The sequence below is a fragment of the Streptomyces sp. NPDC050528 genome, assembly GCF_044457795.1.
Lineage (GTDB): Bacteria > Actinomycetota > Actinomycetes > Streptomycetales > Streptomycetaceae > Streptomyces.
Map to the genome: position 1 here is coordinate 54,594 of NZ_JBITHH010000002.1, position 113,628 is coordinate 168,221.

Sequence of the window (113,628 nt, forward strand, 5' to 3'; positions counted from 1 at the left end):
TGGACATGCGGCAGGCTGGAGGAATGACGGCGGACGCATGGACGCGAGCAGTACGGCATCAACTACGGCTCGGCAGGCTGCTGCCCCTGGGCGACCGGCGGGACGGCGCGTGGATCGCCGAGCGGGCCGCCGAGGCGGTGCTACGGGGCGCGGCGCATCACGTACGGGGCGTGCGGCTGGCCGCGCTGCGGATCGCCCTCGCCGATCCCGAGGGCGCGCACGAGCCTGCCGTACCGGCTCCGCCGGGTGCGCTGCCGCCCGGGCCGCTGCGGATCACGGCCGATTTCGCGGCCGTGGCGACCGAGCCCTTGCCGACCGCGGCATCCCGGCTGCGTACGGCGCTGGCGGCGGCCTCGGCGGAGCGGCTCGGGCTGGTGGTGGATGAGGTTGATCTACAGGTGACGGTCCTGCTGGACCATATGGACGACGTCGACAACGTTGATCACGTTGACGATGTCGTCCATGTGGACCATGCGAATCATGACCGCACCGCCGGCATTGACCATGTTGATGACATTGATCGTGTGGACGAGGTTGACCGTGTTGATGGAGACGTCGAGTCCCTGGTCGCCGCGGCCGCGCTCGCCGTCCCGGGTGTGGCCCGGCTGACCGGAGCGCTGGGCGGGCTCGGCCGGGCGGTGCACATCGAGGAGGTCGCGGGTGAGGGGGCGTTGCCGCGTCGCCACGCACGCGTGGAGCTCGCGGTGCGCGCGGACCGCCGGGCCCTGGATGTGGCCCGGGAGGTCCGCGCGGGGGTCGGCGAGGCGCTGCCGGATCACCCGACCGTGGCCGTACTGATCACCAAGGTGGACTGACCGCGAGGCAGGCTGACGGCAAGGCGGGCTGACGGTCCTATTCGCCTACGCCGGCCAGGTCCCGCAGGCGTCGCGCCTGGGCGGCTCGCTCGGCGGCGCGCTGGTCGTCGTAGGCACGGCCCTGGACGCCCTGGAGCAGCGCCTTGGTCTCGATGACGGCGTCGCGCGGGGCGGCCAGCAGTGCGCTCGCCAGGTCGCGTACGGCGTCCTCGACCTGGTCGGCGGGCACGGCGATGTTCGCGAGGCCGGTGCTGACGGCTTCCTCGGCCAGGACGGAACGCCCGGTCGCGCAGATCTCCAGCGCGCGGGCGTAGCCGACGAGGCCCACCAGGGGATGCGTGCCGGTCAGGTCGGGCACCAGTCCGAGGCTGGTCTCGCGCATGGCGAACTGCACATCGTCGGCGACGACGCGCAGGTCACAGGCGAGGGCGAGCTGGAATCCGGCCCCGATGGCGTGCCCCTGGACGGCGGCGATGGACACGATGTCACTGCGTCGCCACCAGGTGAAGCCCTCCTGGTACTCGGCGATGGTCCCGTCCAGCACGGCGTCACCGCTGTGCGCGAGGTCGATGAACGACGGTTCGCCGTCGAAGCCCTCGGGCGTGAACGCCTGTCGGTCGAGTCCGGCCGAGAAGGACTTGCCCTCGGCACGCAGCACCACGACACGGACGGAGCCCGGCAGCAACCGCCCGGCCTCCGCCAACGCCCGCCAGAGAGCAGGACTTTGAGCGTTGCGTTTGGCCGGGTTGGTCAGCGTCACCGTGGCGATCGCGTCGTCGACGGTGAGCCGTACGCCGTCCTTGTCGAGTACGGGACCGAGGTCCTTGTCGTCCTGTTCGGGCGAAGCCATGGGGCGCCTCCGATGTGTGCGGTCAGCAGAGCAGAACAGAGCTAAGTGACTGCACAGTAACCACCCGGTCGGTCAGTCGTCCGACCGGGTGGCCACCATCGAAGCCGATGAGCCACCCGGGGTCAGGCCGAAGCCTTCTTGCCCCGTGTCGCCCCGCCACGCCCACGAAGCGTGACGCCCGACTCACTGAGCATCCGGTGGACGAAGCCATACGAGCGGCCGGTCTCCTCGGCCAGCGCTCGGATGCTCGCACCGGAGTCGTACTTCTTCTTCAGGTCTGCCGCGAGCTTGTCGCGCGCGGCGCCGGTTACCCGGCTGCCCTTCTTCAGAGTCTCGGCCACCCGTGCCTCCTCATGGGAAGTGCGCTCTTGGTCTCCTCATGATCACCCCTCCAAGCGTTCATGGCCACCCATTCGGCAAGGTCCGTAAGACAAGGTTTTGACGACAGGAGCGCGTCCCCACAAGCGGAATGTGGAATTCCTGAGGGTCGCGTCCGTACGGCCGAACGAGTTGTTCCGTGAAGTACCTGGTCAGAGACGCAGAACGGCCGAGCCCTTGTCGATAAAGGGCTCGGCCGGAAATTCGGTGTACGACACACCTCGGTACGAGGAGATCTCACACAGATGGTGGATCACCGGTAGGCCGAATGATCCATACGCCGTGGATCAAGCATTCGGTCACGCGGCGCTGACCGTCATGGGACTGACTGTCAGGCGAGCGCGACGAGATCCGCGTAGTCCGCGCCCCACAGGTCCTCGACGCCGTCCGGCAGCAGGATGATGCGCTCCGGCTGGAGCGCTTCTACGGCGCCCTCGTCGTGGGTGACGAGAACGACGGCGCCTTTGTAGGTGCGCAGTGCGCCGAGGATCTCCTCGCGGCTGGCGGGGTCCAGGTTGTTCGTCGGCTCATCCAGGAGGAGGACGTTCGCGGACGAGACGACGAGGGTGGCGAGCGCGAGCCGGGTCTTCTCGCCGCCGGAGAGAACCCCGGCCGGCTTGTCGACGTCGTCCCCGGAGAACAGGAACGAGCCCAGCGTCTTGCGGACCTCGACCAGGTCCAGGTCGGGGGCGGCGGAGCGCATGTTCTCCAGGACCGTGCGCTCCGGGTCGAGGGTCTCGTGCTCCTGCGCGTAGTAGCCGAGCTTGAGGCCGTGGCCCTCGATGACCTCGCCGGTGTCGGGCTTCTCGGCGCCGCCGAGGAGCTTCAGGAGGGTCGTCTTGCCGGCGCCGTTCAGGCCGAGGATGACGACGCGCGAACCCTTGTCGATGGCCAGGTCGACGTCGGTGAAGATCTCCAGGGAGCCGTACGACTTCGACAGGCCCTCCGCCATGAGCGGGGTCTTGCCGCAGGGCGAGGGCTCCGGGAAGCGCAGCTTGGCGACCTTGTCGGAGACGCGGACGGCGTCGAGCCCGGCGAGCAGCCGGTCGGCACGCTTGGCCATGTTCTGCGCGGCAACCGTCTTGGTGGCCTTGGCGCGCATCTTGTCGGCCTGCGAGTGCAGGGCGGCGGCCTTCTTCTCGGCGTTCTGCCGCTCGCGCTTGCGGCGCTTCTCGTCGGCCTCGCGCTGCTGCTGGTAGAGCTTCCAGCCCATGTTGTAGTAGTCGATCTGGGAGCGGTTGGCGTCCAGATAGAACACCTTGTTGACGACGGTCTCGACGAGGTCGGTGTCGTGGGAGATCACGATGAAGCCGCCGCGGTACGTCTTCAGGTAGTCGCGCAGCCAGACGATCGAGTCGGCGTCCAGGTGGTTCGTGGGCTCGTCGAGGAGCAGCGTGTCCGCGTCCGAGAACAGGATCCGGGCCAGCTCGATACGGCGGCGCTGACCGCCGGAGAGCGTATGGAGCGGCTGGCCGAGCACGCGGTCCGGGAGGTTCAGCGCGGCGGCGATGGTGGCGGCCTCGGCCTCGGCGGAGTAGCCGCCCTTGGTGAGGAACTCCGTCTCCTGGCGCTCGTACTGCCGCATGGCCTTGTCGCGGGTGGCGCCGCTGCCGTTGGCGATGCGCTGTTCGTTCTCGCGCATCTTGCGGATCAGGGTGTCCAGGCCGCGCGCGGAGAGGATGCGGTCGCTGGCGAGCACGTCCAGGTCGCCGGTGCGGGGGTCCTGCGGGAGGTAGCCGACCTCGCCGGAGCGGGTGACGGTGCCGCCGGCGGGCTGGCCCTCGCCGGCCAGGACCTTGGTCAGGGTGGTCTTGCCGGCGCCGTTGCGCCCGACCAGACCGATGCGGTCGCCCTTGGCGACACGGAAGGTGGCGGACTCGATGAGGACGCGGGCACCGGCGCGCAGCTCGATACCGGAGGCGGAGATCACGGTCAGACTCCAGAGCGGGGTCGTAGGCGGAAGGGGCGGCTGAGGACGTTCCCGCCGTCTAATGCGCGAGGAGAATGGCCATGGGCCAAGTCTAACGGGGCCGTGCAAGCGCTTTTCCTGTGTACGGCGGGTCATTGCCCTGGGGCGGGCAGCCAGGGGTGATCGGGTAGAGGTCGTCCATGGCGATGAGCTGCGCGGTCCGGGCCGTCGGCGGGAGATGAGCGGCCGCCGCACCGTGACGTAAGGCACGCGTGCGTGCAGGCTCGGCGGGCAGGGTCGGGGGGGGTGTCCCTCGTTCGGACGCTCCCCGGCGCTTTCGTGGGGGCGGCGGGCGAGGATGACGCCATGCAGTTCGACGACGACGCGAATCTGGACACCTCCGAGGTACAGGACGTGCGCGGCAGCCGGATTCCCGGTGGCCGGGCGACCGTGGGCGGTGGCCTCGCGGGGCTGATCGCGCTGCTGCTGGGGCTCTTCTTCGGTGTCGGTCCGGACAACCTGGGGTTGTCGTCGGGCAGTGACTCCCCGGCTGCGACCGCGTCCTCGCTCGCCCAGGTGCAGTCGACCTGCCGTACCGGGCAGGACGCGAACACCAAGGAGGACTGCCGCATCGTGGCGGTGGTCAACAGCGTGCAGGACTTCTGGACGCAGGAGTTCCGGCGGCGCAGCGGCACGTACACGCGGTCGCCGACGGTCTTCTTCAGCGGGCAGGTCGCCACCGCGTGCGGGACGGCGACCTCGGCGGTGGGGCCGTTCTACTGCCCCGGCGACCGGAAGGTCTATCTGGACCTGGGGTTCTTCGACGAGCTGCGGACGAAGTTCGGCTCCAGCGGCGGGCCGTTCGCGCAGGCGTACGTCGTGGCCCACGAGTACGGGCACCACGTCCAGGACCTGATGGGCACGCTCGGCAGGTCGCAGGACGGGCGGACCGGTGCGAACAGCAACGCGGTGAAGGTGGAACTGCAGGCCGACTGCTACGCCGGGGTCTGGGCGCACCACGCGACCACCACGAAGGACGAATCGACCGGGCGGCCGTTGATCACCAGCCTCACGGACGCCGACATCCGGGACGGCCTGGACGCGGCGGCGGCCGTGGGCGACGACCGGATCCAGGAGCGGTTCCAGGGCCGGGTGACGCCGGAGAGCTGGACGCACGGGTCGGCGGCGCAGCGGCAGCAGTGGTTCTACACGGGCTACAAGACCGGGGACATGGCGCAGTGCAACACCTTTCGCTGAGGGTGGTCGGCGGCCGCTGTGCCCGGTTCGGGGGGCGTTGTCAGTGGCGGGTGCAAGACTCGTCGAAAGCACTCAGACCATCGAAAAACACCCGATGGACGACCACCCGATGCACAAGGAAGTGATCGGCATGGCAGGCGAGAACAGCGGGCGTCCGAGCATCTACCCGTCCCTGCTGTACACGGACGCGAAGGCGGCGATCCGGCAGCTCACGGAGGCCTTCGGCTTCACCGAACTCGCGGTGTACGAGGGCGAGGACGGCTCGGTGATGCACGCCGAGCTGGTGCAGGGCAACGGCGCGGTGATGCTCGGCTCCAAGGGCCGCGGCGGCCGTTTCGACGAGGCGATGAAGAGCGCGGGTCCCACCGGTGTGTACATCGTCGTGGACGACGTCGACGCCCATCACCGGCGGGCCGTGGAGCACGGCGCGGAGATCCTGATGCCCCCGACGGACCAGGAGTACGGATCGCGGGACTACATGGCCCGGGACGCCGAGGGCAACATCTGGAGCTTCGGTACGTACGCTCCGGAGCTGCCGGAGATACCGAAGACAGGGACCTGACCCCGCCTGGCTTCGCGTCTAGCTTCCTCCCGTGTGCACCTGGAAGGCCGCCCGGCGTACGGCCTTGGCGAGGGCCGGGTCGGGGTGGGCGGCGGCGAGCGCGACGAGGACCTGCACGGTGCGGGGATGTCCTACGGCGCGCACCTCGTCGAGGAGCATCGGGACGGTCGGCTGGATGGCGGACTCCAGGTGCCGCACCAGCAGCGGAGCCTCCCCGTGGTCGGCGACGGCGGCGGCGCTGTCGACCCACAGCCAGGTGGCCTCTTCGCGGGTGAGGACCTCGTGGGCGTCCTCCGGGTCGATCCCGTCGTGCTCCGCGAGCCACAGCAGGGCGTACGGCCGCAGGGTCGCCTCGTCGGCTACGGCACGGACGTCGGGCTCCGCGGGGGCTCCTACGACGCGCAGCGCCTCGAAGGCGAGGCCGCGCAGCAGGGCGTCCTCGCCGCGGGCGGCGTCGATCAGCTGGCCGACGGCGGTGCCCACGGTGCGGGCGGCGAGCCAGGCGCGGTATTCGGCGCGGGCGGCGTTCGGGCGGAGCTGGGAGCAGCCGCGGAGCATGTCCTCGGCGGACTGCTCGATGTTCCCGGCGGGGCTCTGCGCGGCGACGCAGATCTGCTCCAGCTTGACCCAGACCGCCCAGCTGCCGAGCGGGGTGAGGGTGGCCTGGGCGTCGCCGTAGGTGAGGGCGCCGACGGACGCGAGGGCGTGCAGGGCCCAGTCGAGGAGGGGGTCGAGAGGGGTGTCGGGGGTGTCGGCGGCCGGGGGCTGCTGGACGGGTTCGGGCTGGGGGCCGTAGGGGATCTCGCAGCGCTCGGTGCGCAGTTCGGTGACCCGTTGGCCGAGGAGGTCGAGGAGCTGTTCGACGGGGACGGGGCCGGCGGACAGCTGGAGGAAGGAGAGCACCTGGGGCATGGCCGAGACGACCTCGGCGACGGCTGAGGGCTCGTGCTCCCGGGGTTCGGGGTGGGCGAGCGACCAGGCGTCGAAGAGGGCGACCCAGCCGCGCAGGACGGCGCTGTCGTCGCGGTCCCAGGCACGCAGTCGCCAGCCGGGGCGGGCTTCGTCGCCGTGCACCTCGACGAGGCCGGCGAGGCGGGCGGTGTCCCAGTCGGCGCGGACCTGAGCCGGGGTCAGGCCCAGCTCCGCGGCCGCGAGTTCGGCGGTCGCGTCGGAGAGGGTGCCCTTGCCGTCGGGGCTCGCGCTGTCACGGCCGGGGCGTAGTGCGGCGTCGGCCCAGTGGGCGACGCGGGCGGCTCCGGCCAGGCCGGAGCGTGCCATTCTGGCCAGTTCCGCGGGGGCCGGTGTGCCCTCCGGAGGGCGGGGCGCGGGGCGGCGCGAGCGCCGCTGGTTCATCGCTCGGGGGGCGGCGGCCAGGGGTCGCGGGCGGACGAGTCGAAGCCTGGAGTCGCGCGGGATACGGGACGTCACGGGTGCAGTCTTCCGGTTGACGGTCCGAAAACCCAAACGGAATGTCACGGCGGGCGACGGGGAGGGCCAAGGCACGGGGTCTCGCGGGCAGCTGGGGACCGGGATCAGGCCAGTGGTACAGGGCTAAACGGAAGGTCGGCGCGGTGTGGAGGGGGTGGGAGCCCGGGAGGGGAGTCGGGATGGTGAAAGAGGGCGTCCGGTACGGGCCGGTGGATCACGTCGGCGGTGCGCGGATGACACCGCCGGGGCGCGGATCACATCAGCGGGGTCAGGAAGCGGCGCAGGATCTCCTCGTAGCCGGCCGGGTCGGCGTTCCACATCGCGCTGTGCGGGGCGTGGGCGACCGGCTGGAGGGTGATCAGGTCGGGGCGGTGCGCGGCGAAGCGGCGGGAGAGGGTCCAGGGGGCCACGGTGTCGTCCGGGCCGTGGAAGATCAGGGTCGGGACCTTGAGCCGGGTCGGGTCGGCGGCCTCGGCGATGCGGTCGCCGTGCAGCCCGGTGCGGCCCTGGGCGGCGCGGACCGCGAGCGGCAGCAGCGCGCCCGGGGTGTGCCGGGCGGTGGCGAGGGCGCGCAGCGTCGTCTCCCAGTCCAGCACCGGGGAGTCCAGCACCAGGCCGGAGACGTGGTCGCGCAGCGCGGAGTGGGCGGCGGCGCGCAGGGCCATGGTGGCGCCGGTGGACCAGCCGTAGAGGACGACGTGCTCGGCGCCGTACCGCACGGCGTAGCGGATCGCCGCGTCCAGGTCGCGCCACTCGGTCTCGCCGAGGTGGTTCAGGCCGTCGGGGTTGCGGGGTGCGCCCAGGTCGCCGCGGTAGGCGAGGGCGAGCACCGGGAAGCTGTTGCGGTGCAGGAACTCCATGACGTTCAGGGAGAGTTCGCGCGTGGCGGCCAGTCCGTGCACCGCGATCACCCAGGTGCTGCGCGCCCCGGGTACGAACCACGCGGGCAGGGAGCCGAGTTCGCCGGGGATGTCGATGTCGGCGTGGTCCAGGCCGAGGGCGGCGCTCGGATTGCCGATGTGGACGTTCGGGGTGAGCCACACCTTGTCGCCAGGGCGGAGGGTGCCGTGGGTGACGCGTTCCAGGCGGCGTACGACGGCGTCTGCGGAGGGCGACGCGGTCTCGACGACGGAACCGACGACGGCGTGGGTACCGTCACCGGCGAGCCCGTACGTGCCCGGGCGCAGCGAGGCGAGGTCCCGGGTGAGGGCGATCTGGCCGGCGGCGGTGGAGTGCACCGTGAGCCGGGGTTCGGTCGGCAGCGGGCGTCCGGGCGGCGCCTTCAGCGCGGCGTCACTGGCATACCGCCCGGCGGCAACACCGGCGACACCGGCCGCGAGGGCCACGGAGACGGCCGCGGCCGTCGCTTTGACTGTGCGCACGGGTCCAGTGTCCCGGGGGACCCGGCTACCGGCCAGCCGGAGGGGGGTGGGGTTTCGGGCGGGGGGTATCGAGGGCGGGGTGTTTCGGTGGGGGGTGGGGCGGTGCCGGTGAGGCCGTGCCGGTGGGGCGGGCGCTGCATGGAGTGGGCGAAGGTGCCCCGGGAGGGGGTGTTCCGGAGGCCCGGGAGGGTGCCCCGGGGGTGGCAGCAGCGACGGAGCCAATGGTGGCTGGCGCCCGCTTGGAAGTGCCGGGCGGAGGTGTGCGGGGGGGCTGGGTGTCCTGGTGATGGCGGCAGGGGCGGAGCGGTGGCGGGTCCTGCTTGGGGTGTCGGGCGCGGGTATGCGGGAGGGGCTGAGTGTCCTGGTGATGACGGCGCGGACGGAGCGGTGGCGGGTCCTGCTTGGGGTACCGGACGGAGGTGTGCGGGAGAGGCTGGGTGTCCTGGTGATGGCGGCAGGAGCGGAGCAATGGCGGGTCCTGCTTGGGGTGCCGGGCGCGGGTGCCCGGAGGCCGGGACGTCTCGGTGACGGCGCGAGACACCATGCCGGTGGTCACGGGCACTGTTTGAGTGGTGATGAGGGTGGTGGTGAGGGGACGGTGCCGGTTGCGCGGGACCTCAAGGGTGACTCAAGGGTGATACGCGACGGGTTGGTGGCACGACGCGACGCCGAGGCCGCCGGTCGCACGGGACGCGGGGATTGTTCGAGGCGGGCCGGTACCGCAGAGCCACGGGGACGAGCACGAGACGAGGCTGTGTGGGTGACGCGGGGCAGCTCGGCTCCGTCGGAGGGTCCTCTCCGGCAGCCGCCGGAAGCGCACCGCGGAAGAACCGGCCGTCGACAGTGCCCCTAGCCCTCGCCGCGCCCACCCTCGCTCTCCCGTCCACTCGTTCCCTCACCCCAGCCACCCTCGCCGCCTCGCCCGCACCCGCACCCCCGCTTCGCCACGCTCTCCCCCTCGCCCCTCGCCCCTCGCCCGAGCCAGCCCCGCCCTCCCACTACCGCCGCCCCTTCCCCCACACCTCAGCGCGCTTCCCCTCACCACGCCGCGCTCTCGCCCTCCACCCCGCCCTCACTCCTCACGCCTCACCGCACCCTCACGCCTCACCTCGCCGCACCCTCACCCCTCCGCACCCTCACGCCTCACCTCACCGCACCCTCACCCCTCCGCACCCTCACGCCTCACCTCACCGCACCCTCACCCCTCCCCCCGCCGCGCGCCCCCTTGCCCATAGGCCGCGCGCCCCCTTGCCCATACCCCCGCAACCGCTCCCCCGCCTCAGCCACCTGCTCCCCCGTCAGCAACGTCGGCGACAACCCCGGCACCGACGAAGCCGTCAGCCACAACCGGCACATCCACTCCAGCTGGGCCGTGCGGTCGAACGCCTGGTCCAGGGACGTGCCGTAGGCGATCGTGCCGTGATTCTGGAGGAGGCAGGCGGAGCGGTCCGTCAGGGCCCGGAGCATGTTCTCGGCCAACTCCTCCGTGCCGTAGGTCGCATACGGGGCAACTCGGACCGGGCCGCCGAGGGCGCCGGACATGTAGTGGACGGAGGGGAGTTCGGGGACGAGGGTCGAGACGGCCGTCGCGTGGACGGCGTGGGTGTGGACGACGGCGTGGGCGTCGGTGGTGCGGTAGACGGCGAGATGCATGGGGAGTTCGCTCGTCGGGAGCAGGGTGCCGAGAACTTGTCGGCCGTCCAGGTCGACGCCGACCGTATCCGCGGGGGCGAGGCGGTCGTAGGGAACGCCCGACGGTGTGACCAGGACGGTGTCGCCGACGCGCACCGAGACGTTTCCGGAGGTGCCGACGACCAGGCCGTCGGAGACCGTCCGGCGCGCTGTCGCGACGAGTGCGCCCCAGGCGTGCGCCTCCTCGGCGCGCACACTCCTCCTCCGCGCGTCCCCCATAGCCCCCGCACTCTCCCGGGCGCCCCGCCCGTCCCGCTGGTCCCGCCGTTGCTCAGCCATGCCGCGATCCTGCCAGCCGGTGCTCCAACGCACGTTCGGGCGAAGGCACTTTAGGCCGGAAGCCGCACATCCGAAAGATGACATATGGGTGCCAACCACCCACTCCGGCCGCTTGGCCGGAGACCGACCGGCGTCGACAGATCTTCCAATAACCTCTGGAGGATTTGTCGTGCACGCCGCCATTCCCGGGGGAAACATGGCCCGTGATCGCAAACCGTCCCTGACCCGCGCCAGCACCAACGCCGGCACCGACGCCAGCACCGACACCCGCACCGGCACCCGCCTTCGCACCCGTCCCCACATCCACCCCCACCCCCGCGCCCGCCTCGCCGCAGCCGCCCTCGCCGCACTCACCGTCGGCGCCACCACCCTCGCGCTCGCCGAGACCCCGGCCACCGCCGCCGGCGCCGTCGCCGCGAGCCCGGTGAAAGGCCACGACGTCTCCTCGCACCAGAAGAACGTCAACTGGCCGAGTGCGAAGGCGAAGGGCGCCACGTTCGTCTACGTCAAGGCGACCGAGTCGACCACCTACCGCAACCCGTACTTCGGTCAGCAGTACGACGGCGCCCGCAAGGCCGGCATCATCCGCGGCGCGTACCACTTCGCCCTGCCGGACAGGTCGTCGGGCGGGAGCCAGGCCGCGTACTTCGTGGCGCACGGCGGCGACTGGAAGGCGGACGGCTGGACGCTGCCGCCGGCGCTGGACATCGAGAACAACCCGTACGACAAGAAACACCCCTGCTACGGCCTGAGCAAGACCGGAATGGTCAACTGGATCAAGGCCTTCAGCGCCGAGGTGAAGCAGGAGACCGGCCGCCGCCCGGTGATCTACACGACCGCCCTGTGGTGGAAGACCTGCACGGGCAACAGCGCGGCCCTCGCCTCGACACACGCCCTCTGGATCGCCCGCCACGAGTCGGCGGACGCGGGCTCACTGCCCGCCGGATGGTCGTACTGGACCTTCTGGCAGTACGACAACAGCGGGAGCCTGCCGGGTGACCAGAATCTCTTCAACGGGACGGTGAGCCAACTGCGGAAGTTCGCCCGGGGCTACTAGACGACCCGCGCGACGACCCACGACACATCCCCCAGGCGCCCCCGGGCGCTCACCAGACACCCACCGGGCGTCCGCCAGACACCCACCAGGCACTCACCAGGCAATTCGGCCACCACGGATACCCCCCTAGTTCATCTTCCGTTCATTCAGATTGCCTACGGTCAACGCGCCGATGACCTCGAACGATTGCCTGGGTAAATGGAAAACTTCTCGCTGATCCTCGCGATTGTGGTCGTTACCGCACTCGCGTTCGATTTTACGAACGGTTTCCACGACACCGCCAACGCGATGGCCACCACCATCTCGACCGGTGCGCTCAAGCCCAAGGTCGCGGTGGCCATGTCGGCCACCCTCAACCTGGTGGGCGCTTTTCTCTCCGTGGAGGTCGCCAACACGATCTCCAAGGGGCTCGTCGACGAGAGCGGCATCCGGCCCGAGGTCATCTTCGCCGCCCTGGTCGGCGCGATCCTCTGGAACCTGGTGACCTGGCTCGTCGGCCTGCCGTCCAGTTCCTCGCACGCCCTGATGGGCGGCCTGATCGGCGCGACCATCGCCTCGGCCGGCACCGGCGCGGTCCACGGTGACGTCCTGGTCACCAAGGTGCTGCTGCCGGCGCTCGCCGCCCCGGTCGTCGCGGGCGTCGCGGCGATGCTCGCCACCCGCTTCTCCTACGCCCTGAGCCGCAACGCGGGCGGCAAGGCCGCCGACAAGGGCTTCCGCGTCGGCCAGATCGCCTCCGCCGGCCTGGTCTCGCTGGCCCACGGCACGAACGACGCGCAGAAGACGATGGGCATCATCACCCTGGCCCTGGTCGCCGGCGGCTCCATCGCCCCCGACTCGGACCCGCCCACCTGGGTCATCCTCTCCGCCGGTCTGGCGATCGCGATGGGCACGTACATCGGCGGCTGGCGCATCATCCGCACGATGGGCAAGGGCCTGACCGACCTCCAGCCGCAGCAGGGCTTCGCCGCCCAGACCAGCGCCGCCGCGGTCATCCTGGCCTCCTCGCACATCGGCTTCTCCCTCTCCACCACGCACGCCGTCTCCGGTTCGGTGATGGGTGCGGGCCTCGGCCGCAAGGGCGGGGTCGTCCGCTGGTCGACCGCGACCCGGATGTTCGTCGCCTGGGGGCTCACGCTGCCGGCCGCCGCACTGGTCGGCGCGCTCGCCGAGTCCGTGACCGACCTCGGCGACTGGGGCACCGCCCTGGTGGCCGTCTTCCTGGTCGCCTCCAGCACCGGCATCTGGCTGCTCTCCCGCCGCCAGGTCGTCGACGCCTCGAACGTCAACGAGATCGACGAACCGGCCGGCGTGGTCACCACCGCGATCGCCGCCGTCACCCCGCCGCCCCCGTCGGTCGCCCTCTCCGAGGGCCTGTCGGCGACGATCCCCTCCCCGCCCACCCTCGCGAAGTCCGACCCGGCGACACCGCCGGCCGCCGCCGTCTGAGCCCGCGCCCCGGACACGAAGGAACGAATCAGCATGCACATCGACTGGGCAGCCCTCGGCTCCGTCTTCGGCGTCAGCCTCGTGGCCACCGTCTCCCTCGTGGCGGTCTTCACCCTCGGCATCGTCGGCCTCTCCCGCCGCGAACGCGCCACCGCCCAGGGCGACTCCGCGCCTCTCGCCCTGACCGGCGCGTACGCCTGCTTCGCGGCCTGCGCGGCGGCGGTGGCGTACGGGATCTATCTGATCGTGGCCTGACCGGCCGCCAGGTGAACTCGACGTGGGGGGGGGGGGGGGGGGGGGGGCCCCCCCCCCCCCCCCCCCCCCCCCCCACGTCCGCGTGCCCCCTCCGGCCCCTCGCGTGTGGGCATCAGCACACTCCGTCCCCGCAGGTCAACAGCAAGTTGACGGCCCTTCCAACAGCATGGTGGACTGCCGGAGCCATATACGGCGGCAGGAGAGGAAGCCGGTGCGAATCCGGCGCGGTCCCGCCACTGTCACCGGGGTAGACACCCCCGGGAGCCAGGAACTCTCACCGCCGGTCTCGTCGAACCAGGGCGTGGACACCCTGAGTGAGGACAAATCGCCATGCTCGGCTGCCGTTCGAGGTCCCGCACCATCCCCGTGTCCGACTCAGTGATCGGCTGACCCGATGCGTGCCGATCGCGTCTTCGCGTACGGCGCCGCCGCCGGCCTCCTCGGCGACCACCTCCTCGGCGATCCCCGCCGCGGGCACCCGGTCGCCGCGTTCGGCCGTGCCGCCGGTGCCGTGGAACAGGTGCTGTGGCGCGACCACCGGGGCTGGGGCGCCCTGCACACCGCCGTGTGCGTCGGTGGCACCATCGCCCTCGCCACCGCGGCCACTTCGGCCCTACGACCGTCTCGTACGGCCTCTGCCGCCCTCACCGCCGCAGCCACCTGGGCCGTCGTCGGCGGGACCTCGCTCGCACGCGAGGCCGGGGTCATCGGGCGCGCGCTGGAGGCCGGGGACATCGACGGTGCGCGGGCACGGCTCCCCCACCTCTGCGGACGGGACCCGCAGTCCCTCGACGCCGACGGGATCGCCCGGGCCGTGGTCGAGTCCGTCGCCGAGAACACCTCCGACGCGGTCGTCGGCGCCCTGGTCTGGGGCGGCATCGCGGGCGTCCCGGGCCTGCTCGGCTTCCGCGCCGTGAACACCCTCGACGCCATGGTCGGCCACAAGTCGCCCAAGTACCGCCGCTACGGCTGGGCTTCGGCCCGCCTCGACGACGTCGCCGGCTGGCCGGGCGCCCGCCTCACCGCCGCCCTTGCGACCGTGGCGGGCGGCGACCCGCGCGGCGCCGCCCGCGCCTGGCGCACCGACGCCCGCAAACACCCGAGCCCCAACGCGGGCCCCGTGGAGGCCTCCTTCGCGGGCGCCCTCGGCGTACGCCTCGGCGGCACGCTCTCCTACGGCGGCCGGGTCGAGCACCGGCCCGTGCTCAACGGCGACGGACGCCCCGTCGCCGTACCGGACATCGCGCGTGCCGTACGGCTGTCCCGGCGCGTCGGTCTGCTCGCGCTCGGGGTCAGTGTCGCCGGGCGGCTCCTCGTGAAGGGACGCACGTCATGAGCGGCGGTGGGTTGTTGGTGGCCGGGACCACCTCGGACGCCGGCAAGAGTGTCGTGACCGCCGGGATCTGCCGGTGGCTGGTGCGGCAGGGGGTGAAGGTCGCGCCGTTCAAGGCGCAGAACATGTCCCTGAACTCGTTCGTGACGCGCGAAGGTGCCGAGATCGGTCGGGCCCAGGCCATGCAGGCGCAGGCGTGCCGCATCGAGCCGACCGCGCTGATGAACCCCGTCCTCCTCAAGCCGGGCAGCGACCGCACCAGCCAAGTGGTCCTCATGGGCAAGCCAGTTGGCGAGATGAGTGCGCGCGGCTATCACGGCGGGCGCCAAGAGGCGCTGCTCGGCACGGTGTTGGACTGTCTCGCCGAGTTGCGGGGCACGTATGACGCGGTGATCTGTGAGGGGGCCGGCAGTCCCGCCGAGATCAATCTTCGGCGGACGGACATCGTGAACATGGGCATCGCGCGCAACGCCCAACTGCCCGTTCTCGTCGTCGGCGACATCGATCGCGGGGGCGTCTTCGCCTCCTTCTTCGGCACCGTCGCGCTGCTCAGCCCCGAGGACCAGGCGTTCGTCGCCGGGTTCCTCGTCAACAAGTTCCGCGGCGATGTGTCGCTGCTGGAACCGGGGTTGGAGATGCTGCTCGGCCTCACCGGGCGGCGGACGTACGGCGTGCTGCCGTTCCGGCACGGCCTCGGGATCGACGAGGAGGACGGGCTGCGGATCTCGCTGCGCGGGACGGTGCGCGAGTCGAACACCGCGCCTCCGGTCGGCGAGGACGTGCTGCGGGTCGCCGTCTGCGCGATCCCCCTCATGTCGAACTTCACGGACGTGGACGCGCTGGCCGCCGAACCGGGCGTCGTGGTGCGGTTCGTGGACCGGCCGGAGGAGTTGGCCGACGCCGATCTCGTCGTGATCCCCGGGACTCGGGGGACGGTGAAGGCGCTGGAGTGGCTGCGGGAGCGGGGACTTGGGGACGCCCTCGTCCGCCGGGCCGCCGAGCAACGCCCGATCCTCGGGATCTGCGGCGGCTTCCAGATCCTCGGCGAGCACATCGACGACGAGATCGAGAGCCGGCAGGGGTCGGTCGACGGGCTCGGCGTCCTGCCGCTGCGCGTGCGGTTCGCGCGCGAGAAGACCCTCACCCGGCCGGTGGGCGAAGCCCTCGGCGAGCCGGTCGAGGGGTACGAGATCCATCACGGGGTCGCCCAACTGACCGGCGGCGAAGCCTTCTTGGACGGGTGCCGGGTCGGTCAGACCTGGGGCACCCACTGGCACGGCTCGCTGGAGTCGGACGGGTTCCGGCGGGCGTTCCTGCGCGAGGTGGCGGCCGCCGCGGGCCGCCGGTTCGAACCGGCGCCCGACACCTCGTTCGCCGCGCTGCGCGAGGAGCAGCTCGACCGGCTCGGCGACCTCATCGAACAGCACGCGGACACGGACGCGCTCTGGCGACTCATCGAGTCCGGCGCGCCACAAGGACTGCCTTTCATTCCACCGGGAGCGCCCGCATGAGCACAGTGTTGTTGTTGTCGACCGCCGACACGGATCTGCTGGCGGCCCGGGCCTCCGGCGCCGGGTACCGGATCGGCAACCCGTCCCGGGTGGACGCGGCGGAGGAACTCCCCGCCCTGATCGCCGGTTCGGACATCGCCGTCGTACGACTGCTCGGCGGCAAGCGCGCCTGGGAGGACGGGCTCGCCGCGCTCAAGGCCTCCGGCATCCCGACCGTGCTGCTGGGCGGAGAGACCGTCCCCGACGCGGAGTTGATGGCCGAGTCGTCGGTACCGGCCGGTGTCGTCGCCGAGGCACTGCGCTATCTCGTCGAGGGCGGCCCGGACAACCTCACCGAACTCGCCCGCTTCCTCTCGGACACCGTGCTGCTCACCGGCGAGGGTTTCGAAGAGCCGCAGAAGATGGCCGAGTTCGGCGTCCACGGCGAGCGCGCCTTCGTCGAGGGCCGCCCGACGGTCGGCGTGCTCTTCTACCGGGCGCACCACCTCTCCGGCAACACCGCCTTCGTGGACACCCTCTGCGAGCAGATCGAGGCGAAGGGCGCCAACGCCCTTGCCGTGTACTGCGGTTCACTGCGCGGCGCCGACTCCGGGCTGTACGAGATCCTCGGCAAGGCCGACGCGCTCATCGCCACCGTCCTCGCCTCCGGCGGCACCCACGCCTCCCAGGCCTCGGCCGGCGGCGACGAGGAGGCCTGGGACATCGGCGCCCTCGCCGACCTCAACGTCCCTGTGCTGCAAGGACTTTGCCTTACGACGTCCAGGGCGGCCTGGGACGAGTCGGATGCCGCCCTCTCCCCCATGGACGCGGCGATGCAGGTCGCGATCCCGGAGTTCGACGGCCGCCTCATCACGGTCCCGTTCTCCTTCAAGGAGCAGGGCCCGGACGATGTCCCGGTCTACGTCGCCGACCCCGAGCGGGCCGCGCGGGTCGCCGGAATCGCCGTACGGCACGCGCAGTTGAAGCACAAGCCGAACGCCGAGAAGAAGCTCGCGGTCGTGTTCACCGCCTATCCGACCAAGCACTCGCGTGTCGGCAACGCGGTGGGCCTGGACACGCCCGCCTCGGCGATTCGGGTGCTGGACGCGTTGCGGGACGCCGGGTACGGGGTCGACGAACACCCGAACAACGGAGACGAGTTGATCCATCGGCTGATCAACGCCGGTGGCCACGACGTCGAATGGCTCACCGAGGAGCAACTGGCCGCCGCGCCCGCGCGCGTGCCGCTCGCCGACTACCAGGCGTGGTTCGACAAGCTCGAACCGGAGCTCAGGCAGGGCATGTTGGACGCGTGGGGTGAGCCGCCCGGCAACCTTTACGTCGACGGCGACGACATCGTGCTGGCATCCCTCCAGTTCGGAAACGTCGTGGTCATGATCCAACCCCCGCGCGGCTTCGGTGAGAACCCGATCGCGATCTACCACGACCCCGACATGCCGCCGTCGCACCACTACATGGCCGCGTACCGCTGGCTGGACAACAGCTTCGGCGCCGACGCGATCATCCACATGGGCAAGCACGGCACCATGGAATGGCTGCCCGGCAAGGGACTTGGGCTCAGCAGCGGCTGCGCGCCCGACGCCGTGCTGGGTGAACTCCCCCTGATCTACCCGTTCATCGTCAACGACCCCGGAGAGGGGACGCAGGCCAAGCGGCGCGGTCACGCCACGGTCGTCGACCACCTGGTGCCGCCGATGGCGCGTGCCGACACGTACGGCGACCTGGCCAAGCTGGAGCAACTCCTCGACGAGTACGCCCTCGTGTCCGATCTGGACCCGACGAAGGCACCGGCCGTGCGCGCGCAGATCTGGACGCTGGTGAAGGCGGCCGAGCTGCACCACGACCTGCATGTCGACGACCAGCCGGACGACGCGGCGTTCGACGAGTTCGTGATGCACATCGACGGCTATCTGTGCGAGATCAAGGACGTGCAGATCCGCGACGGGCTGCACATCCTCGGCGGCGGCCCGGTCGGTGAGGCGCGGGTGAACCTCGTGCTCGCCGTGCTGCGCGCCTCGCAGGTGTGGGGCGGGCAGGCGAACGCGCTGCCGGGTCTGCGGGCCGCGCTGGCGGAGCACTTCGGGCTGGTCGAGAAGGAGTTGCTGGCTGAGCCGGGCGCTCCCGTGAAGGTGCCGGTGGAGCTGACCGAGCTGGTCGACGGCCCCGCCCGTTCCGCCGCTGACGCGATCGATCTGCTGGAGCAGCTGTGCCGCCGGTTCGCGGAGGGCATGGAGTCCCAGGAGTGGGAGGTCACGGCGGTCCCGGCGCTCGTCCGTGCCGTCATCGGCACCGAACTCCCGGACGCCGTAGCGGTGTTGGAGTTCGCCTGCGCCGAGGTCGTACCCCGGCTCGCCCGCACGACCGATGAGATCGACCACATCCTCCTTGCCCTGAACGGCGGTTACGTCCCGGCGGGTCCGTCGGGTTCCCCGACCCGCGGTCTGGTCAACGTCCTGCCGACCGGCCGAAACTTCTACTCGGTCGACCCCAAGGCCATCCCGTCCAGGCTGAGTTGGGAGGTCGGGCAGGCACTCGCCGACTCCCTGGTGCAGCGGTACCTCCAGGACAACGGCGAGTTCCCCCAGTCCGTCGGCCTCACGGTGTGGGGCACGTCGGCGATGCGCACCCAGGGCGACGACATCGCCGAGATCCTCGCGCTGCTGGGCTGCCGTCCCGTCTGGGACGACGCCTCGCGCCGGGTGACCGGCTTCGAGATCGTGCCCGTCACGGAGTTGGGCCGGCCGCGCATCGACGTCACGGTGCGGATCTCCGGGTTCTTCCGGGACGCGTTCCCGCACGTCGTCGGGCTGATCGACGACGCGGTGCGGGCGGTGGCCGAGCTGGAGGAGCCGCCGGAGTCCAACTACGTCCGCAAGCACGCCGACGAGGACACCGCCGAACACGGCGACCGGCGCAGGGCCACGGCCCGCATCTTCGGCTCCAAGCCGGGCGCGTACGGCGCCGGTCTGCTGCCGCTGATCGACGCGCGGAACTGGCGCAGCGACGCGGACCTCGCCGAGGTGTACGCCGTGTGGGGCGGTTACGCGTACGGGCGCGGACTCGACGGTCGGGCGGCGCGCGGGGACATGGAGACGGCGTTCAAGCGAATTGCCGTAGCGGCCAAGAACGTTGACACCCGCGAGCACGATCTCGTCGACGCGGACGACTACTTCCAGTACCACGGCGGCATGGTCGCCATGGTCCGCCACCTGACCGGCACCTCCCCCGAGGCGTACGTCGGCGACTCCGCCACCCCGGACCAGGTGAAGACCCGCACGCTGGGCGAGGAGACCCACCGCGTCTTCCGCGCCCGCGTGGTCAACCCCCGCTGGATGGCGGCGATGCGGCGCCACGGCTACAAGGGCGCCTTCGAGATGGCGGCGACCGTCGACTACCTCTTCGGGTACGACGCGACGGCCGGGGTCGTGGACGACTGGATGTACGAGAAGCTCAGCGCGGAGTACGTCTTCGACCCGGAGAACCGGGACTTCATGAAGAAGTCCAACCCGTGGGCGCTGCGCGGCATCACCGAGCGGCTGCTCGAAGCGGCCGAGCGCGGGCTGTGGGCCGAGCCGGACGCGGACACGCTGGAACGACTGCGGGCCACCTATCTGGAGCTCGAAGGCGACCTGGAGGGCGACGACCAGTGACAACTCCCTTTCCGTTCACGGCCGTTGTCGGCCAGGACGATCTGCGGCTCGCGCTGCTGCTGAACGCCGTGTCGCCGGCGGTCGGCGGTGTGCTGGTGCGCGGCGAGAAGGGCACCGCCAAGTCGACGGCGGTACGCGCCCTTTCGGCGCTGCTGCCGGAGGTCGCCGTCGTCCCCGGCTGCCGTTTCTCCTGCGACCCCGCCGCGCCCGACCCGGCCTGCCCGGACGGCCCGCACGAGACCGGGCCCGGGGCCCAACGCCCCGCTCGCATGGTCGAGTTGCCGGTCGGAGCCTCCGAGGACCGGCTCGTCGGCGCGCTCGACATCGAGCGGGCACTCGCCGAGGGCGTCAAGGCCTTCGAACCCGGCCTGCTCGCCGACGCACACCGGGGCATCCTCTACGTCGACGAGGTCAACCTCCTCCACGACCACCTGGTCGACCTGCTGCTGGACGCGGCGGCGATGGGCGCGTCGTACGTCGAACGCGAAGGCGTCTCCGTCCGGCACGCCGCCCGCTTCCTGCTCGTCGGCACGATGAACCCCGAAGAGGGCGAACTGCGCCCGCAGTTGCTCGACCGCTTCGGCCTGACCGTCGAGGTCGCCGCCTCCCGGGAGCCCGACCAGCGGGTCGAGGTCGTCCGGCGTAGGCTCGCCTACGACGACGATCCGGCCGGGTTCACCGCGCGCTGGGCGGACGAGGAGTCCGCCGTACGAGCCCAAATCATCGCCGCGCGTGCGCTGTTGCCGTCCGTACGGCTGGGCGACGGGGCGTTGCGGCAGATCGCGGCGACCTGTGCGGCCTTCGAGGTGGACGGGATGCGGGCCGACATCGTGATGGCCCGTACGGCGACCGCGCTGGCCGCGTGGGCCGGGCGGACGGACGTGCTCGCCGAGGACGTACGGCAGGCCGCGTTGCTCGCGCTGCCGCACCGGCGGCGGCGAAATCCCTTCGACGCGCCGGGACTTGACGAGAACAAGCTCGACGAGACGTTGGAGGAGTTCGCGGAGCAGGAGCCGGAGCAGGGGCCCGAGGACGATCCCGATCCGGACGGCGGTCCTGACGGTCCCGGTGGGGGTGGCGGGCAGCAGCCGGACTCCGATGGGCCCCAGGGTGATGACACGGGCGCGCAGCCCGAGGCCGGCGAGGGCGGGGAGCCGCAGCCTTCCGGCGCGGGCTCGGGTGAGCAGCAGCCCGTGCGGGCCTCCGAGCCCTTCCGTACCAAGGTGTTGAGTGTGCCGGGGATCGGCGAGGGTGCCGCCGGGCGGCGTTCGCGGGCGCGGACCGAGCACGGGCGGACCACCGGGGCCAAGCGGCCCCAAGGGGCGCTCACCAAGCTGCACTTGGCGGCCACCATCCAGGCGGCCGCTCCGCATCAACTGGCCCGGGGACGGTCCGGGCGTGGGCTGGTCGTGCGCCGGGACGATCTGCGGCAGGCGACGCGCGAGGGGCGTGAGGGCAACCTCGTGCTGTTCGTCGTGGACGCGTCCGGGTCGATGGCGGCGCGGCAGCGGATGAGTGCGGTGAAGGGGGCTGTGCTGTCGTTGCTGTTGGACGCGTATCAACGGCGGGACAAGGTGGGGCTGGTGACCTTCCGGGGGGCGAGCGCTGATGTTGCGTTGCCGCCGACCTCGTCCGTGGACGCCGCCGCCGTAGGGCTGGAGTCGTTGCCGACGGGTGGGCGGACGCCGCTTGCCGCCGGGCTGCTCAAGGCGCATGACGTGTTGCGGGTGGAGCGGTTGCGGGATCCGGCCCGTCGGGCGTTGGTTGTTCTCGTGACCGACGGGCGGGCCACCGGTGGGCCCGAGCCGGTCGCGCTTGCCGGGCGGGCGGCGCGGTTGTTCGCCGCCGACGGGGTCGCCTCCGTGGTCGTGGACTGCGAGACGGGGCCCGTACGGCTGGGGCTGGCCGGGCAGTTGGCCGGTGAACTGGACGGTACGGCGGTGACGCTCGACGAGTTGCGGGCCGATTCGATCGCCGGGCTCGTGAAGGACGTACAGAGGAGGGCCGCGTAATGCCGCAGGGGCAGCCAAGTGTCGTACCGGATGACGGGTTGACGACCCGTCAGCGGCGGAATCGGCCACTTGTCGTTGTGCACACGGGAGTTGGGAAGGGCAAGTCCACTGCTGCTTTCGGGCTCGCGTTGCGGGCCTGGAATCAGGGGTGGCCGATCGGGGTGTTCCAGTTCGTCAAGTCCGCGAAGTGGAAGGTCGGGGAGGAGAACGCGCTTCGGGTGCTCGGAGCCTCCGGTGAGGGTGGGTCCGTCGACTGGCACAAGATGGGCGAGGGGTGGTCGTGGGTTCAGCGCGACTCCCAGATGGACAACGAGGAGAAGGCGCGCGAGGGGTGGGAGCAGGTCAAGCGGGATCTCGCCGCCGAGACCTACAAGCTGTACGTGCTGGACGAGTTCGCCTATCCGATGCACTGGGGGTGGGTCGATGTCGATGAGGTCGTCTCCGTGCTGCGGGATCGGCCTGGCACGCAGCATGTCGTGATCACCGGGCGGAACGCGCCCGAGAAGCTCGTCGAGTACGCCGACCTCGTCACCGACATGTCCAAGGTCAAGCACCCCATGGACGCCGGGCAGAAGGGTCAGCGGGGTATCGAGTGGTGAAGCCGTGACCACTTCCCCGTCCTCCGTCCCCCGGCTGGTCGTCGCCGCGCCGTCCTCCGGCAGCGGCAAGACCACCGTCGCCACGGGGTTGATGGCCGCGTTCGCCGCGCGGGGGCTTGCCGTGTCTCCGCACAAGGTCGGGCCCGACTACATCGATCCCGGGTATCACTCGCTCGCCACCGGGCGGGTGGGGCGGAACCTCGACGCGTATCTGTGCGGGCCGGAGTTGGTCGGTCCGCTGTTCGCGCACGGCGCGCGCGGGTGTGATCTCGCGGTCGTCGAGGGTGTGATGGGGATGTTCGACGGGGCTGCGGGCGAAGGGGAGTTGGCGTCCACGGCGCATGTCGCGAAGTTGCTGCGGGCGCCGGTGGTTCTTGTCGTTGACGCGTCTTCGCAGTCTCGGTCTGTTGCGGCGTTGGTGCATGGGTTTGCTTCTTGGGATCCGGAAGTGCGGGTCGGGGGCGTGATCCTCAACAAGGTTGCGTCCGATCGGCATGAGGCGTTGTTGCGGGAGGCATTGGACTCGGCCGGGGTGCCTGTGCTGGGTGTGTTGCGGCGGGCTCCTCAGGTGGATACGCCTTCTCGGCATTTGGGGTTGGTGCCGGTTGCCGAGCGGCAGGCTGCTGCGGTGGAGGCTGTTGCGGCCATGGGGGCGCAGGTCGACGCCGGTTGTGATCTGGAGGCGTTGCTTGCGCTGGCGCGTAGTGCCGGTGCGTTGTCTTGTGCGGGATGGGATGCGGCTGAGGCTTTGGTTTCTTCGCCCCCGCCGCCCCTACCCGTCCCATCACTGGGGGCTGCGCCCCCAGACCCCCGCTTCGGCCCTGAAGGGGCCTCGTCCTCAAACGCCGGACGGGCTGAGGGTGCCGGCCTGCGCCCAGAAGTGACCGGACGGGCTGATGGCGCCCAACCTCGTTCAGTAGTTGCCGTCGCCGGTGGGGCCGCCTTCACCTTCTCCTACGCCGAGCACGCCGAGCTTCTCACCGCCGCCGGTGCCGAAGTTGTCGTATTCGATCCCCTCCATGACGAACAACTCCCGGACGGGACACGCGGGTTGGTCATCGGGGGCGGGTTCCCTGAGGTGTACGCCGCTGAGTTGTCCGGCAATGAGCCGTTGCGCAAAGCCGTTGCCGCCCTCGCGGAGAGCGGCGCTCCCGTCGCCGCCGAATGTGCCGGACTGCTGTATCTGTGCCGGGAGTTGGACGGGATGCCCATGTGCGGGGTGCTCGATGCCGGGGCGCGGATGAGCGAACGGCTGACCCTGGGGTATCGGGACGCCGTCGCGTTGAGCGACAGTGTGCTGGCCGTGGCGGGGACGCGGATGCGGGGGCACGAGTTTCATCGGACCGTCGTCGAGCCCGGCTCGGGGGCGGCTCCCGCCTGGGGGGTTCGTGCTCCTGAGCGGCGGGTCGAAGGTTTTGTACAACAGGGTGTGCACGCGAGTTATCTGCACACGCACTGGGCGGCCGAGCCCGGTGTGGCCCGTCGGTTCGTGGAGAGGTGCCGGACGTCATGAGCAGCAGCAGGTTGATCGGAGTCGGGGTGGGTCCCGGCGATCCGGAGCTGGTGACCGTCAAGGGCGTCAATGCTCTGCGCGAAGCCGACGTGGTCGTCGTGCCCGTGATGGACAGTGGTGAGCGGGGGCGCGCCGAGGCCACCGTTCTGCATTACGTGCCCGCGGAAAAGGTTCTGCGGGTGGTGTTCGCCCTCAACGAGCGGACCGACCGTGCTCGGCGTGAGGCCGCCTGGGATGCCGCGGGGGCCAAGGTCGCCGAGTTGCTCGGGACGAACGGCGTCGTCGCGTTCGCCACCATCGGGGACCCGAACGTCTACTCCACCTTCACCTATCTCGCCCTGACCATCGGGGAGTTGGTGCCGGGGGTCGTTGTGGAGACCGTGCCCGGGATCACCGCCATGCAGGATCTCGCCGCGCGCTCCGGGGCCGTACTCACCGAAGGGACCGAGCCGCTCACCCTCGTGCCGGTGACCGCCGGGTCCGGTGTGCTGAAGGACGCGCTGGCCGGGCCGGGGACGGTCGTGGCGTACAAGTTCGGGCGGCAGGCGGCGGAGGTCGCCGAGGCGCTGCGGGAGACCGGGCGGATCGAGGACGCGGTGTGGGGGTCGGCGCTCGGGCTGCCCGAGGAGTCGATCCGGCCCGCCGCCGAGCTGGACGGGGAGCCGTTGCCCTACCTCTCCACGCTCATCGCGCCCGCGCGGCGTGAGGGCGGGCGGGGCGGGAAACTGTGAGACCCCTCCCCTCGGGCTCAGCCGGCCAGGCCCACCACCAGCCAGATGAACCCCGCTCCCGCGACCGTGCACAGCAGGGTCGCCGGTGCGGGGTGTTCGTGGTGGGCCTCGGGGAGGATCTCGGCGGCGGCGAGGTAGAGGAGCACGCCGCCGAAGAAGCCGAGATAGCCGCCGAGCAGGCCCTCGGGGATCGTGAGGAAGGCCGTCGAGGCGGCGCCCACCACCGGGGCCGCCGCGTCCGCGACCAGCATCGCGATCGCCTTGCGGCGGGCGTTGCCGTACAGACTCGTGATCGTGTACGTGTTGAAGCCGTCCGCGAAGTCGTGGGCGATGACCGCGAGCGCGACCGCCGTGCCCATGCCACCGCCGACCTGGAAGGCGGCGCCGATCGCGACGCCGTCCATGAAGCTGTGGCCGACCATCGCGGCGGCCGCCGTGAGGCCCACCTCGGGCGCCCTGCCGTTGTGTTCCTCGGCTCCGTGCGAGGCCTGGCGGGCGGCGAGCAGGCGTTCGACCAGATGGGCCACGAGGAAGCCGGCCACGAAGAGCAGCAGGGCGGCCGGTACGCCGAAGACCTCGCGGCCCGCGGCGCGCAGCGCCTCCGGCAGCAGGTCGAGGCCGACCACGCCCAGCATCAGGCCGCCGGCCAGGCCCAGGACGAGATGGCGGCGGTCGGTCACCCGCTGTGCCGTCCAGCCGCCGGCCAGCGTCATCAGGAACGCGCCGAGCGCGACGAAGACCGCCATAGTCCCCTTGCTATCCGATCAACCCCTGTTCGCGCACATCCTGGACCACTCCACCCCCACGTGCACTGACGTTCCCGTTCTGTTTGTCCCGCTTGAGAGGATCCGACCCCATGGCCGCTGCCGATACCGATACCGCTGCCGCCCCCACCGGCAAGGTGACCTTCGTCGGTGCCGGCCCCGGCGCCGCCGACCTGCTGACGTTCCGTGCCGCGCGCGCCATCGCCGAGGCCGACGTCGTGATCTGGGCGGCCAGCCTGGTGCAGGCCGAGGTCCTCGACCACGCGCGCGAGGGCGCCGAGATCCTGGACTCCGCGACGATGTCCCTGGAGGACGTCGTCGCCGTCTACGAGCGGGCGCGGAGCGAGGGGCTGCGGGTCGCCCGCATCCACTCCGGTGATCCTGCCCTCTGGGGCGGTACTCAGGAGCAGCTCGACCGGTGTGCCGAGATCGGCATCGCGACCGAGATCATCCCCGGGGTCTCGGCCTTCTCCGCCGTCGCCGCCCTCGCGCAGCGCGAGCTGACGATCCCCGAGGTCGCGCAGTCCGTCGTCCTCACCCGGCTCGGCGGGGGCAAGACGCCGATGCCGCCCGGCGAGGAGGTACGGGAGTTCGCGCGCCACGGCACGACCATGGCGATCTTCCTGTCGGCCGCCCGCAGTGGGCAGTTGGTACGGGAGCTGCTGGAGGGCGGCTATCCGACGGACACCCCGGTCGTCGTCGCGTACCAGGCCACCTGGCCCGAGGAACTGATCGTGAAGTGCACGATCGCCACGCTGGAGGAGACGGTCAAGGAGCACAAGCTCTGGAAGCACACCCTCTTCCTGGTCGGCCCGGCCCTCGACGCCCACGGCACCCGCTCGCACCTCTACCACCCCGGCCATTTCCACGGCTACCGCAAGGCCGACCCGGAGGCCCGCCGGGCGCTGCGTTCCCGGGGTGCGAGCACGTGATCACGGTCGTGGGGATGGGGACGGGGGCGGTAGTCGCGGACGACGTGCTCCACGGCGCCCGGCTCGTCGTCGGCGGTCGGCGGCACCTCGCCGCCGTCGCGGTCCCGGAGGACGCCGAGCAGGTCGTCCTCGGCCCGCTCGCGCCCGCGCTCGACACCATCGAGGCCTACGTCGGGAAGGACGAGCCCGTCGTCGTGCTGGCCTCGGGGGACCCCGGGTTCTTCGGGATCGTCCGGGCGCTGGCGGAACGGTTCTCCAGCGACGCCCTCGACGTACGCCCCGGCGTCTCCTCCGTCGCCACCGCCTTCGCCCGCGCCGGGCTGACCTGGGACGACGCGGTCGTCGTCAGCGCGCACGGCCGTGACCTCCGTACGGCGGTCAACGCGTGCCGCGCGCATCCCAAGGTCGCCGTGCTGACCGGGCCGGGGGCCGGACCCGCCGAACTGGGCGCCGCGCTCACCCACCGGGCCACCGGGCGCGTCCTCGTCGTCGCGTCCGCGCTGGGCTCCGGGGAGGAGCAGGTCGAACGGGTCACGCCCGCCGAAGCCGCCACCCGGGACTGGGGTACGGCGGTGAGTGTCGTCCTGTGTCTGGACGAGACCCGGGCCCTCGGCGCCGTGCGGACGGTCGCCGGGGCTGCCGTCGGACCGGCCCAATGGGCGCTGGACGAGCGGGAGTTCGAGCACCGGGACTCGATGATCACCAAGTTCGAGGTACGGGCGCTGGCGCTGGCCCGGCTCGGGCCGCGGCTCGGCGATCTGGTCTGGGACGTGGGCTCGGGCTCCGGGTCGGTGGCCGTCGAGTGCGCGCGGCTCGGCGCCGCCGTCACCGCGGTCGAGAAGACCCGGGACGGTGTCGAGCGGATCCGCGCCAACGCCGAGGCGCACGGCGTAGACGTCCACACCGTGCACGGGGCGGCGCCCACCGTGCTGTCCGACCTCGACGATCCCGACGCCGTGTTCGTCGGCGGGGGCGGGCGCGAACTGCCCGCCATCGTCACCGCGTGCGCGCGGCGGGCCCGGCGGACCGTGGTCGTCGCGATGGCCGCGCTCGACCGGGTACCGGCCGTGCGGGAGGCTCTCTCGGCGGCCGGACTCACGGTCGACGGGGTGCTGTTGCAGTCGTCCCGGCTCGCTCCGCTGCCGGGTGACGTGACCCGGCTCGCGGCCACCAATCCCGTTTTTCTGCTGTGGGGCGTCCGTCCCCCGGCATCTGCTGAAGGAGTTGCACAGTGATCGGCCTCATTTCCGCCACCTCGGCGGGGGCGACGGCACGCGACCGGCTGGCCGCCGCGTGGCCGGACCGTACGCGCGTGTACGAGGGTCCCGTCGGGGACGCCGTCCGGGCCGCGTTCGCGGAGTGCGAGCAGCTCGTGTGTTTCCTCGCCACGGGCGCCGTCGTACGGCTGATCGCCCCGCTGTTGGGCGACAAGCGGACCGACCCCGGGGTCGTGTGCGTAGACGAGGGCGGGCGGTACGCCGTGTCGCTCGTCGGCGGGCATGGCGGCGGGGCCAATGAACTCGCCGTGGAGGTGGGCGAGTTGCTCGCCGCACAGCCGGTGGTGACCACGGCCACGGACGCGGTGGGTGTGCCCGGTCTCGACACGCTCGGGTTCCCCGTGGAGGGCGATGTCGCCAGGGTCTCGCGGGCTCTGCTCGACGGCGAACCGGTCGCGCTGGACGCCGAGTTGGCATGGCCGTTGCCGCCGTTGAACGTGTCGGACCAGGGCTCCTACGTCATCCGCGTCACCGATCGCGCCGTCGAACCCGGCGAGCGGGAGGTCGTGCTGCGGCCGCCGTCCCTCGTCGTCGGGGTCGGCGCGTCCAAGGGTGCGCCGGTGGACGAGGTGCTCGGGCTCGTCGAGAGCGCGGTGCGTGACGCGGGGCTGTCCCTCGCGTCCCTCGCCCGACTCGCCACCGTGGACGCCAAGTCGGACGAGCCCGGCATCGTCGAGGCGGCTCGGCGGCTCGGTGTGCCGCTGGTGACGTACTCCGCCGAGAAGTTGGCCGCAGTGGAGGTGCCCAACCCTTCCGACGCACCTCTCGCCGCCGTGGGCACGCCGTCCGTGGCGGAGGCCGCCGCGCTCGTCGGCGGGGGCGAACTCCTCGTCCCCAAGCGGAAGTCGGAGCGTTCCGACGGGCAACCGGCCATGGCCACCTGTGCTGTTGTACGGCGGGTCGCGCGCGGGCGGCTCGCGGTGGTCGGGCTCGGGCCGGGCGCCCGGGATCTGCTCACCCCGCGCGCCAAGGCCGAACTGCGGCGCGCCGCCGTGCTGGTGGGGCTCGACCAGTACGTCGACCAGATCCGGGATCTGCTGCGGCCCGGGACCGTGGTCCTGGAGTCGGGGCTCGGTGCCGAGGAGGAGCGGGCCGGTACCGCCGTCGCCGAGGCGCGCAAGGGGCAGGCGGTCGCGCTGATCGGCAGCGGGGACGCCGGGGTGTACGCGATGGCGTCGCCAGCGCTCGCGGAGGCGTCCGACGACATCGACGTGGTCGGAGTCCCGGGCGTGACCGCCGCGTTGGCCGCCTCGGCGATCCTCGGGGCGCCGCTCGGCCACGACCACGTGTCCATCAGCCTCTCCGATCTGCACACGCCGTGGGAGATCATCGAACGGCGGGTGCGGGCGGCGGCCGAGGCGGACATCGTGGTGACGTTCTACAACCCCCGTAGCCGGGGCCGGGATTGGCAGCTCCCGAAGGCCCTCGCGATCCTCGCGGAGCACCGGGAGCCGACGACGCCGGTGGGTGTCGTACGGAACGCGTCGCGGCCCGACGAGTCCAGTCGGCTGACGACGCTGGCCGCGCTGGATCCGGCGTGGGTCGACATGATGACGGTGGTGACCGTGGGCAACACGGCCACCCGGGACATCGCGGGGCGCATGGTGACGCCGCGCGGGTACCGCTGGCAGGCGGCGCAGACCTCGCAGGCCTCTCAGGAGGGCGCCCGGTGAACGGCGTGGACCGTGTGATCCATCCGATCGAGGTGGAGTCCTACCGGCGGATGCGGGCCCGCCTCGACACCTCGCACCTCCCGCCGCTGACCCGTGCGGTCGTGGAGCGGGTCGTCCACTCCGCCGCCGATCTGGAGTACGCGGCCGATCTCGTCCTGGACGAGGGCGAGTTGGCGAAGGCGCACAGCGCGCTGCACGCCGGGGCGCCGGTCGTCGTGGACGTGGAGATGGTCGCGGCCGGCATCACCCGGCGCGAGACCGTGTGCCGGCTCCGGGACGCCAAGTCCGGGCCGGGGCTGACCCGTTCGGCCCATGCGATCCGGCTCGCGTACGAGGAGGTCGGGCCCGGTGCCCTCTGGGTGATCGGCAACGCGCCGACCGCGCTGGAGGAGTTGCTGAAGCTGGACGCCTCCCCCGTGCTCGTCATCGGGCTGCCCGTCGGCTTCGTCGGCGCGGTCGAGTCCAAGGCCGCGCTGCGCGAGAGCAGGCTGCCCGCCGTGAGCAACGTGTCCGAGAAGGGCGGTTCGGCGGTCGCCTCGGCCGCCCTCAACGCCCTGCTGTATCACCCGACTTCATCGTCCGAACCAGTTCCGTCTTCCGAACCTGTTCCGTCTTCCGATCCCGTCTCACCTTCCGACGCGTACCACCAGGAGAAATCGTGACCACCCCGCCGCCCGCCCTGCTCATCGCCGGACACGGCACCCGGGACGAGGCCGGAGCCGAGGCGTTCCGGTCCTTCGTACGGGAGTTGGGCCGCCGTCACCCCGAACTGCCCGTCGCGGGCGGGTTCATCGAGCTGTCGCCGCCGCCGTTGGGCGACGCGGTGACCGAGCTGGTGGAGCGGGGGGTGCGCCGGTTCGCCGCCGTACCGCTGATGCTGGTGTCCGCCGGGCATGCCAAGGGGGACATCCCGGCGGCGCTGGCCCGGGAGAAGGAGCGGCACGAGGGGATCTCGTACACGTACGGGCGCCCGCTGGGCCCGCACCCGGCGCTGCTGAACGTGCTGGAGCGGCGGCTCGACGAGGCGCTCGGCGAGTCGGCGCGGACGCCCGCCGACCGGGCCGACGTGACGGTGCTGCTCGTGGGGCGCGGGTCGACGGACCCGGACGCCAACGCCGAGGTGCACAAGGCGGCGCGGCTGCTGTGGGAAGGGCGCGGATACGCGGGTGTGGAACCGGCGTTCGTGTCGCTCGCGGCACCCGACGTGCCGAGCGGTCTGGACCGGTGTGTGAAGCTGGGCGCGCGGCGGATCGTCGTTCTGCCGTACTTCCTGTTCACCGGCATCCTGCCGGAACGGGTACGGCAGCAGACGGAGGGCTGGGCGGCGGCGCACCCGGACATCGAGGTGCGGTCGGCCGAAGTCATCGGCCCCGAGCCGGAGTTGCTGGACCTGGTGATGGAGCGGTACCGGGAGGCGGTCAAGGGTGATCTGCGGATGAACTGCGACTCGTGCGTGTACCGGATCGCGCTGCCTGGCTTCGAGGACAAGGTGGGGCAGCCTCAGCAGCCGCACTTCCATCCCGACGACGACGGCCACGACCACGACGGTCACCACCACGGGCATCACCATCACGGTGGGCACGCCCATGCACACTGACAGAGCCCACGGCCACGATCCGACGGACAGAGCGCACGATCTCCGTCATCACGGTGACGTCGAAGTCCGGGACGACGGCGCCCAGTTGATCGATCTCGCCGTGAACGTCCGCTCGGACACGCCCCCGGCCTGGCTGCGCGAGCGAATAGCCGGCTCGCTGACCGGGCTCGCCGCCTACCCGGACGGGCGGGCGGCCCGGGCTGCGGTCGCGGCGCGGCACGGGGTGCCGGTGGAGCGCGTCCTGCTGACGGCCGGTGCCGCCGAGGCCTTCGTGCTGCTCGCCCGTGCGCTGAAGGTGCGTCAACCGGTCGTCGTGCACCCGCAGTTCACGGAGCCGGAGGCGGCGCTGCGGGACGCGGGGCATGCGGTGGGGCGGGTGCTGTTGCGGGAGGCGGCCGGGTTCCGGCTGGATGCGGGGGCGGTACGGGCGGTCCCCGAGGACGCGGATCTGGTGCTGATCGGCAACCCGACGAACCCGACGTCCGTCCTGCACCCCGCCGCCGTGATCGCCCAACTCGCCCGTCCCGGGCGGACGTTGGTGGTCGACGAGGCGTTCATGGACGCGGTGCCGGGGGAACGGGAGTCGCTGGCGGGCCGGACCGACATCCCCGGCCTCGTGGTCCTGCGCAGTCTCACCAAGACGTGGGGGCTGGCGGGACTGCGGATCGGCTACGTTCTTGCCGCCCCCGAGACGATCGCGGAACTGGAGCGGGCGCAACCGTTGTGGCCGGTGTCCACGCCGGCGCTCGCCGCGGCGGAGGCCTGCATGGAGTCCCCGGCCCTTGCCGAGGCCGCCCACGCCGCGCACCGGATCACCGCCGACCGGGCCCATCTCGTCGCCGGGCTGGCCGAGTTCGCCCCCGACGGACTCCGCGTCATGGAACCCGCCGAGGGGCCGTTCGTCCTCGTCCGCGTCCCCCATGCGATTGCCGTACGGCGACACCTGCGCGACCTGGGTTTCGCCGTTCGCCGCGGGGATACGTTTCCGGGGTTGGACGAGGCGTGGCTACGGGTCGCTGTGCGGGACCGGGCGACAGTGAACCGGTTCTTGCAGGCACTGGATCAGGCGGTGACGTTGGCTGGGCGGTGAGGGGGGTTGACCTCGGCCGTTTGCCCACCCACCCACCCGACTCGGTGGGCCAAGAGGTGACCGTCAAAGCCTTGCCCGCCCACCCGCCCGACTCGGTGGGCTGGAAGGCCGCCCTCAAAACCTTTCCCGCCCACCCGCCCGTCTCGGTGGGCTGGGAGGTCACCGTATAAACCCTGCCCAGCCGCCGCCCGGCTCGCCCGACTCCCGGCTCGGCCGGCTGCCGACTCGGTCGGCTGCAAGGTCGCCATCCAAGTCCCGCCCCCACCGACCACCCGCCCCCCACTCGGCCGGCCAAGAGGTTGCCGTGCCCCTCCCGCGCCTTCCCGCCCACCCGCACGTTTGCCGTCTTTAAAGGTGAACCTCTAAAACGCCCGAGACGGGTGGGTGGGTGGGTGGGAAAGCAGTTGGGTCAGCTTCGGCGCCGGCGCGTCATCAGCACCGCTCCTCCGCCCGTCGCCAGCAACAACACCGCCCCACCCGCGATATACGGCGTCACAGAGCTACCCCCCGTCTCGGCCAACCCCGCCTCCGCAGGCGCCCCCTGAGGTTCAACATCCGGCGCCGGTTTCGAGGGAGAGGGAGGAGTCACCGCGGCAACCTTCGGCGCCTCACAAGTCGCCTGTGCCAACGTCAACGTGCCCTCGACATCGGCAACGTTCAGTTTCAACGGGTTGACGGAGACCTTGAGTTCGAGCGCGGTCGCGGCGGCCGTACGGGACGTGGTCGACGTCTTGGACAAGTCGAGCCGCACCGAACCGACCCCCGGCACCTGAACTTCCGTAGGCCCACCGGCAGTTACCGTGACCCGCTTCCCCAGCACCGTCACCGACCCGAGCAGATTCGACGTGGCGACCGGCGTCTTCCCCGCCTCACACGTCGCCTTGGACGTGACGGCCCCGACCTCGATGAGCGAGAGCAGTGGCATCCCGGGAACGTGAAGCCGCGCATGGGCGAGGTTCGTGTACCCCTCGGCCTTCGTCGCGGACACCGTCGCGCGCGCCGTGGCGACCTCCGCACCGAGCACACTGAAGGGCTGCCCCCCGTTCACCCCGTCCAACTGGGCGGTGAGCGCGGTCTTTTCGGCACTCTGCGGCGCCTGAACCTCATTGAGGGAGACCGCGAGAGGGACGTCCACGGTCTTGTTGAGCAGGGACACGTCGAGCCCGGTACGGAGTACGACGGCGCTCGCGCGACCCTGGTCGGTGGTCGCGTGGGCGGACCCCGCGCCGGCCAGCGCCACGGGACCGGCGACGAGGGCGGTGGCCGTGGCCACGCTGGCCCAACGGCGTGCGGGCATGCGGAAGTTGGTGCCGTTCAAGGTGTGGGACCCCCAGAAGAGACATGCTTGGGACCCGGTAAGAATTACCCACGACGAGTGAACCGTCAGCGATCCCGCGTCACTTCACCCCATCGTGGGTTTTCCGTGAACGTATTCGAATCGCCTGGCGACTATTCGACCACCAGCCCGTTCAGCACCACCCGTCGCGGCGACGCCAGCACGCGCACATCGGCGCGCGGGTCCGCCTCGTAGATGACGAAGTCCGCCGGCGCACCCTCCTCCAACCCGGGCCGCCCGAGCCACTCCCGCGCCCCCCACGCGGTCGCCGACAGCGCCTCTACGGCGGGGATGCCGGCGGTGACGAGTTCGGCGACCTCGGCCGCGACCAGGCCGTGGGCGAGGGAACCGCCGGCGTCGGTGCCGACGTAGACCGGGACGCCCGCGTCGTAGGCGGCACGGACGGTGTCGTAGCGCCGCTCGTAGAGCCGGAGCATGTGGGAGGACCAGCTCGGGTACCTCTCCTCGCCGCCCTTGGCGAGCTGCGGGAAGGTCGCGATGTTCACGAGGGTCGGCACGATCGCGACGCCGCGCGAGGCGAACAGCGGGATGAGGTCCTCGGTGAGGCCGGTCGCGTGCTCGATGCAGTCGATGCCGGCCTCGACCAGGTCGCGCAACGCGTCCTCCGCGAAACAGTGCGCGGTGACGCGCGCGCCGAGCCGGTGGGCCTCGGCGATGGCCGCCTCCACCGCGTCGCGCGGCCAGCAGGCCGACAGGTCGCCGAGGTCACGGTCGATCCAGTCGCCGACCAACTTGACCCAGCCGTCGCCGCGTTGGGCCTCCTGGGCGACGTAGGCGACGAGTTCGTCGGGTTCGATCTCGTGGGCGAAGTTGCGGATGTAGCGGCGGGTGCGGGCGATGTGCCGGCCCGCGCGGATGATCTTCGGGAGGTCTTCGCGGTCGTCGATCCAGCGGGTGTCCGAGGGCGAGCCGGCGTCGCGGAGCAGGAGGGTGCCGGCGTCTCGGTCGGTGAGGGCCTGTTGCTCCGCGGTTTCGGCGTCTACGGGGCCGTGGGTTCCCAGGCCTACGTGGCAGTGGGCGTCGACGAGGCCGGGGAGGGCCCAGCCGTTTACCGTCCGGATGTCGTCGGCGGCGACGGGGCGGTCGTAGGAGATGCGGCCGTCGATGACCCAGAGTTCGTCGCGGATGTCCTCGGGGCCAGCCAGGACTCGGCCCTTCATGTGCAGCACCGGTAGATCGCTCATGGGACGCACGATAGTTCGTCGGGTGCGGGTGCGTGGGGGCTGGTCGCGCCGTTCCCAGCGCCGCTTAAGGGGCGCTCTCGTCGTCCTGTACTTCAGCCATCGCCGGATCCAAGAGCCTCGACAAAAAGTGGCGGGTGCGGTCGTGCCGTGGGGTGGTGATGACCTGGGTCGGGGTGCCTTCCTCGACGATCAACCCCGCGTCCATGAAGACCACCCGGTCTGCCACCTCGCGCGCGAACGTCATCTCATGCGTCACCACCATCATCGTCATGCCCTCGTTCGCGAGCATCCGCATCACCGCCAGCACGTCCCCCACCAGCTCCGGGTCGAGTGCCGACGTCGGTTCGTCGAACAGCATCACCTCGGGGTCCATCGCCAACGCCCGGGCGATGGCGACGCGTTGCTGCTGGCCGCCGGAGAGGGACGCGGGGTAGGCGTCGGCCTTCTCCGAGAGGCCTACGCGGCGGAGGTTGTCGGCAGCGATCTTCGCGGCCCGGGTCTTGTCGCGGCGGAGGACCCGGCGTTGCGGGAGGGTGAGGTTCTCGGTGACGGTCAGGTGCGGGAAGAGGTTGAACTGCTGGAAGACCATGCCGATACGGCGGCGTACGGCGTCGATGTCCACATCGGGGTCGGTGATCTCCGTGCCGCCGACGAACACCCGTCCCCGGGTGGGTTCTTCGAGCAGGTTCACGCAGCGCAGGAGGGTCGACTTGCCGGAGCCGGAAGGGCCGATGACGCACACCACCTCCCCCTGTCCGATCTCCAGGTCGATGCCGCGCAGCACCTCGTTGGTGCCGAACGACTTGTGCAGGCCCCGGACTTGGATCTCGGGCCGCTCCAGCGCGGTGCTCGTCACCGGACCGCCTCCCCCGTCTTCGTCTCCATCCGGCGGACCACGAAGCTCAGCGGGATCGTCACCAGGAGGTAGCACAGGCCCGCCACCAGGATCGGCGTGGAGTTGGCCGTCGTACTCGCCAAGTCCCTTCCGTATTTGGACAGTTCGCGTTCCTCCAGCGTGACGCCGAGGAACAGGACCAGGGAGGAGTCCTTGAAGAGGAGGACGAGTTCGTTGGTCAGCGGCGGGAGGATGATCCGGAACGCCTGCGGGACGACGATCGACACCATGGCCCGCGCCTGCGAGAAACCGAGCGAACGGGCCGCCTCCAACTGCCCTTTGGGCACCGCCTGGATGCCCGCGCGGATCGTCTCCGCCATGTACGCGGCCGACACCAGGCCGAGCGCGAGGGCGACCTTGCCGTAGGTACCGCCGACGATCTCCGTACCGGGGAAGGCGAGCGGTACGGCGACGCCGACGAAGATGAAGATCAGCAGGGCGGGCAGGCCGCGGAAGATCTCGATGTAGATCCCGGCGAGCCAGCGGTAGGGGCCTACCGACGACAGCCGCATCAGCGCGACGACCATGCCCAGGACCAGGCCGAAGACGAAGCCCGACAGGGTGTAGAGCACCGTGTTCTTCAACGCCAACGTGATGACGTCCGGGAACATCTGCTTCGCGATGCTCCACTGCGCGAACTGGTTCTTCAGGCGGCCCCAGTCGGCGGTGACCGCGAAGACGATCACGGCGGCGGCGAAGACGGCGTACTGCACGCCCTGGGACAGCCTGCGTCGCTGCCGTCTGCTCAACCCCTGTCTCCTGGGCTGGAGTTGGGGGTCCGCGGTGTCGCCGGTCATGACGCCGACGGAGAGGCGGCCGCCGAGGCGTCGTAGGGGCCGATCCACTTCTCGTACAGCTTCTTGTACGTGCCGTCGGCCTTCGCGTCCTTGATGGCCTTGTTGATGGCGGCGAGGAGTTTGGTGTTGCCCTTCTTGACCGTGAAGCCGTACTGCTCACCGGTGTTGAGGTTGTCGACGACCTTGAACGCGTCGGCGTTGGCCTTCGTCTTCAACCAGCCCTGGACGACCGGGTAGTCGATGAGGACGGCCTGGACCTGGCCGGTGCGCAGGCCGTTGAGGACGGCGTCGGAGGACTCGAAGGAGACGGGGTCGAAGCCCTTGCTCTTCGCGTAGTCCTCGCCGGTGGTCTGCGCCTGGGCGCCGAGCTTCTTGCCCTTGGTCTTCACGTCGGCGAGGGAGGTGATCCCGCTCTTCTTGTCGACGAGGACGGCCTGGGTCGCGTCGAAGTACGGGTCGGAGAAGTCGACGTTCTTCTTGCGCTCGGCGGTGATGGTCATGCCGGCGGCGGCCAGGTCGCACTCGCCGGCGTTGAGGAAGGCGCCGGTCTTGAAGTTCTCGAAGGGGGTGTCGAGGATCGTCTGTTTCACGCCGAGGTCCTTGGCGACCAGGTCGATGAGGGAGACGTCGAAGCCCTGCACCTTGCCGTCGATCTCGGACTGGAAGGGCGGGTACGGGAGGTGCGTGCAGGTGGTGAGATGACCGGCCTTGACGAGTTCGACGCCACCGGCGGCGGTCTTCGTACCGCTGCCGCCGCTGTCGCTCGACGTGCAGCCGGTCACGAGGACGAGTGCGGTCGTCGCGGCCGTCGCGGTGGTGGCGGCCAGGGTGCGGGCCCGGCGGCCGAGGAGCGTGTTCACGGAGGCCTCCTGTGACGGAACTATGGGTTCCGATTATTCGGAGGGGTGCGGCGGGCCGCTCACCGGACCGGTGGCCAGGGGGCCGTCCGGGCTAAGAAGTCGCCGGTCGGAGGGGCGAGAAGGGCATCGGAGGGGTGCGGAGGGCGGTCAGGAGGGCCGGTTACCCTCGTTCCCATCGACTCCCGCGAGTGAAAGAGCACCCCGCCGTGACGCACCCCTTCCTCGACCTGGCCCCGCTGAGCGCCGCGCACTTCGCCTCGATCGAGGACCGGGTGGCCCGGCTGCTCGGTACCGAGCAGGATGTCGTGATCATGCAGGGCGAGGCGTTGCTGCCGCTGGAAGGCGCGATCCGTTCCACGGCGGGGCCGGGCACGCTCGCGCTGAACGTCATCACCGGCCCCTACGGGCAGACCTTCGGGAACTGGCTGCGCGACTGCGGCGCCGAGGTGATCGACCTCGCCGTCCCGTTCCACACGGCGGTGACCGCCGACCAGATCCGGGAGGCCTTCGCCGAGCACCCCGGGATCGACTTCGTGTCCCTCGTCCACGCGGAGGCGGCGACCGGCAACACCAACCCGGTCGCGGAGATCGGCGAGATCGTGCGGGCGCACGGCGCGATCTTCTACCTCGACGCGGTGGCGTCCATCGGCGCGGAGCCGGTGCTGCCTGACGCGTGGGGTGTCGACCTGTGCGTGATCGGCGCGCAGAAGGCGATGGGTGGGCCGGCGGGTGTGTCGGCGGTGTCGGTGAGCGCACGGGCATGGGCCCGTATGACGGCCAGCCCTTCGGCTCCGCGCCGCTCGTACCTCTCCCTCCTCGACTGGAAGGACCGCTGGACCGACGCGGGCCGCACGGCGCTGCCGCACGCACCGGCCCAGTTGGAGATGCTGGCGCTGGAGGCGTGCGTGGAGCGGATCGAGGCGGAGGGCTTGGCCACGGTGATGCAGCGCCACGCGACCGCTGCGGCGGCTGCGCGGGCGGGGGCGATCGCCCTGGGCGGCGGCCTCGAACCGTACGTCCACGATGCGGCTGAGGCAGCGCCGGTCGCTACGACGCTCAGGACTCCGTCGGGCGTGGTGGCCTCGGAGCTGGTGGCGAGGGCCCTGGCCTCGGACCCGACGTTGCCGCTTGCCGCGGGTGGGGGTGCCTTGGCGAAGGAGATGATCCGGGTCAACCACTACGGGGTGGATGCGACGGTGGGGGCGGTACAGAGCTCCTTGGCAGCGCTGGGCGCGGCGCTGGCCGAGCAGGGGGTGTCGGTAGACCTGGAGGGCGCCCGGTCCGCCGTAGAGAACGCGTGGCGGTAGTCGTGCGCTGAGGTGGATGCTGGGGGCTCCGCCCCCAGACCCCCGATCGGCCCTGAAGGGGCCTCGTCCTCAAACGCCGGACGGGCTGAGTTGTGCCGGCCTGCATTGGAAGGCGCCGGACGGGCTGAGTTGTGCCGGCCTGCGCTGGAAGGCACCGGAGCGGCTGCACAATGCGGGCCCGCGCCGGAAAGGCGCCCGGCCTGATTCAACGGGCCCCGCCGCGCGCCCTCCGTGCCATGCTCCCCCGCATGACTACCGACAACACCGCCCAGACCCTCCCCGACGGCCGCCCCATCCCCGTCATGACCGGCGCCGAACGCCCCATGCTCGAAAGCTGGCTCGGCTTTCATCGCGCCACACTGGAGTTGAAGTGCGCCGGGCTCGACGACGCACAGGTGCGACTCGCCGCGGCCGCGCCCTCCTCGTTGACGTTACTCGGACTGGTCCAGCACCTCGCCGAGGTCGAACGGAACTGGTTCCAGCGGGTGTTCGGGCTCGACGTGCCGACGGTGTACGGCACGGAGGACGGGTATGTCCTCGATCCCGGGCGGGGGATGGAGGACGCGCTCGGCGTGTGGCGGCGGGAGATCGCGCGCGGGCAGGAGCACTGTGCGGGGCTGGCGCTCGACGATCACGGGTGGATCCCGGACGGGCCGATGGCCGGGGTCGAGGTCAGTCTGCGGTGGGTGTTGATTCATCTGGTCGAGGAGTACGCGCGGCACAACGGGCACGCCGACATCCTTCGGGAAAGCATCGACGGCGTCACCGGAGCCTAATTCCGATGTAATTCCCGGGAATTTTATCGCCGTCTTTACGGGCAGCTTCCCATATTCTTCTGCCCGATTTCCGGGCACCCAAACGCAAATAATTCGCGTAGATCTCGTGAGGGTTACACCCTTGTGACCCGTTACACAGGGCGCCCGATTCACCCCTTATTCTACGGTCAAAACGGTACATAAACTGCGCCTTCGCACGCGTGATAACACAGGACCGCCTCAGACGTAACCCCATCCCTCCATGCAATTTCGAATTTCCCTCGGTAAATTCAATTCGCATGACTGCCACCCAAGCAGACCTGCACATCGACCGCCCCACGGTGGCCGACGGCGCCGCGTTGTGGCGTATTGCCAAGGACTCGAACGCCCTCGATCTGAACTCGTCGTACAGCTATCTCCTGTGGTGCCGGGACTTCTCCGCCACCTCGGCCGTCGTGCGCGACGAACGCGGGGAGCCGGTCGGCTTCGTCACCGGGTATGTGCGGCCGGAGCGGCCGGGCACCCTGCTCGTGTGGCAGGTGGCCGTCGACGCCGCGCAGCGCGGTCGCGGGCTGGCCGCACGGCTGCTCGACGGGCTCACCGAACGGGTCGCCGCCGAGTACGGGATCACCGAGGTCGAGACCACGATCACGCCCGGCAACACCGCCTCCGAGCGCCTGTTCACGTCGTACGGCGAACGCCACGGCGCCCCCGTCGAGCGCACGGTCCTGTTCGAGGCCGGTGACTTCCCGGACGGACCGCACGACCCCGAAGTGCTGTACCGCATCGGCCCGTTGAGCCTCTGAACTCCCCGTTGCCCTCCCCCCTCACCCCCCACCCCGAGGAGCGATTCGCGTGACCATCACCCAGCCCGATCTCAGCGTCTTCGAGACCCTGGAGTCCGAGGTCCGCAGCTACTGCCGCGCCTGGCCCACCGTCTTCGACCGGGCCCGGGGCAGCCGTATGTACGACGAGGACGGCCACGCCTACCTCGACTTCTTCGCGGGCGCCGGCTCGCTCAACTACGGACACAACAACCCTGTTCTGAAACGGGCGTTGATCGACTATCTGGAGCGGGACAGCGTCGCCCACGGCCTCGACATGTCGACCAGTGCCAAGCGCGCCTTCCTCCAGACCTTCCAGGACCTGGTGCTGCGGCCCCGCGACCTGCCGTACAAGGTGATGTTCCCGGGCCCGACCGGCACCAACGCCGTTGAGTCCGCACTGAAGTTGGCGCGGAAGGTGAAGGGGCGGGAGGCCATCGTCTCCTTCACCAACGCCTTTCACGGGATGTCCCTCGGTTCGCTCGCCGTGACCGGCAACGCCTTCAAGCGGGCCGGTGCCGGTATCCCGCTGGTGCACGGGACGCCGATGCCGTTCGACAACTACTTCGACGGCAAGGTCCCCGACTTCCTGTGGTTCGAGCGGCTGTTGGAGGACCAGGGCTCCGGTCTCAACAAGCCCGCCGCCGTGATCGTCGAGTCCGTGCAGGGCGAGGGCGGCATCAACGTCGCCCGCCCCGAATGGCTGCGCGCGCTGGCCGAGTTGTGCGAGCGCCAGGACATGCTCCTCATCGTCGACGACATCCAGATGGGCTGCGGCCGCACCGGCGCGTTCTTCTCCTTCGAGGAGTCCGGCATCGTCCCGGACATCGTCACCGTGTCCAAGTCCATCAGCGGCTACGGCCTTCCGATGTCCCTGTGCCTGTTCAAGCCGGAGCTGGACATCTGGGAGCCGGGCGAGCACAACGGCACGTTCCGCGGCAACAACCCCGCGTTCGTCACCGCCACCGCCGCCCTGGAGACGTACTGGGCGGACGGTTCCGCGATGGAGAAGCAGACCCGCGCCCGCGGTGAGCAGGTCGAACAGGGCCTGATCTCCATCACCGAGGAGAACCTCGCCGACATCAAGGAGTACCGGGGCCGCGGACTGGTCTGGGGCATCGAGTTCAAGGACCCCGAGCGCGCCGGCCGGATCTGCGCCCGCGCCTTCGAACTCGGCCTGCTCGTCGAGACATCCGGCCCGCAGAGCGAGGTCGTGAAACTCCTCCCCGCCCTCACCATCACCCCCGAGGAACTGGACGAGGGACTGAGCATCCTCGCCCGCGCCGTACGCGAAACCGTTTGAACAACCTGACCATCTGACACCACGTCAAGGAGGCGTCACCGAACCGTGATTGTTCGTTCGTTCAAGGAACTCGAAGGCACCGACCGGCATGTGAAGGCCGCGTCCGGCACCTGGGAGAGCAAGCGCATCGTCCTCGCCAAGGAGCGGGTCGGCTTCTCGGTCCACGAGACCGTCCTCTACGCGGGCACCGAGACGTCGATGTGGTACGCGAACCACATCGAGGCCGTCGTCTGTGTCGAGGGCCACGCCGAACTCACCGACGACGAGACCGGGCAGACGTACACGATCACGCCCGGGACCATGTACCTCCTCGACGGGCACGAGCGGCACACGATGCGGATCAAGGAGGACTTCCGCTGCATCTGTGTCTTCAACCCGCCCGTCACCGGACGGGAGGACCACGACGAGAACGGCGTCTACCCGCTGCTGACCGAGCCCGAGGAGGTGTGACGAGCATGACCACCGTCACCAGCGTCACCGACCTGTACCCCAGCCGCGGCACCACCGAGGTGTCCGTCCCGCGCAAGGACCCCGTCGTCTGGGGCTCCCCCGACACCCCGGGCCCGATCCCGACGGCCGACCTCCAGGCCTTCGAGCGCGACGGCTTCCTCTCCATGCAGGAACTCCTGCGGGACGACGAAGTCGACGTCTACCGGCGGGAGTTGGAGCGGCTCGTCGCCGATCCCGCGATCCGGGCCGACGAGCGGTCGATCGTCGAGTCGAAGTCCAAGGAGATCCGGTCCGTCTTCGAAGTGCACCGGATCAGCGAGGTGTTCGCGCGGCTCGTGCGGGACGAGCGGGTCGTCGGGCGGGCCCGGCAGATCCTCGGCTCGGACGTCTACGTCCACCAGTCCCGGATCAACGTGAAGCCCGGGTTCGGCGCGAGCGGCTTCTACTGGCACTCGGACTTCGAGACCTGGCACGCCGAGGACGGCCTGCCGAACATGCGCACCGTGTCCGTGTCGATCGCGCTCACCGAGAACCACGACACCAACGGCGGCCTCATGATCATGCCGGGCTCGCACCGGACGTTCCTCGGCTGCGCGGGCGCGACCCCCGAGGACAACTACCGCCAGTCGCTCCAGATGCAGGACGCGGGCACCCCGTCCGACGAGGCGCTGACCGGCATGGCCTCCGAGTACGGCATCAAGCTGTTCACCGGCAGGGCCGGTTCGGCGACCTGGTTCGACTGCAACTGCATGCACGGCTCCGGCGACAACATCACGCCGTTCCCGCGCAGCAACGTCTTCATCGTGTTCAACAGCGTGGAGAACAAGGCGGTTGAGCCGTTCGCGGCTCCGGTACGACGGCCCGAGTTCATCGGGGCGCGGGACTTCACCCCGGTGAGGTGACGCCGAGGCGGTTCACCGCAAGGGCACCAGGGCACCTCGGTCACGGCGACCGGGGTGCCCTTCCGCGCTTCAACTCCCTTGCGCCATCAGCCTCTTGCTCGCGTCAACCGGCCAGAACCTCCAGCAACCGGTCCACGTCCTCCGGGGTGTTGTAGAGGTGGAAGGCCGCCCGCAAGTTCCCCGCCCGGTCGGACACTTCGACCCCCGCCGCGCTCAACTCTCCCTGCCGACGGCCCAGTCCGGGCACGGAGACGATCGGTGATCCGGGAGACGCCACCGGTTCGTGCCCGAGGGCGTCGAGCCCCGCGCGGAAGCGGTCGGCGAGGGCCAGGTCATGCGCACGTACGGCGTCGACCCCCAACTCCTCCAGCAGCGCGAGGGAGTGGCGGGCACCGGCGTAGGAGAAGAGGGCCGGGCTCTCGTCGAACCGGCGGGCGGAGTGGGCGAGTTCCTCGACCGGGCCGTAGCAACTGTCCCAGGGTGCCTCGCCCGCGACCCAGCCGGCGAAGATCGGGTTGAGGCCGCCGAGGTCCTCCGGGGTGACCAGGAAGGCGACCCCGCGCGGGCAGAACAGCCACTTGAAGCCGACGGCGGCGACATAGTCGTAGGCGCCCGCGTCGAGGTCGAACCAGCCGGCGGCCTGCGACGCGTCGACGTACGTACGCGCCCCGTGTTCGTGTGCCGCCGCCCTGATCGCGGGCAGGTCGGCGATGCGGCCGTCGGCGGACTGGGCGGCGCTGACCGCCACGAGTGCGGTGCCGGGGCGTACGGACTCGGCGACGCGCTCCAGCGGGACGGCCCGCACCTTGAGGTCGGCGCGCATGTGGAAGGGGTTCACCACGGAGCTGAAGTCGGCCTCGGCGGTGAGGACTTCGGCGCCTGCGGGCAGCGCGGAGGCGATCAGGCCGCTGTAGACCGCGACCGAGGCACCGGCCGCCACCCGGCCGACCGGTACGCGGGTCAGCCGGGCGAAGGCGGCGCGGGACGCCTCGACGTCGTCGAACATGTCGGTCGGCGTGCCGACGGCGGCGGCCTCGATGGCGGTGCGCATCGCGGTGACCGTGCGGGCCGGGAGGAGGCCGGTGCTCGCGGTGTTGAGGTAGGTGTTCTTCGGGGCGAACTCGGCGCGGACGAGGCTCTCGAAGGTCTCCATCCCACCACTCTGCGGTGCCGAGAAGCCCTCGTCCATTGCGAGTTTTTACGTGGATCCGCTAAGGAACGCTTATAGGTCGCGGCATGATCGTCGGGCGGCCTCCCCTGACCAGCACCTTTCCAGCGCGAGTCCGCGGCTGTCAGGCCTGCGGCACCGCACACCCGTCGGGCCCGCACGCCTCCGCGTCGCCGCCGGCACCGCTGTCGATCAGCTTCAGCGGGGAGTGCTCGCCCCACGCCTGGGTCAGCGCCTGGGCGAAGACCTCGGCGGGCTGGGCGCCGGAGACGCCGTACTTGCGGTCGAGGACGAAGAAGGGGACGCCGTTCGCGCCCAGCTCGGCGGCCTCGCGCTCGTCGGCGCGGACGTCGTCGGCGTACGCGGTCGGGTCGGCGAGCACCTTGCGGATGGCGTCCGCGTCCAGGCCGACACCGGCGGCGAGCTCGACAAGGCGCTCGTCGTCGCCGAACACGGACCGCTCCTCGGCGAAGTTCGCCTTGTACAGCGCCTGGATCAGCTCGTCCTGGCGGCCGTGCTCCTTGGCGAAGTGGAGGAGGCGGTGCATGTCGAAGGTGTTGCCGTGGTCGCGGTCCCGGGTGCGGTAGTCGAGCCCCTCTGCGGCGGCCTGCGCGCCCAGGTTGTCCTCGCCGGCCTGCGCCTGCGCCTCGCTCATCCCGTACTTCTTGGTGAGCATCTTGAGCACGGGCTGGATGTCGTCCTTGGCGCGGCCGGGGTCCAGTTCGAAGGACCGGTGCACGACCTCGACGCCGTCACGGTGCGGGAAGGCGTCGAGGGCCTTCTCGAAGCGGGCCTTGCCCACGTAGCACCAGGGGCAGGCGATGTCGGACCAGATCTCGACGCGCATTCTTCGGCTCTTTCCAGGACGTACGGACTGAACGGAGACTCCCTCCGTCTCCCCCGTGAACGTTCAAGTGGTCCGCTTCATTCCTCGGGCGACCGACGACGTGACCTCGGCCGCACCGGTTCCCAGGCGGCTGAACTGGGCCCGGTAGGCGCTCGGGGTCAGTCCGGTGCGGCGGACCAGGTGGCCGCGCAGGGAGTCCGCCGTGCCCAGGCCGCAGGCGCGGGCGATCCGGTCCATGGGGAGGGTGGTGGTCTCCAGGAGTTCCTTGGCCCGTTCGATGCGCTGGTGGAGCAGCCACTGCAGGGGGCTCACCCCGCTCTCCGCGTGGAAGCGGCGGGTGAGGGTGCGCACGCTGACGCCCGCGTGCCGGGCCAGGTCGGTGAGGGTGAGCGGCTTGTCGAGGTTGCGCATGGCCCAGCCGCGCGTGTCGGCGCAGGCGGTGCCGCGCTCGGGCGGCAGCGGGGTCTGCGTGAACTGGGTCTGCCCGCCCGGCCGTACGGGGGCGACGAGGGCGAGGCGGGCGACCTCGTTGGCGACGGCGGCGCCGTAGTCGGTGCGGATGATGTGCAGGCAGAGGTCGATGCCGGCGGCGTACCCGGAGGCGGTGAGGATCTGGCCGTCCTGGACGTAGAGGACGTCACCCTTGAAGTCGAGGGCCGGGTAGCGGTCCCGCAGTTCGTCCGCCATCCCCCAGTACGTCGTAGCGCTACGGCCGTCCAGCAGCCCCGCCTCGGCGAGCACGAAGGCGCCGCTGCAGATGGAGGCGATGCGCTTGCCCGCGGCGGCGGCCTCGCGGACGGCGGTGACGGCGGCCGGGTCGGGCTCGTACCGCTCGCCGGTGCCCGCGACCACCACGGTGTCGGCGCTGCTCAGGACGTCCAGGCCGCGGCCCACCTGGAGGTCCAGCCCACCGGTCGTGACGACCGGCCCGGCGTCGGAGCTGCAGATGGTCACCTCGTAGCCCGGGGCACCGTCGATCTCGACCTTCGCGAAGAGCATCTCCGGGATGGCGAGGTTGAACATGGAGACGGGATTCGGCGCGACGATCGCGACGCGGTGCGGGGACCGTTTCCTCGGCATGGCCAGAACCTCCGGATGTATGGCGTTCCGGCCACTACTCTACGGCGCCGCACCTCCGCAGCATGGACACATGACAACGCCCACCCCCGCCCCCACACCCACGTCCGCCACCCAACCAACGCCCCGTACCGGCGACTTGAAGACCCCCTCCCCCACCCTCACCCTCACCGCCGCCCTCCTCGGTTTCGCGCTCATCAGCCTCGACGCGTCCGTGGTGAACGTGGCACTGCCGTCCATCGAGGACGCGTTCGGCGGCGGGATGTCGGGGCTGCAGTGGGTGGTCGACGCGTACACGTTGTCCTTCGCCGCGCTGATGCTGTCCACCGGCGCCTTCGCGGACCGGGCCGGGGCGAGCCGCGCGTACGCGATCGGCATCGCGCTCTTCACCCTCGCCTCGGCGGCCTGCGGCCTCGCCCCGAACCTCCCCACGCTGATCGGCGCGCGCGTGCTCCAGGGCATGGCGGCGGCCGTCGTCCTCCCGGCGTCGCTGTCCCTGGTACGACAGGCCTACCCCGAACCGGCCAAGAGGGCGCGGGCGGTGGCGACTTGGGGGGCCGGGGGCGCGGCGGCGGTGGCCCTGGGCCCGGTGGCCGGAGGCACACTCACGACACTCTGGGAATGGCGGGGCATCTTCTTCATCAACCTGCCGCTGGGCGCGGTGGCCCTGTTGCTGCTGCTCCGGGCACCGCGCTCGGAGCGCCGGCCCGCGCCGCTGGACCTGCCGGGCCAGTTGACGGCGGTGGTCGCGCTCACGGCGGTGACGTTCGCGGTGATCGAGGGCGGGGCGACGGCAGTCGGGGCCCTGCTCGTCGCGCTCCTGGCCGGCGCGGCCTTCATCCGCGTCGAACGGCGCCAGTCGCACCCGGTGGTGCCGTTCGGCCTGTTCCGCAGTCGGACGGTGTCCGTGGCGGTCGCGGCGGGCGCCGCGTGCAGTGTCGCCTTCTTCGGCCTGGTCTTCCTCTTCTCGCTCTTCTTCCAGCAGGTGCAGGGCCGTTCGGCGCTGTACGCCGGGCTGATGTTCCTGCCGATGACCAGTCTGATCGGAGTGACGAACATCGTGTCGGGCAAACTGGCGGCCCGCTACGGCCCCCAACTCCCCATGCGGATGGGCCAGTCGCTGGCCGCGCTGGGCTCACTCGTCCTGCTCTGCGTCGACGAGAGCACGCCCCCGCTCCTGGTGGCCTGGCTCCTCGTACCGATGGCCCTCGGCTGCGCCCTGACGGTCCCGCCGCTGACCATCGCGATGATGGACGCGGTACCGGCCGAACGCGCGGGACTGGCGGCCGGCGTCCTCAACTCCGCGCGCCAAGTGGCGGGCGGCCTGGGCATCGCCGTCTTCGGAGCGCTGGTTGCCGACGACTTCACGACAGGCCTGCGGGAGAGCCTCGCGATCAGCGCGGCCCTCTTCGCCGTGACAGCCTTCCTCAGCTTCCGTCTCTCAGATCGTTCGGCCAACTAGGCCTGAACTCAAGGTGGTCGTACGTCACGACACACCCTTCCCCCATCGGCGACTGCGCCATGAACCCGACGAGCGCGGCGTCCGTCTCCTTCTCGTCACCGAGCGTGAAGAGCCGGATGAATATCCACTTCTTCCCGTCACGGGAGGCGTGGAAAGCAAAGGCACGGCCCGTACGGCTCACTCGCAGCCATACCGAACTACCGTCCACGGTAAAGGAGTTGGCGTCATCCGAGTGCCCCCGCGTCACCACCGTACAAACGGTGGGCACATCCGGCGAGTACTCCAGGCAGAGCTTGGCCCAGGCCCGCTCACCGACGTGGACGTAGAGCACCCCGGCATCGAAGGACCCCGCGAACCCGACGGTGACGCGGGCGATGAGCTGAAAGTCCCCGTGCGGCGCTCCGAGAAGACGGGGTGCATCGGAGGCGGGGTCCAACCCTTCCCCAGTGGGCGGTACGAAGCGGTCCTGCCGGGGCCCGGCCCACCCGCTCAGCACACCATCGTCGTACGACCAATGCCCGTCGGGCCCGTAAGTACGGAGGGGGAAAGGCAGTTGGGAAAGTTCCAAGTCCATCAACGAATCATCTCAGGCCAGGGGAATGTTTTTTAGGGGCGCGGGGCTGTATCGATTTGCGGCTCCGCCGCGTGGGCGCGACAAGCCACAACGGACCGTCAGACCGACAATCCACCGCACCCCCAACGGCGCTACCGCTCCAGGTGCCCGTCATAACGTCGGGGCAGCCGCAGCGGATTGTCATCCCGCAACTCCAACGGCAGCAACGCTTCAGGCGTGTTCTGGTAGGCAACCGGCCGCAGCCACCGCTCAATAGCCGTACCACCAACGGAGGTTGAGGTAGACGTCGTAGCCGGGTAAGGCCCCCCGTGATGCTGCGCGGGCGCCACCGCCACCCCCGTAGGCCACGCATTGACCAACACCCGCCCAGCCAACGGCGTCAGCTCCGCCAGGATCTCCGCCCCACGCCCCTCCCCGGCAGCCTCCCCCGCCGACAGATGAACCGTCGCCGTAAGATTCCCCGGCAGTCGCGACAACACGGCATGAGCCTGCGCGTCATCGTCGTAGCGCGCCACCACCGTGACCGGCCCGAAGCACTCTTCGAGAAGCAGGTCGTACGAACCCTCCGACACCAGCTTCTCCGCCGGCACCGTAAGGAACCCGGGACTCACCGTGTGCTCGCTCCCCGCCCCCGGCGTCACCGGCGACTCCACATCGGCAAGTTGAGCCCGCTCGGAAACACCCGCAAGGAAGTTGTCCCGCATCCGGTGATCCAGCAGTACCCCGGAGTCGGTGTCGCTGACCGCATCGGTGAGGGACTTGACCAGCCCGTCTCCCGCGGAGCCGGCCGGCACCAGCACAAGCCCCGGCTTCACACAGAACTGCCCGACACCCAGGGTCATCGAACCGGCAAGCCCCGTACCGATCGCCTCGGCCCGCTCGGCAGCGGCAGCCTCGGTCACAACTACCGGGTTCAGAGAGCCCAGTTCGCCGTGGAAGGGGATCGGGACCGGCCGCGCGGCCGCCGCGTCGAACAACGCACGACCGCCCCGCACGGACCCGGTGAACCCGGCCGCCGAGACCAGCGGGTGCTTCACGAGCTCGACGCCCGCCTCGAAGCCGTGGACCAGGCCGAGAACACCGGCCGGGATGCCCTGCTCGGCGGCGGCCCGCCGCAGCACGCTCGCGACCAGCTCGGACAGTCCGGGGTGGTCGGGGTGCGCCTTGACGACGACCGGGCAGCCCGCGGCCAGCGCGCTCGCGGTGTCACCGCCGGGGACCGAGAAGGCGAACGGGAAGTTGGAGGCCGAGTAGACGGCGACGACACCCAGCGGCACCTTGTAGCGGCGCAGGTCCGGGATCGGCGGGGTCGCGGTGTCGTCGGGGTGGTTGATGACCACGTCGAGGAAGGCGCCCTCGTCGACGATGTCCGCGAAGGCCCTCAACTGGTAGCAGGTGCGGGCCAGTTCGCCGTTCAGCCGGACCGGGCCGAGCGCGGTCTCCGCGTCGGCGACCTCCACCAACTGGTTCTTGGCCGCTTCGAGCTGGTCGGCCGCCCCGCGCAGGAAGGCCGCACGGACCGTACGGTCGGCGAGCGAACCCCGTGCCGCGTGCGCGGCGCGGACGGCGGTGTCCACCTCCTGGGCTGTGGCCTCCACCGCAACCTGTTCCCGCTGCTTCCCGGTTCGGGGGTCGACACTCCAGACTGGTGCTGCTGCCACCGCGGGTCCCTCCACATGTAATGCCGCAGTTCTGGGTCATTCACCAGGGTCGTTCGATATGCTGAACGCTGTCTCTGATGATGAATATGCTCTCGGAGACTATTTCCCGTCGAACGAAGGGGTCAAGGGCGATGTCGGCAGGCGAGACAGGCGGCGGGGCACAGGTCAAGTCCGCGGTGCGGACGGTGGAGCTGCTCGAATACTTCGCGGGCCGGCCCGGAATGCACTCCCTCGCGGCGGTCCAGGAGGCCGTCGGATATCCCAAGTCCAGCCTCTACATGCTGCTGCGCACGCTGGTCGAACTCGGCTGGGTGGAGACGGACGCGACGGGCACGCGCTACGGCATCGGCGTACGGGCACTCCTGGTGGGCACCTCCTACATCGACGGCGACGAGGTCGTGGCGGCGGCCCGCCCCACGCTGGACCGACTCTCCGACGACACCACGGAGACCATCCACCTCGCCCGCCTCGACGGCACGAACGTGGTCTACCTGGCCACCCGCCAGTCCCAGCACTATCTACGGCCCTTCACCCGCGTCGGCCGCCGCCTCCCCGCGCACTCGACCTCGCTGGGCAAGGCGCTGCTGAGCACCTACTCCGACGAGCAGGTCCGCAAGATGCTCCCGGAGACCCTGCCCGCGCTCACCGAGCACACGATCACCGACCGCGAGAAGCTCATCGAGGAGCTCCACCAGGTGCGGGAACAGGGCTTCGCCGTGGACCGCGAGGAGAACACGCTGGGCCTGCGCTGCTTCGGGGTCGCGATCCCGTACCGCACCCCCGCGCGGGACGCGATCAGCTGCTCCGTGCCGGTGGCGCGGCTCACCCCCGCCCACGAGCAGATGGTGAAGGACGCCCTGTTCGACGCCCGTGACCGGCTGACCCTCGCCACCCGGAGGCTCTGACCCATGGACGTCGCGCTCCGCCCGGTCCACGACAGTGATCTGCCGGTCTTCTTCCGGCTGACGAACGACCCCGAGTCCGTCCGGATGGCCGCCTTCACCGCGAAGGACCCGACCGACAGGGACGCCTTCGACGCCCACTGGAAGCGCATCCGCGCCCTGCCCGGCGTGCTGAACCGCACGGTCCTGGCCGACGGCGACGTCGTGGGCAGCGCCGCGGTCTACGGCGACCCGGGCGAGCGCGAGGTGACGTACTGGATCGACCGCGCCTACTGGGGCAAGGGCATCGCGACGGCCGCGCTGCGCGACCTGCTCGCCGAGGAGCCCGAACGCCCGCTGCACGCGCGCGTGGCGGCCGACAACGCGGGCTCGCGGCGCGTGCTGGAGAAGTGCGGGTTCCGCGTCACCGGGCACGACCGGGGGTTCGCGAACGCGCGGGGCGAGGAGATCGACGAGCTGGTGCTGACGCTGGATGCGTGAACGCTCGTCGAGTCGGCGTCATGAGCATGAGGAACGGCGCCCTGAGCACGAGAACGGCTTCATGAGCACTCGATGAGAAAGAGGGACGGCAGGGAACGATTCGGTCCCGGCCGCTCGTCTTCAGAGCGGGATGAACAAGACGATCAGGCGCGCCTCCGTCTTCGCGCTGCTCCTGGTGCTCGCCCTCCTGGTGAGGGCGACCTGGGTGCAGTTCTACGACGGCCAGGCCCTCGCGGACGACAAGGACAACCGGCGGAACGCGATCGCGACGTACGCGGCCCCGCTCGGGAACATCATCGTGGCCGGGAACGCGATCACCGGCTCGGCGCGGACGGGGAGCAGCAGCGACCTCGCGTACAAACGCACGTACACGGACGGCAAGTTGTACGCGGCGGTGACGGGCTATGCCTCGCAGAGCTATGCGCCGACCCAGTTGGAGGGGATCTACGCGGATCTCCTCGACGGCACGGACAGCGGCCTGAAGACCGCCATGGACACGGTCACCGGCGAGCGGGCCGCCCCGGGCAACGTGGTCACGACGATCGACCCGGATGTGCAGAAGGCGGCGTACGACGCGCTGGGCGACAAGAAGGGCGCGGCCGTCGCGATGGATCCGACGACCGGCAAGATCCTCGCCGTCGTCTCGACCCCGTCCTACGACCCCTCGACGCTGACCGACGCCGACACCGCCGGGTCGGCGTGGAAGAAGCTCAACGCGGACTCCGACAAGCCGCTGACGAACCGCGCGCTGCGCCAGCCGCTGCCGCCGGGGTCGACGTTCAAACTGGTCGTGGCGGCGGCCGCGCTGGAGGACGGCCTCTACTCCTCGGTGGACGAGAAGACGACGAGCCCCTCGCCGTACACCCTGCCGGGCACGGTCACCCCGCTGAGGAACGAGAGTTCGTCCGCGCCCTGCACGAACGCGTCGATCCGGGTCGCGCTCCAGTACTCCTGCAACACCGTGTTCGCGAAGATGGCCGTCGACCTGGGCCAGGACAAGGTCAGGGCGATGGCCGAGAAGTTCGGCTTCAACGACGACAAGTTGGACATCCCGGTGCGGGCGTACCCGAGCGTCTACCCGTCCAACATGAACAAGTCCTCCACGGCCCTGACCGGCATCGGCCAGTACGACGTGACCGCCACTCCGCTCCAGATGGCCATGGTCTCGGCGGCCATAGCCAACGACGGCAAGCTGGTCTCCCCGCACATGGTCTCCGAGACCACCGACAGCGGCGGCGACGTGGTCCACAACTACGACGACGCCACGACGACCAAGCAGATCGTCAGCTCCCGGACCGCCCAGCAACTCCAGTCGGCGATGCAGACGGTCATCACGGACGGCACCGGCACGAACGCCCAGATCGCGGGCGTGACGGTGGGCGGCAAGACCGGCACGGCCCAACACGGCGAGAACAACGACCAGTCGCCGTACGCCTGGTTCACGTCCTACGGCAAGTCCGACGACACCGAGAAAGAGGTCGCCGTGGCTGTCGTGGTCGAGCAGTCGGACGCGGCAAGGTCAGAGATCAGCGGCAACGGCTTGGCGGCCCCCGTGGCCAAGGCAATGATGAAAGCAGCCTTGCAGTGACGCGGCTAAGGGGCGCGGGGAACTGCGCGACCAGCCACGACGAACCGCAAGCCGACCGCGCAGCGCCCCTTACTCCTACTTCACACCGAGAACCTGCTCAACGGGATCAATGGCGAAGTACACCAGGAACAGCGCGGACACCCCCCACAACAACCAGTTGACCTCCTTCGCCTTACCCAGCACCGCCTTGATCACGACGTAAGAGATGAACCCCGCACCGATCCCGTCAGTGATCGAGTACGTGAACGGCATCGCGGCGATGGTGAGGAACGCCGGTATCGCGATCTCGTACTTGTCCCAGTCGATGTGCTTGACGTGGGTCATCATCAGGAACCCAACGGCGATCAGCGCGGGCGCGGCCGCCTGCAACGGCACGATCGTGAGCAACGGCGTAAGGAACAACGCCAGCCCGAACAACCCACCGGTGATGAGGTTCGAGAACCCGGTACGCGACCCTTCACCCACACCGGACGCCGACTCGATGTACGCGGTGTTGGAGGAAGCGGACCCGATCCCGCCGGCAACAGCGGCAGCCCCGTCAATGAACAGGACGCGACCAATGTTCGGCACCTGACCGTCGTCGTCCAGGAGACCGGCCTCCGCGCTGATGCCGACGATCGTGCCCATGGCGTCGAAGAAGTCGGACAGGATCAACGTGAAGATCAGCAGGACGACAGTGATCGCGCTGGTCTCGCCGAACGCGCCGAACAGACTGAAGTGACCGATGAGTCCGAAGTCGGGCGCGGCCACGATCTTGTCCGGCACCTTGGGGGTCATGAGACCCCAACTCTTGATGTCGGCAGCGGAGTTGATGATGATCGCGAGGACGGTCATCGTGACGATGCTGATCAGGATCGCGCCCTTCACCTTGCGGGCGACGAGCGCGATGGTCAGCAGGACGCCGAGGCAGAAGACGAGGACGGGCCAGCCGGTGAGATGACCGACGGCACCGAGCTGCACGGGGACCGTGGTCTCGGCGGCGTCCGGTATACGACTGACGAAGCCGGCGTCGACGAAGCCGATGAACGCGATGAACAGCCCGATGCCGACGCCGATCGCCTGCTTGAGCTGTTGCGGGATCGCGTTCATGATCGCCTCGCGCAGCCCGGTGAGGACCAGCACGCAGATCAGGACGCCCTCGATGACGACGAGGCCCATCGCGTCGAGCCAGCTCATCAGCGGCGCCAGCTGGAAGGCGACGACGGCGTTGAGGCCGAGGCCCGCGGCGATGGCGAGCGGCAGGTTGCCGCCGACGCCCATGATGACCGTCATCACACAGGCCACCAGGGCGGTGGCGGTGACCAGTTGGCCAGTGTCGAGCGTGTGCCCGAACTTGTCCTTGGCGCTGCCGAGGATGATCGGGTTCAGGACGAGGATGTAGGCCATCGTGAAGAACGTGGCGAAGCCGCCGCGGATCTCACGGCCGAAGGTGGATCCCCGTTCGGAGATCTTGAAGAACCGGTCGACACCGTTCGTCGCCGGTGGTTCGGCACTTGGCCGGTCGGTCACCTTCTGTGACTCGGACATGCGGGTACTCCTCGTGGCTTCAATGATCTTCGGTGCGCGGATGCTGGCTGGATTGTTCCCGCGTTGAACCTGTTTCAGGTTTTCCCCGTGTTACGGAATCGAGGTCGGCCCGCCAGGTTGTGGTCGGCTTGTCAGACGCTGTTCGAAGGTCCGTACCAGAGTGGCCAGTTGATCACTGCTACGCTTCCGGATCTCGCGGGGGTCACCCCGGAACAAACACGTGTCATCTACATGACACACACAAAACCGCAGCGAGGAGAGGTCCGCCGTGGGCACAGTCGTCGACGACGCCGCCTCCGAGGAGTTCCACGCCTTCTTCGAGCGTCACTACGCCGAACTGTCGCGCCTGGCCCACCTGTTGACGGGTGAGGCGGACGCCGCCGACGATCTCGCGGCGGACGCGCTGCTCGCGCTCTGGCACCGCTGGGACCGGGTGCGCGCCGCCGACCATCCCGCGGCCTACGCCCGTGGGGTCGTCGCCAACCTGGCCCGCACCCGGATCCGCAGCGCGGTGCGTGAGCGGCGGCGGGTCGCCCTGTTCTGGTCGCAGCGCGAAGAGAAGACCGAGAACCCGGACGTGGCCGGCGTGGTCGACGTCCAAGAGGCCCTGCGCAGGCTGCCGTTCCGCAAGCGGGCCTGTGTGGTGCTGCGGCACGCGTTCGACCTGTCGGAGAAGGACACCGCGCTCGCCCTCGGTGTTTCCGTCGGTACGGTTAAGAGCCAGACGTCGAAGGGCATGGCCGAGCTGCAGCGGCTGCTCGGCCCGCAGAGCCCTCCGCTGCGGATGCACGCGGCGCTGGCACGCGGCGGCGAGAGTGGAGGGAGGACCCGATGAGGCACCAGGACGTGCACGACGACGAGTTGATCGCCCGGCTGCACGAGGCGGCCGAGGGACACGAACCCGACCGCTCCCGCATCCTCGCCCGGCTCGAACGCGGGATGGCCGCGCAGTCCCGCCCCGACCACCGGGCCACCCGACCGCCCGTCTTCGGCTGGGTGCGGGTGGTCAGCGCGACGGCCGCGGTGGCGAGCGTCCTCGCGATCGGCGGCTACGCGGTGGCGTCCGCGGTGAAGAGCAACTCCCCCGCCGAGCAGACGGTGTCCGTCTCACCGACGCCGACGCCCACGCCGTCGCCGGACGCGACGAGCCGTAACCCGGTCAAGCCGGTTGCCCCGAGCCCGAGTTCGGGTTCCGGCGACACCTCGCACAACACCCCCAAGGCGAGCACCTCTCCGACCGTCCCCACGACCGCGTCGTCCTCCGCACCCCCCGTACTGCCGGCCGCCTCCGGCACCCAGGACGGCCCGCTCTGGTCGGACGGTTCGATCGACCCGGGCAGCAACGACTTCTGGGCGCAGAGCGACGTCACCCTGAAGACGACCAAGCAACTCACCGCGCTCACCGTCCAGTTGAAGGTCAAGGAGACCGGCGGGGTCACCTCTGCGGGCGCCTGGCGCTCGCTGCCCGAGCAGGACTTCACGCAGACGGTGACGGAGCAGGACGGCTTCCTGGTCTACACGTGGGTGCTCAAGAAGGGCCGTACGGTCGCGGTCGGGGACTGGGTCTTCGCCGGGCAGTACAACCATGCGCGCGGCGGCCGGGACGCCAAGGACGACAGCTACTCGGCGGCGGGCACGGCGGCGGGCCAACAGCTCGCGGTGAAGGGCGACTTCGCGGCGCAGAAGTCGTAGGAAGAGATCTCAGGCAGACGGCAACCCTTTCTCCGCCGGTGGCGACAAGGAAGCGCAAGGTTCCTCTCGCACGGAGTCACACGGAGCAAGTCGCTTGAGCACGCACAAGAAACACCTCACCCGCAGGCGGGTGCTCGGGGCCTCCGCGATCGGTGTCGCCGCCACCGGCGCGGCCGTCGCGGGCGGTACCGGTCTCCTCTCGTCCGCCAGTGCCGCCGCCTTCGGCTACACCGACGACGGTTCCAACTATGTGATCACCACGGGCGGTTCACTCGTCTTCAAGGTCTCCAAGTCGACGGGTGACATCACGTCCCTCGCCTACAAGGGCAAGGAGTACGAGGGCTACGGCGGCATGCACTCGCATGTCGAATCCGGGCTGGGCGCCTCAACGGTCACGATCAAACAGTCGGGCTCGACGATCCTGGTGAAGGTCGCGCACGGCGCGATCACCCAGTGGTACGCGGCCCGCAGCGGCGAGAACAACGTCTACCTGTGGACGAACAAGGCGGACGCGTCCTTCACCGCGACGCGGTACATCGTCCGCGTGAAGCCCGGGATGTTCCCCAACTCCGGTTCGGACGCGTGGGATTCGACCACCGACACGATCATTGAGGCCGGCGACGTCTGGAAGCACCCCGACGGCACGACCCGCTCCAAGCACTACTCGGGCAAGCGGACCATCGACTACGACCACGTCGGCTTCACGACGGGCGCGGTAGGCCTGTACCTGGTCCGCTCCAACCACGAGAAGGCGTCCGGCGGCCCCTTCTACCGCTCCCTGCTGCGCCACTCGAACGAGGGCGGGGCCGGGCTGTACGAGATCCTGCACTACAACGAGGCCCAGACCGAGCCCGAACGCTTCGGCCTCCAGGGCCCGTTCGTGATCGCCTTCACGGACGGCGGCACCCCGCCCTCGTCCCTCTTCGCGGCGAACCTCGACACGTCCTGGGCAGACTCGCTCGGCATCACGGGCTGGGTGGGCAAGGCGGGCCGGGGAAAGGTGGCGGGCGTCGGTCTGAAGGGCATGGACGCCAACTACCCCTACACGGTGGGCTTTTCCAACGCCGACGCGCAGTACTGGGCGAAGGCGGCGTCCGGCACCGGCGCATTCTCCTGCAAGGGGATGCTCCCGGGGACGTACACGCTGACGGTCTTCAAGGGCGAACTGGCCGTGCACACCGGTTCGGTGACGGTGACGGCAGGCAGTACGACATCACTCCACACCCTGACCATCACGGGTGACCCGTCCACGGCTACGACCGTCTGGCGACTCGGCAACTGGGACGGCACACCGGGCGAGTTCAAGAATGCCGAGCTGATGACGTACGCCCACCCTTCCGACACGCGCGCGTCCAAGTGGACCGGCAACGTCACGATCGGCAGCGGAAACGAGGCCGCGTCCTTCCCGGCATACATCTGGAAGGACGTCAACAACGGCATCCTGGTCTACTTCAAGCTGACCACGGCACAGGCTGCCGCAGCACACACGCTACGGATCGGCGTCACAACGGCGTACATCAACGCCCGCCCCCAAGTGACCGTGAACGACTGGGTTTCGACGATCCCCACCCCTCCCACCCAACCCTCGACGCGCGATCTCACCACGGGTTCCTACCGCGGAAACAACCACACGTTCGTTTTCAACGTCCCTTCCAGTGCGTGGAGTTCGGACGCGACGCAGTACAACGTCCTGAAGATCAACGTCGTCAGTGGTTCGACGGGGTCGGGCTTCCTCAGCCCGGGCACGTCGTTCGACTGCATAGACCTGCTGACCTGAGCCCCCCTCGGTCAGCAGAGCGACGCCCCTGCCGGTGACGACTGGCGGGGGCGTCGCGTTGTGCCGTGGATCTCAGGGACCCGTACGCCCCGATGTCCGAACACGCAGGGCCTGGACGGACCAGTCGAAGACGGCGGCAAGACTCTCCGGAGCGGTCCACCCGTTGACCACCGCGAGCAGCTGGAGATATCGCTCCCTGCGGGGGTCGTTGACGCGCTCCAGCCGGGTCGCCAGCCGGTGACGAAGTTCGATGTCGTCGGGACGGCCCAGGAGGTGCGCATAGTGCGCGGTGAACGCCACGACGAACGGATCGGCCTCGGGTGAGGTCGGGTCGATGCCGGCGGTGAGGGCCGGCCCGGCCTGGTCACGAACGACTGCGAAGATGTCGCGACGCGGGACCGCCGTGCCGCTCCGGGCCTGCTCGGCCGCCTGCTCCTCGACCAACCGCCGTACGGAGGCGCGGAAGTCCGGGTCCTGGGACAGTTCGGCCAACTCCACCCACGCCTGGACCTGTTCCGCATCCGGGTTGTCGGGCAGTTCGGGGGTCATCGAGCGCATGACCCCGGCGAACGCGGGGGCCACGTCAGGTCCTCCGAAGACGGCATCGAGGAACTCGCCGATCAGACAACGGCGTTCGTCCTCGGAGAGCTGGGCCAACCGGTGCATGAGTTCCGTCTCCTCAGGTGTGGACCCGCGCTCGGCCACCGCCGTCAGCACCGCATGCCGCAGTCGCAGGACACGTATCTGCACCGCCAGCGCCTCGGCGTGCGCCGCGGCGACCTCCGGCAGCGAGAGCTCACGGTCCACGACCTTGCGGATCGTGGAGAGGTCAAGTCCCAGCTCGCGCAGGGTCCTTACGAGGTCCAGGCGTGCGACGGCATCGACGCCGTACAGGCGGTAGCCGGCCGGGCTGCGGTCCGTCGGCGCCACGATCCCGCGATCGGAGTAGAACCGAACGGTCTTGACCGTGAGCCCGGTCCGCCGAGCCAGTTCACCGATCGAGTAGAGCGTGTCGCCGTCCATGCCCTCACCTTTGCGTCTCCCCCTACTGGAGACTCAAGTCCGTCCCGCTCAGATACCCGCGCCGTTCGTGGCCGGCAGCAGTGCGGCCAGTTCGGCGTCGTCCGGGCGGTGAGCCGCCTCGGCCGCCTTGCGCAGAGTGGCGCGGTTGACCTTGTCCATGTCGGCGCTCAGCCGAATCACCACGCCGTCCACGGGCACCGCGTATTCGTGATGGTCACCTGTCTTGCGGTACCAGGCGTCGCCATCGTGCTCGCAGGTGACCCGCTCGTGCGATCCCTCGACCATCGGCTGCTTGGCGCAGTTCTCCGCCGTCAGCGTGTTGCGATCCACGAAGAGGCCGAACTTGGCGGCACTCTTGTCGGACCGGTACGCGGCGACGAACTCGTCATCGCCATACACCCCGACCGACTCCGGAAACACGGTGAAGCCGGAGACCTTGGTGACATAGACGAGTTCCGGCGCGACTCCCCAGCCCCGCGCGGCGGCGTCGAGGTCGGCGCTGTCGGCGGCCGCCCCGTCCTCCTTGTCCGCGTCGCATCCTGTGAGGAGCACTGGCAGCACAAGGAGGGGGAGCAGCGCACGCGCGGTTCGCATCATGGGCACATCCTGTCGCACAGACATGCCACAGGCGTAACGGTTTCCGGATTCGTCGTGGCAGCGATGTCACCCTCGACGTTCCCGCTCGATCGGGCACGCAAGGGGGCATTGCGCCCAGGGGCAAGGTTATTCGTAGACCCTGGCGACGGTCAGGGCACGGGCGAAGAACGTCCAGTCACCTTCGAACGGCAGATCCTGCCCGACACTTCGGTACCACCCCGGAGAATCGGCGACCCAGGCTTCCAGGGCTTCCAGGAAGTCGTCCAGTGTCGCGTTCTCCCACTGCTGACCACTGGCCGCATGGTCTGCGCGAAGACGTGCCAGGAAGCCGCTGAAGGCCTCGCGGTCGCCTATGTGATCGTCGGGTGCCAGGGGGCTCGTCATGGCTGTGATCTTAAGAGGGCTCCTTGGAGTTCACGGCAAGCCAGTCAGTTCATCGTGGCGCCGATGGTCGTCGAGCCCGTCGTCAGGAATGTCGTCACCGGCAACGTCCCACTCGCCGACCGCACCCCATACGCCGTAGTCGCGTCCGTCGACTTGAACGAGGGCGTCGCAACCCCGCCGTCCCAGCTGTTCGCCGCCGAGACCGCGCCCGAACCCAGCGTGTCCGCACCGCCCTTGTTGCCGACGGAGAGGTTGCGGGCCAGGCGGGACTTGCTCGTGGCGAAGAAGAAGCCGGACTCCGTGTTGGCGTAGGCGGTGTTGCGGTTGAGGATGATCGCGCCGGTGTTGGAGTTCTCGGTGAAGCCGTTGAGGGTGTTGTCCCAGGCCGCGTTGTCGTTGACGACGTGCGCGACCGCGACGCCTCCGCCGCCCAGCTTGAAGCCGTTGCCGTTGCCCTCGAAGGCGGAGTCGTTCCAGCGGTTCTTGCCGTTGCCGAAGGCCCAGGAGTGGTCGATGGTGACCGGCGAGGAGAACTGCCACAGGTCGAGGCCGTCGTCGGAGTTGTTGTAGAGGCGCGCGCCGGTGACCTTGTTGCCGGTGCCGGAGCCGAACTTGATGGCGATGCCGTCGGCGTTCTGGCCATGCCCGGCGGCGTCGTAGTTGCCGTAACTGTCCAGGTTCTGAACGAGGTTGTTCGTCGTGCCGTCGCCGCGCAACGTGAAGCCGGAGTCGCCGTTGTTCGCCGTCACCAGGTTCTTGAAGATGCCGCCGACCGAGGACGTGGCTACGAAGCCCTGCGCCGGGGAGTTCTGGAAGGTGAGGTTCTGGACCGTCCAGTAGTCGCCGTAGATGCCCGCCAGCCACTGGCCCGCCGGCAGCTTGGAGCCGTCTATCTTCACCTTCTCCGTGCCGTACGCCTCCAGCGTGATGCGGGCCGAACTGGTGCCGTCCGCCGTGGACTTGAGGGTCGCGGCCGGGGTGTAGGTGCCCGCCCTGACCTGGATGACCGTCCCCGCCGTGGCGTTGGCGACCGCCGACTCCAGCTGGGCGGTGGTGGACACGGCGACCGTCGACGAAGCGGCTTGCGCGCCGCCGCTGTTGAGGCCGAGGTAGACGCCGCCCGCCCCCGCGGCGACGGCCACCGCGGCGGCGATCGAGAGGGTGCGGGTCCTGCGGTGGCGTCCGGTGCTCGTACGCACGGCGTTGGTTCCTTTCCTGGATGACGAGGACGAAACGGGCCGGAGGGGCCGCCCCGGCCCGTTTCTGATCACTGGTCGCCGCCACGGACGGAAAGGGTTGCCGCGGGCACGGGAAATGACCCGCGAAAAAGAGCGAAACTTTCGCTCCGGCCCGTCCCACCCTCACCAATTGACGCACCGCACCCCACTGATGACACTCCGAAGGCACAGCTATTCAACAGAATCCCCCACACCCCCACAGGATGTGCCATGCGACCCCGCACCGCCCGCACCCTCCTGCTCCCCTTCGTGACCCTGGCCGCCCTCCTCCTCGCCTTCCTCGCCGCCCCGCCCAGTACCGCGCACTCAGGAGCACCGCCCGTGAACCACCCCAAGTACGCCGGTTATCTCTTCGCCTACTTCACCGGCGAGGGCACCGCCGACGGCGAGCAGATCCGCTACGCCCTCAGCCGGGGCAACGACCCCCTGCACTGGCGGGAGTTGAACCAGGGCAAGCCGGTCCTCACGTCGACGATCGGCGAGAAGGGGCTGCGCGATCCGTTCGTGATCCGCTCCCCGAAGGGCGACAAGTTCTACCTCATCGCCACCGACCTGCGCATGTACCAGAACAGCAGCGGTAGTTGGGACGACGTCCAGCGGCACGGCAGCAAGTCGGTGATGATCTGGGAGTCGACCGACCTGGTCCACTGGACCGACCAGCGGCTGGTGAAGGTGGCCCCGGACAACGCGGGCAACACCTGGGCGCCGGAGGCCTATTGGGACGACTCGCTCGGTGAGTACGTCGTCTTCTGGGCGTCGAAGCTGTACGCCGACGACGACCCCGACCACACCGGCTCGACGTACAACCGCATGATGTACGCGACGACGAAGGACTTCCGCACCTTCAGCGCGCCGAAGGTCTGGGACGACCCCGGTTACTCCGTCATCGACTCAACTGTCGTGAAGTACAAGGACACTTACTACCGCTACACCAAGGACGAACGCGACCCGTCCTCCAGCTCCCCCTGCTCGAAGTTCATCACCGGCGAGAAGTCGACCTCGCTGACGTCCACGTCGTACGACTTCGTCTCGGAGTGCATCGGCAGCGGTGCGATCGAGCGCGGCGAAGGACCGACGGTGTTCAAGTCCAACACCGAGAAGAAGTGGTACCTGTTCGTCGACGAGTACGGGTTGCGCGGCTACGTCCCCTTCGAGACCACCGACCTCGACTCCGGCCGGTGGACCCCGTCCACGGACTACCAGCTCCCGGCAAGTCCCCGCCACGGCACGGTACTTCCGGTGACGCAGGCGGAGTACGACCGGCTGCTGGCCGCGTACCCGGCGACTCCGACGTCGGTCGTGGACGCGACGGCGCATGGACAGAAGGGGTACGCGGTCGTCACGGAGGCCTCGTCGAAGGTCGTGCTGCCGATGCAACCCGGCGCGGATCTGCGGCACTTGGCGCCGACCCTCGACATCGGCACGGGCGCGACGGTCAGCCCGGCGTCCGGGACGCGACGGGACTTCCGCACGCCGCAGTCGTACACGGTCACGGCGACGGACGGGACGAGCCGCACCTGGACGGTGGAAGCGGTGCCGACCCGAAGTCCCGTGCTGCCAGGGCTGACCGCCGACCCCGACGTGCACTATCTCGACGGCCAGTACTGGATCTACCCGACGAGCGACGGCTACGCGAACTGGGGCGGGACGAGCTTCAAGGCGTACTCCTCAAGGGACTTGGTCCACTGGCGGGACCACGGAGTCATCCTCGATCTGGGGCCCGACGTGTCCTGGGCCGACAAGAACGCGTGGGCGCCGGCGATCGCCGAGCGCGACGGGAAGTACTACTTCTACTTCTGCGCCGAGCAGCAGATCGGGGTCGCGGTGGCGGACTCGCCCGCGGGCCCGTTCAAGGACGCGCTCGGCAAACCCCTTGTGGCGAAGGGGGGTTCACTCAGCGGCCAGATGATCGACCCGGCCGTCTTCACGGACGACGACGGGCAGTCGTATCTCTACTGGGGCAACGGGCACGCGTACGTCGTGCCGTTGAACGACGACATGACGTCGTACGACGCGACGAAGGTGAAGGACATCACGACGGGCGACTTCCGTGAGGGGTCCTTCGTCGTGAAGCGCAAGGGAACGTACTACTTCATGTGGTCCGAGGACGACACCCGCAGCGAGAACTACCACGTGGCCTACGCGACGGGACCGTCCCCGCTCGGTCCGTGGACCAAGCGGGGCACGATCCTGTCCAAGAACCCCGAGTACGGCATCCTCGGCACCGGCCACCACTCCGTGGTGAACGTCCCGGGGACCGACGACTGGTACGTCGTCTATCACCGGTTCGCCCTGAACGGGCCGGGAAAGCCGGGTGGGGACGGCACGCACCGGGAGACCACGATCGACCGCCTGCGGTTCGCGGCGGACGGAACGATTCAGCCGGTGGTGCCCACCCTCGGGTCGGTCAGCCCCGTACGGACGACCCGTACGGACTAGCTGACGAAGTAGGTCGGGTTCGGGATCTTGTACGTCTTGTCGGCGTAGCCCCCGTCGAGGTCCGAGTACTGGTCGCCGAAGTTGGCGATGATGTTGTACCCGAGGTCCTCGATGTGCTTCCGGGTACCGGACTTGTACTGCACGGTGGTGCAGGTCCAGGTGCCCGGGGTCGCGCAAGCGCTCAGGTAGGCCGGCGGGTTGTCCGCGTCCTTCAGGAACATGTGGTCGGCGTCGAGGTTGACGTCGGCGCCGACCTTCTTCAGGTTGTCGACCGCGTAGGTGCGCTGCGACTCCTTCAGACCCGAGTTGTAGAAGACCGTGACGCCCTTGGACGCGGCGTACTTGACCAGCTCGGGGGTGCCGAAGACCTCCGGGCGGTTGGCCTGGGCGACGTACGCGGCCCAAGTGGCCGAGCTGTAGCCGTAGTTGTTCTTCTTCTCGTAGTCGAGGCTGAGCAGCAGCGTGTCGTCGATGTCGAAGACGACGGCCGGCTTGGCGCCCTTGTGGTGCTTGTGGACGGCCTCGTCGATGTACTTCTTGGCGGACGCGTCGATGCGCGCCAGGTCCTTGGCGTACGGGCTGGTCGCCGAGGCCTGGTACACGCCGTTGCTGTCGAGCGTGGTGCCGTAGTAGGTGTCGATGTCCTTCGTCAACAGGCCGATGTTGTACGGCTCGTGCGTCGAGTTGGCCGTCGACTGGCCGGCGCTGGCGACGCCCGTGCCGTACAGGGCGGCACCGGCGACGACACAGGCGGCGCCGAGGGCGGCCGCTCTAAGGGACTTCCGCATGGAATCTCCGGATCTGGTTCCGATGGGTGATGCACCAGGTCAGGGACTGTCTACGCGCATCACACGTCAGGCGCGAGGACCTTTATCCGATCGATACACAATCCACAGGGCGGGGAATTGCCCGCCCATGGGGTCCACTTGACCTTCTCTTGGCCGGCTTCTCCTAGGGTCGTGGACGCGACTGCGAACGGGGGAACGCGCGATGGGTGACGGCAAGGATCCGGCCAAGGTCCTCGACATCAAGGTCGCCGGGCACGCTGGTGCTGGGTCTGACGAGTATTCACGAGGCGATGGCCGATCTGGCGGACGGTCATGTCGACAACGACGAGTTGATCGCGGGGATGTTCACCGAAGTGAAGGTCCCGAAGTCGGACGGTGCCGGTGAGCGTTGAGGACGAGGCCCGGAAGATCCTGCTGCATCTGGGCCTGTGGTGGCCGGAGGCCGACTCGGGGAAGCTGCAAGGGCCCGTCCCGGACGGCCGGGCAGCCCTTCGAGTGGGATGTGCAGCTGAGCAAGCTGGGCCGGGCCAAACTCGGCTGGCTCAGCAGAGACGGCAGCCATCTGAACGTGTCCCTCGACGGGGAGATCACGCACAAGTGAGAAAGGACCCACAGCGGCATGGAAGACACCCTGGAGTTCTACGCGGAGGTACGCGTGGTGGACTCGCCCGACAGGCCCGAGGCACTGGGCAAGGTGGGCGCGATCCTGGGGATCACGGAGCCGACGGACGACAGGACCGCACCCGCCTACGCGGTGCTGCTCGACAGTGACGACAGCCTGATCCAGTTCCGCCGGGAGCAGATCGAGCCGACGGGACAGATGCGCACGCGCGAGGACTACTACTGAGAGCACGCGGAGCTGCCGCGCCTGCGTGCCGCGTGTGAGCCTCGTGACCGTCCGGCAAGGACGTGGGCCCAGCCCCGAGACACCGAACTGGGCCCACGCAACGGTCAGTTCATCGTCGCGCCGATCGTGGTGCTCCCTGTCGTGAGGAACGTCGTCGCCGGCAAGGTGCCGCTCGATGAACGGGCGTTGTACGTCGTCGACGCGTCCGTGGAGATGAAGGACGGGGTGGAGATGCCGGAGTCCCAGTTGTTGCCGGCCGAGGTGACCGCGGAACCCTTGCTGACCGAGCCACCGCCGTTGCTCACCGCGAGGTTCTTGCCGAGTTTGGCGGAGCTGGTGGCGAAGTAGTAGCCCGAGCCGCTGTTGGCGTAGGCCGTGGTGCGGTTGATGACGATCGAGCCGGTGTTGGAGTTCTCGGTGAAGCCGTTGCCCGCATTGCCCCAGGCGGCCGAGTTGTTGACGACGTGGGCGACCGTGACGCCGTTGCCGCCCAGTTTGTAGCCGTTGCCGTTGCCCTCGAACGCGGAATCGCCCCAGCGGTTGATCCCGTTGCCGAAGGACCAGGAGTGCTCGATGGTGACCGGCGAGGAGAAGGACCACAGGTCGATGCCGTCGTCCGAGTTGTTGTACAGCCGGGCGCCGGTGACGAGGTTGCCGGTGCCGGAGCCGAACTTGATGGCGACCCCGTCGGCGTTCTGGCCGTGCGTGGCGGCGTCGTAATTGCCGTACGAGTCAAGGTTCTTGACCGTGTTGTTGACGGTGCCGTCGCCGGTGAGCGTGAAGCCGGAGTCGCCGCCGTTGATGGTCTTGACGTTGCTCCAGTTGGTGCCGGTGCAGGACTGGCAGACGACCGCGCTGTCCGGGGAGTTCTGGAAGGTCAGGTTGGAGACGTTCCAGTAGTCGGCGGTCAGCTTGAAGATCCAGGAGCCGGACGGCAGTGACGAACCGTCGATCTTGACCGTCTCCGAGCCGTACGCGGTGAGTGTGATCGGCGCGGAGGAGGTCCCGTTGGCCGTCGACTGGAGGGTGGCCGTCGGGTAGTAGGTGCCGGCCCGGACCTGGATGACCGTACCGGCGGTGGCGTTCTTGATGGCGTTGGTCAGGTCGGTGGAGTTGCTGACCACAACGGTCGCCGCGTGTGCCGGGGAGGCGATCACGGCGAGTCCGAGCGAGGCCGTGGTCACGGCGAGCGCGGTGAAGGTGCTGATACGACGCATGACGTGCGGGTCCTTTCGTCGATCAGAGTGAGCGGACGGGTTCCCAGCCGCCGAGGTAGGTCGCAGGGGTGTGCAACTCGGCCTCGGCGGCGGTGAGTTGGGGCCGGTTCTCCGGGACGGTGATCACGGAGCCCGGTCCCGTGTTGCGGTACTCGTGAAAACGCATCGACTGCCAGGGATAGGCGTCGCGCATGTTGATGTAAGGCGCGACCGGGTCGATGCCGGGCCCGATCCGCGTGTCCCGCACGACGAGGGACGGCCAGGCCGTCGTCTCGTACGATGGGACCCACGGCCGGGCCAGCTTGTACGCGGCGTCCTCGGCCGCCGAGGTGACACGGGAGCGGACGGCGAGGAATCCGTGCGGATTGGCGCGGGCGGTGGAGGGCGCGAAGACCATGCCCTTGGGGGTGAACTCCACATCCCGCTCAAGGGTGTTGAAGTGACAGTCCACGAAGACAGCGGTGGCCCGCCCGAAGACGAAGTCGACGTCTCCCTCGATGTAGCAGCGGGAGTAGCAGTGCCGGTCGAAGGCCTCCAGCGCACTCGTGTCCGCGAACAGGGTGTCCTGGTGGGCCAGCAGCCGCACGTTCGTGAAATACGAGCGGTCCCCCGTCACATACGCGGCCACCGCCTGCGTCCCCGTGATCTCCGGATGGTCCGCGCGCAGCCAGTCGTTGGCCAGGGTCAGGTCCCGTACGGTCAGCCCGGGCGCCGCCGACGTGAAGGTCGCGGAGCCGGCCGTACCGTACGTCCCCGAACCGTCCGGCCTCTGCGTCCCGTTGGCGTTGTCGTAGACGATGACGACGTCACGCGGATCGCGCGTGGCCCCGCGCAACGTCAACTCGCCCGCCGCCACAGGCACGTTGACGACTTCGCGGTACGTCCCCGGGTGCACGACGATCGTCCAGCCGCTGCCGTCCACCGCGTCCACGGCCGCCTGCACCGAGTCCCCGGGCCGGACGTGCAGGACACGACGACGGCCGAGCGCTACGGCGGGCCCGGCACCGGCGGCCACCAGACCACCGGCGATCCCGGCCAGAAGGGTGCGTCTGCGCAGGGTCATCTCAGCGCCTCCGCCCCGGTGTCCAGTCACCCAGATACGCTTCGCGGGTCGCCGACTCGGCCTGTTCCGGGGTGAGTTGGGGCCGGTTCTCCGGAACGCTGATCACCGCACCCGCGCCCGAATTCCGGTACTCCGCGAACCGCTGCCCCTGCCAGGGATAGGCGTCCGACATGTTGGTGTACGGCGCCACCGCGTCGATCCCGGCGCCCAGCACCGTGTCCCGCACGGTGAGCATCGGGCGGGCGGTGGTGTCCGAGCCGGGCACCCAGGGACGGGCCAACTTGTAGTAGGCGTCCGGGGCTTGGCTGCTCACGCGGCTGTGCGTCACCAGGTAGCCGCGCGGGTTCGCGACCGCCGTGGAGGGCGCGAAGACGAAGCCGTACGGTGCCGTCGCCAGGTCGGTGCGGTTGAGGGTGCGGAAGTGGCAGCGGTCGTAGACGGCGGTCGCGCGCCCGAAGACGAAGTCGACATCTCCCTCGACGTAGCAGCGCGCGTAGTACTGGCGGGCGAAGACACCGAGGGCGAACGAGTCGGCGTACAGGGTGTCTTGGTGCCCGAGGAAGTGGCAGTCGAAGAACGCCGAACGGTCGCCCTGCACCTTGATCGCGACCGCCTGGGTGCCGGTGATCTCGGGGTGGTCGGCGCGCAGCCAGTCGTTGGCGAAGGTGATCCGGCGAGCGGTGAAACCGTCGGTGCGGACGGTCGTGGTGGCCGAGCCGGTGGTGCCGTAGGTACCCGAACCATCCGGCTTCTGGGTCCCGTTGGCGTTGTCGTAGACGATGACGACGTCACGCGGGTCCTCGCTCGCGCCGATCCAGGTCATCTCGGAGGCGGCGTCGGTGAGTTGGCCGGTGGCCGGGTCGGTGACTCCGGCGGTGACCGTCTCGCGGTAGACGCCGGGGGCGATGACCAGGGTGTACCCGGCGCCGGTCGCGGCGGTGACGGCGGCCTGGACGGTGGTGAAGTCGCCCCGGCCGCGCGGGTCGACGTACCGGGTGAGCGGGGTGAGGCGCGCGGCGGGTGAGCCGTAGCGGCCGAACGGGTGCGGTCTGCCGACGGCGAGGGCGGGGACGGCGGTGAGGCCGAGGGTGGCGCCCGCGCCGACGCTCGCGCTCGCCGCGAGGAATCCCCGTCTGGACAGGGGCAGTTGGAGGGAGTGGTGGTGCGAGGGCATGCGGGTGCTCCTTCGCGGTGCGGCTCGTGAGGTGGGCCCCGGCACCGGGCCGGTCGGACACAACCGGCCCGGCATGTAAGGGAGTTGGTCAGCGCAGGCGGCCCGCCCCCGCGCCCCGGTCGACGATGAACGGCACGGCCTTCGCGGGGTCGATCTTTGTGCGCAAGGTCGGGGTCCAACCCGCGCCGGACTGGAGGATCTCGGTCGGAACTCCCGCGTTGTGGACGGCGATCAGGTCGGTGAGCTCGCCGTTGACGTAGTTGTCGTCGGCGGTGAGCGGCGCCTCGGACCACTTCTTGAGGATGGTGGCCTCGTCGATGCCGGCCGGGACCGTGAACGCGTTGTGTTCCGCGACGAGTTGGGACTCCAGGCCGATGCCGTAGCTGTAGCCGTATCCGGGCTCGGCGACGAAGTGGTTGTTGTACGAGTCGACTTGGCCGAAGCGGACGCGGGGCGCGCGCTCGACGAGGTTGGAGAAGAGATTGTGATGGAGCGTCACCTTCAAGTGGCCTCGGTCGATGGCGGCGGTGGAGGCGCTGTCGCTGTTGCCGATGAGGATCGTCTTGTCGTGATCGGTGAAGACGTTCCAGGAGGCGGTGACGTAGTCGGCGGCCTTGACGATGTCGAGTTCGCCGTCGTGCTGCTCGAAGATCCGCCCGAAGTAGGTGGGCAGCGAACTGTCCGGGTGGGCGCCGTCGGTGAACGTGTTGTGGTCCAGCCACACATGCGTGGAGCCGTAGATGACGGCGCTGTCGTACTCGGAGTTCCAGTTGCCGGTGTCGCCGTCGGTCGGGTCCCACTGCGGGAAGCAGTCGAGCGGGCTCTCGAAGGCGAGGTTGCGGACGATGACGTTGTCGACGGCCGTGATCTGCAGGCTGGCACCCTTGAAGCCGGCGTTCTTGCCGACGCCGATGATGGTGGTGTTGGCGGGGACGAACGCCTTGATGGCGGTGTTCTGGTTGGCGGCGGAGACGCGGCGCAGGCCCTCGGGGCTGTCGGCGGGCTCGTTGTCCAGGTTCTGGTCGTAGCCCCAGACGGCGGGGTCGTAGGTGGCGAGGTACTGGGCGAAGTCGTAGCCGGGCGCGGCGAAGGAGTCGCAGCCCTCGGCGTTGGCGTCGATCACACCCTTCACTCTGATGATCTTCGGCGCGGTGCCACCGGCGGCCAACGCGGCCTTGAAATCAGCCCAGTTGGAGACGGTGTAGACGTGATCGGGGGTGGCCGCCGCGCCACCGCTGGTACCGGTGCCGTAGGAGGCCCAGCCGTCCCCGGCACCGAGCGCCTGACGGTCGAGGGAGCGCGGATGGGCCTGGGCGGTGGTGCTGGTGAGGGCGAGAGCCAGTGCCGTGCAGCCTACGAGCGACGCAATGACGCGTCCATGACACATAGATATACGCACTGTGCGGGTCTCCTTGTTCAGAGGACCGGGGCGTCCGTCGCCTCGGGCCAGGTGATCCAGGACGTCGGAATGTCCTCGTGCAGCCGGACGACATCCCGCGACGCGAGCACCCGCGCGCGCAGCAACTCCCGCGCCACGAGCCGCGCCACGGCGATCGCACCGGGCGGATTGAAGTGCGTGTTGTCCTGCTCGGTGCCGGTCCAGTTGAAGTAGACCTTCGTCTCCTCCACCCCGAGCCGCTGCCACAACGCGAGCGACAACGCCTCGATGTCCAGCAACGCGACCCGCTCCTGCTGCGCGAGCGCCCGCATCGCCGCCGGGTAATCCCCGTGCGTCGGCAGCGCGTTGCCGTCCACGTCGAACCTGCGCCGCTCGACGGGGGTGGCGAGCACGGGCCGGGCGCCACGGCCTCGGGCCCCGTCGATGTAGAGCCGCAGATAGTCCTGGTAGGTCGTCCAGGGCTCGGTGTAACGAGTGGGATCGGCGGTCTTCTCATCGTTGTGCGCGAACTGCACGAGAAGAAAATCACCGGGCCGGATGGCGGCAAGGATCACATCCAGCCGCCCTTCATCGACGAAGCTTTTCGAACTCCGCCCGTTCACGGCCTGATTGGAGACCTTCACCTCCTTGCGCAGGAAGAAGGGGAGCGCCATTCCCCACCCGGTTTCCGGAGCTTCGGGGACGTACTTCTGGGCGGCGGTGGAGTCGCCGGCGATGTAGAGAGTGCGCTCCCGACGAACACCGCCACCGCGTAAAGGAACGGCGGCAAGAGCACCTAACGCGACTTGCCTACGGGTAAGAGACACGACTGGTCCACCTCTCGGCCTTCGTCTTTTGTCTTTAGGGGCGCGGGGAACTGCGCGACCAGCCCCCACCGGCCCGCAGTCCCCCCACAACCGCAACCACCCAATTCAGTGGTTCTTCTTCCAGTCAGCCTGCGCCTTGTTCAACTGATCAGCCAACGTGTCCAGGAACTCCTTCGCCGTCACCTTCCCCAACAACAACTTCTGGAAGTTCGGCTCATTGTCCGCCTTGGAGATCGTGTTCCAGTCCGGCAGGTAATACGGCAACTGCACAATCTTCGTGGACGCCCCGTTCAACGCCGCCGCAGCCAACTGCGTAGGCTCGGACTTCTGAATCCACGCCGCGTCAGCCGCATCCGTGTTGGCCGGCACCTGACCGGCAGACTCGTTGTACTTGGAGTTCTCCGCCGCGGACACCGCGAACTCGATGAACTTCCAGGCCGCTTCCTTGTTCTTGCTGGACTTGAACAGACTCAGCCCGTCAACGGGGTTGGAGATCTGCACCCGCGTACCGTCGTCCAGCGTCGGATTGGGAATCCCCTTGAACTTGTCCGCGCCCAGCGCCTTCAGATGGTCCTGGTACGACCCGAGGTTATGGCTCAGCATCCCGATCGTGCCGCTGTCCCACTGCGCGACCATCTTCGTGAAGTCGTTGTTGAGGTCGGCGGACGGAGTGTCCTTCTTGAACAGCCCGACATACTTCGCCAACGCGGCAACATTCTTCGGGTCGTTGACGGTCGTCTTGTCCCCGTTCCAGAAGGACGTGATCCCGGTCTGCCCGTACACCGCGTCCAACGCCGGCGCGATGGACCCCTCGCCACCCCGAATGGTGAACCCGAACTTGTTCTTCGCCTTGTCGGTGAGTTTGTCGGCGGCGGCATAGAACTTCGCCCAGGTGGTCGGCGCGTCCAACCCCGCCGCCTTGAACAGATCCGTGCGATACCACAGCGTCCCATTGTTGGCGGAGGTGGGAATCTGGTACAGCGTGTCCCCACCCCCCGCGCTCTTGCTGACATCGAGCAGGTTCTGGCTCAACTTCCCGTTCAGGGAACTCGACTTGAGCCGGGCATCCAACGGCTCCAACGCCCCCTGCACCGCGACCTCCGCCAGCACCGCCGTCCCCACCCCACCGACGTCGGGCAGCCCCCCGCCCTGGATCGCGGTGTCGTACTTGGACTGGGCGCTCGCGGCCGGTATCCCGACGTACTTGACCTTGATGTCGGGGTTCTTCTTCTCGAAGTCCGCGATGATCTGCTTCCAGATGTCGGTGCGGACACCGCCGTTGTTGTCCCAGAAGGTGATCGTGCCCTTGCCGGACCCCTCGTCGCCCTTGTCCCCCGCGCCGCCGCTGCCGTCGTCGCCGCAGGCGGTGGCGGTCAGCGCGAGCACGGAGCCCAGGGCGACGGCCACGGCGGCACGCCTGCTTCTGCGGATGCTGGTCTTCATAGAGCGGCTCTCTTCTTGTGGATGCGACGGTGTGATGGCCTCACGGGCGGTGGGCAAGCGCTTGCCACGGAGGTGCGTCATTGCGACTCCCAACAGGCGTACGGGCAGGGCAAGTTGGCTGGGCGAGCTACTGGAGTGGACTGATCCGGAACCGCGTGAAACTGGCCGCGCCGGCATGTCCCGCACCGGCGGGCGCGAGCGCGAAGAGCCCGAGCAGGGCACCGACCCAGCGCCAGGGGGTGGCGGCGAAGACCTGACCGCTCGACCGCGGCCCGCCCCCGACGTCGTAGAAGAAACGGCAGCGGGCCCCCGCGCCGATCTCGATCCGGAGCCGGACCCGTTCCTCGGGGGCGAGGCACGACTCCCCCGCGTCCCGTTCGCGCTCGGCGACGGGCTCGGCGAAGCGGTGGACGAACATCACCGTGCCGTCCGCGCCCCGCTGCAACCCGATCCAGCTGTACGCGTCACCGAGCACGGCGAGCCCGGCCCGCGCCCCCAACTCCTCGCTGTGCAGCCGTAGTTCGACCTCTACGGCGACCGGTGTGGCGGGGAGTCGCTGGGTGAGGAGGTTCGGGAGGCGGCGCAGGTCGTGGGTGTCGGTGGAGCGGACGCAGGTCAGGCGTAAGCCGTCGCCGGAGTGGTGGGTGGCCCAGCCGTCCTGCGGGTTCGCCGTCCACTGCCACTGACGGCCGTACCGTCCGCCGGGGAAGTCGTCGTCGGTGGCGGGCGCGGCGGGCGGCTGCGACGGGAGGTCCGGTTTCCGGTGTACGGCTACGGGGGCGCCCGCGTCGCCGATGACCGGCCAGCCGTCGTCGTCCCAGCGCATCGGCTGGAGGTGGACCAACCGGCCGTAGGCGCCCCGCTGTTGGAAGTGCAGGAACCAGTCCTCGCCGGACGGAGTGCTCACCCACGCGCCCTGGTGGGGGCCGTTGATGTCGGTGTCCCCCTGTTCCAGGACGACCTTCTCCTCGTACGGGCCGAAGAAGCCGCGTGAGCGGAACGCGCCCTGCCACCCCGTCTCAACTCCCCCTGCGGGGGCGAGGATCCAGAACCAGCCGTCGTGCTGGTGGAGTTTGGGGCCTTCCAGGGTGAACCAGCCGGGGATGCGGTCCGCGTCGACGATCACCTTGCCGTCGTCGAGGAGGGTCGTGCCGTCGGGGTGCATGCGGTGGCCGGTGAGGCGGTTCTTGATGCCCGCGCGGGACTTGGCCCAGGCGTGGACGAGGTAGGCCTCGTCGGCCTCGTCGTCCCACAGGGGGCAGGGGTCGATCAGGCCCTTGCCCTCCTTGAGGAGGTGCGGGCGGGTCCAAGGGCCGCGTATCTCGGGGGCGTTGACCTGGAAGATGCCCTGGTCGGGGTCGCCCCAGAAGATCCAGAAGCGTTCGTCGTGGTACCTCAACGCCGGTGCCCAGACTCCGCAGTCGTGGCGTGGGGTTCTGAACTCCCTTGCCGGTTGCAGGCGTTGGAGTGCGTGGCCGACCAGGGTCCAGTTGACGAGGTCGCGGGAGTGCAGCAGTGGCAGGCCCGGTACGCGGCCGAAGCTGGACGCGGTGAGGTAGAAGTCGTCGCCGACGCGGATGACGTCCGGGTCGGACCAGTCGGCGTTCAGGACGGGGTTCGTGTACGTCTCGTGGGTCACTGGCTGACCGCCTTCCGCACGAGCGCCGCGGCCTCTGCGCGGAAGAGGCAGCCATCAGCCACGACGGTGACGATCCGCCGTACGACCGTGTCGCCGGGCGGTATCGGCAGCCGCTCGTCCGAGGCCAACGAGGCGCCCACGCCCGGGTATTCGGCGGTGCGGACGAACCACGGGTCCTGGCGGGTGCGGTCCGTGGCACCGGCGAAGACCAGGGTCCAGCCGGTGCCGGCGAGGGCGAGCCAGTCGGCGCGGGTGCCGTGGACGTCCGGTTCGCCCTCGTGGTCGGCGGTGAAGACGCTCGGGGTCTCCGCCTCCTTGCGGGCCCGCCAGAAGAAGCCGCCGTACGCGGCGCCGGGGCGGCCGTTGGTGGCGGGGCTGCCGATCGAGAGGGGGTCCGGTGTGACGTTGGTGAGGGAGAAGGTGAAGTCCAACGCCCAAGCTGTGTCGGTGAGTTCGGTGGCCGCGACCGTACGGCGTTCGCGCAGTAGCTCGGCGCCGGAGGCCACCCAGCGGAGTTCCTCCACGAAGCCGTCGGGGTCGCGGAGTTGGAACGTGGAGTGGCGTTGGGCGCCGTGGTTGTCCAGTTCCGTGGGGCCCTGCTCGCGGACGTAGGTGCGGCCGCCCCAGAAGTTGTGCCCCTCGACGTCGGGAACGGCGACACCGACGCCGAGGTGGTGGGTGTGGTCGACGGGGCTCAACTCAGTGACCGCCGTGCCGGCCAGGGTGGTGACGGGGTGGAGATAGGGGCGCGGGGAGAGCCGGGCGGGCAGCTCGGGCCGGGTGACGTACCGGGCGACCGGGCGGCCCGCGACGCGCAGCACCGGCGTGTCATGGGTGATCATCAGGTGCTCACCTCTTTCGGTGGGGCCCAGGAGGCACCCAGCTCGGAGTAGAGGGCGAGGGTGTCGGCCGCCGCCGTGACCAGTGCGTCGATGCCGGGGACGACCCGGCGGTTCTCGGTCGGGATCAGGTGCCAGGCGTCGGTGGGCAGCGCGGCCGGGTCGGGGGCCTGGCGGATCGCCTCGACCACCTTCATGAAGGCGCCCGTTGCGTCCGGTGCGACCAACAGGGCGTCGCCGTCGGTGAGATGGGCGACCAGGTTCTCCAGCAGGTCCGTGCTGCCGTACTCGAACTCCTCCGGGCCGTGGCCCGCGCGCTGGAGCAGGACGCGGTCCTGCTTGTACCAGTAGGTGATCCGGCCCTCGGTGCCGTGCACCAACACGTAGGGCTCGCCGGGGTGTTCGGCGCACAGGGTCACCGCGACGGTGACCGGGCGGCCCTGGACGGTGGTGACGCGGACGCAGGAGGTGTCGTCGGACTCGATGTCGTTGGCGCGGACGAGTTCGGTCTCGATGCGGACGACGTCCTCGGCGCGGGTCGTGTCGTTGAGGGCGAGGGCGGTGGCGACGGCGTGTGCGAGGGGGTTGGTGAGCGCCCCGTCGATCACGTCGACGCCGTTCAGGCGCCGCTTGCCCGCCCAGGGGGCGCGTCGGTAGTAGGCCTCGTCGCGGGCCCAGGCACCGGCGCCGCCGACGCCGGTCAGCGTGCCGATCGCGCCCTTCCGGATCAGCTCGCGGACCGCGGGCACGGCGTGCGAGCCGAGCGACTGGAACCCGATCTGGCAGACCACTCCGGCCGCGGCGACTCCGTCGGCCATGCGGCGGAACTCGGCGTACGAGGGCGCGGGCGGCTTCTCCAGCAGCAGGTGCACGCCTCGCTTCGCGGCGGCCAGGGCGAGGTCCGTGTGGGTCGGGATCGGGGTGCAGATCACCGCGACCTGGGCGCCGGTGGAGTCGAGGAGGGCGCCGAAGTCCGGTGACTGCGCGGGGAGTTCGCCGCCGAACTCCTCCTCGGTCAGCGGGTTCAGCTCGCAGATGCCGACCAGGCGTACGAGTCCCTTGTCCTGGAGCCGGCGGATGTTCTCGACGTGCCAGCGGCCGTGACCGCGCGCACCGGCGAGGACGATGGAGACGGGCGGCGTGACTGCCGTGGCCGCGGGTGTGGTGACGGTCGTAGGACCGGTGGTGGAGGTCATGGGATTCTCCCTGCTTCGACGATCTTCGTCAGCAGGGTAAGCGGTTGCCTCATCCCTTCACCGCCCCCGCGCTGAAGCCGGTGATCAGCCACTTCTGGATGAAGGCGAACACGATCACCACCGGTACGGCCGCGATGATGCCGCCCGCGGCGAGCGCGCCGAGGTCGACGCTGTCGGCGCCCATCAGGGTGTTGAGGCCGACCGGGATCGTCTGCTTGCTCTGGTCGGACAGGAACATCAGGGCGAACAGGAAGTGGTTCCAGGCGTGCACGAAGGCGAAGGAGCCGACGGCGATCAGCCCGGGGCGCAGCAGGGGAAGGACGACGATGCGGAACGCGGCGAAGCGGTTGCAGCCGTCGACCCAGGCGGCCTCTTCCAGGGACTGCGGGACGTTCCGGATGAAGCCGCTGATGAGGATCATCGAGAGCGGCAGCTGGAAGACGGTCTCCGCGATGATGACGCTGCCGAGCGAGTTGATCATCTGGAGCTTGGCGAAGATCTGGAACAGCGGGACCAACAGCAGGGCGCCCGGAACGAATTGGGAGCAGAGCAGGGCCAGCATGAACGCGCGCTTGATCCTGAACTCGAAGCGGGCGAGGGCGTAGCCGCCGGCCAGCGCGACCACGGTGGTGAGGATCAGGGTGGCGACGCCGACGTAGACGCTGTTCTGGAAGTAGACGCCGAAGCTGCGTTCGGTCCACACCTTCTGGAAGTGGTCGAAGGTCATCGGCCAGGGCACGAGCGAGGTCGAACCGGCCGGGCGGAACGCGAAGAGCAGGATCCAGTAGAAGGGGATCAGGGTGAAGACGAGGTAGATCCCCAGGGGGACGTAGATCTGCCAGCGCGGGACCTCGTCCCAGGCGCGGCGGACCTTGCGCGGCTGTTGCGGGGCGGCGGACTCCCGCTCGCGGGCCGGGGCGATCTCGGTGATCACTTGTCGCCGCCTCCGAACTTGCTCAGGCGCAGATAGACGATCGAGAAGAAGAGCAGGATCACGAAGGCGACCGTGGTGAGGGCCGACGCGTAGCCGAAGTTGTGGGCCTCGACGCTGGTGTTGGCGACGTAGAGCGGGAGCGTGGTCGTCTCGCCGGCCGGGCCGCCGCCGGTCAGGGTGTAGAGGAGGTCGACGTTGTTGAACTCCCAGACCGCGCGCAGCAGTGTGGACAGGACGATCGCGTCCTTGAGGTGCGGCAGGGTGATGTTCCGGAACTGCTGGAAGCGGCTGGCGCCGTCGACCTCGGCGGCCTCGTAGAGGTCCTTCGAGACGGACTGGAGGTCGGCGAGGATGAGGATCGCGAAGAAGGGGACGCCCCGCCAGAGGTCCGCAACGACCGCTGCGGAGAAGACGGTTGAGGGGTCGGAGAGCCAACTCGTGCCGTACTGGCCGATTCCCATGTCGGCGAGGTAACGGGTCACGCCCGTCTGGGAGTTGTAGAGCAGCACCCAGATCGCGGAGGTCAGCACGCCCGACACGGCCCACGGGGAGAACACCAGCGCGCGGCCGATGGAGCGGCCCACGAACGTCTGGTTGACGATCAGCGCGAGGGCCAGCCCGAAGAGCAGCTGGAGGCCCACTTCGACTACGACCCACTTGGCGCTGAACGTCAACGTGTCCCAGAACTGCGGGTCGTTGGTGAAGGCCTGGGTGAAGTTGTCGAAGCCCGCGAAGCCGTTGCGCCACGGCTTGGTGGGGTTGTAGTTCTGCAGGCTGTAGTAGAAGACGCTGATGACCGGGTAGGCGATGAAGCCCAGCATGAGCAGCCCGGCCGGGGCAATCAGCAGGTACGGGAGCCTGCGCGGGGTCGCGGAGGCACGGCGCCGCCGGGGTGGCGCGGGCGGTTTCGCCACGGCTGCGGCTTGGGCCATGACTGTTCTCCGTTCGCTTGCGGTGGGTCGTGTACGGGGGTGAAGCGCTTTCTCGCCGGGTGTGGTGCGGCGCTGTGCTCTACGAGAGGGGCCGGGGGGCTAACCCGCGTACGGGTCGGCGACCTTGCCCGGCCGGGCCAGGAACTCGAAGTCGCAGCCGGTGTCCGCCTGGGTGATCTGGTCGTTGTAGAGCGCGCCGTAGCCGCGCTCGTACCGTGCGGGCGGCGGTGTCCACTCCGCCCGGCGTCGCTCCAACTCCTCGTCGTCCACGTTGAGTTGGAGGGTGCGCGCCTCGACGTCCAGGGTGATGGTGTCCCCGGTCCGGACGAGCGCCAGTGGTCCGCCGACGTACGACTCGGGCGCGATGTGCAGCACGCACGTGCCGTAACTCGTCCCGCTCATCCGGGCGTCGGAGATGCGGACCATGTCGCGGACGCCCTGCTTGAGGAGGTGGTCGGGGAGCGGGAGCATGCCGTACTCGGGCATGCCGGGGCCGCCCTTGGGGCCCGCGTTGCGCAGCACCAGCACGCTGTCGGCGGTGATGCCCAACTCCGGGTCGTTGATGGTGCGTTGCATGGTCCGGTAGTCGTCGAAGACGACCGCGGGGCCGGTGTGCTTGAGCAGGTGCGGTTCGGCGGCGATGTGCTTGATGACCGCGCCGTCCGGGCAGAGGTTGCCGCGCAGGACGGCGACCCCGCCCTCGCTCGCGACCGGGTTGTCGCGCGAACGGATCACGTCGTCGTTGTGCACCTGCGCGCCGGCCAACTGCTCGCGCAGGGTGTCGTAGGAGACCGTCGGCCGGTCCAGGTGAAGCAGGTCGGTGATGCGGGAGAGGAAGCCGAGGAGGCCGCCGGCGAAGTGGAAGTCCTCCATGAGGTACGTCTGTCCGCCGGGCCGTACGTTCGCGAGGACCGGGACCGTGCGGGCGATGCGGTCGAAGTCGTCGAGCGTGAGGCGGACGCCCGCGCGGCCGGCCATGGCGATCAGGTGGATCACGGCGTTGGTGGAGCCGCCGAGGCCGAGGACGGTGGTGACGGCGTCCTCGAAGGCTTCCTGGGTGAGGATCGACGAGAGAGCACGCCCCTTGTGAACTTGTTCGACGATCCTCATGCCGGATTGCGCGGCCATCCGATCGTGCCCCGAGTCCACGGCCGGGATGCTGGACGCACCCGGCACGGTCACGCCCAGCGCCTCCGCAGCGGCCGTCAGCGTGGACGCCGTCCCCATGGTCATGCAGTGCCCGGGTGAGCGCGCGAGGCCGCTCTCCAGTTCGGTCAGCTCGCACTCGCCGATGAGGCCCGCGCGCTTGTCGTCCCAGTACTTCCACATGTCGGTGCCGGAGCCGAGGACCTCGTTGCGCCAGTGGCCCGGCAGCATCGGGCCGGCGGGGACGAAGACGGTGGGCAGGTCGACGCTGGCGGCACCCATGAGCAGCGCGGGGGTCGACTTGTCGCAGCCGCCCATCAGCACGGCGCCGTCCACGGGGTACGACCGCAGCAACTCCTCCGTCTCCATGGCGAGGAGGTTGCGGTAGAGCATCGGGGTCGGCTTCTGGAAGGTCTCGCTGAGGGTGGCGACCGGGAATTCCAGCGGGAAGCCGCCGGCCTGCCACACCCCGCGCTTCACGGCCTGCGCGCGCTCACGGAGGTGCACATGACAGGGGTTGATGTCCGACCAGGTGTTGAGGATCGCGATGACGGGCTTGCCGAGGTGTTCCTCGGGGAGGTAGCCGAGCTGGCGGGTGCGGGCGCGGTGGCTGAAGGAGCGCAGCCCGTCGGTGCCGTACCACTGGTGGCTTCTGAGCTCTTCCGGTGCCTTCATATCGACCATCCGGCGGCTATCGCGGCGACCTCGGCGCGCTCGCTCTCGGGCAGGGGCTTGCTCGGCGGGCGGACCTCGCGGCGGCACAGGCCGAGGGACGCAAGCGCTTCCTTGACGATCGTGACGTTGTTCGCGGAGCCGTTTGCCGCCCTTAGTTCCTCGAATCGGCGGATCTGCTCCCACACCTTCATCGCGCCCGGATAGTCGCCCGATCGAAGCGCTTCGATCATGTTCAGCGAAACGGACGGGGCGACGTTCACGAGCCCCGAGGTGAAGCCGGTGGCGCCCGCCGAGAAGTAGGAGGGTGCGTACGGTTCGGCCAATCCGGCCACCCACACGAAGCGTTCGAGCCCCGCGTCCCGGGCGAAGGCGGCGAAGCGGGCCGCGTCCGGGACGGCGTACTTGACGCCGATCACGTTCGGGCAGTCGTCAGCGAGTTCGGCGAGGCGGGCGCCGAGGAGCTGGGCGTTGCGGATGTACGGGACGACACCCAGGTCGGGCACCGCCGCGGCGATGGCGCGGTGGTAGTCGACCCAGCCGTCCTGCGAGACGTACGGGTGGACGGGCTGGTGGACCATCACCATCTGGGCGCCCAACTCGCGGGCGTGCAGGGCGGATTGGACGGCGGTGGGGACGTCGTGTCCGATGCCGACGAGGATCGCGGCGCGGTCGCCGGCCTCGTCGATGGTCAACTCCGTTACCAGTTGCCGCTCTTGAGGGGTGAGGGCGTAGAACTCGCCGGTGTTCCCGTTCGGCGTGAGGATGCCGACGCCGCCGTCGAGCAGGCGGCGGAGCAGGGCCCGGTGGGTGTCCTGGTCGACGCCGCCGTCCTCGGCGAACGGGGTCACCGGGATCGCCACCACGTCGGCCAGGGCGGCCCGTTGGGTCTCGAACGCCGCTGTCATGCCTGACCGTCCTCTCCCTGGGTTCCCAACTCGGTGCCGGGGAACGCCCGTTGCACGAACGACGCGATGTGGGCGTGCAGCGCGGTGGCCGCGCCGTCCGCGTCGCCGTCGAGGGCGAGCCGCAGGATCTCCCGGTGTTCGCCGGCCTCCCGTTCCCAGGAGGGCGAGGCGGCCCAGGCGACGGCGGAGACGAGGGCGGCCTGGTCGCGGACCTCGTCGAGCATCCGGCCGAGCAGCGGGTTGCCGCACGGCAGGTACAGGGCGCGGTGGAACTCCCGGTTGGCGAGGGAGCGTTCGGCGGTGTCGGTGGCCTGGTCTGCGCGGGTGAGCGCGTCTCGGGCGTCGTCGAGGGAGGCGTGGCGTCGTACGGCCCGGCGGAGCGCCTCGGGTTCGAGGAGCAGCCGTACGTCGTACACCTCGCGTGCCATGTCCGCGTCCACCATGCGCACCGTGACGCCCTTGTACTGGTTCATCACGACGAGCCCGGTGCCGGCCAGGGTCTTGAGCGCCTCGCGCACGGGGGTCTTGGACACCCCGAACTGTGCGGCGAGGTCGGTCTCGACCAGGGGCTGACCCGGCGTCAACTGCCCGGTGAGGATGCGGCGTTTGATCTCCTCCTGCACATACTGCGTGCGGGACGGGATCGGCGTGGGCACAGAGGTCATGCGCGCCTCTCGGATGTCACGTGGCTGCGGTCGGGGGATCGGATCTCACGGGTCCGGCCCATTTGTCCGGCTCTCGCGTATCTGATCTCGCGTATCGCGTCTCATATATGACGTACGAAGTACGACGCGTTGAAGGTAGGAGCGGCCCCGTGTTTCGTCAATGCTTCTGACAGAAGAACCAGAAAGCGCTTCACATGACCGCGGTTCACATGGTCTTGGTGACGCCTTCGAGCGCGGCGGAGGTCCGGCCGGGGAAGATCGCGGCGGCGCGCTCCAGCGCCGCTTCACGGGTGAGGGTGGGTCCCACGTGGGTGATGAGGAGTTCGCGCGCACCCTTGGCACAGGCTGCGGCATCCTCGGGCGTGAGGTGAACTTGCCGTTCGCCTTCGCGATGCCGGTCGATGTCGGCCTCGCAGAGGAACACGTCGGCGCCGCCCGCGAGTTCGGACAGCGCCTCGCAGGGCCCGCTGTCCCCGGAGTACCCGAGCACACTCCCCTGACACTCGGCGCGCAGCCCGTACGCCTCGGTGTCGTGGGCGACGGCGCGGGCGGTGAGCCGGAGGTTCCAGTGCCGGACGGCGTGGCCGTCGTAGAGCGGCCGGAAGTTGAAGACGCCGCTCAGGAACCGGACGTCCGGCTGTCCGAAGAACCCGGCGAGCCGGCGCGCGCAGTCCTGCGGGGCGTAGAGCGGGATCGGGGAGGTCGGGGTCATCCCGCCGAAGGCGAACGCGTAGGCGGCGGCGAGGAGATCGGCGCTGTGGTCGGCGTGCAGATGCGAGATCCAGATCGCCGTGAGGCGCGCCGGATCCGTGTGCCGCTGCAACTCCGCGAACGTCCCGGTCCCCGCGTCCACCCACACCTCGGCGCCGCCGCCGCGCAGCAGATACCCGGAGCAGGGGCGGCCGGGGCGCGGATGCGGGGAGGCGGTGCCGAGGACGGTGAGACTGAGAGGCATGGTGGGGAAGAGTACGGTTCCGGAGCCCGGGGCACTCACGGTTCAGGGCGTTCCGTGGCGCCCGGCGTCCGGGTGGTCTACAGGCACCCGCGAGGGCGAGCCGCGGTCAGTACCCTGACGCGGTGACGACCGACGCGCTCTTGTCGAAGGCGATGAGCGGCACCGCCGACCCCCCGCTGCTCCCCCTGCCGGATCGTGTGGCCGGGCTGCTGTCGGAGCTGGGGAGCCCGCCGCGGCTGGCGGCTCATCTGCGAGCCGTCCACGACGTCGCGCATCAGCTGGTCGTCTGGGTCGAACGGCATTGCCCTGGCGTGCTGTTGGACCGCGAGGCGGTGCTCTTCGGGGCGGCGACGCACGACGTGGGCAAGACCGTGCACGTCTCCGAGCTCTCCGGGCCCGGGGCCGCGCACGAGGAGGCGGGAGAGGCCCTTCTGCTCGCGCACGGCGTCGGCCCCGAGCTGGCCCGGTTCGCCGCGACGCACGCGGCGTGGGCGCGGTCGGACGTCGGTGTGGAGGACCTCCTGGTGAGCCTCGCCGACAAGATCTGGAAGAACAAGCGCGTTCCCGAACTGGAGGATCTCGTCGTGGCCCGGCTGGCCGGGGCGACGGGCCGGGAGGTGTGGGAGGAGTTCATGGCGCTCGACGAGGTACTGACCCGCATCGGCGACCGCGCCGACGAGCGCCTCGCGTTCCAGGCGTCCTTCCCGATCCACGCCTGAACGCCTGACCGTCTGAACGCCCGGCCCCGTCGAGCGTCGGACGCTCCTACGGCTTCCAGCCCGGGTCCCGCCCGCTGAGCCCCACCGCCCGGTCCAGCAGCGGCGCGTCCTCCGGTACCGGGACCACCGGGCCGAAGATGCCGCCTCCCCGGCTCGGGTCCTGCGTGGCCGCGAGGAGGAAGCCGTACGACGTCTGGAGCGCGGCCGGGTCGGGGGCGTAGGGCTGGCCGGTGACGGTGGCCAAGTCCCAGCCGTGGATGACCAGTTCGTCGGCGGCGACGGCCGCGGCGACCGCGCCGGGGAGGTCCACGCCGCCCGCGCGGGTCATACCGGTCCAGGCGTCCGGGTCGCGCCAGGCCTCGGCGAGTTCGTCGAGGGCCTTGGGGAGCTCGGCGCGCCAGCCGGGGCCGATGTCGGGCAGGGCGGCGAGGGTCGGGCTGGTGTCGGTCGCGGCGCCCAGATCCTTGCGGGCGGCGTCGCGGAAGGCGACGGACAGCCCGAGCACATGGCCCAGCAGATGGCGTACGGCGTAGTCGGGACACGGCGTCCCGTCGCCGAGCCGCTCGTCCGGGATGCCCTCCGCGAGCCGGGCGATGACCTGGGTCTGCGGTCCGAAGTCGAACGTGCTGTCACTCATGCGCTTGCCTTCCAGGCGTCGGTCTCCACGTGAACCGAGCTCATCACGCGTGAGCTGAGCTCATGGGGTAGACCGACGGCGCGCCCGAAACTCATCGCGACTCATCCCGAGTCATCGCGCGGGGCCGTATCTCGTGGGACGGAGGCCGGCCCGGACGGGGTAACGGCGGCCGGCCTCGGAGTGGGGTCTCAGCGCCCGCCCAGCGCCTCCCGCACCCCCGCCAGGTCTCCCTCGGACGCCAACCCCGCTTGATAGAGCCGCAGTTCGGTCGCCCCGAGGCTCCGGGCCCGTTCCGCGTCCGCCGTCAATGTCGCCGGTCGGCCGCCCATCCCGGAGACCACGGTGAAGTTGGCGGCCAACACCGCCCCGTCCACGGCCTGTTCGGCGAACGGGGTCAGCAGGCCCGCGCCGGCCGTGCAGGGGACGACCACGCCGTCGGCCACGGACAGGATGTGCCCGGGGTCCACGCCCGCGTTGGCGCCGCAGTGGTACGACACCGGGTCCGCGTGGAGGAGTACCTGGAAGTCGGCCGGTGCGGCCGCCCGGACCGCCGCGACCGCCGCCTCCTGGAGCGTGCGGGCCCGTTCGTCGCGCCACGCGCGTGTGGCCGTCGCGTTCGCGTCGCCGAGGAGTTTCTCGACGCCCGCCCAGCCGCCGTCGGAGGGTGCGCCCTGCCACACCGGTTCCAGCGCGGCGCGTACGACCGCCGCCAACTCCTCGGCGTCGAGGCCCTGTTCGCCGTAGCCCTCCCGGCAGGTCGGGCAGAAGCACAGGGACATGAGGTACTGCCCGGCGTCCCCGAGCCCGACCCCGGCGGTCTTGTCGTGGGCGTGCAGGTGCGCGAGGCCGTACCAGCCGAGGGACTCCAGTTCGGTGCCGCGCGCACCGGGGCGTACGGCTGCCTCGGCGGCGAGGTCGACGAGGTACGCGCGGGTGGCGGGCTGGGCGATGCAGGGGGCCCAGGGGTAGCGGTCGCCGTAGGCGTTGACCACCGACGTGTCCGGATGGTCCGCGCCCAGACGGGAGTTGTGGGCGAGGACGACCCAGGTGTGGACCTCCAGGCCCGCTTCCGTCAGGGCGGCCGCGGCCTCACCGTAGGCGTCGCCGGGAGCCCAGTCGCCCGCCGGGTACGGCCTCAACTCCCGTCCCTGCCATCGATTGTCCGGCGGATACAGCACGGCCGCGTGCTCGGCGGTGACGATGCGGTGGCGGGGGTGGCGGGGGGTCAGCGCGCGCGTGGAGTGGTAGGCGGAGGCCAAGGTCGCCTGCTGGACGCCGAGTTGGGCGATCCTGGCGCCCGCCTCGGGGTCGCCGTTGACGTCCCAGGGGTAGACGAATGCCGATGCCTTCACGCGCCCTCCTCGATCCGCGATGCGGCCTGTGACTCGATCTCCGGCTCGATCAACGTATAGCCGCGCTCGATGAGTTGGGCGAGTTGCTTGACGTGGTCCTCGGTCGGTTCGGTCAGCGGCGGGCGGACCTCGCCGACGTCCAACCCCCGCATCCGCACGCCCGCCTTGACGAGCGAGACGGCGTAACCCCGGCCCTGGGCGCGGAGTTCGACGAACGGGAGGTAGAAGCCGTCCAGGAGACGGTTCGCCGTGGTGTCGTCGCCGGTCGCGAGTGCCCGGTGGAAGGCGAGCGCGATCTCGGGGACGAAGCAGAACACGGCGGAGGAGTAGAGGGTGATACCGATGCCCCGGTAGGCGAGCTGGGTCTGTTCGGCGGTCGGCAGGCCGTTGAAGTAGAGGAATTCGCCGGGGACTTCGGCGCGCACGGTGCTCACGATCCGCTGCATCAGGTCGAGGTCGCCGAGGCCGTCCTTGAAGCCGATGATGCCGTCCGTGCGGGCGAGTTCGACGACCGTGGCCGGGGTGAACACGGCGTTGTCGCGCTGGTAGACGATGACGGGCAGCGCGGTCGCGGCGGCCACCTCGCGGTAGTGCCGCAGCAGCCCCTCCTGGCCGGCGACCACGAGATACGGCGGCATGGCGAGCAGCCCGTCCGCCCCTGCCGTCTCCGCGAGCCGTGCGTACCGTACGGCGAGCGCGGTGCCGTAGCCCGCGCCCGCGATCACCGGGACCCGGCCCCCGGTCGCCTCCACGGCGGCCCGGACGCACGCCTCGAACTCCTCGGGCAGCAGCGCGTGGAACTCCCCGGTGCCGCAGCACGCGAACACGGCGGCGGCCCCGGCCTCCACACCCCGGCGGACATGCGCGCGGTAGACGTCGAGATCGACGGAGCCGTCGGGGCCGTACGCGGTGACGGGGAAGAACAGCGGCCCGCTGGGGATACTGAGCCGGTCGGCGAGAGGGGCTGGCGTCACGGGCTCTCCCTTGAAACAGGCGCGTACGTTCTTCTGATCAACGTCTACATTTCTGAACAGGCCCACCCTAAGGATCTGCCTCAGGGTGGGTCAAGCAGGCAAATGAGCAAGAAGGAAGCGGATTTCCCAGGTCCACGCCACACTTGACGGGCATGGTGACCGATCCTTAGCGTGTCCATACATGTGAATGTCGTTCACGAATGAAGCCGCCGATCCTAGGAGACCGAGGATGCCCGCTCCCCGCACCGTTCTGCTCACCGGCGCCGCAGGCGGGCTCGGCACCCTGATGCGGGACCTGCTCCCCTCCTACGGCTACGAGCTGCGCCTGCTGGACGTCCGTCCCATCGAGGGCGAGCCGGACGCGATCACCGCCGACCTCTCCGACCGGGCGGCGCTCCGCGAGGCCGTGCGGGGCGTCGACGCGATCATCCATCTCGCCGGCATCTCCCTGGAAGCCACCTTCGACAAGATCCTGAAGTCGAACATCGAGGGCACGTACAACCTCTACGAGGCCGCCCGCGAGGAGGGCGTCCCGCGCATCGTCTTCGCCTCCTCCAACCACGCGGTGGGCTACACCCCGAGGCCCCAGGGCGACGACCCCTTGATCCCGATCGACACCCCGCACCGCCCCGACACCTTCTACGGCCTGTCGAAGTCCTTCGGTGAGGACCTGGCGCAGCTCTACTGGGACAAGCACGGCCTGGAGACCGTCTCCGTACGCATCGGCTCGTGCTTCCCCGAGCCCAGCAGCGTGCGCATGCTGTCGATCTGGATGAGCCCCGCCGACGGCGCCCGCCTCTTCCACGCGGCCCTGACCGCCGACAACGTCCAGCACACCGTCGTCTACGGCTCCTCCGCCAACACCCGCCTGTGGTGGGACCTTTCGACCGCGCGGGCGCTCGGTTACGAGCCGCAGGACGACTCCGAGCCGTACGCCGAGAAGATCGTCGCCGAGCAGGGCGAGCTCCAGCCGGGTGTCGAGGCGCACGCGTATCTCGGCGGCCACTTCGTGAACGACCCGCCGATCTGGCCGTACTGACCCGGGCGTTACTGACACGGTCCGTACATCGGGTCGTACTGACGGGAAAAGGCACTCCGGAGACGCGGGCGGGCACCGAACGGGCCCGCCCGCCGCCGTGTTCGGGCACGGACGCTGCCCGATCTCACGCCCCGGCGCACAGCCGCGCAGGTCCGCGACGGGCACAGCGCCCGGTAAACGGTCACACACGGGCAGCATCGGGCGTGCAACAGGCCTGGTCAGTGCCGCGCACCGGCTGTAGAACTTCCCCCAAGGGTCCCACCGGGCCCGAACGGGCAGTACTCCAGGTGAGCGGGAAGGCGGTGTCGGCCATGAGCACGAGTTCGGCGGAGGAACGCCAGCGGGAGATCGTGCGGGCCGCGCGCCGCACCGGCTCGGTCGACGTCACCGCGCTCGCCGCCGAGCTGGGCGTGGCCAAGGAGACCGTACGACGGGATCTGCGGGCCCTGGAGGACCACGGGCTGGTCCGCAGGACCCATGGCGGCGCCTACCCCGTGGAGAGCGCCGGTTTCGAGACGACGCTCGCCTTCCGCGCCACCAGCCATGTCCCCGAGAAGCGCCGGATCGCGGTCGCCGCGGCCGAGCTGGTCGGGGACGCCGAGACCGTGTTCGTCGACGAGGGCTTCACCCCCCAGCTCATCGCCGAGGCGCTGCCCAGGGACCGGCCGCTGACCGTGGTCACCGCGTCCCTGCCCGTGGCGGGCGTGCTCGCCGAGTCCGAGAACACCTCCGTGCTGCTGCTCGGCGGCCGGGTCCGGCACGGCACGCTGGCCACCGTGGACCACTGGACGACGAAGATGCTCGCCGGCTTCGTCCTCGACCTCGCCTTCATCGGCGCCAACGGCATCTCCCGCGAACACGGCCTGACCACGCCCGACCCCGCCGTCAGCGAGGTCAAGGCACAGGCCATCCGCGCCTCCCGGCGCACCGTGTTCGCGGGCGTGCACACCAAGTTCGGGGCGGTCAGTTTCTGCAGGTTCGCCGAGATCGGCGCCCTGGAGACGATCGTCACGAGCACGCTGCTCCCGTCGGCCGAAGCCCACCGCTACTCCTTGCTGGGGCCACAGGTCATACGCGTCTAGGGCGCCACGAGCGTCTAGAACGCCGTTTGAAATTCCAACTGAGTCACTACGTAGGGCGCAGCCATGCCCGGCGACGCCTTTTTCACCCCAAATGTCCATCCGTAAGTCCAGAGTCCAACTCCCCTTACTTGCAGGAGCGATCCATGCGAACCCAGAGCCGACGACGGCCGCCGCGAGCCACGCTCGCCCTGGCCGCCGTAGGGACGCTGCTCGCCCCGCTGCTCTCCGGCTGCTGGGTCGGAGCGGGCGGCGCCGGATCAGGCGGCAACTCGATCAACGTCCTCATGGTCAACAACCCCCAGATGACCGAACTCCAGAAGCTGGCCCCGCACTTCACGAAGGAGACCGGCATCAAGGTCAACTTCACGGTGCTGCCCGAGAACGACGTCCGCGACAAGATCAGCCAGGACTTCGCCAACCAGGCCGGCCAGTACGACGTGGCGACCCTCTCGAACTACGAGATCCCGATCTACGCCCGCAACGGCTGGCTGCACGAGATGGACTCGTACGTCGCGAAGGACCCGGCCTACGACGAGCAGGACATCCTCAAGCCGATGCGGGAGTCGCTGACGGCCGACGACGGCAAGCTCTACGGGCAGCCGTTCTACGGCGAGTCGTCCTTCCTGATGTACCGCAAGGACGTGCTCGCCGAGAAGAACATCACGATGCCCGCGCACCCGACCTGGACCCAGGTGGCCGACATAGCCGCCAAGGTCGACGGCGCGAAGCCGGGCATGAAGGGCATCTGCCTGCGCGGGCTGCCCGGTTGGGGCGAGTTGATGGCGCCGCTGACCACCGTCGTGAACACCTTCGGCGGGACCTGGTTCACCAAGGACTGGAAGGCGCAGCTCGACTCCCCCGCGTTCGAGCAGGCGACGAAGTTCTATGTCGACCTGGTCCGCAAGCACGGCGAGTCCGGCGCGGCCCAGTCCGGCTTCGCCGAGTGCCTGAACAACATCACGCAGAGCAAGGTCGCCATGTGGTACGACGCCACGTCGGCGGCGGGCTCGCTGGAGGCCAAGGGCTCCCCGGTGAAGGGCAAGATCGGGTACGTCCCCGCGCCGGTCGAGAAGACCGACTCCTCCGGCTGGCTCTACACGTGGGCCTGGGGCATCCAGAAGGCGTCCCACAACTCCGACAAGGCCTGGAAGTTCGTGTCCTGGGCGTCGAGCAAGCAGTACGAGCAGCTGGTCGGCGACACGGACGGCTGGTCGAACGTGCCGGCCGGGAAGCGCGCCTCGACATACACGAACCCGGACTACGTCAAGGAGGCCGCCGCCTTCCAGGAGATGACGAAGGCGGCCATCGAGGGCGCCAAGCCGAACGACCCCGGTGTGCAGCCGCGGCCCGCGCCCGGCATCCAGTTCGTCGACATCCCCGAGTTCACCGACCTCGGCACGAAGGTCTCCCAGGAGATCAGTTCGGCCATCGCCGGACGGCAGTCCGTCGACTCGGCCCTGAAGAAGTCCCAGAAACTCGCCGAGCAGATCTCCAAGGAGTACGAGGGACGATGACCGCCACGACAACGGCCCCTCTGGCCACCAGCCCGACCCGTACCGCGCGGCAGCCCTCGGACCGACTGCGCGCCTGGGCCACCCGTGCCCCGCTGCTCCCCGCCCTGGTCTTCATGATCGTCGTGACCCAACTCCCGTTCGTGGCCACGCTGGTGATCTCCTTCTTCGACTGGAACGCGCTCTACCCGAAGGCCCGGCACTTCACCGGTCTCGACAACTACCACCAGGTCCTGACGGACGCCGACCTGCGCCACTCGGTGTGGACGACGATCCTGCTCACCGTTGCGGTGGTGCTGGCCAGCCTGGTCTTCGGCCTGCTGCTCGCGCTGCTCCTGGACCGGAAGTTCCGTGGCCGGGGCTTCGTCCGCACCCTGCTGATCGCCCCGTTCCTGGTGGTGCCGGTGGCCGCGGCCCTGCTCTGGAAGCACGTGCTCTACAACCCTGAATACGGCCTGCTCAACGGGCTGTTGCACTACGTGGGCGGCCCGCAGCCGGACTGGATCTCCAACACCCCGCTGCTCGCCGTAGAGGCGTCGCTCGTGTGGCAGTGGACGCCGTTCATGATGCTGATCCTGCTGGCCGGGCTGCAGAGCCGCGACCACCAGCAGATCGAGGCCGCGAAGGTGGACGGCGCCAGCGACTGGCAGGTCTTCCGCTATCTGACGCTGCCGCACCTGCGCCGCTATCTCGAACTCGGCGCCCTGCTGGGCTCGATCTACATCGTCCAGAACTTCGACGCGGTCTTCACCATCACGTCCGGCGGCCTGGGCACCGCCAACCTGCCCTACACCGTCTACCAGAGCTTCTACCAGGCGCACGAGAACGGCCTCGCCTCGGCGGCCGGTGTCCTGGTCGTCATCGGCTCGATCATCATCGCGACCTTCGCCCTGCGGGTCGTGTCGTCCCTGTTCCGTGAGGAGGCGTCCCGCGCATGAGCAGTGTCGCCGTACGCGCGCGTGCCCGCCGCAAAGGCGCCGGCCTCGGCCTGGTGGCCTGGGTGCTCGGCATCGTGTTCTTCCTGCCCATCGCCTGGATGGCGCTGACGTCCTTCCACTCGGAGTCGGACGCGGCGACCAACCCGCCGTCCTTCGGGGCCGCCCTCACCCTGGACGGCTACCGGGACTTCTTCGGCACCGGGGGCGGCGCGAGCCCCTGGCCGGCGCTGGTCAACTCCCTTGTGGCGTCGCTCGCTTCGACGCTCTTCGTGCTGCTGTTGGCGTTCCCGGCGGCCTACGCGCTGTCGATCCGCCCGGTGAAGAAGTGGACCAACGTCCTGTTCTTCTTCCTGTCCACGAAGATGCTCCCGGTGGTGGCGGGCCTGCTGCCGATCTACCTGTTCGCGAAGAACGCCGGGATGCTGGACAACATCTGGCTCCTGGTCATCCTCTACACCTCGATGAACCTGCCGATCGCGGTGTGGATGATGCAGTCCTTCCTCGCCGAGGTCCCGGTCGCCGTCATCGAGGCGGCGCAGATCGACGGCGCCCGGCTGCCGACCATCCTCGCGCGCGTGGTCGCTCCGATCTCCCTCCCGGGTATTGCCGCGACAGCTCTGATCTGCTTCATCTTCAGCTGGAACGAGCTGCTGTTCGCCCGGGTCCTCACGGGTGTGGTCGCGGAGACCGCCCCCGTGTTCCTGACCGGCTTCATCACCAGCCAGGGCCTGTTCCTGGCGAAGGTGTGCGCCGCGTCGCTCGTCATCTCCCTGCCGGTGCTCGCCGCGGGGTTCGCCGCCCAGGACAAGCTGGTCCAGGGCCTCTCCTTGGGAGCCGTGAAATGAAGGCCGCCGTCATCGAGTCCGTGGGCCGCGCCGTCGTCACCGAGGTCCCGGACCCGACGCCGGGTCCCCGCGAGGTCGTCGTCGAGGTCGCCGCCTGCGGACTGTGCGGCACCGATCTGCACATCCTCCAGGGCGAGTTCGCGCCCAAGCTGCCGATCGTGCCGGGCCACGAGTTCGCCGGCGAGATCGTCGCGGTCGGCACCCAGGTCACCGAGGTCTCGGTCGGCGACCAGGTGGCCGTGGACCCGTCCCTGTACTGCTATGAGTGCCGGCAGTGCCGCAACGGACACAACAACCTCTGCGAACGCTGGGCCGCGATCGGCGTCACCACGGCGGGCGGCGCGGCCCAATACGCGGTGGCCCCGGTGGCGAACTGCGTCAAGCTCCCCGAGCACGTCCGCACCCAGGACGCGGCCCTCGTGGAACCGCTGTCGTGCGCGGTGCGCGGCTACGACGTCCTCAAGTCCCGCCTCGGCGCGCATGTGTTGATCTACGGCTCCGGGACCATGGGACTGATGATGCTGGAGCTGGCCAAGCGCACCGGCGCGGCGAGTGTCGACATCGTGGACCTGAACCCCGCCCGCCTGGAGACCGCCCGCACGCTCGGAGTCTCCGGCTCGGCGGCGAACGCGGACGAGCTGGACAAGCCGCAGGGCTGGGACCTCGTGGTCGACGCGACCGGCAACGCGGCGGCGATCCAGGACGGCCTGGGCCGGGTGGCGAAGGCGGGCACGTTCCTGCAGTTCGGGGTGGCCGACTACGCGACCCGGGTGTCGATCGACCCGTACCGCATCTACAACCAGGAGATCACCATCACCGGCTCCATGGCGGTGCTGCACAGCTTCGAGCGGGCGGCGGAGCTGTTCGCGAACGGGGTCCTCGACCCGGAGATCTTCATCAGCGACCGGATCGAGCTGGAGCGGTATCCGCAGGCGCTGGAGCAGTTCGCGGCGGGGGTGGGGCGGAAGATCGTCGTGATTCCCTGAGCCTGGTCCCCTGAGCCGAACGGGGGCGGTTCAACGGTAAGGGAACGGTAAAGCGGTGCCGTTCGTTCACGGGCCATGACAGCTATGACCCCAGGCTCGAACATCCCTCTTCCGGTCTCCCGGGTGGCCGTGGATGTCGCCGCCCCCGTGCGGCTCGACGTGTCGAGCCTGCTGCTCACCGGCGACGGCAAGGTCCGCTCGGACGACGACTTCATCTTCTACAACCAGCCGAACGGCCCGGGTGTGACGTACCGCTCCGGCGGCGGTACGTCCCCGGACGCGATCACCGTCGACACGGCCGCGGTGCCGCCCGGGATCGAGAAGATCGTCGTCACGGCGAGCCCCGACGCCGCCGGGCAGACCTTCCAGGGCATCGAGCCGACGGCGACGATCCGCAACGCGGAGGACGGCTCGGTTCTGGCCACCTTCACGCCCCCGCAGCTCGGCACCGAGACGGCACTCGTGGTCGTCGAGATCTACCTCCGCAACGGCGTCTGGAAGGCCCGCGCGGTCGGCCAGGGCTACGCGAACGGCCTGGCGGGCATCGCCACGGACTTCGGCGTCTCGGTGGAGGAACCGGCGGCGGCACCCGCGGCACCGGTCGCCCCGCCCGCTCCCACGGTGCAGACCCCGGTGGCACCCCCGGCGCCCGCCGCTCCCCCGGCCCCGCCCGCCGCACCCCCGCTCGGCGCCGGAAAGATCAACCTCGACAAGGGCCGCGTCAGCCTCCAGAAGAACCAGACCGTCTCCCTGGTCAAGGGCGGCCGCCCGCTCCTCTCCCAGGTCAAGATGGGCCTCGGCTGGGAGCCCGCGTACCGGGGCAAGGACATCGACCTGGATGCCTCGGTCATCGCCTACGGCCCGCAGCGCAACCACATCGACAGCTGCTACTTCGGCAAGCTCTCGATCCTGAACGGCGCGATCAAGCACTCCGGGGACAACCTCACGGGCGAGGGCGGCGGTGACGACGAGGTGATCGTCGTCGACCTCGGCCGCATCCCCCAGGAGGTCACCGGCCTGGTCTTCACGGTCAACTCCTTCTCCGGCCAGAAGTTCACCGAGGTCGCCAAGGCCTACTGCCGCCTCCTGGATGCCGCGACCGGCGAGGAACTGGTCCGCTTCGACCTCACCAACGCCGAGTCCCAGACCGGCGTGATGATGGCCAAGCTGGTCAAGCAGTTCTCCGGCGAGTGGGACATGACCGCGATGGGCGACTTCGTGAAGTCCCGCACGGTGCGGGGCATGGTGAAGCCGGCCGCCCAGGCACTGTAAGCACTTCTTCTACGACCGCTGCGGGCGCCCCTGAACAAGGGGCGCCCGGCGCTCGCTTCACTCCCCCTGGGCGGCTGCCGGCCGTAGCCCGTCCGTCAGCAGGGACAGATAGCGGCGGATGTACTTGCCCTGTCCGTTCGCCAGTTCCGAGGCCGTCGACACCCCGTGGGCCAGCCGTAGCACCTCGATCGGCTCGATGTCCTGACGCAGGGTGCCTTCCCGCTGCGCCGCCTCCACCAAGCGTTGCGCCGCGCCCTTCATATGCGTGCCGCAGGCCGTGAGCGCGAGATTGCTGCCATCCGCGACGGCCGAGCCCAACAGGGCCTTCATACCGCGCACTTGAATCGTGCCGACGCACACCTCGTACAGCCACTCGGCCAGTGCCTCGCCCGGGGGCAGTTCCTTCGCGAGCTCGTCGGCGCGGGTCCCGAGCGCCTCGATCCGGTCGACGTAGGCCGCCTCAAGCAGCGCCTGCCGGGTCGGGAAATGCCGGTACAGCGTCCCCGACCCGACCCCCGCGCGCTTCGCGATGTCGTCGAGCGACGCGTTCTCCCCGTGCTCGGCGAAGGACTCCGCCGCGACCTTCAGCAGCCGCTCGTAGTTGCGCCGGGCGTCCGCGCGCATGGGTCTGACCTGCGCCATCCAGATACTCCTTGCGAACCGGGGACCGTCTCCGTATCTTACCGAGTATTAAACGGAGACAGTCCCCGCTTATTTCCGCGGGCAGTCCGTGCTGCCCGCACGCCTTTCAACCGGGGACGCCAGACCGGGAGAACTCCATGTCCACCCCGTCCGCACCGTCCACCACCGCCGATCCTCTCTCCGCACCTCCCGGGCCCGCCAGGCTCGGCACCGTCCTCTTCGTCATCGTCACCGCCTATCTGATGGTCGGCGTCGACTCCACCGTCGTCAACGTCGCCCTGCCCGCCATCCAGAAGAACCTCGACTTCAGCCCCACCGGCCTGTCGTGGGTCCTCAACGCCTACACACTCGCCTTCGGCGGACTGCTCCTCCTGGGCAGCCGGATCGGAGACATCGTCGGCCGCCGCCGCACGCTCACGATCGGCGTCCTGCTCTTCGCCTCGTCCTCGCTCCTCGGCGGACTGGCCACCGACAGCACCTGGCTGCTCGCGGCCCGCGCGCTACAGGGCATGGGCGCCGCGCTGATCGCGCCCAACACCCTCGCCCTGCTCACCACCAACTTCCCCGAGGGGCCGCGCCGCCACCACGCGCTCGGCATCTACACCTCCATGGCCGGCATCGGAGGGTCGATAGGACTGGTCGTCGGGGGCATGCTGACCTCCTGGGCGTCCTGGCGCTGGGCCCTGCTGATCAACGTGCCGATCGGCATCGCGGTCGCTCTGGCCCTCCCCCGTTTCGTCGGCGAGACCCCGCGCCACGCGGGCAAGTTCGACGCGGCGGGCGCACTCACCGGCACCGCCGGCATGACCTCGCTGGTGTACGCGTTCATCCGGGTCTCGTCGGACGGATGGGGCGATACGCAGGCACAGTTGGGGTTCAGTTTCGCGGCGGCCCTGCTGGCGGGCTTCACCCTGGTCGAGTCCCGCGCCGCCCAACCCATCATGCCGCTGCGCCTGTTCGCGGACCGCAACCGCGCGGGAGGCTACGCGGGCGTTCTGCTGCTGCCGGCGGGCATGTTCGGCGCGTTCTACTTCCTCACCCTGATCAGCCAACGGGTCCTGGACTACAGCCCGTTGCGCACGGGCTTCGCCTTTCTGCCGATCACCCTGGCGATCTTCACGGTGGTCCGCTTCGTACCGCGCCTGCTGGCACGCTTCGGCGCCAAGCCGGTGCTGCTCACCGGCATGGCCCTGCTCGCCGCGTCGGCGGGCTGGCTCTCGCAACTCGGCCCCCACGACGGCTACTTGACTGGTCTGCTCGGCCCGCTCGTCCTGATGGGCGTGGGCGTCGGACTCAGCTTCATGCCGCTCAACGCGACGATCCTCGCGGGCATCGAACCCCGTGAAGCGGGCGCCGCGTCGGGTCTGCTCCAGACCCTCCAGTGGCTCGGCGGCACCCTCGGACTGTCCATCCTGGTCACGGTGTTCGGCACGGCGACCCGGCACGCGACCGGGTCACCGTCCGAGATCCTCGTCCACGGCTCGGCCCGCGCGTTCGGCGTCGGAGCCCTGATCGCCCTGACCGCACTGCTGGTGTCGGCGTTCGTGATCACCGGCAGGAAACCCGAACGGGCCGAGGGCGCCCGGGAGTCGGCCTAGAACAGCGCGCTGTACGCGTTCAGCGCGGGCTGTCCGCCGAGGTGGGCGTAGAGCACGGTGGAGTCGGCGGCGATCTCACCCCGGGCGACCAGGTCGATCATCCCGGCCATCGACTTGCCCTCGTACACGGGGTCGGTGACCATCCCCTCGGTGCGGGCGGCGAGGCGCATCGCCTCCAGGGTGGTCTCGTCCGGGATGCCGTAGATGCCGGCGTGGTAGCGGTCGTCGAGTTCGACGTCGTCGAGGGTCAACTCACGCTTGACGCCGATCAGTTGGGCGGTGCCCTGGGCGATGCGGGCCACCTGCTCGCGGGTCTCGGCGGGCTTCGCCGACGCGTCGATGCCGAGCACCCGGCGCTCGCGGCCGCCCGCCTCCTCGATCGCGCGGAACCCGGCGACCATGCCGGCCTGGGTGGAGCCGGTCACCGAGCACACCACCACGGTGTCGAAGAAGACGCCCAACTCCGCTTCCTGCTGGGCGACTTCGTGGGCCCAGTTGGCGAAGCCGAGGCCGCCGAGCGGGTGGTCGGAGGCGCCGGCCGGGATGGCGTACGGCTTGCCGCCGCTCTCCTCGACCTCGCGCAGCGCCTGCTCCCAGCTCTCCTTGAAGCCGATGCCGAACCCGGCCTTCACCAGGCGTACGTCCGCTCCGGCGAGGCGGCTGATCAGGATGTTGCCGACCTTGTCGTAGACGGAGTCGGGCCACTCGACCCAACTCTCCTGGATCAGCACGCACTTGAGCCCGGCGCGGGCGGCGCAGGCGGCGACCTGGCGGGTGTGGTTGGACTGCACGCCGCCGATCGAGACAAGGGTGTCGCAGCCCTTCGCGAGGGCGTCGGCGACGAGGTACTCCAGCTTGCGGGTCTTGTTCCCGCCGTACGCCACACCGGAGTTGCAGTCCTCGCGCTTGGCCCACATCGTGGCGCCGCCGAGGTGCGCGGTGAGGCGCTCCAGCGGGTGGACGGGCGAGGGGCCGAAGAGGAGGGGGTAACGGTCGTACGAGGACAGGGACATGAGACCTCCAGGGTCAGTCGGCGTCGGTCAGGTCCGCGAGGGTGTGCCAGATGTCGGCCGTGACGCGGACCGCACCGTCCGTGTCACCGTCCGCGCAGGCCTCGATCAGCCGCTCGTGCAGTCCGGCCGAGCGGCAGGAGCCGCCCTCGCCGAAGCGTCGTCGCTCCAGTCGGCGGATGAGCGGGGTGTAGCGGGCGACGGTGGCGGCGGCGGCGCGATTGCCGCTCGCCCGCACCAGGACGTCGTGGAGTTCGTCGTCGGCGCGCAGGGCCGCGTCCACGTCACCGGCGTGCACGGCGGCGGCGAACCGGTCGTTGGCCGCGCGCATGACGTCAACGTCCGTGTCGCGCAAGAGGGGTACGGCGACCCGGGTCACCAACTCGTGCATGGCCCCGACGACGGCGGCGGCGTCCCGCACCTCGGCGGCCACGACCGGCGTCACCCGGGTGTAGCTCTGCGGCTTGCTCTCCAGCAGCCCCTCCTCCACCAGCCGCGAGAACGCCTCGCGCACCGGCGCCCGCGACAGCCCGAGCCGCTCGGCGAGATCGGCGTCCCGCACCACCGCGCCGGGCTCGATGTCACCGGCCACGATGGCGTCGCGGATCGCTTCGTAGGCGCGGTCGCGGAGGAGGGTGCGCGGGACGGGCCGTAGGACGTTCATGAACTGAAATGTTAGATGTCAATCTCGGTTCGGACAAGGGTGTGCCCGCGTGGACATGGGTGTGGCCCGCACCCCCCGTGAAGGTGCGGGCCACGCCTTGCCTCTCAGGCCGCCCAGGGCCAGTCCGCGTCCCGGGCCGACTCCAGCAGCGGCACCATCCGGAAGGCCGCGTCCGAGAGGCCGCCGAAAGTGTGCCGGTTGGCCTGGCCGGACGGGCCGTGGCCCGCTCGGTACCCGGCGAGGTTCCAGGTGTAGACCGGGATGCCGGCCGGGACCTGCTCGGTCGGATCACCGTGCCGGCTGTACGCGTACTGCTCGTCGGTGACGATCAACACCCGGTCCTGGCCCCGGTAGTGCGAGCGGACCGCCGAGGTGGTGTCGGTGCCGCCCAGGTCGCCGAAGCGCTCCAGGACCTTGAGCACCGACTCGCCCGCGCCGAAGTCCAGCCGCTTGCTCGTCGTACCGAACTCGACGAGGTCCGCGTCCGCCGCCCGCAGCGCGAGCGCCGTGCCGAAGATCGCCGCCGCGTCGGCCCGGTTGAGCTCCGAACGGTCGGACAGCCGCGAGAAGAACATCGAGCCCGAGCGGTCCACGAGCACCAGCGTGCGGCCCGGCAGCGCGGGCACGTTGGCCAGCGAGTGGCCGAGCGCCTGCTCCAGCGGGTACGACCAGCGCAGCGAGGGCGCGTGCTGGTACGCGGCGAGGTAGCGGAAGGGGAACTGCCGCGAGCGCGCGACCTCCGCCGGGTCGCTGATCTTCGCCGCTACCCTGGCCGCGACCTCGTCGGAGACCCCGGCCTCGTCGAAGTTACGGAGATTCCGGACCAGCGCCATCGAACCCATGGACGGGATGACCGCCTCCCAGGCCGCCTTGTCCATCGGGCCCTGGAGCCACCCGGCCAGCGCCTCCCACGTCATCCCGGCCGCCGCGAGCCGCTCGGCACCGTCGGCCGCCGTGACGACCGCGCGCCGCTGCTCGACCGGCAGTGCCATCAACGCGCGGTGTGCGGTGAGGACTTGGTTCGACGCGGGCGGTACGGCGGTGTCCGGGTGGTGCCGCCGGTCCAGCGCGTACTGGAACAGCTCGCCCTGCCACGCCTTGTCCGGGTCCGGCGCCGCGTGCACGAGGTTCAGGATGTCGCCGAAGCGGTATCCCTTGGACGCGGTGTCGTACTTCAGCAGCGACTTGCCGCCGTAGAGACGGCGTACGGCGTCGGCGACACCGCGCTTGACGGGCTTCGGGATCGCGCGGCCGTAGCTCGCGGTCCAGTACGCGAGGAGCTCGCCGGGCTCGTCCGGGCGGCGGAGCACGGAGTCGACGACCTGTCGGTTCGAGGGGCCGTCGGTGGCGCCGGCGTCGAGGCGGGCCTTCACGTACTCGGCGGCGCCCACGACGGCGGCTGTACGGAGGTTGCCCTCGCCGCGCAGCCAGCCGAGGAGGCCGGCCGTCCAGGCCGGGTCGGTGACGGCGAGTTCGCGCACGAGGGTCGCGAAGCGGTCGTCGCGGTCGGCGCCGGACTCGTAAAAGGTCTGCTGGGAAACGAAGTTGGCGACGGCGAGCAGAAAGAGCTCGGAGCGCGCGTCGCGCTCACTGCCTCGGCCGCCCTGGTAGGTACGGAGCACTCGGCCCGTGGAGGTGACCCGCGAAGTGGGCTGGGTCTTCGCCGCCTTGGTGTTGAACCGCGCCATGGTGAATTCCCCCGAATTCCTTGGTGTTTCGGAGGGAGCGCGCAGCGAAAGGTGGGTGCCCGAGTTCAGAGGCGGCGACGGACTTTTCCAGGTGCTCTACCCAATTGAGCTACACCGACCCGAAGTCGATGACGGGACTCGAACCCGCAACCGCCCGATCCAATGAAGTAACCGTTGCCTGCGCACCGGGCACCCACCATGAGCTGCGCCTCCCGAGATCAAGAACGGCTGCGGCGTGGGATTCTTTGAGAGAGAAGTAGCCGCGGCCTTCGCACCGGGAGGTGCGTGCTGTTGTGATCTCAGAGTAGGAGGCACAGCTCTTGAGGGGCCAACCAATTAATTCCGTACGGGAGTTCAGCCGCGCTTCTGCCGCTTCCAGGGCCCGGTGATCGCGAGCATGATCCCCGGCGTCTGGATGTTCGCGTACAGGGTCTTGCCGTCGGGCGAGAAGGTCACGCCTGTGAACTCGCTGAACTCCGGCTTCTCTTCGGTGCCGATGTTGAGTTCGTTGCGGGCGATCGGGTACGTGCGGCCGCTGTCGGTCGCGCCGAACAGGTGCTGGACGCCCTCGCCGTCCTCGGCGATGACGAGGCCGCCGTAGGGAGAGACGGTGATGTTGTCGGGGCCGTCGAACGCGCCGTCCACGGACGGGTCCGGGTTGACGCCGATCAGGACCTTGAGGGTGAGGGTGCGGCGCTTGGGGTCGTAGAACCAGACGGCGCCGTCGTGCTGGACCGGGCTCTCCGTACGGGCGAACGAGGAGACGATGTACGTGCCGCCGTCACCCCACCACATGCCCTCCAGCTTGCGGGCGCGGGTGACCTCTCCGGCGGCGAACTGCTTGCGGACGGAGGTCGTCCTGGCGTCGCGGTCGGGGACGTCGACCCAGTCGACGCCGTACACCGTGCCGATCTTCGTGGCGCGGGAGAGGTCGTCGATGAACTTGCCGCCGGAGTCGAAGCACTTGAAGGCCTGGAGGACGCCCGCGTCGTCGGCGAGGGTGCGGAGCTTGCCGCGGCCGTGGTGGAAGTGCTCGGGCGGGGTCCAGCGGTAGAGGAGGCCGTTCGGGTTTGACGCGTCCTCGGTGAGGTAGAGGTGGCCGCGCTTGGGGTCGACGACCACCGCCTCGTGGGCGTAGCGGCCAAGTGCCTTGATCGGCTTGGGGTTTCGGTTGGCGCGGCGGTCGACCGGGTCTACCTCGAAGACGTAGCCGTGGTCCTTGGTGAAGCCGTTGGTGCCGGCCTTGTCCTCGGTCTCCTCGCAGGTGAGCCATGTGTCCCAAGGGGTGTTGCCGCCCGCGCAGTTGGTGGCGGTGCCGGCGATGCCGACCCACTCGGCGACGTGGTCGCGGCGGACCTCGACGACCGTGCAGCCACCGGCCGCGGCGGGGTCGTAGACCAGGCCCTCGGTGAGCGGGACCGGGTGGGGCCACTGGGCGCGGGGGCCGGCCAGCTCGTGGTTGTTGACGAGGAGGGTGGCGCCGCGCGGGCCGTCGAAGGTGGACGTGCCGTCGTGGTTCGAGGGGGTGAACTCGCCCGATTCCAGCTTGGTTTGGCCGCTGTAGGTGATGACGCGGTATTTGAAGCCGGCGGGCAGGGCGAGGAGGCCGTCCGGGTCGGCGATCAGCGGGCCGTAGCCGACGCCGGTGTGGCCGTGTCCGTGGCCGTAGTCGGCCGCCGACTCGGTGTCGGAGTCGGTGGCGGCGAGGGCGTTGGGCGCGGTGGCGAGGGCGCCGACGCTGCCCGCCAGCGCGACCCCGGCACCGGTCATCGCGGACTTGGCGGTGAAATCCCTGCGGGTGAGCGACATGCGTGTCTCCTGTGACGGTGGGTGTGCCGTGGAGGGTGGCGGACCTCGGTCGGCGCCACGCTTCCGCCCATGTCTGAACACGAGTTGAACACCGGTCGACTTCGGCGGGCCCTCTTCCATGAATCCGTAAGAGATCGCCCACGAAGCCGTATGCGCTCACCCATGGAACTCAAAAGTCCCGCCGGGTGGATCCGGTCAATTCCCTTGCTGGGAACGGGCCTTGAAAGCCGCCTTCCGCGCTTCCTTCGCGATCCGCTTGTCCGGGTGCAGGCGGCCCATCGCCTCCAGGACGTCCGCGGTCGCCGGGTGGTCGACGCGCCAGGCCGCCGCGAAGAATCCGTTGTGCTGCTGGGCCAGGCCCTCGACCAGGGCCTGGAGCTCCTCGGAGTTGCCCTCGGCGGCGAGCTGCGCGGCGACCGTGTCGACGGTCAGCCAGAACACCAGGTCCTCGGAGGGCGCGGGGACGTCGCTCGCGCCGCGTTCGCTCAGCCAGACCCGGGCGAGGCCGCCCAGTTCGGGGTCGTCGAGCACCGCGCGCACCGCGGGTTCGGCCTCGCCACCGACGAGGGAGAGCGCCTGCTGGCAGAGCAGCCGGCGCAGCGGCGCACCGGCGTCCCCGCCGCGGGCGGCGGCGAGCAACTCCCGTGCCGCGTCGAGGGGTTCACGCCCGGCCAGCCACTGCTCGATCTCGGCCTGTGCCGCCCGCTGCGGGAACCCGGACGTCCCGTCGAGCAGCGCGTCCGCGCCCTTGTCCGCGAGATCTCCTACGGCGGGGGCGGCGAAGCCGGCCTCCAGGAGGCGGGCGCGGAGGCCGTAGAGGCCGAGGGGGGTGAGGCGGACCATGCCGTAGCGGGTGACGTCGGTCTCGTCGACGGACGCGGCGGGTCCGTCCGCCGGCTCGTCGGGGTCGGCCATGAGGGCCTCGTCGACGGGCTGGTACTCGACGATGCCGACCGGTTCGAGGAGCCGGAACTGGTCGTCGAGGCGCATCATCGCGTCGGAGACCTGCTCCAGGACGTCGTTGGTGGGCTCGCCCATGTCGCTGGGGACGATCATCGAGGCGGCGAGCGCGGGCAGCGGGACGGGGCCGTCGCCGGGGCCGTCCTCGTTGACGGTCAGCAAATACAGATTCCCGAGGACGCCGTCGAGGAACTCGGCCTCCGCCTCGGGGTCCCAGTCGAGTGACGAGAAATCGACCTCGCCGCCGTCGTCCATGGCGTCGACAAGACCGTCCAGATCGGGCACGCTCGCGTCCGCGAGGAGGGTGTCGAGGGCGCCGAGCCAGACCGCGAGCACGTCGCCGGGCGAGCCGGAGGTGAGCAGCGCCAGCTCCTCGCCGGCCGTCACGGTGCCCTCTTCCTCGTCGACGACCTCGACGAGCCCGGTGTCCACGGCGACCCGCCAGGCCTCGCTGGCGTCGGCCGCGGCGTCGTCGCCGGTGAGTCCGAGGAGCTCGGCGGCGGCGGGCAGCTGCTCGTCGACGAGGCTGCCACCGGCGTCGATCCGGGTGTCGGGGCCGGCCCAGCGGGCGAGCCGGGCGGCCCGGGCGAGCAGGGGGGTGGACAGCGCGTCGCGCGCCAGCTCCGCTTCGGAGTGCAGCCGCACCGGCGGCAAGGGGGAGCTGTCTGACATCGGTGGGTTCTCCTAGGGCGCCTCGAAGGCCGTACGACGGCCGTACACGACACACGACTCAGCCGCTCAGCCTAGACGGATTTCGACCCATGCCGCCCGGTTCATGTTCCGGCCACGAGGAGTACATGGCTGAAACCTTGACAACTGGGCGGCCCCGCAATGAGATTGACGCGCGTAGAAATGTCATGGACACCTGATCCGGGTATCTTCTACGCGCGTCGCTACCGCCCCACCGGTCGCGGCTCCCACCGCCGCTGCACAGCTCCACCCACCCTCGTCCCGGCACTCATGCATGTCCCCGGAGGGATCCCGTTGCCGAGCAAGTCCTCCGCGCGCCTTGCCGCGCTGACCGTCGCCGCCGTCTGTTCCGTGGCGTCCACGATCGTTCTCACCTCGCCCGCGCACGCCGACGGCGTACGCATCCATGACATCCAGGGCACGACCCGGGTGTCCCCGTACGCCGGCCAGAAGGTCGCGGACGTACCGGGCATCGTCACGGGCGTCCGTACGTACGGCTCGTCCAAGGGGTTCTGGTTCCAGGACGCCACCCCGGACGACAACCCGGCCACGAGCGAGGGCGTCTTCGTCTTCACCAGCTCCACGCCGAAGGTCGCCGTCGGCGACTCGGTCACCGTCTCCGGCACGGTCTCCGAGTACGTCCCGGGCGGTGCCTCCACGGGCAACCAGTCGCTGACCGAGATCACCAAGCCGACGGTCACCGTCGTCTCCAGCGGCAACGCCGTACCGGCGGCCACGGTGATCAACGACCGGTCCGTGCCGAGCAAGTACTCGCCGGCCGGCGACACCGCCGCGAGCGGTTCGATCAACGCGCTCACCCTGGAGCCCAAGAAGTACGCCCTGGACTACTACGAGTCCCTTGAGGGCATGAACGTCCAGGTCTCCGACGCCCGCGTGGTCACCGCGACCGACCCGTACGCGGAGCTGTGGGTCACGGTGAAGCCGCACGAGAACGCCACCAAGCGCGGCGGCACGGTCTACGGCTCCTACGACTCGCAGAACGGCGGGCGCCTCCAGATCCAGTCCCTGGGCGCGACGGCGGACTTCCCGGTCGTCAACGTCGGCGACAAGCTGACGGGCACCACGGACGGCCCGCTGGACTTCAACCAGTACGGCGGCTACACCCTCGTCGCGAACGAGATCGGCGCCGTGAAGAGCGGCGGCCTCAAGCGCGAGACGACGAAGAAGCAGTCGAAGAGCCAGCTCGCGGTGGCGACGTACAACGTCGAGAACCTCGACCCCTCGGACGGCACCTTCGCCGCGCACGCCGCCGCGATCGTGAACAACCTCCAGTCCCCCGACATCGTGTCCCTGGAGGAGATCCAGGACAACAACGGCGCGACGGACGACGGCACGGTCGACGCGAGCGTCACGGTCAACAAGCTGATCGACGCGATCGTCGCGGCGGGCGGCCCGAAGTACGACTGGCGCTCGATCAACCCGGTCAACGACCAGGACGGCGGCGAGCCCGGCGGCAACATCCGCCAGGTGTTCCTGTTCAACCCGGAGCGGGTCTCCTTCACCGACCGCGCGGGCGGCGACTCGACGACCGCCGTCGGTGTCACCAAGGTGCACGGCAAGGCCCAACTCACCGCGTCCCCGGGCCGGATCGACCCGGCCAACGCGGCCTGGAGTGCGAGCCGCAAGCCGCTCGCGGGCGAGTTCGTCTTCAAGGGCAAGACGGTCTTCGTGATCGCCAACCACCTGATCTCCAAGGGCGGCGACCAGCCCCTGACCGCGCAGTACCAGCCGGTCACCCGCAGCTCGGAGACCCAGCGCCACGCACAGGCGACGGCGGTCAACGCCTTCGTCAACGAGATCCTGGCCGCGCAGAAGAACGCGGACGTGATCACGCTCGGCGACATGAACGACTTCGAGTTCTCCGACACCGCGAAGATCCTCGAAGGCGACGGCGAGCTGTACTCGGCGATCAAGTCCCTGCCGAAGAACGAGCGTTACACGTACGACTACCAGGGCAACGAGCAGGTCCTGGACCAGATCCTGATCAGCCCGTCGATCCGCAAGGACTGCTTCGAGTACGACAGCGTCCACATCAACTCGGAGTTCAACGACCAGATCAGCGACCACGACCCGCAGGTGCTGCGCTTCCAGCCGTAGCACCCGCGGGGAGCCACGGGGGGCTCACGGGGGGGGGACGGGGTCTCGCCGACTTGCACCAGGTCAGGCGAAGACCCCGTCCAGCCAGTTCTGCCAGGCGAGTTCGTTCGCCTTGGCGTCGGCGTCCGGCGCGAAGTCGTGGACGCTGACGCCGACCGGGGCACCCCACTGGTTGCGCCCGAAGAAGCGGATCAACGCGCCGTCGGTGCGCAGCCCGATGAAGTACGGACTGCGGAAGTCCAGTACGGCGTCCAGGAGTTGACCCTCGGGCCCGCGGGCCTGCACCCGAGCCCCCTCGGCGGTGTCGTCCCCGAGGCCGAGCGCCCGGGCCGTAACTTCCAGCGCGTCGGGGGAAATTGAGGCGTCGGGACCATTGAGGGTGGCGAAGGCGACGGGCCGGCCCGCGAAGTGGGTGACGTACTCCCGCAGGGTGTGCAGGTAGAACGCGTTGTGCTTGCTCGCGCCGTCGTACTGGTTGTCCCAGTCGTCGGTGAAGATCCCGCTGTGCACGTACCGCACCCAGGCGCGCCGGCCGCCGTCGCGGGGTTCGATGGTCTCGTCGATCTGGTTGAGGCTCTGGATCGGGAAACCGACGTCCTCGGTGCGGGCGGTGAGCCGGTGCGGCGGGTCGAAGTTCGTGAGGGTGGATCCGAAGGGCCCGACGCGGTTCTCGCCGTCGTACTCCATCGGCCACAGCCAGCCGCCGGTGCCGTCGGTGATGGCCGCCCACACCTCCTCCGGAGTGGCGTCGACCTCAAACTCGTAGACGATCTCGAATTCCTTGGACATGACTGGCTCCTGAGTACTACGGGTTCTACTGGCTCTTCTGATCCAGTTCCGGGGTGGGCGGTGTCTTGAGGGTGGGGTGGACGGCGATGACGATCCGGTGGTCGCGGCCTTCTTCGGTCTCCCCCGCGTCGTACTTGCGGATGAGGGCGCTCACCCCGGCGGTCAGCTCCTGGATGAACGCGGCCCGGTCGGCGGCGGACGCGAAGCGCACCTCGCCGTCCAGCGCGTAGGTCGCCAGCCGCTTGTGGGCCTTGGTGGCCCCGGTGATCAGCGAACCGACGTCCCGCACGAGGCGGGCGCCGAGCGCCAGCAGCCAGCGCGCGGAGAGCTGGTCGCGGAACCGGTCCGGGTCCGGCTGCACGGCGGCGAGCGCGAGCGGCGAGATGACGTACGACGCGGCGGTCGCCCGCATCAGCCGCTCGGTGACATTGCCCTTGCGCCGCTCGTCGGCCAGCTCGACCAGGCCGTGCCGCTCCAGCGCCTTGAGGTGGTAGTTCACCTTCTGCCGGGGCAGTCCGACCTTGCCGGCCAGCATGGTGGCCGACGCGGGTCCGGCCGCCAGCTCGGCGAGCAGCCGGGCCCTTATGGGGTCCAGCGAGACGGCGGCGGCCTCGGGGTCCTCGATCACGGTGACGTCCAGCATGCGTCCACCGTCTCACCGAACACTTTTTTTGTCCAGGGGAGCTGGATTGTCGGTGGGGGCCACGTCAGATCAGCTGGGGACGAGGCCGAGGGCGTGGTCGTAGCGGCTGACCGTGGTGCTCTTCAGGCCCGGCCAGGTCTGGACGCGTTCCCAGAGTGCGATGGCGGAGCCGATGCCGTCGCCGGGGGACGCGAGGGCGTCCAGGTGGGACTGGGCGCTGTCCCACTCGGCGTAGTTGAGGACGCGGGTGCCGTCGGTGGAGAGGTGGAAGTGGGCGGAGATGCCGCCGGGGTGCGGGGCGGGTTCGTTCTCCAGGGCCTCGAACACGGCGTTCACCCAGGCGCGTTGGCGATCCGGGTCGGGGGCCTCGAACTCCACGTCGACGATCACGACGCAGCCGGGGGTACGGCCGCCCCGGTCGGCCGGTCCGCCGCTGCGGTAGTGGCGGTAACGGCCGAGGCCCAGTCGCTCGATGCGCGGTACGGCGGTGTCGATCTCGTCGACGCGTTCCTGGCGCCGGGTCTTCGCGAAGGCCTCGTGGGCGTGGTCGGTCGTCCACTGCGAGTAGTGCAGCAGGGTGGAGGCGTCGTGGCCGGTGTAGACGTGGTAGCCGAGGAGGTCGTCGGCGGGCCAGGGGCGGCGTTCCCAGGCGGCGGCGATCGCCTCGACGGACTGGCGTTGGCGCAGGGGGGTTCCTACACGCCAGGTGCTGAAGAGGGGGGCGCCGACGCGAGGGTCGGCGAGGTGGGGATGGGAGTCGGTGCGACGGGTCATGCGGGCCATATGGGTCATGCGGGCCTCCGCTGATCGGTACGGGTGTGTGTACCGACCAGCCTTCAACCTCGACCAAAGTTGAGGTCAAGCCCCGCCTTGCTGCTGTGCCCCTCCTCCCTCCAGACGCGCCAACCGGCTCTGGAACCAGTCGAGGCGGGCCTGCAACAGGGCTGCCTCCGCGACGAGTTCGGGCACGCCGAGCCCTTCGGGCAGACCGGGGTCGACGGTCGCCGCCGGGTCTGCCGGGTCTGCCGGTTTTCCTGGATCTCCGGGTTTTCCTGGATCTCCTGGGTCGCCGCTCCCCGCCACCACCCGTAGCCCGTCCCCGGCCAGCCGGGCGAACTCGGCGAGCGAGACGGACGTACGACTGCGGACGCAGCCCGGACAGGCGGCGGCCAGGGCGCGCCAACCGGGCCTGCCCCAGCCGGCGTCGGCGAGCGCGACGGCGCGGGCGCCGCAGGCGCAGGGGCCGACGGTGGCGGTGCGGACGCGTTGGCGGGCGTAGCGGAAGCCGCGTTCGAAGCGGATGTAGGCGCCGAGGACGGTGATGTCGAGGAGGACCGCCGCGCGGTGCTCGGCGGTGCACAACAGGGCTTCCGCCGCCGCCCGTTCGTGCACACAGTGGAAGCCGCAGTCGCACAGGCGCGCGGGCGAACGGTGGCGCCGGCCGTAGACGCAGGACGCGTCGGCCAGGACTCCGTACGGCAGCGCGCCGCCCAGCGACACACCGGTGAACCCGGCCCGGGTGCCGTCCTGGGACAGCACCGGGTGGGCGATCTTGAATCCGGTCGGCGGCTCCGTCGGGCGTTCCTCGGGAAGCCGCAGTCTCATCGGGCGGCCGGGGCCTCTTCGGGCGCCGTCAGTGCCGGGGTCTCCTCGAACTCCTCGATCCCCGCGGGGAGTTCGAGCGCTTCGTCGTGGATCTGCGGCCGCTCTTCGGCGACTCCGGTGGCCAGTGCCTTGCCGAGCTTCATGACGCCTCCCGTGACCAGGGGTGGATCAACTTCCCACGTCGGTGACCTTCCTGGCCATGGTGACCCATGAGGGGGCCAATTGGACATAGGGCCTTGGGGATCGGGGAGCCGGTGGGGAGTTCGGCGGGCGGGGTCGTCGGAACGCATGGTCGTGGTCGCCCACGGGCATCGTGCTCCTGTGCACACGTTCGGGGTCGTCATCATCTCGGTGGTGGGTCTGTTCGCCTGGCTGCTCGCGGCGCTGCTCCTGGTCCTGGCCCGGACCTACTGGAACGCACGCTGGACACGCGCGGCACACGTCGTGGTGTCCGTGGCGATCCTGGGGGCACTGGCGTTCGGGATCTACCGCCTCGTCCTCGCCGTTCCGTCCGACGGGTGCGGGTCCTCAGCGGCCCAGAAAGCGAGTTGTTCCCTGGGTTAGGGCCGGTCAGTACGGGCCGCCGCCCCGGAAGTAGACGCTCCCGTACGGCCGGGGGCGGTCGCCGTGTTCGTGGGCGGCGTCGGAGCGGTCCGCGGGGGTCGAGCGGTCGGCCAGGGTGCGCAGGGTCTTCAGGCCGGCCATGATCTCGGCGCGGTGCTCGGCGGTCTTCATCCAGGCGGGCAGCCGCGCGAACATCGCCCGCGTCGGCGAGAGCCCGCCCCGCTCGCGCAACTGCGCGCCCACGTAGGCCGCGAGGGCGTCGACGTGTTCCTCGTTGTAGGCCCACAGGATGTGACCCACGCAGCGGGTCTGCAGCCAGAGCGGACGCCGGAAGAAGGGGTCCTCGGCACCGCCCGGTACCGCACCGACCATGGCGTTGCCCCGCATCGGGGCCGCCCAGTCGGCGACGGCCCCACACCCGGCGCACACCAACCGCCGTGGCCGGAACAGGAGTTCCGTGGCATTCCTGAGCGCGGGCAACCCGGGCCGCGGAACCACGAGCGCGCGTCCGCCACAGCGGGGGCAGACCACCAGCACCCGGCCGAGGAAACGGGCGAGGGGGACACCGTTGTCGCGGTGGCGGACGGGGGGTGCGGCGACTCCGTTCTCGGCGCTGGGGCGCGGGGAGTCCGCAGCGGCCCCTGTCTCGACGCCGAGGCTCACGGAGTCCGCGCCGCCCACTTCCCCACCGCCGGAACTTACGGAATCCGCAGCATCCCCACCCCCGCCGCTGGGCCGCACGGAGTCCACGGCGCGCCCCTCCCCGTCACGCCGCCGCGCGGAGTCCCCGACGTCCCCGCCCCTCGTCACACCGCCCCCAGCGCCTTCGCGACCGCATCCCTGACCTCTGTCTCCGAGGGGGCGGATCGGCCCTGTTCTGCGGCCAGTTGGGCCAGCGAGGTCATCTTCACCTCGGGCAGGCCGCAGGCCGTGAAGCGGGTGAACTCATCGAGGTCGGGGGCGATGTTGAGGGCGAAGCCGTGGCTTGTCACGCCGCCTCGGATGCGCATGCCGATCGACGCGAGTTTCGTGCCGGCCGGGGTCCAGACGCCGACCAGCGACTGGGCGCCGGGCGGGGTGTCCCGTCGTAATGTCTCGAAGCCGAGAGTGGCGCAGGCGTCGATCAGGGCGTTCTCCACCTGGCGCACGATGTCGCCGGGGCCGCGCTCGCGGAGGTTGAGGACCAGGTAGCCGATCAGCTGGCCGGGGCAGTGGTAGGTGGCCTGGCCGCCGCGGTCGACCGGGATCAGGGGGATCGGGGAGCCGGTGGGGAGTTCGGCGGGCGGGGTGCGGGCGCTGTACGTGATGACGGGCGGGTGGGTGAGCAGGGCGAGGCGGTCGGGGATCTCGCCGGCGCGGCGGCGCGCGACCCAGCCGGTCATGCGCTCGACGGCCTCCTCGTACGGCACCTCGCCGAGGTCGACCCGCTCGATGTCACTCACCGGCACCCACCACCGTCCAGCATCTCTTATCAATACCCTGTAGGAAAATTAAGTGGAGCTTCACTGTTGCACTGTCGACACTACCCTCATGACGAACACGGCCCCCTCCGCCCCACCCCCCTTCGGCCGCGCCCTGTGCGCCATGGTCACCCCCTTCACCGAGGCGGGCGAACTCGACCTCCCCGGTGCCCAACTCCTCGCCGAGCGGCTGGTGTCGGAGGGGTGCGACGGGCTCGTGCTGTCCGGGACGACCGGCGAGTCGCCGACCACGACGGACGCGGAGAAGTCGGCGCTCGTCACGGCCGTCCGCGAGGCCGTCGGGGACCGTGTGCCGCTCGTCTCGGGCGTGGGCACCTTCGACACCCGGCACACGGTCGAACTCGCCCGGCAGGCAGAAGTGGCGGGCGCGGACGGGGTGTTGGTGGTCTCGCCGTACTACAGCAGACCCCCGCAGGACGCCCTGGAGGCACACTTCCGCGAGGTCGCCGACGCCTCCGGACTCCCCCTCGTGCTCTACGACATCCCGGGCCGCACCGGCACCCGGATCGAACCGGAGACCATGATCCGGCTCGCCGAGCACCCCAGGATCGTCGCGGTCAAGGACTGTTCCTACGACTTCCTCGGCGCCCAAAAGGTGCTGGACAGAACGGAGTTGGCGTACTACGCGGGATGCGACGAGCACATTCTGGCGTTGTACGCGGTGGGCGGGGCGGGGTATGTGAGTACCGTCGCGAACGTCGTCCCGGCCCAACTCCGGGCGATCCTCGACGCGTTCGAGGCGGGCGACACCCCCGTGTCCGCCCGCCTCCAACAACGTGCCACGCCGCTCATCGAGTTGATGATGGCGGCGGGACTTCCCGGCACGGTGACCGTGAAGGCGCTCCTCGGCCACCTCGGCCTTCCCGGCGGTTCGGTCCGGGCCCCGCTGCGGCCCGCCGGCCGGGAGGCGGCCGACGGACTGCGGGCGGCGTACGAGGAGTTCACGGCCGCCTGAGCGGCACGTGACGGCCGGTCAGCGCTCGGCGAAGACCGGTGCCCAGTACTTCGTGTAGATGTCCTTGTACGTGCCGCTGAGGGGGACGACCTTGTCGCTGCCGATCGTGACCAGCACGAGCCGGGGCCGATAGGTCACCTCCAGGCTCGTGGTCCGCTCCCAGGCGATGAGCCGCCGGTCGTCGGCCCAGGCGAGCAGGTGGCTGCCGCGAACTTTGGTGATCTCCTTGCCGGTTCGGGGATCACGGATCGACGAGTACGACTTCCCGGGGGATCCGCCGACCTCCTTCGTGAGGCCGAGGGCGGCGAGCCTGCCGTTCGGGGACAGCCGTGCCTCGACGTCCGCCCGCAGGTACTTCTCGTCGGCGGGCGCGGCGATCCCCTCGCCGTCGAGGCCGTAGAACCGCTCGCTGCCGTCCCGGTCCGTGAGGACCTGCGCGTACACCTGCTCGCCGGAACGGGTGAAGTGGAAGTCCTGGCGGCCCTCGACCGTGTGGTCCTTCGCGACACCGCTCCAAGTGCCCTTGCCGGAGGCCGTGTTGAGGACGTAGAAGCCCGTGCGGCCGGACTGGCCGCGGGGTGCCATCCAGTCCGCCACACCGGTGCCCGAGTTCACCGCCGACTTGGTGCGGACGTCGGGGTTGTCGTCGTAGGTCGTCGCGACGATCCTGCCGCCGTCGTGCGAGAACTCGACCGCGCCGACGCCGCGTTCGACCGGGATCCAGCGCTCGATCTTCCCCGTCGTGAGGTCGAGGATGCCGATCCGGTGGGCGGGCAGGCTCTGTTCCAGCACGGCGGCGGTGTGCAGGCCGGGCGCGACGGCGACGTAGGACCACTTGGTGGTCTTCCGGTACTTCTCCGTGCGCGGGTCCAGCAGCCAGTAGGTGCGGGTGAAGACACCCTGCTCGGGCGTCGTCGTCGGCACGGTGTCGGCCGTGTAGTACGCGGCGAGCGCCGTCCGGCCGACCGCGATCAGGTCGCGGGGCGGCCACTGGTCGGGGTGCGTCACGACGCCGTCGATCACCTCGGCGGGGCGCACGTCGGTCCGGCCCGAGTCCAGCAGCGGCACGGTCACCGCGACCGCGATCACGGCGGCGGTGGCGGCCGCGACGGTCGCGAGCCGGCGCATCCGGCGACGGCGGACGGCCAGCACCCGGTCGGCGAACCCGGTCGCCGGTGACTGCTGCCGGGAGGCCTGCTCGCGCAGGGAGTCACGCACCAGTTCCTCGATGTTCATGGACGCGCCTCCACGGGTGAGAAGTCACGGGACGGTACGTCGCCGGGGTCGGCCGGGCCCAGCGCGGCCAACTCCGGTGCGAGGACGCGCAGTCGGGCCAGTGAACGGTGGGTGGTGGACCGTACGGTGCCGACGGAGCAGCCGAGCAGGCGGGCGACATCGCCCTCCGGGAGGTCCTCGAAGTACCGCAGCACGAGCACGGTGCGCTGGCGGGCGGTGAGCCGGGACAGCGCCTCCCGCATCACCAGGCGCAGTTCGGCCGCGGCGGCCGCGTCGACGCCCGCGCCGCCCTCGGGCGGTTCGGCGACGCTGACCTCGCGCCGGCGCCACTTCAGCCGCCAGCGGCTGACCTGCTGGCGATAGAGGATCCGCCGTACATAGGCCTCGGGTTCGTCGATCCGCTGCCACCGCCCGGCCGCCTTGACCAGGGCGTTCTGGAGCAGGTCCTCACCGGCGTGCCGGTCTCCCCCGCAGAGCAGCACGGCCGTCTTCAGCAGTGCCGACGACCTGCTGTCCACGAAGTCCCGGAAACCCTCCAGCCCTTCGGCATTCATCGTCACCTTCTCTTCCCCGACGGTGCCCGTGCCCCGCCCCTGTGTTCTCTGTGACGCTCGCGGGGGCACGTGGCTATGCCTGCCCCCACGAGAAATTTCCGCCCGCCCCGCACCGCCCCTGCCATACGGTGACCGCGTGAGCCGCCCCCTGCTGTTCCTCGACGTCGACGGCCCCCTCAACCCGTACGCCGCGCAGCCGGAGCGACGCCCCGAGGGTTGTACGACGATCCGGGTCCCCGCGCCCGAGCCGCCCTACGTCGACTTCGGCACCGGTGTGTTCGCCGAGAGGAACAGAGCCCGCACGACGAGGTGTTCGTGACCGTCCACCATCCGGGCCCGGCGCTGCTGCACCATGTGAATCCCCGACTCGGGCTGCGCGCGGGGGACTTCGCCGCGCTGGCGGAGTTCGCGGCGGCCGTGGGGATCTGACCCCTTACACGGGTCGAGCGCCCTCCCGGCGACCGGGAAGGCGCTCAACACACGTGCGCGAACCGCTAGTTGTGGCTGTGCAGGATCTCGTTCAGGCCGCCCCAGACCGCGTTGTTCGGGCGGGCCTCCACCGTGCCGGTGACCGAGTTGCGGCGGAAGAGGATGTTGGAGGCGCCGGAGAGTTCGCGGGCCTTGACGATCTGGCCGTCGGGCATCGTGACGCGGGTGCCGGCGGTGACGTAGAGGCCGGCCTCGACGACGCACTCGTCGCCGAGCGCGATGCCCACGCCCGCCTCGGCGCCGATCAGGCAGCGCTCGCCGATGGTGATGCGGACGTTGCCGCCGCCGGACAGCGTGCCCATCGTGGACGCGCCGCCGCCGATGTCCGAACCGTCGCCGACCACGACACCGGCGGAGATCCGGCCCTCGACCATCGACGTACCGAGCGTGCCGGCGTTGAAGTTGACGAAGCCCTCGTGCATGACCGTCGTGCCCTCGGCGAGGTGCGCGCCGAGGCGGACCCGGTCGGCGTCGGCGATGCGGACACCCTTGGGGGCCACGTAGTCCGTCATGCGCGGGAACTTGTCGATCGACGTCACCTGGAGGTGCAGGCCCTCGGCGCGCGCGTTCAGCCGCACCTTCTCGACGTCGTCCACGGCGACCGGGCCGAGCGAGGTCCAGGCGACGTTGGCGAGGAAGCCGAACATGCCGTCCAGGCTCTGGCCGTGCGGCTTGACCAGGCGGTGCGAGAGGAGGTGCAGGCGCAGGTAGACGTCGTGCGCGTCGAGCGGCTTGTCGTCGAGGGAGGCGATGACCGTGCGGACCGCGATGACCTCGACGCCCCGGCGGACGTCGGGGCCGATCGCCTTGGCCGCACCCTCACCGAGCAGCTCCACGGCACGCTCGGCGGACAGGCTCTCCGTACCGGCGGGCCCGGGTTCGGCGGACAGTTCGGGCGCGGGGAACCAGGTGTCGAGTACGGTCCCGTCGGCGGCGACGGTGGCGAGGCCGGCGGCAACGGCGCCGGTGGTGCGAGGTGCGGTCGTGTCGGTCATGAGGGAAACCTAACCTGGCGGGGGCGGCGGGGACCAACTCGTGCACGGGGCGTCTCAGAGAACGACACACCCGTATGCCCTCGACAGTGTTACGG

At 70.0% G+C, this 113,628-nt stretch carries 104 protein-coding genes, 1 pseudogene and 1 riboswitch; of the genes and pseudogenes, 48 read left to right on the forward strand and 57 right to left on the reverse strand.

The window, feature by feature from the left end; translation table 11 throughout:
• Positions 1-23 precede the first annotated feature (23 nt).
• Positions 24-815, forward strand: coding sequence for a nucleopolyhedrovirus P10 family protein (locus tag ACIBK4_RS07600; protein ID WP_398993097.1), 792 nt, complete (start codon positions 24-26; stop codon positions 813-815).
• 37 nt (positions 816-852) lie between these two features.
• On the opposite strand, the gene ACIBK4_RS07605 is transcribed toward ACIBK4_RS07600, so the two are convergent.
• From ACIBK4_RS07605 to ACIBK4_RS07615, 3 genes are all read right to left on the reverse strand, one after another.
• The gene (locus ACIBK4_RS07605) at positions 853-1,665 is read right to left on the reverse strand and encodes an enoyl-CoA hydratase/isomerase family protein (protein ID WP_398993099.1); all 813 of its coding nucleotides are present in this window, start codon (positions 1,663-1,665) and stop codon (positions 853-855) included.
• A 122-nt stretch (positions 1,666-1,787) separates the two neighbouring features.
• On the reverse strand, positions 1,788-2,006 hold the full coding sequence (locus ACIBK4_RS07610; RefSeq protein ID WP_019060653.1) for a helix-turn-helix domain-containing protein: 219 nt from the start codon (positions 2,004-2,006) through the stop codon (positions 1,788-1,790).
• A 368-nt stretch (positions 2,007-2,374) separates the two neighbouring features.
• Entirely contained in the window at positions 2,375-3,973 is a 1,599-nt protein-coding gene (locus ACIBK4_RS07615) for an ABC-F family ATP-binding cassette domain-containing protein (protein WP_266767336.1), read from the reverse strand.
• Positions 3,974-4,318: 345 nt separating this feature from the next.
• On the opposite strand from ACIBK4_RS07615, the gene ACIBK4_RS07620 reads away from it, so the two are divergent.
• Together ACIBK4_RS07620 and ACIBK4_RS07625 are read left to right on the forward strand one after the other, a co-directional pair.
• Positions 4,319-5,209 (forward strand): neutral zinc metallopeptidase, encoded by an 891-nt coding sequence (locus ACIBK4_RS07620; RefSeq protein ID WP_398993102.1) that lies wholly within the window; start codon positions 4,319-4,321, stop codon positions 5,207-5,209.
• Positions 5,210-5,303: 94 nt separating this feature from the next.
• Positions 5,304-5,771 carry a VOC family protein gene (locus ACIBK4_RS07625; RefSeq protein ID WP_398993104.1) on the forward strand — a complete coding sequence of 156 codons (468 nt, stop codon included), beginning with the start codon at positions 5,304-5,306 and terminating at the stop codon, positions 5,769-5,771.
• Positions 5,772-5,789: 18 nt separating this feature from the next.
• Here the strand turns inward: ACIBK4_RS07625 and ACIBK4_RS07630 are convergent, their stop codons facing one another.
• The 3 genes from ACIBK4_RS07630 to ACIBK4_RS07640 form a co-directional block, all read right to left on the reverse strand.
• Complete coding sequence (locus ACIBK4_RS07630; RefSeq protein WP_398993106.1) at positions 5,790-7,199, reverse strand: hypothetical protein; 1,410 nt, start codon at positions 7,197-7,199, stop codon at positions 5,790-5,792.
• 254 nt (positions 7,200-7,453) lie between these two features.
• Entirely contained in the window at positions 7,454-8,581 is a 1,128-nt protein-coding gene (locus ACIBK4_RS07635; protein WP_398993108.1) for an alpha/beta hydrolase family protein, read from the reverse strand.
• 1,182 nt (positions 8,582-9,763) lie between these two features.
• Entirely contained in the window at positions 9,764-10,552 is a 789-nt protein-coding gene (locus ACIBK4_RS07640; protein ID WP_398993110.1) for a class II aldolase/adducin family protein, read from the reverse strand.
• 196 nt (positions 10,553-10,748) lie between these two features.
• Between ACIBK4_RS07640 and ACIBK4_RS07645 the strand changes: the two genes are divergently transcribed.
• From ACIBK4_RS07645 to cobI, 10 genes are all read left to right on the forward strand, one after another.
• Positions 10,749-11,609, forward strand: coding sequence for a lysozyme (locus ACIBK4_RS07645; RefSeq protein ID WP_398993112.1), 861 nt, complete (start codon positions 10,749-10,751; stop codon positions 11,607-11,609).
• A 198-nt stretch (positions 11,610-11,807) separates the two neighbouring features.
• Positions 11,808-13,058 carry an anion permease gene (locus tag ACIBK4_RS07650; RefSeq protein ID WP_398993114.1) on the forward strand — a complete coding sequence of 417 codons (1,251 nt, stop codon included), beginning with the start codon at positions 11,808-11,810 and terminating at the stop codon, positions 13,056-13,058.
• Positions 13,059-13,091: 33 nt separating this feature from the next.
• The gene (locus ACIBK4_RS07655; RefSeq protein ID WP_033287090.1) at positions 13,092-13,313 is read left to right on the forward strand and encodes a hypothetical protein; all 222 of its coding nucleotides are present in this window, start codon (positions 13,092-13,094) and stop codon (positions 13,311-13,313) included.
• Between the two features lie 152 nt (positions 13,314-13,465).
• A riboswitch (cobalamin riboswitch) is annotated at positions 13,466-13,608 on the forward strand.
• Positions 13,609-13,707: 99 nt separating this feature from the next.
• A complete protein-coding gene (locus ACIBK4_RS07660; RefSeq protein ID WP_398993116.1) occupies positions 13,708-14,649 on the forward strand; it encodes a cobalamin biosynthesis protein in 942 nt (313 codons plus the stop codon).
• Complete coding sequence (locus tag ACIBK4_RS07665) at positions 14,646-16,157, forward strand: cobyric acid synthase (RefSeq protein ID WP_398993118.1); 1,512 nt, start codon at positions 14,646-14,648, stop codon at positions 16,155-16,157. Before ACIBK4_RS07660 ends, ACIBK4_RS07665 begins: the two co-directional genes overlap by 4 nt.
• A complete protein-coding gene (cobN, locus tag ACIBK4_RS07670; RefSeq protein ID WP_398993120.1) occupies positions 16,154-19,807 on the forward strand; it encodes a cobaltochelatase subunit CobN in 3,654 nt (1,217 codons plus the stop codon). The genes ACIBK4_RS07665 and cobN overlap by 4 nt, the downstream gene beginning before the upstream one ends.
• Positions 19,804-21,819, forward strand: coding sequence for a putative cobaltochelatase (locus ACIBK4_RS07675; RefSeq protein WP_398993122.1), 2,016 nt, complete (start codon positions 19,804-19,806; stop codon positions 21,817-21,819). The genes cobN and ACIBK4_RS07675 overlap by 4 nt, the downstream gene beginning before the upstream one ends.
• The gene (cobO, locus tag ACIBK4_RS07680) at positions 21,819-22,418 is read left to right on the forward strand and encodes a cob(I)yrinic acid a,c-diamide adenosyltransferase (protein WP_033287085.1); all 600 of its coding nucleotides are present in this window, start codon (positions 21,819-21,821) and stop codon (positions 22,416-22,418) included. The genes ACIBK4_RS07675 and cobO overlap by 1 nt, the downstream gene beginning before the upstream one ends.
• A gap of 4 nt (positions 22,419-22,422) precedes the next feature.
• The gene (locus ACIBK4_RS07685) at positions 22,423-23,931 is read left to right on the forward strand and encodes a cobyrinate a,c-diamide synthase (RefSeq protein ID WP_398993125.1); all 1,509 of its coding nucleotides are present in this window, start codon (positions 22,423-22,425) and stop codon (positions 23,929-23,931) included.
• A complete protein-coding gene (cobI, locus tag ACIBK4_RS07690; protein ID WP_398993127.1) occupies positions 23,916-24,662 on the forward strand; it encodes a precorrin-2 C(20)-methyltransferase in 747 nt (248 codons plus the stop codon). The genes ACIBK4_RS07685 and cobI overlap by 16 nt, the downstream gene beginning before the upstream one ends.
• Positions 24,663-24,679: 17 nt before the next feature.
• Here the strand turns inward: cobI and ACIBK4_RS07695 are convergent, their stop codons facing one another.
• On the reverse strand, positions 24,680-25,408 hold the full coding sequence (locus ACIBK4_RS07695) for a ZIP family metal transporter (protein ID WP_398993129.1): 729 nt from the start codon (positions 25,406-25,408) through the stop codon (positions 24,680-24,682).
• 110 nt (positions 25,409-25,518) lie between these two features.
• Here ACIBK4_RS07695 and cobM point away from each other — a divergent pair, with 110 nt between their 5' ends.
• Genes cobM through cobC form a run of 6 tightly spaced genes read left to right on the forward strand, consistent with a single transcriptional unit; the run spans position 25,519 to position 31,995 of the window.
• Complete coding sequence (gene cobM, locus ACIBK4_RS07700) at positions 25,519-26,358, forward strand: precorrin-4 C(11)-methyltransferase (RefSeq protein WP_398993131.1); 840 nt, start codon at positions 25,519-25,521, stop codon at positions 26,356-26,358.
• Positions 26,355-27,593 carry a precorrin-6y C5,15-methyltransferase (decarboxylating) subunit CbiE gene (cbiE, locus tag ACIBK4_RS07705; protein WP_398993133.1) on the forward strand — a complete coding sequence of 413 codons (1,239 nt, stop codon included), beginning with the start codon at positions 26,355-26,357 and terminating at the stop codon, positions 27,591-27,593. The genes cobM and cbiE overlap by 4 nt, the downstream gene beginning before the upstream one ends.
• Positions 27,590-29,308, forward strand: coding sequence for a precorrin-3B C(17)-methyltransferase (gene cobJ / locus ACIBK4_RS07710; protein ID WP_398993135.1), 1,719 nt, complete (start codon positions 27,590-27,592; stop codon positions 29,306-29,308). The genes cbiE and cobJ overlap by 4 nt, the downstream gene beginning before the upstream one ends.
• A gap of 5 nt (positions 29,309-29,313) precedes the next feature.
• Positions 29,314-29,970 (forward strand): precorrin-8X methylmutase, encoded by a 657-nt coding sequence (locus ACIBK4_RS07715; RefSeq protein ID WP_398994360.1) that lies wholly within the window; start codon positions 29,314-29,316, stop codon positions 29,968-29,970.
• Positions 29,967-30,905 carry a sirohydrochlorin chelatase gene (locus ACIBK4_RS07720; protein WP_398993137.1) on the forward strand — a complete coding sequence of 313 codons (939 nt, stop codon included), beginning with the start codon at positions 29,967-29,969 and terminating at the stop codon, positions 30,903-30,905. The genes ACIBK4_RS07715 and ACIBK4_RS07720 overlap by 4 nt, the downstream gene beginning before the upstream one ends.
• On the forward strand, positions 30,895-31,995 hold the full coding sequence (gene cobC / locus ACIBK4_RS07725) for an Rv2231c family pyridoxal phosphate-dependent protein CobC (protein ID WP_398993139.1): 1,101 nt from the start codon (positions 30,895-30,897) through the stop codon (positions 31,993-31,995). The genes ACIBK4_RS07720 and cobC overlap by 11 nt, the downstream gene beginning before the upstream one ends.
• Before the next feature lie 409 nt (positions 31,996-32,404).
• On the opposite strand, the gene ACIBK4_RS07730 is transcribed toward cobC, so the two are convergent.
• From ACIBK4_RS07730 to ACIBK4_RS07750, 5 genes are all read right to left on the reverse strand, one after another.
• The gene (locus ACIBK4_RS07730; RefSeq protein ID WP_398993141.1) at positions 32,405-33,313 is read right to left on the reverse strand and encodes an SCO1860 family LAETG-anchored protein; all 909 of its coding nucleotides are present in this window, start codon (positions 33,311-33,313) and stop codon (positions 32,405-32,407) included.
• 131 nt (positions 33,314-33,444) lie between these two features.
• Positions 33,445-34,536 (reverse strand): amidohydrolase family protein, encoded by a 1,092-nt coding sequence (locus ACIBK4_RS07735; RefSeq protein ID WP_398993143.1) that lies wholly within the window; start codon positions 34,534-34,536, stop codon positions 33,445-33,447.
• A gap of 64 nt (positions 34,537-34,600) precedes the next feature.
• Positions 34,601-35,377 carry an amino acid ABC transporter ATP-binding protein gene (locus tag ACIBK4_RS07740; protein ID WP_398994362.1) on the reverse strand — a complete coding sequence of 259 codons (777 nt, stop codon included), beginning with the start codon at positions 35,375-35,377 and terminating at the stop codon, positions 34,601-34,603.
• 11 nt (positions 35,378-35,388) lie between these two features.
• Positions 35,389-36,228, reverse strand: a complete 840-nt coding sequence (locus ACIBK4_RS07745; RefSeq protein WP_398993145.1) for an amino acid ABC transporter permease — start codon at positions 36,226-36,228, stop codon at positions 35,389-35,391.
• Complete coding sequence (locus ACIBK4_RS07750; protein WP_398993147.1) at positions 36,225-37,088, reverse strand: transporter substrate-binding domain-containing protein; 864 nt, start codon at positions 37,086-37,088, stop codon at positions 36,225-36,227. The genes ACIBK4_RS07745 and ACIBK4_RS07750 overlap by 4 nt, the downstream gene beginning before the upstream one ends.
• 206 nt (positions 37,089-37,294) lie before the next feature.
• Between ACIBK4_RS07750 and ACIBK4_RS07755 the strand changes: the two genes are divergently transcribed.
• The 6 genes from ACIBK4_RS07755 to thpD all read left to right on the forward strand — a co-directional run bounded on the left by ACIBK4_RS07755 (position 37,295) and on the right by thpD (position 42,629).
• Positions 37,295-38,395, forward strand: a complete 1,101-nt coding sequence (locus ACIBK4_RS07755; protein WP_398993149.1) for a pyridoxal-phosphate-dependent aminotransferase family protein — start codon at positions 37,295-37,297, stop codon at positions 38,393-38,395.
• A 248-nt stretch (positions 38,396-38,643) separates the two neighbouring features.
• The gene (locus ACIBK4_RS07760; RefSeq protein ID WP_398993151.1) at positions 38,644-39,171 is read left to right on the forward strand and encodes a DinB family protein; all 528 of its coding nucleotides are present in this window, start codon (positions 38,644-38,646) and stop codon (positions 39,169-39,171) included.
• A gap of 278 nt (positions 39,172-39,449) precedes the next feature.
• Positions 39,450-39,956, forward strand: coding sequence for a diaminobutyrate acetyltransferase (ectA, locus tag ACIBK4_RS07765; protein ID WP_398993154.1), 507 nt, complete (start codon positions 39,450-39,452; stop codon positions 39,954-39,956).
• A 49-nt stretch (positions 39,957-40,005) separates the two neighbouring features.
• The gene (gene ectB, locus ACIBK4_RS07770) at positions 40,006-41,277 is read left to right on the forward strand and encodes a diaminobutyrate--2-oxoglutarate transaminase (RefSeq protein WP_398993156.1); all 1,272 of its coding nucleotides are present in this window, start codon (positions 40,006-40,008) and stop codon (positions 41,275-41,277) included.
• A 45-nt stretch (positions 41,278-41,322) separates the two neighbouring features.
• Positions 41,323-41,727 carry an ectoine synthase gene (locus tag ACIBK4_RS07775; protein WP_398993158.1) on the forward strand — a complete coding sequence of 135 codons (405 nt, stop codon included), beginning with the start codon at positions 41,323-41,325 and terminating at the stop codon, positions 41,725-41,727.
• A gap of 5 nt (positions 41,728-41,732) precedes the next feature.
• The gene (gene thpD, locus ACIBK4_RS07780; protein ID WP_398993160.1) at positions 41,733-42,629 is read left to right on the forward strand and encodes an ectoine hydroxylase; all 897 of its coding nucleotides are present in this window, start codon (positions 41,733-41,735) and stop codon (positions 42,627-42,629) included.
• 103 nt (positions 42,630-42,732) lie between these two features.
• Here thpD and ACIBK4_RS07785 read toward each other — a convergent pair whose 3' ends face one another.
• The 3 genes from ACIBK4_RS07785 to ACIBK4_RS07795 form a co-directional block, all read right to left on the reverse strand.
• Positions 42,733-43,818, reverse strand: a complete 1,086-nt coding sequence (locus tag ACIBK4_RS07785; RefSeq protein WP_398993162.1) for an aminotransferase class V-fold PLP-dependent enzyme — start codon at positions 43,816-43,818, stop codon at positions 42,733-42,735.
• Between the two features lie 103 nt (positions 43,819-43,921).
• Entirely contained in the window at positions 43,922-44,644 is a 723-nt protein-coding gene (locus tag ACIBK4_RS07790; protein WP_398993164.1) for a DsbA family oxidoreductase, read from the reverse strand.
• Between the two features lie 63 nt (positions 44,645-44,707).
• A complete protein-coding gene (locus tag ACIBK4_RS07795) occupies positions 44,708-45,724 on the reverse strand; it encodes a GlxA family transcriptional regulator (protein ID WP_398993166.1) in 1,017 nt (338 codons plus the stop codon).
• Positions 45,725-45,794: 70 nt separating this feature from the next.
• Between ACIBK4_RS07795 and ACIBK4_RS07800 the strand changes: the two genes are divergently transcribed.
• Positions 45,795-47,183 (forward strand): MFS transporter, encoded by a 1,389-nt coding sequence (locus ACIBK4_RS07800; RefSeq protein ID WP_398993168.1) that lies wholly within the window; start codon positions 45,795-45,797, stop codon positions 47,181-47,183.
• Here ACIBK4_RS07800 and ACIBK4_RS07805 read toward each other — a convergent pair.
• Both ACIBK4_RS07805 and ACIBK4_RS07810 read right to left on the reverse strand, forming a co-directional pair.
• Entirely contained in the window at positions 47,149-47,757 is a 609-nt protein-coding gene (locus tag ACIBK4_RS07805) for a DUF1349 domain-containing protein (RefSeq protein WP_398993170.1), read from the reverse strand. The genes ACIBK4_RS07800 and ACIBK4_RS07805 overlap by 35 nt on opposite strands.
• Positions 47,758-47,888: 131 nt before the next feature.
• Positions 47,889-49,418: an aldehyde dehydrogenase (NADP(+)) gene (locus tag ACIBK4_RS07810; protein ID WP_398993172.1), complete on the reverse strand. Its 1,530-nt coding sequence runs from the start codon at positions 49,416-49,418 to the stop codon at positions 47,889-47,891.
• Between the two features lie 131 nt (positions 49,419-49,549).
• On the opposite strand from ACIBK4_RS07810, the gene ACIBK4_RS07815 reads away from it, so the two are divergent.
• The 3 genes from ACIBK4_RS07815 to ACIBK4_RS07825 all read left to right on the forward strand — a co-directional run bounded on the left by ACIBK4_RS07815 (position 49,550) and on the right by ACIBK4_RS07825 (position 52,388).
• Positions 49,550-50,323: an IclR family transcriptional regulator gene (locus ACIBK4_RS07815; protein WP_019067473.1), complete on the forward strand. Its 774-nt coding sequence runs from the start codon at positions 49,550-49,552 to the stop codon at positions 50,321-50,323.
• A 3-nt stretch (positions 50,324-50,326) separates the two neighbouring features.
• A complete protein-coding gene (locus ACIBK4_RS07820) occupies positions 50,327-50,800 on the forward strand; it encodes a GNAT family N-acetyltransferase (protein ID WP_398993175.1) in 474 nt (157 codons plus the stop codon).
• 130 nt (positions 50,801-50,930) lie between these two features.
• Entirely contained in the window at positions 50,931-52,388 is a 1,458-nt protein-coding gene (locus ACIBK4_RS07825) for a peptidoglycan D,D-transpeptidase FtsI family protein (protein WP_398993177.1), read from the forward strand.
• 75 nt (positions 52,389-52,463) lie between these two features.
• Here ACIBK4_RS07825 and ACIBK4_RS07830 read toward each other — a convergent pair whose 3' ends face one another.
• A complete protein-coding gene (locus tag ACIBK4_RS07830) occupies positions 52,464-53,915 on the reverse strand; it encodes an NCS2 family permease (RefSeq protein ID WP_398993180.1) in 1,452 nt (483 codons plus the stop codon).
• Between the two features lie 268 nt (positions 53,916-54,183).
• On the opposite strand from ACIBK4_RS07830, the gene ACIBK4_RS07835 reads away from it, so the two are divergent.
• The 3 genes from ACIBK4_RS07835 to ACIBK4_RS07845 all read left to right on the forward strand — a co-directional run bounded on the left by ACIBK4_RS07835 (position 54,184) and on the right by ACIBK4_RS07845 (position 57,384).
• Entirely contained in the window at positions 54,184-54,750 is a 567-nt protein-coding gene (locus ACIBK4_RS07835; protein WP_019060605.1) for a SigE family RNA polymerase sigma factor, read from the forward strand.
• Positions 54,747-55,607 carry a hypothetical protein gene (locus ACIBK4_RS07840; protein ID WP_398993182.1) on the forward strand — a complete coding sequence of 287 codons (861 nt, stop codon included), beginning with the start codon at positions 54,747-54,749 and terminating at the stop codon, positions 55,605-55,607. The genes ACIBK4_RS07835 and ACIBK4_RS07840 overlap by 4 nt, the downstream gene beginning before the upstream one ends.
• A gap of 94 nt (positions 55,608-55,701) precedes the next feature.
• On the forward strand, positions 55,702-57,384 hold the full coding sequence (locus ACIBK4_RS07845; RefSeq protein WP_398993184.1) for a rhamnogalacturonan lyase B N-terminal domain-containing protein: 1,683 nt from the start codon (positions 55,702-55,704) through the stop codon (positions 57,382-57,384).
• A gap of 72 nt (positions 57,385-57,456) precedes the next feature.
• Here the strand turns inward: ACIBK4_RS07845 and ACIBK4_RS07850 are convergent, their stop codons facing one another.
• From ACIBK4_RS07850 to ACIBK4_RS07865, 4 genes are all read right to left on the reverse strand, one after another.
• A complete protein-coding gene (locus tag ACIBK4_RS07850) occupies positions 57,457-58,407 on the reverse strand; it encodes a MerR family transcriptional regulator (RefSeq protein ID WP_398993186.1) in 951 nt (316 codons plus the stop codon).
• Between the two features lie 48 nt (positions 58,408-58,455).
• Positions 58,456-59,004 (reverse strand): hypothetical protein, encoded by a 549-nt coding sequence (locus ACIBK4_RS07855; protein WP_398993188.1) that lies wholly within the window; start codon positions 59,002-59,004, stop codon positions 58,456-58,458.
• Positions 59,005-59,130: 126 nt separating this feature from the next.
• Positions 59,131-59,388, reverse strand: coding sequence for a hypothetical protein (locus tag ACIBK4_RS07860; RefSeq protein WP_398993190.1), 258 nt, complete (start codon positions 59,386-59,388; stop codon positions 59,131-59,133).
• Positions 59,389-59,432: 44 nt separating this feature from the next.
• The gene (locus tag ACIBK4_RS07865) at positions 59,433-60,587 is read right to left on the reverse strand and encodes a right-handed parallel beta-helix repeat-containing protein (protein ID WP_398993192.1); all 1,155 of its coding nucleotides are present in this window, start codon (positions 60,585-60,587) and stop codon (positions 59,433-59,435) included.
• Between the two features lie 249 nt (positions 60,588-60,836).
• On the opposite strand from ACIBK4_RS07865, the gene ACIBK4_RS07870 reads away from it, so the two are divergent.
• Positions 60,837-63,065 carry a family 43 glycosylhydrolase gene (locus tag ACIBK4_RS07870; protein ID WP_398993194.1) on the forward strand — a complete coding sequence of 743 codons (2,229 nt, stop codon included), beginning with the start codon at positions 60,837-60,839 and terminating at the stop codon, positions 63,063-63,065.
• Here the strand turns inward: ACIBK4_RS07870 and ACIBK4_RS07875 are convergent.
• Complete coding sequence (locus ACIBK4_RS07875) at positions 63,062-63,853, reverse strand: HAD family acid phosphatase (RefSeq protein WP_398993196.1); 792 nt, start codon at positions 63,851-63,853, stop codon at positions 63,062-63,064. The two genes, ACIBK4_RS07870 and ACIBK4_RS07875, sit on opposite strands and share 4 nt — an antisense overlap.
• Before the next feature lie 502 nt (positions 63,854-64,355).
• Here ACIBK4_RS07875 and ACIBK4_RS07880 point away from each other — a divergent pair.
• The gene (locus tag ACIBK4_RS07880; RefSeq protein ID WP_398993198.1) at positions 64,356-64,454 is read left to right on the forward strand and encodes a polymorphic toxin type 17 domain-containing protein; all 99 of its coding nucleotides are present in this window, start codon (positions 64,356-64,358) and stop codon (positions 64,452-64,454) included.
• 18 nt (positions 64,455-64,472) lie between these two features.
• Entirely contained in the window at positions 64,473-64,700 is a 228-nt protein-coding gene (locus ACIBK4_RS07885; RefSeq protein WP_398993200.1) for a hypothetical protein, read from the forward strand.
• 104 nt (positions 64,701-64,804) lie between these two features.
• On the opposite strand, the gene ACIBK4_RS07890 is transcribed toward ACIBK4_RS07885, so the two are convergent.
• From ACIBK4_RS07890 to ACIBK4_RS07960, 15 genes are all read right to left on the reverse strand, one after another.
• Positions 64,805-65,917 (reverse strand): chondroitinase-B domain-containing protein, encoded by a 1,113-nt coding sequence (locus tag ACIBK4_RS07890; RefSeq protein ID WP_398993202.1) that lies wholly within the window; start codon positions 65,915-65,917, stop codon positions 64,805-64,807.
• Between the two features lie 22 nt (positions 65,918-65,939).
• Positions 65,940-66,974: a pectinesterase family protein gene (locus ACIBK4_RS07895; RefSeq protein WP_398994364.1), complete on the reverse strand. Its 1,035-nt coding sequence runs from the start codon at positions 66,972-66,974 to the stop codon at positions 65,940-65,942.
• Positions 66,975-66,981: 7 nt separating this feature from the next.
• Positions 66,982-68,154, reverse strand: a complete 1,173-nt coding sequence (locus tag ACIBK4_RS07900; RefSeq protein ID WP_398993204.1) for a pectinesterase family protein — start codon at positions 68,152-68,154, stop codon at positions 66,982-66,984.
• An 88-nt stretch (positions 68,155-68,242) separates the two neighbouring features.
• Complete coding sequence (locus tag ACIBK4_RS07905; RefSeq protein WP_398994366.1) at positions 68,243-69,541, reverse strand: polysaccharide lyase family 1 protein; 1,299 nt, start codon at positions 69,539-69,541, stop codon at positions 68,243-68,245.
• Between the two features lie 29 nt (positions 69,542-69,570).
• Positions 69,571-70,359, reverse strand: coding sequence for a rhamnogalacturonan acetylesterase (locus ACIBK4_RS07910; RefSeq protein ID WP_398993207.1), 789 nt, complete (start codon positions 70,357-70,359; stop codon positions 69,571-69,573).
• A gap of 105 nt (positions 70,360-70,464) precedes the next feature.
• The gene (locus ACIBK4_RS07915; protein WP_398993209.1) at positions 70,465-71,802 is read right to left on the reverse strand and encodes an ABC transporter substrate-binding protein; all 1,338 of its coding nucleotides are present in this window, start codon (positions 71,800-71,802) and stop codon (positions 70,465-70,467) included.
• Positions 71,803-71,929: 127 nt separating this feature from the next.
• On the reverse strand, positions 71,930-73,441 hold the full coding sequence (locus ACIBK4_RS07920) for a family 43 glycosylhydrolase (RefSeq protein ID WP_398993211.1): 1,512 nt from the start codon (positions 73,439-73,441) through the stop codon (positions 71,930-71,932).
• Complete coding sequence (locus ACIBK4_RS07925) at positions 73,438-74,283, reverse strand: PmoA family protein (RefSeq protein ID WP_398993213.1); 846 nt, start codon at positions 74,281-74,283, stop codon at positions 73,438-73,440. The genes ACIBK4_RS07920 and ACIBK4_RS07925 overlap by 4 nt, the downstream gene beginning before the upstream one ends.
• Complete coding sequence (locus ACIBK4_RS07930; protein WP_398993215.1) at positions 74,283-75,476, reverse strand: Gfo/Idh/MocA family protein; 1,194 nt, start codon at positions 75,474-75,476, stop codon at positions 74,283-74,285. Before ACIBK4_RS07930 ends, ACIBK4_RS07925 begins: the two co-directional genes overlap by 1 nt.
• Before the next feature lie 49 nt (positions 75,477-75,525).
• Positions 75,526-76,410, reverse strand: a complete 885-nt coding sequence (locus tag ACIBK4_RS07935) for a carbohydrate ABC transporter permease (RefSeq protein WP_398993217.1) — start codon at positions 76,408-76,410, stop codon at positions 75,526-75,528.
• On the reverse strand, positions 76,407-77,342 hold the full coding sequence (locus tag ACIBK4_RS07940; RefSeq protein WP_398993219.1) for a carbohydrate ABC transporter permease: 936 nt from the start codon (positions 77,340-77,342) through the stop codon (positions 76,407-76,409). Before ACIBK4_RS07940 ends, ACIBK4_RS07935 begins: the two co-directional genes overlap by 4 nt.
• A 99-nt stretch (positions 77,343-77,441) precedes the next feature.
• Entirely contained in the window at positions 77,442-79,172 is a 1,731-nt protein-coding gene (araD, locus tag ACIBK4_RS07945) for an L-arabinonate dehydratase (protein WP_398993221.1), read from the reverse strand.
• Positions 79,160-80,068, reverse strand: a complete 909-nt coding sequence (locus ACIBK4_RS07950; protein ID WP_398993223.1) for a dihydrodipicolinate synthase family protein — start codon at positions 80,066-80,068, stop codon at positions 79,160-79,162. Before ACIBK4_RS07950 ends, araD begins: the two co-directional genes overlap by 13 nt.
• Positions 80,065-80,733 carry a GntR family transcriptional regulator gene (locus ACIBK4_RS07955; RefSeq protein WP_398993225.1) on the reverse strand — a complete coding sequence of 223 codons (669 nt, stop codon included), beginning with the start codon at positions 80,731-80,733 and terminating at the stop codon, positions 80,065-80,067. Before ACIBK4_RS07955 ends, ACIBK4_RS07950 begins: the two co-directional genes overlap by 4 nt.
• 205 nt (positions 80,734-80,938) lie before the next feature.
• Positions 80,939-81,688: an MBL fold metallo-hydrolase gene (locus tag ACIBK4_RS07960; protein ID WP_398993228.1), complete on the reverse strand. Its 750-nt coding sequence runs from the start codon at positions 81,686-81,688 to the stop codon at positions 80,939-80,941.
• Positions 81,689-81,840: 152 nt separating this feature from the next.
• Between ACIBK4_RS07960 and ACIBK4_RS07965 the strand changes: the two genes are divergently transcribed.
• The gene (locus tag ACIBK4_RS07965; RefSeq protein ID WP_398994368.1) at positions 81,841-82,407 is read left to right on the forward strand and encodes a phosphohydrolase; all 567 of its coding nucleotides are present in this window, start codon (positions 81,841-81,843) and stop codon (positions 82,405-82,407) included.
• A 46-nt stretch (positions 82,408-82,453) separates the two neighbouring features.
• Here ACIBK4_RS07965 and ACIBK4_RS07970 read toward each other — a convergent pair whose 3' ends face one another.
• The 3 genes from ACIBK4_RS07970 to ACIBK4_RS07980 all read right to left on the reverse strand — a co-directional run bounded on the left by ACIBK4_RS07970 (position 82,454) and on the right by ACIBK4_RS07980 (position 85,370).
• Complete coding sequence (locus ACIBK4_RS07970) at positions 82,454-83,044, reverse strand: TIGR03086 family metal-binding protein (protein WP_398993230.1); 591 nt, start codon at positions 83,042-83,044, stop codon at positions 82,454-82,456.
• A 188-nt stretch (positions 83,045-83,232) separates the two neighbouring features.
• Positions 83,233-84,396: a hypothetical protein gene (locus ACIBK4_RS07975; protein ID WP_398993232.1), complete on the reverse strand. Its 1,164-nt coding sequence runs from the start codon at positions 84,394-84,396 to the stop codon at positions 83,233-83,235.
• Positions 84,393-85,370 carry a 5-dehydro-4-deoxyglucarate dehydratase gene (locus tag ACIBK4_RS07980; protein WP_398993234.1) on the reverse strand — a complete coding sequence of 326 codons (978 nt, stop codon included), beginning with the start codon at positions 85,368-85,370 and terminating at the stop codon, positions 84,393-84,395. Before ACIBK4_RS07980 ends, ACIBK4_RS07975 begins: the two co-directional genes overlap by 4 nt.
• Before the next feature lie 229 nt (positions 85,371-85,599).
• On the opposite strand from ACIBK4_RS07980, the gene ACIBK4_RS07985 reads away from it, so the two are divergent.
• From ACIBK4_RS07985 to ACIBK4_RS08015, 7 genes are all read left to right on the forward strand, one after another.
• Entirely contained in the window at positions 85,600-86,409 is an 810-nt protein-coding gene (locus ACIBK4_RS07985; RefSeq protein ID WP_398993236.1) for an NAD-dependent epimerase/dehydratase family protein, read from the forward strand.
• A 311-nt stretch (positions 86,410-86,720) separates the two neighbouring features.
• On the forward strand, positions 86,721-87,491 hold the full coding sequence (locus ACIBK4_RS07990; RefSeq protein WP_398993238.1) for a DeoR/GlpR family DNA-binding transcription regulator: 771 nt from the start codon (positions 86,721-86,723) through the stop codon (positions 87,489-87,491).
• A gap of 143 nt (positions 87,492-87,634) precedes the next feature.
• A complete protein-coding gene (locus ACIBK4_RS07995; RefSeq protein ID WP_033283165.1) occupies positions 87,635-89,005 on the forward strand; it encodes a sugar ABC transporter substrate-binding protein in 1,371 nt (456 codons plus the stop codon).
• Positions 89,002-89,940 (forward strand): sugar ABC transporter permease, encoded by a 939-nt coding sequence (locus ACIBK4_RS08000; RefSeq protein ID WP_366432130.1) that lies wholly within the window; start codon positions 89,002-89,004, stop codon positions 89,938-89,940. Before ACIBK4_RS07995 ends, ACIBK4_RS08000 begins: the two co-directional genes overlap by 4 nt.
• A complete protein-coding gene (locus ACIBK4_RS08005) occupies positions 89,937-90,785 on the forward strand; it encodes a carbohydrate ABC transporter permease (RefSeq protein WP_398993241.1) in 849 nt (282 codons plus the stop codon). The genes ACIBK4_RS08000 and ACIBK4_RS08005 overlap by 4 nt, the downstream gene beginning before the upstream one ends.
• A complete protein-coding gene (locus tag ACIBK4_RS08010) occupies positions 90,782-91,771 on the forward strand; it encodes a zinc-dependent alcohol dehydrogenase family protein (protein ID WP_033283162.1) in 990 nt (329 codons plus the stop codon). The genes ACIBK4_RS08005 and ACIBK4_RS08010 overlap by 4 nt, the downstream gene beginning before the upstream one ends.
• A gap of 84 nt (positions 91,772-91,855) precedes the next feature.
• Positions 91,856-93,043 (forward strand): TerD family protein, encoded by a 1,188-nt coding sequence (locus tag ACIBK4_RS08015; protein WP_398993243.1) that lies wholly within the window; start codon positions 91,856-91,858, stop codon positions 93,041-93,043.
• Positions 93,044-93,100: 57 nt separating this feature from the next.
• On the opposite strand, the gene ACIBK4_RS08020 is transcribed toward ACIBK4_RS08015, so the two are convergent.
• Positions 93,101-93,685 carry a TetR/AcrR family transcriptional regulator gene (locus tag ACIBK4_RS08020; protein ID WP_398993245.1) on the reverse strand — a complete coding sequence of 195 codons (585 nt, stop codon included), beginning with the start codon at positions 93,683-93,685 and terminating at the stop codon, positions 93,101-93,103.
• Positions 93,686-93,822: 137 nt separating this feature from the next.
• On the opposite strand from ACIBK4_RS08020, the gene ACIBK4_RS08025 reads away from it, so the two are divergent.
• Positions 93,823-95,283: an MFS transporter gene (locus tag ACIBK4_RS08025; protein ID WP_398993247.1), complete on the forward strand. Its 1,461-nt coding sequence runs from the start codon at positions 93,823-93,825 to the stop codon at positions 95,281-95,283.
• Here ACIBK4_RS08025 and ACIBK4_RS08030 read toward each other — a convergent pair.
• The 5 genes from ACIBK4_RS08030 to ACIBK4_RS08050 form a co-directional block, all read right to left on the reverse strand.
• On the reverse strand, positions 95,280-96,296 hold the full coding sequence (locus ACIBK4_RS08030) for a 1-aminocyclopropane-1-carboxylate deaminase (RefSeq protein WP_398993249.1): 1,017 nt from the start codon (positions 96,294-96,296) through the stop codon (positions 95,280-95,282). The genes ACIBK4_RS08025 and ACIBK4_RS08030 overlap by 4 nt on opposite strands.
• Before the next feature lie 13 nt (positions 96,297-96,309).
• Complete coding sequence (locus ACIBK4_RS08035) at positions 96,310-96,957, reverse strand: GntR family transcriptional regulator (RefSeq protein ID WP_398993251.1); 648 nt, start codon at positions 96,955-96,957, stop codon at positions 96,310-96,312.
• Positions 96,958-97,061: 104 nt separating this feature from the next.
• Positions 97,062-98,645: a TROVE domain-containing protein gene (locus tag ACIBK4_RS08040; protein WP_398993253.1), complete on the reverse strand. Its 1,584-nt coding sequence runs from the start codon at positions 98,643-98,645 to the stop codon at positions 97,062-97,064.
• A 354-nt stretch (positions 98,646-98,999) separates the two neighbouring features.
• Positions 99,000-100,454, reverse strand: a complete 1,455-nt coding sequence (locus ACIBK4_RS08045) for an alkaline phosphatase PhoX (protein WP_398993255.1) — start codon at positions 100,452-100,454, stop codon at positions 99,000-99,002.
• A 195-nt stretch (positions 100,455-100,649) separates the two neighbouring features.
• Entirely contained in the window at positions 100,650-102,086 is a 1,437-nt protein-coding gene (locus ACIBK4_RS08050; RefSeq protein ID WP_398993257.1) for a hypothetical protein, read from the reverse strand.
• A 312-nt stretch (positions 102,087-102,398) separates the two neighbouring features.
• Here ACIBK4_RS08050 and ACIBK4_RS08055 point away from each other — a divergent pair, with 312 nt between their 5' ends.
• Positions 102,399-104,222, forward strand: a complete 1,824-nt coding sequence (locus ACIBK4_RS08055; RefSeq protein ID WP_398994370.1) for an endonuclease/exonuclease/phosphatase family protein — start codon at positions 102,399-102,401, stop codon at positions 104,220-104,222.
• Positions 104,223-104,285: 63 nt separating this feature from the next.
• Here ACIBK4_RS08055 and ACIBK4_RS08060 read toward each other — a convergent pair whose 3' ends face one another.
• The 5 genes from ACIBK4_RS08060 to ACIBK4_RS08080 all read right to left on the reverse strand — a co-directional run bounded on the left by ACIBK4_RS08060 (position 104,286) and on the right by ACIBK4_RS08080 (position 107,402).
• Positions 104,286-105,011, reverse strand: a complete 726-nt coding sequence (locus ACIBK4_RS08060) for an SRPBCC domain-containing protein (protein ID WP_398993259.1) — start codon at positions 105,009-105,011, stop codon at positions 104,286-104,288.
• A 25-nt stretch (positions 105,012-105,036) separates the two neighbouring features.
• Positions 105,037-105,654 (reverse strand): ArsR/SmtB family transcription factor, encoded by a 618-nt coding sequence (locus ACIBK4_RS08065; protein ID WP_398993261.1) that lies wholly within the window; start codon positions 105,652-105,654, stop codon positions 105,037-105,039.
• Positions 105,655-105,723: 69 nt separating this feature from the next.
• Positions 105,724-106,428 (reverse strand): antibiotic biosynthesis monooxygenase, encoded by a 705-nt coding sequence (locus tag ACIBK4_RS08070; protein ID WP_398994372.1) that lies wholly within the window; start codon positions 106,426-106,428, stop codon positions 105,724-105,726.
• Positions 106,429-106,512: 84 nt separating this feature from the next.
• On the reverse strand, positions 106,513-107,259 hold the full coding sequence (locus ACIBK4_RS08075; protein ID WP_398993263.1) for a hypothetical protein: 747 nt from the start codon (positions 107,257-107,259) through the stop codon (positions 106,513-106,515).
• Positions 107,256-107,402 (reverse strand): hypothetical protein, encoded by a 147-nt coding sequence (locus ACIBK4_RS08080; protein WP_398993265.1) that lies wholly within the window; start codon positions 107,400-107,402, stop codon positions 107,256-107,258. Before ACIBK4_RS08080 ends, ACIBK4_RS08075 begins: the two co-directional genes overlap by 4 nt.
• A 178-nt stretch (positions 107,403-107,580) precedes the next feature.
• Between ACIBK4_RS08080 and ACIBK4_RS08085 the strand changes: the two genes are divergently transcribed.
• Positions 107,581-107,823 (forward strand): hypothetical protein, encoded by a 243-nt coding sequence (locus ACIBK4_RS08085; RefSeq protein WP_398993267.1) that lies wholly within the window; start codon positions 107,581-107,583, stop codon positions 107,821-107,823.
• A 6-nt stretch (positions 107,824-107,829) separates the two neighbouring features.
• Here the strand turns inward: ACIBK4_RS08085 and ACIBK4_RS08090 are convergent, their stop codons facing one another.
• On the reverse strand, positions 107,830-108,504 hold the full coding sequence (locus ACIBK4_RS08090) for a hypothetical protein (RefSeq protein WP_398993269.1): 675 nt from the start codon (positions 108,502-108,504) through the stop codon (positions 107,830-107,832).
• 125 nt (positions 108,505-108,629) lie between these two features.
• Positions 108,630-109,265 carry a lipoyl(octanoyl) transferase LipB gene (lipB, locus tag ACIBK4_RS08095; protein ID WP_398993271.1) on the reverse strand — a complete coding sequence of 212 codons (636 nt, stop codon included), beginning with the start codon at positions 109,263-109,265 and terminating at the stop codon, positions 108,630-108,632.
• An 88-nt stretch (positions 109,266-109,353) separates the two neighbouring features.
• Between lipB and dapA the strand changes: the two genes are divergently transcribed.
• A complete protein-coding gene (gene dapA, locus ACIBK4_RS08100; protein ID WP_398993273.1) occupies positions 109,354-110,259 on the forward strand; it encodes a 4-hydroxy-tetrahydrodipicolinate synthase in 906 nt (301 codons plus the stop codon).
• A gap of 18 nt (positions 110,260-110,277) precedes the next feature.
• On the opposite strand, the gene ACIBK4_RS08105 is transcribed toward dapA, so the two are convergent.
• Positions 110,278-111,495, reverse strand: coding sequence for a WD40 repeat domain-containing protein (locus ACIBK4_RS08105; RefSeq protein WP_398993275.1), 1,218 nt, complete (start codon positions 111,493-111,495; stop codon positions 110,278-110,280).
• The gene (locus tag ACIBK4_RS08110) at positions 111,492-112,049 is read right to left on the reverse strand and encodes a SigE family RNA polymerase sigma factor (RefSeq protein ID WP_366432148.1); all 558 of its coding nucleotides are present in this window, start codon (positions 112,047-112,049) and stop codon (positions 111,492-111,494) included. Before ACIBK4_RS08110 ends, ACIBK4_RS08105 begins: the two co-directional genes overlap by 4 nt.
• 136 nt (positions 112,050-112,185) lie before the next feature.
• Here ACIBK4_RS08110 and ACIBK4_RS08115 point away from each other — a divergent pair.
• Positions 112,186-112,478, forward strand: a pseudogene (locus ACIBK4_RS08115) (hypothetical protein).
• Between the two features lie 65 nt (positions 112,479-112,543).
• Here ACIBK4_RS08115 and dapD read toward each other — a convergent pair.
• Complete coding sequence (gene dapD / locus ACIBK4_RS08120; RefSeq protein WP_398993278.1) at positions 112,544-113,533, reverse strand: 2,3,4,5-tetrahydropyridine-2,6-dicarboxylate N-succinyltransferase; 990 nt, start codon at positions 113,531-113,533, stop codon at positions 112,544-112,546.
• Positions 113,534-113,628 lie beyond the last annotated feature (95 nt).

Coding starts and splice junctions, on each gene's coding strand:
- ectA (WP_398993154.1), top strand. CDS start 39,450: ATGACTGCCACCCAAGCAGACCTGCACATCGACCGCCCCACGGTGGCC.
- ACIBK4_RS08005 (WP_398993241.1), top strand. CDS start 89,937: ATGAGCAGTGTCGCCGTACGCGCGCGTGCCCGCCGCAAAGGCGCCGGC.
- ACIBK4_RS08040 (WP_398993253.1), bottom strand. CDS start 98,645: ATGGCGCGGTTCAACACCAAGGCGGCGAAGACCCAGCCCACTTCGCGG.
- ACIBK4_RS07850 (WP_398993186.1), bottom strand. CDS start 58,407: ATGGACGGCGACACGCTCTACTCGATCGGTGAACTGGCTCGGCGGACC.
- ACIBK4_RS07995 (WP_033283165.1), top strand. CDS start 87,635: ATGCGAACCCAGAGCCGACGACGGCCGCCGCGAGCCACGCTCGCCCTG.
- ACIBK4_RS07840 (WP_398993182.1), top strand. CDS start 54,747: ATGAGGCACCAGGACGTGCACGACGACGAGTTGATCGCCCGGCTGCAC.
- ACIBK4_RS08010 (WP_033283162.1), top strand. CDS start 90,782: ATGAAGGCCGCCGTCATCGAGTCCGTGGGCCGCGCCGTCGTCACCGAG.
- ACIBK4_RS07890 (WP_398993202.1), bottom strand. CDS start 65,917: ATGCGTCGTATCAGCACCTTCACCGCGCTCGCCGTGACCACGGCCTCG.
- ACIBK4_RS08075 (WP_398993263.1), bottom strand. CDS start 107,259: ATGAGACTGCGGCTTCCCGAGGAACGCCCGACGGAGCCGCCGACCGGA.
- ACIBK4_RS08030 (WP_398993249.1), bottom strand. CDS start 96,296: ATGTCCCTGTCCTCGTACGACCGTTACCCCCTCCTCTTCGGCCCCTCG.
- cobN (WP_398993120.1), top strand. CDS start 16,154: ATGAGCACAGTGTTGTTGTTGTCGACCGCCGACACGGATCTGCTGGCG.
- ACIBK4_RS07875 (WP_398993196.1), bottom strand. CDS start 63,853: ATGCGGAAGTCCCTTAGAGCGGCCGCCCTCGGCGCCGCCTGTGTCGTC.
- ACIBK4_RS07985 (WP_398993236.1), top strand. CDS start 85,600: ATGCCCGCTCCCCGCACCGTTCTGCTCACCGGCGCCGCAGGCGGGCTC.
- ACIBK4_RS07825 (WP_398993177.1), top strand. CDS start 50,931: ATGAACAAGACGATCAGGCGCGCCTCCGTCTTCGCGCTGCTCCTGGTG.
- ACIBK4_RS07735 (WP_398993143.1), bottom strand. CDS start 34,536: ATGAGCGATCTACCGGTGCTGCACATGAAGGGCCGAGTCCTGGCTGGC.
- ACIBK4_RS08065 (WP_398993261.1), bottom strand. CDS start 105,654: ATGCTGGACGTCACCGTGATCGAGGACCCCGAGGCCGCCGCCGTCTCG.
- ACIBK4_RS07925 (WP_398993213.1), bottom strand. CDS start 74,283: ATGATCACCCATGACACGCCGGTGCTGCGCGTCGCGGGCCGCCCGGTC.
- ACIBK4_RS07915 (WP_398993209.1), bottom strand. CDS start 71,802: ATGAAGACCAGCATCCGCAGAAGCAGGCGTGCCGCCGTGGCCGTCGCC.
- cobM (WP_398993131.1), top strand. CDS start 25,519: ATGGCCGCTGCCGATACCGATACCGCTGCCGCCCCCACCGGCAAGGTG.
- ACIBK4_RS07665 (WP_398993118.1), top strand. CDS start 14,646: ATGAGCGGCGGTGGGTTGTTGGTGGCCGGGACCACCTCGGACGCCGGC.
- ACIBK4_RS07965 (WP_398994368.1), top strand. CDS start 81,841: ATGAGCGGCACCGCCGACCCCCCGCTGCTCCCCCTGCCGGATCGTGTG.
- ACIBK4_RS07645 (WP_398993112.1), top strand. CDS start 10,749: ATGGCCCGTGATCGCAAACCGTCCCTGACCCGCGCCAGCACCAACGCC.
- cobO (WP_033287085.1), top strand. CDS start 21,819: ATGCCGCAGGGGCAGCCAAGTGTCGTACCGGATGACGGGTTGACGACC.
- ACIBK4_RS08080 (WP_398993265.1), bottom strand. CDS start 107,402: ATGAAGCTCGGCAAGGCACTGGCCACCGGAGTCGCCGAAGAGCGGCCG.
- ACIBK4_RS07660 (WP_398993116.1), top strand. CDS start 13,708: ATGCGTGCCGATCGCGTCTTCGCGTACGGCGCCGCCGCCGGCCTCCTC.
- ACIBK4_RS08050 (WP_398993257.1), bottom strand. CDS start 102,086: ATGTCAGACAGCTCCCCCTTGCCGCCGGTGCGGCTGCACTCCGAAGCG.
- ACIBK4_RS07960 (WP_398993228.1), bottom strand. CDS start 81,688: ATGCCTCTCAGTCTCACCGTCCTCGGCACCGCCTCCCCGCATCCGCGC.
- ACIBK4_RS07800 (WP_398993168.1), top strand. CDS start 45,795: ATGACAACGCCCACCCCCGCCCCCACACCCACGTCCGCCACCCAACCA.
- ACIBK4_RS07655 (WP_033287090.1), top strand. CDS start 13,092: ATGCACATCGACTGGGCAGCCCTCGGCTCCGTCTTCGGCGTCAGCCTC.
- ACIBK4_RS07695 (WP_398993129.1), bottom strand. CDS start 25,408: ATGGCGGTCTTCGTCGCGCTCGGCGCGTTCCTGATGACGCTGGCCGGC.
- ACIBK4_RS07760 (WP_398993151.1), top strand. CDS start 38,644: ATGACTACCGACAACACCGCCCAGACCCTCCCCGACGGCCGCCCCATC.
- ACIBK4_RS07950 (WP_398993223.1), bottom strand. CDS start 80,068: ATGACAGCGGCGTTCGAGACCCAACGGGCCGCCCTGGCCGACGTGGTG.
- ACIBK4_RS08060 (WP_398993259.1), bottom strand. CDS start 105,011: ATGTCCAAGGAATTCGAGATCGTCTACGAGTTTGAGGTCGACGCCACT.
- ACIBK4_RS07605 (WP_398993099.1), bottom strand. CDS start 1,665: ATGGCTTCGCCCGAACAGGACGACAAGGACCTCGGTCCCGTACTCGAC.
- ACIBK4_RS07885 (WP_398993200.1), top strand. CDS start 64,473: ATGGAAGACACCCTGGAGTTCTACGCGGAGGTACGCGTGGTGGACTCG.
- ACIBK4_RS07625 (WP_398993104.1), top strand. CDS start 5,304: ATGGACGACCACCCGATGCACAAGGAAGTGATCGGCATGGCAGGCGAG.
- dapA (WP_398993273.1), top strand. CDS start 109,354: ATGACGAACACGGCCCCCTCCGCCCCACCCCCCTTCGGCCGCGCCCTG.
- ACIBK4_RS07640 (WP_398993110.1), bottom strand. CDS start 10,552: ATGGCTGAGCAACGGCGGGACCAGCGGGACGGGCGGGGCGCCCGGGAG.
- ACIBK4_RS08110 (WP_366432148.1), bottom strand. CDS start 112,049: ATGAATGCCGAAGGGCTGGAGGGTTTCCGGGACTTCGTGGACAGCAGG.
- ACIBK4_RS08025 (WP_398993247.1), top strand. CDS start 93,823: ATGTCCACCCCGTCCGCACCGTCCACCACCGCCGATCCTCTCTCCGCA.
- ACIBK4_RS07970 (WP_398993230.1), bottom strand. CDS start 83,044: ATGAGTGACAGCACGTTCGACTTCGGACCGCAGACCCAGGTCATCGCC.
- ACIBK4_RS07870 (WP_398993194.1), top strand. CDS start 60,837: ATGCGACCCCGCACCGCCCGCACCCTCCTGCTCCCCTTCGTGACCCTG.
- ACIBK4_RS08000 (WP_366432130.1), top strand. CDS start 89,002: ATGACCGCCACGACAACGGCCCCTCTGGCCACCAGCCCGACCCGTACC.
- ACIBK4_RS08045 (WP_398993255.1), bottom strand. CDS start 100,454: ATGTCGCTCACCCGCAGGGATTTCACCGCCAAGTCCGCGATGACCGGT.
- ACIBK4_RS07600 (WP_398993097.1), top strand. CDS start 24: ATGACGGCGGACGCATGGACGCGAGCAGTACGGCATCAACTACGGCTC.
- ACIBK4_RS08105 (WP_398993275.1), bottom strand. CDS start 111,495: ATGAACATCGAGGAACTGGTGCGTGACTCCCTGCGCGAGCAGGCCTCC.
- ACIBK4_RS07990 (WP_398993238.1), top strand. CDS start 86,721: ATGAGCACGAGTTCGGCGGAGGAACGCCAGCGGGAGATCGTGCGGGCC.
- ACIBK4_RS07650 (WP_398993114.1), top strand. CDS start 11,808: ATGGAAAACTTCTCGCTGATCCTCGCGATTGTGGTCGTTACCGCACTC.
- ACIBK4_RS07820 (WP_398993175.1), top strand. CDS start 50,327: ATGGACGTCGCGCTCCGCCCGGTCCACGACAGTGATCTGCCGGTCTTC.
- ACIBK4_RS07785 (WP_398993162.1), bottom strand. CDS start 43,818: ATGGACGAGGGCTTCTCGGCACCGCAGAGTGGTGGGATGGAGACCTTC.
- araD (WP_398993221.1), bottom strand. CDS start 79,172: ATGGTCGATATGAAGGCACCGGAAGAGCTCAGAAGCCACCAGTGGTAC.
- ACIBK4_RS08020 (WP_398993245.1), bottom strand. CDS start 93,685: ATGGCGCAGGTCAGACCCATGCGCGCGGACGCCCGGCGCAACTACGAG.
- ACIBK4_RS07955 (WP_398993225.1), bottom strand. CDS start 80,733: ATGACCTCTGTGCCCACGCCGATCCCGTCCCGCACGCAGTATGTGCAG.
- ACIBK4_RS07830 (WP_398993180.1), bottom strand. CDS start 53,915: ATGTCCGAGTCACAGAAGGTGACCGACCGGCCAAGTGCCGAACCACCG.
- ACIBK4_RS07745 (WP_398993145.1), bottom strand. CDS start 36,228: ATGACCGGCGACACCGCGGACCCCCAACTCCAGCCCAGGAGACAGGGG.
- ACIBK4_RS07620 (WP_398993102.1), top strand. CDS start 4,319: ATGCAGTTCGACGACGACGCGAATCTGGACACCTCCGAGGTACAGGAC.
- thpD (WP_398993160.1), top strand. CDS start 41,733: ATGACCACCGTCACCAGCGTCACCGACCTGTACCCCAGCCGCGGCACC.
- cobC (WP_398993139.1), top strand. CDS start 30,895: ATGCACACTGACAGAGCCCACGGCCACGATCCGACGGACAGAGCGCAC.
- ACIBK4_RS07940 (WP_398993219.1), bottom strand. CDS start 77,342: ATGGCCCAAGCCGCAGCCGTGGCGAAACCGCCCGCGCCACCCCGGCGG.
- ACIBK4_RS07860 (WP_398993190.1), bottom strand. CDS start 59,388: ATGACGAGCCCCCTGGCACCCGACGATCACATAGGCGACCGCGAGGCC.
- ACIBK4_RS08035 (WP_398993251.1), bottom strand. CDS start 96,957: ATGAACGTCCTACGGCCCGTCCCGCGCACCCTCCTCCGCGACCGCGCC.
- ACIBK4_RS07905 (WP_398994366.1), bottom strand. CDS start 69,541: ATGTGTCATGGACGCGTCATTGCGTCGCTCGTAGGCTGCACGGCACTG.
- dapD (WP_398993278.1), bottom strand. CDS start 113,533: ATGACCGACACGACCGCACCTCGCACCACCGGCGCCGTTGCCGCCGGC.
- ACIBK4_RS08015 (WP_398993243.1), top strand. CDS start 91,856: ATGACCCCAGGCTCGAACATCCCTCTTCCGGTCTCCCGGGTGGCCGTG.
- ACIBK4_RS07805 (WP_398993170.1), bottom strand. CDS start 47,757: ATGGACTTGGAACTTTCCCAACTGCCTTTCCCCCTCCGTACTTACGGG.
- ACIBK4_RS07795 (WP_398993166.1), bottom strand. CDS start 45,724: ATGCCGAGGAAACGGTCCCCGCACCGCGTCGCGATCGTCGCGCCGAAT.
- ACIBK4_RS07815 (WP_019067473.1), top strand. CDS start 49,550: ATGTCGGCAGGCGAGACAGGCGGCGGGGCACAGGTCAAGTCCGCGGTG.
- ACIBK4_RS07855 (WP_398993188.1), bottom strand. CDS start 59,004: ATGATGCGAACCGCGCGTGCGCTGCTCCCCCTCCTTGTGCTGCCAGTG.
- ACIBK4_RS07790 (WP_398993164.1), bottom strand. CDS start 44,644: ATGCGCGTCGAGATCTGGTCCGACATCGCCTGCCCCTGGTGCTACGTG.
- ACIBK4_RS07900 (WP_398993204.1), bottom strand. CDS start 68,154: ATGCCCTCGCACCACCACTCCCTCCAACTGCCCCTGTCCAGACGGGGA.
- ACIBK4_RS07930 (WP_398993215.1), bottom strand. CDS start 75,476: ATGACCTCCACCACCGGTCCTACGACCGTCACCACACCCGCGGCCACG.
- ACIBK4_RS08070 (WP_398994372.1), bottom strand. CDS start 106,428: ATGACCCGTCGCACCGACTCCCATCCCCACCTCGCCGACCCTCGCGTC.